General features: G+C 72.0%; 105 protein-coding genes (1 of these 105 cut by a window edge). 47 read left to right on the top strand and 58 right to left on the bottom strand.

Annotated features, from left to right (window positions below; genetic code table 11):
- Positions 1-527: the 5' portion of a hypothetical protein gene (locus tag ACIBK5_RS21030; RefSeq protein WP_399021396.1), read on the bottom strand. Its footprint begins 109 nt before the window's first position; 527 of the gene's 636 nt are visible here — the first part of the coding sequence; its start codon is at positions 525-527; its stop codon lies off the left edge, out of view.
- Positions 528-785: 258 nt separating this feature from the next.
- On the opposite strand from ACIBK5_RS21030, the gene ACIBK5_RS21025 reads away from it, so the two are divergent.
- The 6 genes from ACIBK5_RS21025 (at position 786) to ACIBK5_RS21000 (ending at position 7,656) form a co-directional block, all read left to right on the top strand.
- Positions 786-2,231 carry a serine/threonine-protein kinase gene (locus ACIBK5_RS21025; protein WP_399021395.1) on the top strand — a complete coding sequence of 482 codons (1,446 nt, stop codon included), beginning with the start codon at positions 786-788 and terminating at the stop codon, positions 2,229-2,231.
- A gap of 157 nt (positions 2,232-2,388) precedes the next feature.
- Entirely contained in the window at positions 2,389-3,867 is a 1,479-nt protein-coding gene (locus ACIBK5_RS21020) for a Y4yA family PLP-dependent enzyme (RefSeq protein ID WP_399021394.1), read from the top strand.
- Positions 3,864-5,183, top strand: a complete 1,320-nt coding sequence (locus ACIBK5_RS21015) for a pyridoxal-phosphate dependent enzyme (RefSeq protein ID WP_399021393.1) — start codon at positions 3,864-3,866, stop codon at positions 5,181-5,183. Before ACIBK5_RS21020 ends, ACIBK5_RS21015 begins: the two co-directional genes overlap by 4 nt.
- A gap of 5 nt (positions 5,184-5,188) precedes the next feature.
- Positions 5,189-6,385 carry an aminotransferase class V-fold PLP-dependent enzyme gene (locus ACIBK5_RS21010; protein ID WP_399021392.1) on the top strand — a complete coding sequence of 399 codons (1,197 nt, stop codon included), beginning with the start codon at positions 5,189-5,191 and terminating at the stop codon, positions 6,383-6,385.
- Between the two features lie 90 nt (positions 6,386-6,475).
- Positions 6,476-7,240, top strand: a complete 765-nt coding sequence (locus ACIBK5_RS21005; protein ID WP_399021391.1) for a class I SAM-dependent methyltransferase — start codon at positions 6,476-6,478, stop codon at positions 7,238-7,240.
- Positions 7,241-7,356: 116 nt separating this feature from the next.
- Complete coding sequence (locus ACIBK5_RS21000; protein WP_399021390.1) at positions 7,357-7,656, top strand: hypothetical protein; 300 nt, start codon at positions 7,357-7,359, stop codon at positions 7,654-7,656.
- A gap of 29 nt (positions 7,657-7,685) precedes the next feature.
- On the opposite strand, the gene ACIBK5_RS20995 is transcribed toward ACIBK5_RS21000, so the two are convergent.
- From ACIBK5_RS20995 to ACIBK5_RS20970, 6 genes are all read right to left on the bottom strand, one after another.
- Positions 7,686-8,339, bottom strand: a complete 654-nt coding sequence (locus tag ACIBK5_RS20995; protein ID WP_399021389.1) for an ABC transporter ATP-binding protein — start codon at positions 8,337-8,339, stop codon at positions 7,686-7,688.
- A complete protein-coding gene (locus ACIBK5_RS20990) occupies positions 8,332-9,258 on the bottom strand; it encodes an oligopeptide/dipeptide ABC transporter ATP-binding protein (RefSeq protein WP_399021730.1) in 927 nt (308 codons plus the stop codon). Before ACIBK5_RS20990 ends, ACIBK5_RS20995 begins: the two co-directional genes overlap by 8 nt.
- Positions 9,259-9,353: 95 nt before the next feature.
- Entirely contained in the window at positions 9,354-10,253 is a 900-nt protein-coding gene (locus ACIBK5_RS20985; RefSeq protein WP_399021388.1) for an ABC transporter permease, read from the bottom strand.
- On the bottom strand, positions 10,243-11,211 hold the full coding sequence (locus ACIBK5_RS20980) for an ABC transporter permease (RefSeq protein WP_399021387.1): 969 nt from the start codon (positions 11,209-11,211) through the stop codon (positions 10,243-10,245). The genes ACIBK5_RS20985 and ACIBK5_RS20980 overlap by 11 nt, the downstream gene beginning before the upstream one ends.
- 20 nt (positions 11,212-11,231) lie before the next feature.
- Positions 11,232-12,818, bottom strand: coding sequence for an ABC transporter substrate-binding protein (locus tag ACIBK5_RS20975; RefSeq protein WP_399021386.1), 1,587 nt, complete (start codon positions 12,816-12,818; stop codon positions 11,232-11,234).
- A gap of 129 nt (positions 12,819-12,947) precedes the next feature.
- Positions 12,948-13,412, bottom strand: a complete 465-nt coding sequence (locus ACIBK5_RS20970) for a DUF6299 family protein (RefSeq protein WP_399021385.1) — start codon at positions 13,410-13,412, stop codon at positions 12,948-12,950.
- 243 nt (positions 13,413-13,655) lie between these two features.
- On the opposite strand from ACIBK5_RS20970, the gene ACIBK5_RS20965 reads away from it, so the two are divergent.
- Positions 13,656-13,850, top strand: coding sequence for a DUF5999 family protein (locus tag ACIBK5_RS20965; protein WP_399021384.1), 195 nt, complete (start codon positions 13,656-13,658; stop codon positions 13,848-13,850).
- 8 nt (positions 13,851-13,858) lie between these two features.
- Here the strand turns inward: ACIBK5_RS20965 and ACIBK5_RS20960 are convergent, their stop codons facing one another.
- Both ACIBK5_RS20960 and ACIBK5_RS20955 read right to left on the bottom strand, forming a co-directional pair.
- Positions 13,859-14,257 carry a RidA family protein gene (locus ACIBK5_RS20960; RefSeq protein WP_399021383.1) on the bottom strand — a complete coding sequence of 133 codons (399 nt, stop codon included), beginning with the start codon at positions 14,255-14,257 and terminating at the stop codon, positions 13,859-13,861.
- Complete coding sequence (locus tag ACIBK5_RS20955; protein ID WP_399021382.1) at positions 14,254-15,405, bottom strand: acyl-CoA dehydrogenase family protein; 1,152 nt, start codon at positions 15,403-15,405, stop codon at positions 14,254-14,256. Before ACIBK5_RS20955 ends, ACIBK5_RS20960 begins: the two co-directional genes overlap by 4 nt.
- 127 nt (positions 15,406-15,532) lie before the next feature.
- On the opposite strand from ACIBK5_RS20955, the gene ACIBK5_RS20950 reads away from it, so the two are divergent.
- The 3 genes from ACIBK5_RS20950 (at position 15,533) to ACIBK5_RS20940 (ending at position 18,621) form a co-directional block, all read left to right on the top strand.
- Positions 15,533-17,155, top strand: coding sequence for an AMP-binding protein (locus ACIBK5_RS20950; RefSeq protein ID WP_399021381.1), 1,623 nt, complete (start codon positions 15,533-15,535; stop codon positions 17,153-17,155).
- A gap of 15 nt (positions 17,156-17,170) precedes the next feature.
- Positions 17,171-17,983 (top strand): PaaX family transcriptional regulator C-terminal domain-containing protein, encoded by an 813-nt coding sequence (locus ACIBK5_RS20945; RefSeq protein WP_399021380.1) that lies wholly within the window; start codon positions 17,171-17,173, stop codon positions 17,981-17,983.
- 80 nt (positions 17,984-18,063) lie between these two features.
- Positions 18,064-18,621, top strand: coding sequence for a cysteine hydrolase family protein (locus tag ACIBK5_RS20940; RefSeq protein ID WP_399021379.1), 558 nt, complete (start codon positions 18,064-18,066; stop codon positions 18,619-18,621).
- A 21-nt stretch (positions 18,622-18,642) separates the two neighbouring features.
- Here the strand turns inward: ACIBK5_RS20940 and ACIBK5_RS20935 are convergent, their stop codons facing one another.
- The gene (locus ACIBK5_RS20935; protein WP_399021378.1) at positions 18,643-21,072 is read right to left on the bottom strand and encodes a bifunctional salicylyl-CoA 5-hydroxylase/oxidoreductase; all 2,430 of its coding nucleotides are present in this window, start codon (positions 21,070-21,072) and stop codon (positions 18,643-18,645) included.
- On the bottom strand, positions 21,057-21,884 hold the full coding sequence (locus ACIBK5_RS20930; RefSeq protein ID WP_399021377.1) for an enoyl-CoA hydratase family protein: 828 nt from the start codon (positions 21,882-21,884) through the stop codon (positions 21,057-21,059). Before ACIBK5_RS20930 ends, ACIBK5_RS20935 begins: the two co-directional genes overlap by 16 nt.
- A 310-nt stretch (positions 21,885-22,194) precedes the next feature.
- On the opposite strand from ACIBK5_RS20930, the gene ACIBK5_RS20925 reads away from it, so the two are divergent.
- Positions 22,195-22,662: an ATP-binding protein gene (locus ACIBK5_RS20925; protein ID WP_399021376.1), complete on the top strand. Its 468-nt coding sequence runs from the start codon at positions 22,195-22,197 to the stop codon at positions 22,660-22,662.
- Positions 22,663-22,669: 7 nt separating this feature from the next.
- Here ACIBK5_RS20925 and argF read toward each other — a convergent pair whose 3' ends face one another.
- The 11 genes from argF to ACIBK5_RS20870 form a co-directional block, all read right to left on the bottom strand.
- Positions 22,670-23,677 (bottom strand): ornithine carbamoyltransferase, encoded by a 1,008-nt coding sequence (argF, locus tag ACIBK5_RS20920; RefSeq protein ID WP_399021375.1) that lies wholly within the window; start codon positions 23,675-23,677, stop codon positions 22,670-22,672.
- Positions 23,678-23,772: 95 nt separating this feature from the next.
- Positions 23,773-24,996 (bottom strand): arginine deiminase, encoded by a 1,224-nt coding sequence (locus ACIBK5_RS20915; protein WP_399021374.1) that lies wholly within the window; start codon positions 24,994-24,996, stop codon positions 23,773-23,775.
- Positions 24,997-25,089: 93 nt separating this feature from the next.
- Positions 25,090-26,796 (bottom strand): HEXXH motif domain-containing protein, encoded by a 1,707-nt coding sequence (locus ACIBK5_RS20910; RefSeq protein WP_399021373.1) that lies wholly within the window; start codon positions 26,794-26,796, stop codon positions 25,090-25,092.
- Positions 26,797-27,080: 284 nt separating this feature from the next.
- Positions 27,081-27,317 (bottom strand): hypothetical protein, encoded by a 237-nt coding sequence (locus tag ACIBK5_RS20905; protein ID WP_399021372.1) that lies wholly within the window; start codon positions 27,315-27,317, stop codon positions 27,081-27,083.
- A gap of 97 nt (positions 27,318-27,414) precedes the next feature.
- The gene (locus ACIBK5_RS20900; RefSeq protein WP_399021371.1) at positions 27,415-28,542 is read right to left on the bottom strand and encodes a caspase family protein; all 1,128 of its coding nucleotides are present in this window, start codon (positions 28,540-28,542) and stop codon (positions 27,415-27,417) included.
- Entirely contained in the window at positions 28,539-29,714 is a 1,176-nt protein-coding gene (locus tag ACIBK5_RS20895) for a hypothetical protein (protein ID WP_399021370.1), read from the bottom strand. The genes ACIBK5_RS20900 and ACIBK5_RS20895 overlap by 4 nt, the downstream gene beginning before the upstream one ends.
- Before the next feature lie 129 nt (positions 29,715-29,843).
- Positions 29,844-34,379: an FxSxx-COOH system tetratricopeptide repeat protein gene (gene fxsT / locus ACIBK5_RS20890; protein WP_399021369.1), complete on the bottom strand. Its 4,536-nt coding sequence runs from the start codon at positions 34,377-34,379 to the stop codon at positions 29,844-29,846.
- The gene (locus tag ACIBK5_RS20885; RefSeq protein WP_399021368.1) at positions 34,379-35,470 is read right to left on the bottom strand and encodes an AAA family ATPase; all 1,092 of its coding nucleotides are present in this window, start codon (positions 35,468-35,470) and stop codon (positions 34,379-34,381) included. The genes fxsT and ACIBK5_RS20885 overlap by 1 nt, the downstream gene beginning before the upstream one ends.
- Before the next feature lie 16 nt (positions 35,471-35,486).
- On the bottom strand, positions 35,487-37,004 hold the full coding sequence (locus ACIBK5_RS20880) for a hypothetical protein (RefSeq protein ID WP_399021367.1): 1,518 nt from the start codon (positions 37,002-37,004) through the stop codon (positions 35,487-35,489).
- Positions 37,005-37,099: 95 nt separating this feature from the next.
- Positions 37,100-39,676: a polynucleotide kinase-phosphatase gene (locus ACIBK5_RS20875; RefSeq protein WP_399021366.1), complete on the bottom strand. Its 2,577-nt coding sequence runs from the start codon at positions 39,674-39,676 to the stop codon at positions 37,100-37,102.
- The gene (locus ACIBK5_RS20870) at positions 39,673-41,136 is read right to left on the bottom strand and encodes a 3' terminal RNA ribose 2'-O-methyltransferase Hen1 (protein WP_399021365.1); all 1,464 of its coding nucleotides are present in this window, start codon (positions 41,134-41,136) and stop codon (positions 39,673-39,675) included. Before ACIBK5_RS20870 ends, ACIBK5_RS20875 begins: the two co-directional genes overlap by 4 nt.
- A 164-nt stretch (positions 41,137-41,300) precedes the next feature.
- Between ACIBK5_RS20870 and ACIBK5_RS20865 the strand changes: the two genes are divergently transcribed.
- Both ACIBK5_RS20865 and ACIBK5_RS20860 read left to right on the top strand, forming a co-directional pair.
- On the top strand, positions 41,301-42,050 hold the full coding sequence (locus ACIBK5_RS20865; RefSeq protein ID WP_399021728.1) for an SAM-dependent methyltransferase: 750 nt from the start codon (positions 41,301-41,303) through the stop codon (positions 42,048-42,050).
- 265 nt (positions 42,051-42,315) lie between these two features.
- A complete protein-coding gene (locus ACIBK5_RS20860; protein ID WP_399021364.1) occupies positions 42,316-43,230 on the top strand; it encodes a S41 family peptidase in 915 nt (304 codons plus the stop codon).
- 12 nt (positions 43,231-43,242) lie between these two features.
- Here ACIBK5_RS20860 and ACIBK5_RS20855 read toward each other — a convergent pair whose 3' ends face one another.
- Complete coding sequence (locus tag ACIBK5_RS20855) at positions 43,243-43,410, bottom strand: DUF6924 domain-containing protein (RefSeq protein ID WP_399021363.1); 168 nt, start codon at positions 43,408-43,410, stop codon at positions 43,243-43,245.
- A 334-nt stretch (positions 43,411-43,744) separates the two neighbouring features.
- Here ACIBK5_RS20855 and ACIBK5_RS20850 point away from each other — a divergent pair, with 334 nt between their 5' ends.
- The 3 genes from ACIBK5_RS20850 (at position 43,745) to ACIBK5_RS20840 (ending at position 45,287) form a co-directional block, all read left to right on the top strand.
- On the top strand, positions 43,745-43,996 hold the full coding sequence (locus tag ACIBK5_RS20850) for a hypothetical protein (protein WP_399021362.1): 252 nt from the start codon (positions 43,745-43,747) through the stop codon (positions 43,994-43,996).
- Positions 43,993-44,571, top strand: coding sequence for an RNA polymerase sigma factor (locus ACIBK5_RS20845; protein WP_399021361.1), 579 nt, complete (start codon positions 43,993-43,995; stop codon positions 44,569-44,571). The genes ACIBK5_RS20850 and ACIBK5_RS20845 overlap by 4 nt, the downstream gene beginning before the upstream one ends.
- Before the next feature lie 272 nt (positions 44,572-44,843).
- Positions 44,844-45,287 carry a PleD family two-component system response regulator gene (locus tag ACIBK5_RS20840; RefSeq protein WP_399021726.1) on the top strand — a complete coding sequence of 148 codons (444 nt, stop codon included), beginning with the start codon at positions 44,844-44,846 and terminating at the stop codon, positions 45,285-45,287.
- A gap of 243 nt (positions 45,288-45,530) precedes the next feature.
- On the opposite strand, the gene ACIBK5_RS20835 is transcribed toward ACIBK5_RS20840, so the two are convergent.
- Positions 45,531-46,454, bottom strand: a complete 924-nt coding sequence (locus tag ACIBK5_RS20835) for an LLM class F420-dependent oxidoreductase (protein ID WP_399021360.1) — start codon at positions 46,452-46,454, stop codon at positions 45,531-45,533.
- A gap of 238 nt (positions 46,455-46,692) precedes the next feature.
- On the opposite strand from ACIBK5_RS20835, the gene ACIBK5_RS20830 reads away from it, so the two are divergent.
- On the top strand, positions 46,693-46,866 hold the full coding sequence (locus tag ACIBK5_RS20830) for a hypothetical protein (protein WP_399021359.1): 174 nt from the start codon (positions 46,693-46,695) through the stop codon (positions 46,864-46,866).
- 170 nt (positions 46,867-47,036) lie between these two features.
- Here the strand turns inward: ACIBK5_RS20830 and ACIBK5_RS20825 are convergent, their stop codons facing one another.
- The 4 genes from ACIBK5_RS20825 to ACIBK5_RS20810 all read right to left on the bottom strand — a co-directional run bounded on the left by ACIBK5_RS20825 (position 47,037) and on the right by ACIBK5_RS20810 (position 49,689).
- Entirely contained in the window at positions 47,037-47,507 is a 471-nt protein-coding gene (locus ACIBK5_RS20825; protein ID WP_399021358.1) for a DUF6099 family protein, read from the bottom strand.
- A gap of 172 nt (positions 47,508-47,679) precedes the next feature.
- Complete coding sequence (locus ACIBK5_RS20820; protein WP_399021357.1) at positions 47,680-48,009, bottom strand: nucleotide pyrophosphohydrolase; 330 nt, start codon at positions 48,007-48,009, stop codon at positions 47,680-47,682.
- On the bottom strand, positions 48,002-49,201 hold the full coding sequence (locus tag ACIBK5_RS20815) for an ATP-binding protein (protein ID WP_399021356.1): 1,200 nt from the start codon (positions 49,199-49,201) through the stop codon (positions 48,002-48,004). Before ACIBK5_RS20815 ends, ACIBK5_RS20820 begins: the two co-directional genes overlap by 8 nt.
- Positions 49,202-49,293: 92 nt before the next feature.
- Complete coding sequence (locus ACIBK5_RS20810; protein WP_031134653.1) at positions 49,294-49,689, bottom strand: cell division protein SepF; 396 nt, start codon at positions 49,687-49,689, stop codon at positions 49,294-49,296.
- Between the two features lie 194 nt (positions 49,690-49,883).
- On the opposite strand from ACIBK5_RS20810, the gene ACIBK5_RS20805 reads away from it, so the two are divergent.
- Positions 49,884-53,993 carry a molybdopterin-dependent oxidoreductase gene (locus tag ACIBK5_RS20805; RefSeq protein WP_399021355.1) on the top strand — a complete coding sequence of 1,370 codons (4,110 nt, stop codon included), beginning with the start codon at positions 49,884-49,886 and terminating at the stop codon, positions 53,991-53,993.
- A gap of 102 nt (positions 53,994-54,095) precedes the next feature.
- Here the strand turns inward: ACIBK5_RS20805 and ACIBK5_RS20800 are convergent, their stop codons facing one another.
- Positions 54,096-54,611, bottom strand: coding sequence for a YceI family protein (locus tag ACIBK5_RS20800; protein WP_399021354.1), 516 nt, complete (start codon positions 54,609-54,611; stop codon positions 54,096-54,098).
- A gap of 119 nt (positions 54,612-54,730) precedes the next feature.
- Between ACIBK5_RS20800 and ACIBK5_RS20795 the strand changes: the two genes are divergently transcribed.
- The 4 genes from ACIBK5_RS20795 to ACIBK5_RS20780 all read left to right on the top strand — a co-directional run bounded on the left by ACIBK5_RS20795 (position 54,731) and on the right by ACIBK5_RS20780 (position 58,427).
- On the top strand, positions 54,731-55,234 hold the full coding sequence (locus tag ACIBK5_RS20795; protein WP_399021353.1) for a MarR family winged helix-turn-helix transcriptional regulator: 504 nt from the start codon (positions 54,731-54,733) through the stop codon (positions 55,232-55,234).
- A gap of 212 nt (positions 55,235-55,446) precedes the next feature.
- Positions 55,447-56,781 carry a hemolysin family protein gene (locus tag ACIBK5_RS20790; RefSeq protein ID WP_399021352.1) on the top strand — a complete coding sequence of 445 codons (1,335 nt, stop codon included), beginning with the start codon at positions 55,447-55,449 and terminating at the stop codon, positions 56,779-56,781.
- A complete protein-coding gene (locus ACIBK5_RS20785) occupies positions 56,778-57,800 on the top strand; it encodes a hemolysin family protein (protein ID WP_399021351.1) in 1,023 nt (340 codons plus the stop codon). Before ACIBK5_RS20790 ends, ACIBK5_RS20785 begins: the two co-directional genes overlap by 4 nt.
- A 399-nt stretch (positions 57,801-58,199) precedes the next feature.
- Positions 58,200-58,427 (top strand): hypothetical protein, encoded by a 228-nt coding sequence (locus ACIBK5_RS20780; protein ID WP_399021350.1) that lies wholly within the window; start codon positions 58,200-58,202, stop codon positions 58,425-58,427.
- Between the two features lie 392 nt (positions 58,428-58,819).
- On the opposite strand, the gene ACIBK5_RS20775 is transcribed toward ACIBK5_RS20780, so the two are convergent.
- The 11 genes from ACIBK5_RS20775 to ACIBK5_RS20725 all read right to left on the bottom strand — a co-directional run bounded on the left by ACIBK5_RS20775 (position 58,820) and on the right by ACIBK5_RS20725 (position 71,335).
- Positions 58,820-59,911: an acyltransferase family protein gene (locus ACIBK5_RS20775; protein ID WP_399021349.1), complete on the bottom strand. Its 1,092-nt coding sequence runs from the start codon at positions 59,909-59,911 to the stop codon at positions 58,820-58,822.
- Between the two features lie 141 nt (positions 59,912-60,052).
- The gene (locus tag ACIBK5_RS20770) at positions 60,053-61,711 is read right to left on the bottom strand and encodes an ABC transporter ATP-binding protein (RefSeq protein ID WP_399021348.1); all 1,659 of its coding nucleotides are present in this window, start codon (positions 61,709-61,711) and stop codon (positions 60,053-60,055) included.
- Positions 61,708-62,499: an ABC transporter permease subunit gene (locus tag ACIBK5_RS20765; protein ID WP_399021347.1), complete on the bottom strand. Its 792-nt coding sequence runs from the start codon at positions 62,497-62,499 to the stop codon at positions 61,708-61,710. Before ACIBK5_RS20765 ends, ACIBK5_RS20770 begins: the two co-directional genes overlap by 4 nt.
- A complete protein-coding gene (locus ACIBK5_RS20760) occupies positions 62,496-63,428 on the bottom strand; it encodes an ABC transporter permease (protein WP_399021724.1) in 933 nt (310 codons plus the stop codon). Before ACIBK5_RS20760 ends, ACIBK5_RS20765 begins: the two co-directional genes overlap by 4 nt.
- A gap of 98 nt (positions 63,429-63,526) precedes the next feature.
- A complete protein-coding gene (locus ACIBK5_RS20755; protein ID WP_399021346.1) occupies positions 63,527-65,095 on the bottom strand; it encodes an ABC transporter substrate-binding protein in 1,569 nt (522 codons plus the stop codon).
- Between the two features lie 15 nt (positions 65,096-65,110).
- Positions 65,111-65,896, bottom strand: coding sequence for a class I SAM-dependent DNA methyltransferase (locus ACIBK5_RS20750; RefSeq protein ID WP_399021345.1), 786 nt, complete (start codon positions 65,894-65,896; stop codon positions 65,111-65,113).
- Positions 65,893-67,128 (bottom strand): MFS transporter, encoded by a 1,236-nt coding sequence (locus ACIBK5_RS20745; protein ID WP_399021344.1) that lies wholly within the window; start codon positions 67,126-67,128, stop codon positions 65,893-65,895. Before ACIBK5_RS20745 ends, ACIBK5_RS20750 begins: the two co-directional genes overlap by 4 nt.
- Complete coding sequence (locus tag ACIBK5_RS20740; RefSeq protein ID WP_399021343.1) at positions 67,112-68,164, bottom strand: dipeptide epimerase; 1,053 nt, start codon at positions 68,162-68,164, stop codon at positions 67,112-67,114. Before ACIBK5_RS20740 ends, ACIBK5_RS20745 begins: the two co-directional genes overlap by 17 nt.
- A complete protein-coding gene (locus ACIBK5_RS20735) occupies positions 68,161-69,249 on the bottom strand; it encodes a PLP-dependent cysteine synthase family protein (protein ID WP_399021342.1) in 1,089 nt (362 codons plus the stop codon). The genes ACIBK5_RS20740 and ACIBK5_RS20735 overlap by 4 nt, the downstream gene beginning before the upstream one ends.
- A complete protein-coding gene (locus ACIBK5_RS20730; protein ID WP_399021341.1) occupies positions 69,246-70,082 on the bottom strand; it encodes a Rossmann-like domain-containing protein in 837 nt (278 codons plus the stop codon). Before ACIBK5_RS20730 ends, ACIBK5_RS20735 begins: the two co-directional genes overlap by 4 nt.
- Positions 70,079-71,335, bottom strand: a complete 1,257-nt coding sequence (locus ACIBK5_RS20725) for an ATP-grasp domain-containing protein (protein WP_399021340.1) — start codon at positions 71,333-71,335, stop codon at positions 70,079-70,081. Before ACIBK5_RS20725 ends, ACIBK5_RS20730 begins: the two co-directional genes overlap by 4 nt.
- A gap of 91 nt (positions 71,336-71,426) precedes the next feature.
- Here ACIBK5_RS20725 and ACIBK5_RS20720 point away from each other — a divergent pair, with 91 nt between their 5' ends.
- Entirely contained in the window at positions 71,427-72,908 is a 1,482-nt protein-coding gene (locus ACIBK5_RS20720) for an alpha/beta hydrolase (RefSeq protein ID WP_399021339.1), read from the top strand.
- A gap of 12 nt (positions 72,909-72,920) precedes the next feature.
- On the opposite strand, the gene ACIBK5_RS20715 is transcribed toward ACIBK5_RS20720, so the two are convergent.
- Positions 72,921-73,982, bottom strand: a complete 1,062-nt coding sequence (locus ACIBK5_RS20715; RefSeq protein WP_399021338.1) for an N-acetylmuramoyl-L-alanine amidase — start codon at positions 73,980-73,982, stop codon at positions 72,921-72,923.
- A 244-nt stretch (positions 73,983-74,226) separates the two neighbouring features.
- Here ACIBK5_RS20715 and ACIBK5_RS20710 point away from each other — a divergent pair, with 244 nt between their 5' ends.
- Positions 74,227-75,645: a hypothetical protein gene (locus ACIBK5_RS20710; protein ID WP_399021337.1), complete on the top strand. Its 1,419-nt coding sequence runs from the start codon at positions 74,227-74,229 to the stop codon at positions 75,643-75,645.
- Here ACIBK5_RS20710 and ACIBK5_RS20705 read toward each other — a convergent pair.
- Complete coding sequence (locus tag ACIBK5_RS20705) at positions 75,535-76,524, bottom strand: LysR family transcriptional regulator (RefSeq protein WP_399021336.1); 990 nt, start codon at positions 76,522-76,524, stop codon at positions 75,535-75,537. The two genes, ACIBK5_RS20710 and ACIBK5_RS20705, sit on opposite strands and share 111 nt — an antisense overlap.
- A 103-nt stretch (positions 76,525-76,627) precedes the next feature.
- Between ACIBK5_RS20705 and ACIBK5_RS20700 the strand changes: the two genes are divergently transcribed.
- Genes ACIBK5_RS20700 through ACIBK5_RS20690 form a run of 3 tightly spaced genes read left to right on the top strand, consistent with a single transcriptional unit; the run spans position 76,628 to position 78,625 of the window.
- Positions 76,628-77,323, top strand: a complete 696-nt coding sequence (locus ACIBK5_RS20700) for an RraA family protein (RefSeq protein WP_399021335.1) — start codon at positions 76,628-76,630, stop codon at positions 77,321-77,323.
- Between the two features lie 37 nt (positions 77,324-77,360).
- The gene (locus ACIBK5_RS20695) at positions 77,361-78,017 is read left to right on the top strand and encodes an RraA family protein (RefSeq protein ID WP_399021334.1); all 657 of its coding nucleotides are present in this window, start codon (positions 77,361-77,363) and stop codon (positions 78,015-78,017) included.
- Positions 78,014-78,625 carry an RraA family protein gene (locus tag ACIBK5_RS20690; RefSeq protein WP_399021333.1) on the top strand — a complete coding sequence of 204 codons (612 nt, stop codon included), beginning with the start codon at positions 78,014-78,016 and terminating at the stop codon, positions 78,623-78,625. Before ACIBK5_RS20695 ends, ACIBK5_RS20690 begins: the two co-directional genes overlap by 4 nt.
- Before the next feature lie 89 nt (positions 78,626-78,714).
- Here the strand turns inward: ACIBK5_RS20690 and ACIBK5_RS20685 are convergent, their stop codons facing one another.
- Together ACIBK5_RS20685 and ACIBK5_RS20680 are read right to left on the bottom strand one after the other, a co-directional pair.
- The gene (locus ACIBK5_RS20685) at positions 78,715-79,518 is read right to left on the bottom strand and encodes an alpha/beta fold hydrolase (protein WP_399021332.1); all 804 of its coding nucleotides are present in this window, start codon (positions 79,516-79,518) and stop codon (positions 78,715-78,717) included.
- 98 nt (positions 79,519-79,616) lie between these two features.
- Positions 79,617-80,972, bottom strand: coding sequence for a phosphatase PAP2 family protein (locus ACIBK5_RS20680; RefSeq protein ID WP_399021331.1), 1,356 nt, complete (start codon positions 80,970-80,972; stop codon positions 79,617-79,619).
- 191 nt (positions 80,973-81,163) lie between these two features.
- Here ACIBK5_RS20680 and ACIBK5_RS20675 point away from each other — a divergent pair, with 191 nt between their 5' ends.
- The 5 genes from ACIBK5_RS20675 (at position 81,164) to ACIBK5_RS20655 (ending at position 85,237) form a co-directional block, all read left to right on the top strand.
- The gene (locus tag ACIBK5_RS20675; RefSeq protein ID WP_399021330.1) at positions 81,164-81,889 is read left to right on the top strand and encodes a GntR family transcriptional regulator; all 726 of its coding nucleotides are present in this window, start codon (positions 81,164-81,166) and stop codon (positions 81,887-81,889) included.
- Between the two features lie 105 nt (positions 81,890-81,994).
- On the top strand, positions 81,995-83,080 hold the full coding sequence (locus tag ACIBK5_RS20670) for an Ldh family oxidoreductase (protein ID WP_399021329.1): 1,086 nt from the start codon (positions 81,995-81,997) through the stop codon (positions 83,078-83,080).
- Positions 83,077-83,379, top strand: coding sequence for a putative quinol monooxygenase (locus ACIBK5_RS20665; protein ID WP_399021328.1), 303 nt, complete (start codon positions 83,077-83,079; stop codon positions 83,377-83,379). Before ACIBK5_RS20670 ends, ACIBK5_RS20665 begins: the two co-directional genes overlap by 4 nt.
- Positions 83,380-83,393: 14 nt before the next feature.
- Positions 83,394-83,816 (top strand): cupin domain-containing protein, encoded by a 423-nt coding sequence (locus ACIBK5_RS20660; RefSeq protein WP_399021327.1) that lies wholly within the window; start codon positions 83,394-83,396, stop codon positions 83,814-83,816.
- Positions 83,813-85,237, top strand: coding sequence for an aldehyde dehydrogenase family protein (locus ACIBK5_RS20655; protein ID WP_399021326.1), 1,425 nt, complete (start codon positions 83,813-83,815; stop codon positions 85,235-85,237). The genes ACIBK5_RS20660 and ACIBK5_RS20655 overlap by 4 nt, the downstream gene beginning before the upstream one ends.
- On the opposite strand, the gene ACIBK5_RS20650 is transcribed toward ACIBK5_RS20655, so the two are convergent.
- From ACIBK5_RS20650 to ACIBK5_RS20620, 7 genes are all read right to left on the bottom strand, one after another.
- A complete protein-coding gene (locus tag ACIBK5_RS20650; RefSeq protein ID WP_399021325.1) occupies positions 85,180-85,833 on the bottom strand; it encodes a DUF3105 domain-containing protein in 654 nt (217 codons plus the stop codon). The two genes, ACIBK5_RS20655 and ACIBK5_RS20650, sit on opposite strands and share 58 nt — an antisense overlap.
- 108 nt (positions 85,834-85,941) lie before the next feature.
- Positions 85,942-86,331, bottom strand: coding sequence for a hypothetical protein (locus ACIBK5_RS20645; RefSeq protein ID WP_399021324.1), 390 nt, complete (start codon positions 86,329-86,331; stop codon positions 85,942-85,944).
- Between the two features lie 39 nt (positions 86,332-86,370).
- A complete protein-coding gene (locus tag ACIBK5_RS20640) occupies positions 86,371-87,039 on the bottom strand; it encodes a DsbA family protein (RefSeq protein WP_399021323.1) in 669 nt (222 codons plus the stop codon).
- Between the two features lie 60 nt (positions 87,040-87,099).
- Positions 87,100-87,774 carry a hypothetical protein gene (locus ACIBK5_RS20635; RefSeq protein ID WP_399021322.1) on the bottom strand — a complete coding sequence of 225 codons (675 nt, stop codon included), beginning with the start codon at positions 87,772-87,774 and terminating at the stop codon, positions 87,100-87,102.
- A gap of 127 nt (positions 87,775-87,901) precedes the next feature.
- Positions 87,902-88,504 (bottom strand): DNA-binding response regulator, encoded by a 603-nt coding sequence (locus ACIBK5_RS20630; protein ID WP_399021321.1) that lies wholly within the window; start codon positions 88,502-88,504, stop codon positions 87,902-87,904.
- Positions 88,501-89,616, bottom strand: a complete 1,116-nt coding sequence (locus ACIBK5_RS20625) for a sensor histidine kinase (RefSeq protein WP_399021320.1) — start codon at positions 89,614-89,616, stop codon at positions 88,501-88,503. The genes ACIBK5_RS20630 and ACIBK5_RS20625 overlap by 4 nt, the downstream gene beginning before the upstream one ends.
- A complete protein-coding gene (locus tag ACIBK5_RS20620) occupies positions 89,613-89,831 on the bottom strand; it encodes a hypothetical protein (RefSeq protein WP_399021319.1) in 219 nt (72 codons plus the stop codon). Before ACIBK5_RS20620 ends, ACIBK5_RS20625 begins: the two co-directional genes overlap by 4 nt.
- 165 nt (positions 89,832-89,996) lie before the next feature.
- On the opposite strand from ACIBK5_RS20620, the gene ACIBK5_RS20615 reads away from it, so the two are divergent.
- On the top strand, positions 89,997-90,881 hold the full coding sequence (locus tag ACIBK5_RS20615) for an ABC transporter ATP-binding protein (RefSeq protein ID WP_399021318.1): 885 nt from the start codon (positions 89,997-89,999) through the stop codon (positions 90,879-90,881).
- Positions 90,882-90,954: 73 nt separating this feature from the next.
- The gene (locus tag ACIBK5_RS20610) at positions 90,955-91,674 is read left to right on the top strand and encodes an ABC transporter permease (protein WP_399021317.1); all 720 of its coding nucleotides are present in this window, start codon (positions 90,955-90,957) and stop codon (positions 91,672-91,674) included.
- 51 nt (positions 91,675-91,725) lie between these two features.
- Here the strand turns inward: ACIBK5_RS20610 and ACIBK5_RS20605 are convergent, their stop codons facing one another.
- Entirely contained in the window at positions 91,726-92,544 is an 819-nt protein-coding gene (locus ACIBK5_RS20605) for a hypothetical protein (protein ID WP_399021316.1), read from the bottom strand.
- A gap of 300 nt (positions 92,545-92,844) precedes the next feature.
- Here ACIBK5_RS20605 and ACIBK5_RS20600 point away from each other — a divergent pair, with 300 nt between their 5' ends.
- From ACIBK5_RS20600 to ACIBK5_RS20570, 7 genes are all read left to right on the top strand, one after another.
- On the top strand, positions 92,845-93,366 hold the full coding sequence (locus ACIBK5_RS20600; RefSeq protein ID WP_399021315.1) for a DUF4232 domain-containing protein: 522 nt from the start codon (positions 92,845-92,847) through the stop codon (positions 93,364-93,366).
- Positions 93,367-93,540: 174 nt separating this feature from the next.
- A complete protein-coding gene (locus ACIBK5_RS20595; RefSeq protein ID WP_399021314.1) occupies positions 93,541-93,780 on the top strand; it encodes a hypothetical protein in 240 nt (79 codons plus the stop codon).
- A 192-nt stretch (positions 93,781-93,972) separates the two neighbouring features.
- Entirely contained in the window at positions 93,973-94,461 is a 489-nt protein-coding gene (locus ACIBK5_RS20590; protein ID WP_399021313.1) for a CinA family protein, read from the top strand.
- Between the two features lie 132 nt (positions 94,462-94,593).
- On the top strand, positions 94,594-94,950 hold the full coding sequence (locus ACIBK5_RS20585) for an ArsR/SmtB family transcription factor (protein WP_399021312.1): 357 nt from the start codon (positions 94,594-94,596) through the stop codon (positions 94,948-94,950).
- A complete protein-coding gene (locus ACIBK5_RS20580) occupies positions 94,947-95,261 on the top strand; it encodes a hypothetical protein (RefSeq protein WP_399021311.1) in 315 nt (104 codons plus the stop codon). The genes ACIBK5_RS20585 and ACIBK5_RS20580 overlap by 4 nt, the downstream gene beginning before the upstream one ends.
- 283 nt (positions 95,262-95,544) lie before the next feature.
- Complete coding sequence (locus tag ACIBK5_RS20575) at positions 95,545-97,587, top strand: MMPL family transporter (protein WP_399021310.1); 2,043 nt, start codon at positions 95,545-95,547, stop codon at positions 97,585-97,587.
- Between the two features lie 179 nt (positions 97,588-97,766).
- A complete protein-coding gene (locus tag ACIBK5_RS20570; RefSeq protein WP_399021758.1) occupies positions 97,767-97,952 on the top strand; it encodes a hypothetical protein in 186 nt (61 codons plus the stop codon).
- 252 nt (positions 97,953-98,204) lie between these two features.
- On the opposite strand, the gene ACIBK5_RS20565 is transcribed toward ACIBK5_RS20570, so the two are convergent.
- Genes ACIBK5_RS20565 through ACIBK5_RS20545 form a run of 5 tightly spaced genes read right to left on the bottom strand, consistent with a single transcriptional unit; the run spans position 98,205 to position 104,641 of the window.
- A complete protein-coding gene (locus ACIBK5_RS20565; RefSeq protein ID WP_399021309.1) occupies positions 98,205-99,986 on the bottom strand; it encodes an ABC transporter ATP-binding protein in 1,782 nt (593 codons plus the stop codon).
- Complete coding sequence (locus tag ACIBK5_RS20560) at positions 99,983-101,713, bottom strand: ABC transporter ATP-binding protein (RefSeq protein WP_399021308.1); 1,731 nt, start codon at positions 101,711-101,713, stop codon at positions 99,983-99,985. Before ACIBK5_RS20560 ends, ACIBK5_RS20565 begins: the two co-directional genes overlap by 4 nt.
- Entirely contained in the window at positions 101,707-102,531 is an 825-nt protein-coding gene (locus ACIBK5_RS20555; RefSeq protein ID WP_399021307.1) for an ABC transporter ATP-binding protein, read from the bottom strand. The genes ACIBK5_RS20560 and ACIBK5_RS20555 overlap by 7 nt, the downstream gene beginning before the upstream one ends.
- Positions 102,528-103,646 carry a FecCD family ABC transporter permease gene (locus ACIBK5_RS20550; RefSeq protein WP_399021306.1) on the bottom strand — a complete coding sequence of 373 codons (1,119 nt, stop codon included), beginning with the start codon at positions 103,644-103,646 and terminating at the stop codon, positions 102,528-102,530. Before ACIBK5_RS20550 ends, ACIBK5_RS20555 begins: the two co-directional genes overlap by 4 nt.
- A gap of 8 nt (positions 103,647-103,654) precedes the next feature.
- Positions 103,655-104,641 carry an ABC transporter substrate-binding protein gene (locus ACIBK5_RS20545; RefSeq protein WP_399021305.1) on the bottom strand — a complete coding sequence of 329 codons (987 nt, stop codon included), beginning with the start codon at positions 104,639-104,641 and terminating at the stop codon, positions 103,655-103,657.
- A 275-nt stretch (positions 104,642-104,916) separates the two neighbouring features.
- On the opposite strand from ACIBK5_RS20545, the gene ACIBK5_RS20540 reads away from it, so the two are divergent.
- From ACIBK5_RS20540 to ACIBK5_RS20520, 5 genes are read left to right on the top strand one after another with little or no spacing between them, the layout of a single operon-like run.
- Entirely contained in the window at positions 104,917-106,167 is a 1,251-nt protein-coding gene (locus ACIBK5_RS20540) for a YcaO-like family protein (RefSeq protein WP_399021304.1), read from the top strand.
- Entirely contained in the window at positions 106,164-107,456 is a 1,293-nt protein-coding gene (locus ACIBK5_RS20535; RefSeq protein ID WP_399021303.1) for a TfuA-like protein, read from the top strand. Before ACIBK5_RS20540 ends, ACIBK5_RS20535 begins: the two co-directional genes overlap by 4 nt.
- Positions 107,457-107,478: 22 nt before the next feature.
- Positions 107,479-108,423 carry a JmjC domain-containing protein gene (locus ACIBK5_RS20530; protein ID WP_399021302.1) on the top strand — a complete coding sequence of 315 codons (945 nt, stop codon included), beginning with the start codon at positions 107,479-107,481 and terminating at the stop codon, positions 108,421-108,423.
- Positions 108,420-109,673 carry an MFS transporter gene (locus ACIBK5_RS20525; protein ID WP_399021301.1) on the top strand — a complete coding sequence of 418 codons (1,254 nt, stop codon included), beginning with the start codon at positions 108,420-108,422 and terminating at the stop codon, positions 109,671-109,673. The genes ACIBK5_RS20530 and ACIBK5_RS20525 overlap by 4 nt, the downstream gene beginning before the upstream one ends.
- Entirely contained in the window at positions 109,670-110,527 is an 858-nt protein-coding gene (locus ACIBK5_RS20520) for a class I SAM-dependent methyltransferase (RefSeq protein WP_399021300.1), read from the top strand. Before ACIBK5_RS20525 ends, ACIBK5_RS20520 begins: the two co-directional genes overlap by 4 nt.
- Before the next feature lie 167 nt (positions 110,528-110,694).
- Here ACIBK5_RS20520 and ACIBK5_RS20515 read toward each other — a convergent pair whose 3' ends face one another.
- A complete protein-coding gene (locus tag ACIBK5_RS20515; protein ID WP_399021299.1) occupies positions 110,695-111,336 on the bottom strand; it encodes a superoxide dismutase in 642 nt (213 codons plus the stop codon).
- Between the two features lie 149 nt (positions 111,337-111,485).
- On the opposite strand from ACIBK5_RS20515, the gene ACIBK5_RS20510 reads away from it, so the two are divergent.
- Positions 111,486-111,902, top strand: coding sequence for a Fur family transcriptional regulator (locus tag ACIBK5_RS20510; RefSeq protein ID WP_399021298.1), 417 nt, complete (start codon positions 111,486-111,488; stop codon positions 111,900-111,902).
- The last annotated feature ends 170 nt before the right edge of the window (positions 111,903-112,072 follow it).

Raw genomic sequence — 112,072 nt, 5'->3', positions numbered from 1 at the left:
TCGCGGCCGACCGAGAAGAGGCCGATGTCGGAGGAGCCCCACGCCGAGGCGGTGTGGAGGCCGTAGACGTGGGCGCCCTCCTCGACGTTCAGCCGGCCGTAGGACTTCTGCGTCGCCGTCAGGTCGGGGTCCTGCTCCATCAGCTTCTTCGCGCAGCCGGTGATGTCCTTGCGCAGCAGTGCCGCGAAGTCCTTGGCGCGCTGTTCCGTGCGCTCCACGACCGTGATCTGCTGGGCGTTGGTGTCGAACTCGGTCCCGTAGGAGCGGTGGCTCGCGATGGACGGCAGCGCCTCGCCCACGCAGACCGGCAGCGGGTCCGGCTGACCGGCCGTGACGGGTCCGGCGTACCAGGGCGAGGTCGGGTGCGGCGGCAGTTCGGCCGGCTCCAGGAAGCTGGGCACAGCGGAGGCGGCCGGTGCGGTGGCGGCGGTGGCCGGTACGGCGACTGCGGCGACACCGGCCACGGCCGCCAGCGCGGCCACGGTGGTGCGGATGCCTCGGGCGCGGATCTGCACGGTCTTCCCCATGTTTCCCCCATGATTTTCTTGATTGTTTTCTTGTCGAATACGCGGGCTTCAGCCCTCGCACCCCCTACGACCCGTCACCGCCCGGATACGTTGCCCTGCCCGCCCGCTACGGATCCGTCCCGAATGTCACCGGCGCGCTACACACGAGAGTCTCCGTGATCCCTCTCACTCCCCACCCAGGTCGACCCAGGGTCGGCAGTTATGGTGACCAGGGCGCATCAAGGTGCCCAACACGGACAATGTGGCGGAGGGCACACGGTGTCGGACCAGGGGCGACTCGTCGCCGGGCGCTATCGGCTCGCCGAGCGGATCGGCCGGGGCGGTATGGGCACGGTGTGGCTGGCCGACGACGAGGTGCTGGGGCGCCGGGTCGCGCTGAAGCGGCTGCACGAGCAGCCGCACCTGTCGGCCGACGAGCTCGGCACGCGCGACGAGCGCATGCGCCGTGAGGCGCGCAGCGCCGCGCGTATCGTCCACCCCAACGTGATCGTCGTGCACGACGTCGTGGAGGACGAGGGCCGGCCCTGCGTCGTCATGGAGTACGTCCCCGGCCACACGCTCGCCGACCTCCTCCGGGACGGCCACACCCTCCCGCCCCACGAGGCGGCCCGGATCGGCCTGGCCATGGTGTCCGCCCTGCGAGCCGCACACGAGGCCGGAGTCCTGCACCGCGACGTCAAGCCCGGCAACGTGCTGCTGGGCGAGGGCGACCGGGTCGTGCTCACCGACTTCGGCATCGCCACCACGGCAGGCTCGCCCACCCTGACCAGGACTGGCGAGATGGTCGGATCCATCGACTACATGGCCCCGGAACGCGTCAGGGGCCTCACCCCCGGCCCGCCCTCGGACCTGTGGGCCCTGGGCGCGACGCTGTACCAGACGACGGAGGGCCGCACCCCGTTTCGCCGCGCGACGGCGATGGAGACGGCGTACTCGATCGCCACGGACCCTCTGACACCACCGGCCCAGGCCGGCCCTCTGGGCCCTCTCACAGAGTCCCTCCTGGCGAGGGATCCCGAGGCTCGCCCATCCGCGCAGGAGACAGAACACTCCCTACGGGCGGCGGTGGACGCCCTTCAGGGGCGCGGGGAACTGCGCGACCAGCCACACTCGGCCCGCACCCGCCGTCGCCGCCGCATCACCGCCACCGCCGCGATGCTGACCGCCACCCTCGCCGTGGGCGCCACCCTGTACGCCACAGCCCCGCCCCAATCCGACAAATCACGCAAAACCACCAGCCGACCCACCGCCACACCCAGCCCCGTCCCCCAGGGCTACCACCTCGTCCACGAGAAGAAGCTCGGCATCTCCTTCCCCATCCCGGACGACTGGACCGCCCGCACCCGCACCGCGGAACAGGTCACCTACGCCGACCCCACCGGCCTCGCCGGCATCACCATCGGCACGGTCACCCCGGCAGGACCGAACCCGGCCGACCACTTCGCCGACATCGAGGCGAACACCAAGGTCAACTACCCCACGTACCGCAGACTGCGCATGCAGCGGACGACCTTCCGCGAACAGCCCGCCGCGATCTGGGAGTTCACCTTCCAGGGCCGGGCCCGCCCGTTCCGCGCCATCGATCTCGGCTACGGCCGTGAGGGCGAACGCGAGTACGACATCTACCTCTCGGCGCCCGAGGCGGAGTGGGACACCCACCGCCCTGTCTTCGACCATGTCAGGGACGGCTTCCGGACAGACTGAAGCAGTCCGTGATCCGCTTCACACCGGCGACCGGACAGGACCGGGCCTTTCAGGGCGTAAAGCGACCGAAGAATGGATATGGGCTATACGGCGAAACGCGGGGAGTGTCCGACGTGCCCGGATGCCGGGCGCAGCGGCTTCAGGGGAGGGAGCGCGCATGGACGGACGGCCCTTGTTTCTCGAACCACGGCTGGAGCCACGGCTGAGGTCGCTCGTGGCGGCGACAGGGACGTTGCACTCGCTCACCGACGCGCTCGGCTCACCCCTGCACGTGGTGGTGCCGGACCAGATCGCCGAGAATCTGGAGCGCTTCCGGTCCGTGTACCGCGCGCATCACCTGTCGGGCCAGGTCTTCTACGCCCACAAGGCCAACCGGTCCAGCGCGCTGCTGCGCCGCCTCGCCGCCACGGACGCGGGCGTGGACGTCGCGTCGCTGGGCGAGTTGCAGCACGCGCTCGGTGCCGGTTTCACCGCCGACCGGATCACGGCCACCGGGCCGAAGAACCCCGAGTTCCTGTGGCTCGCGGCCCGTGCGGGGGTCACGGTCAGCGTCGACGGTGTCGCCGAACTGGACCAGCTGGGCGCGCTGGTGCGCAAGTACGCGCTCGCGCCGGTGCGGGTCCTGCTGCGGCTCTCGGGGTTCGAGACCTCGGGGGTGAGAGTGCTCAGCCGGCGCAGCCGGTTCGGCACGCCCGTACAGGAGTTGGAGCCGCTGCTGGAGGCGGTCGAGCGGCACAGTGACGCGGTGGAGCTCACGGGAGCCGCCTTCCATCTGGACACCACCAGCGTCGCGGAGAAGGCGACCGCCCTCGAAGGGTGTCTGGCCGCTCTGGAGGCCTGCCGGAGCCGGGGACTCAGGCCCCGGGCCGTGGACGTCGGCGGCGGGTTCGGGGTCGACTACCTCGCCGAGCGGGAGCAGTGGGAGGCGTACACGACCGCGCTCACCTCCGCCGTCCTGGGCCGCCGCCCGCCCCTGACGTGGGGCGGGCACGGCTACGGGCTGCGGAACGAGTCCGGCACCCTGCGCGGCACGCTCGGCCTGTACCCCGCCCACCGGCCCACCGCCGGAGCGGCCTACCTGGACGAGCTGCTGGCCCAGCCTGCCGCCTCCCTGGGCGGCCGTCCGCTGGCCGGACTGCTGCTTGAGCACCTGTACGACCTGCACACCGAGCCGGGCCGGGCGCTGCTGGACCAGTGCGGGCTGACGCTGGCGAAGGTGCTGGAGGTCCGCGAGCAGGAGAGCGACGGAGTGAACGGCGGGGAGCTGCTCGTGCGGCTGGCCGCGAAGGCGGACGACATCGCCCTGGAGGACCACGGAGTGCTGATGGACCCGGTCGTCGTCCCCCGAAGCTCGGCGGGGCCGGGCGAGGGGCCCGTCGCCGTCCACCTCTTCGGCAGCCTGTGCCTGGAGACCGACCTGATCACCCGGCGCTCGGTGTTCCTGCCCCGCCGTCCGGTCCCCGGCGACCTGCTGGCCTTCGCCAGCACCGCCGGGTACGCCATGGACTTCCACGCCACCCGCGCCCAGCACCAGCCCGCCGCCCGCAAGGTCGCCGCCTGGCAGGACGGCGACGGGTGGCGATGGTGTCTCGACGACCAGTTCTGGCCGATCACGCCCTCGGGGGGAGCCCAGTGAGGTACGACAGCATCACGGAGGCGATAGGCAACACCCCGCTGGTACGGCTGGACCCGGCCGTGCACGGACTGCGGAACATCGACCTGTTCGCCAAGCTGGAGATGCTCAACCCCTGGGGCTCGGTCAAGGACCGGGCGGCCTGGAGCATGGCCCGCCCACTGCTCCCCGAGGCCGTCGAACTCGGCAGCCAGATCGTGGAGTTGTCCAGCGGCAACACGGCGAAGGCGCTGGCGGTCGTGGCGGGCATGCACGGACTGGGCTTCAAGAGCGTCACCAACCGGATGCGGGTACCGGAGATCAAGGACCTCCTGCTGCTGCTCGGCGCGGAGATCGAGGAGCTGCCGGGGCAGAGCGAGTGTCTGGACCCGACCGCGACGGACGATCCGCTGACCCTCTTCCACCGGACGCTGTCCGCCTCCGGCAGCGCCTATCTGCACACCGACCAGTACTTCAACCCGCGCAACACCGAGGCCCATCTGACCGGGACCGGCCCGGAGATCGTCAAGGACCTGGACGGCCGGGTGCCGGACTGGTTCGTCGCCTGTGTGGGCACGGCCGGTTCCTCCACGGGCGTGGCCCGCGCGCTGCGGGAGGAGGACCCCTCGGTGCGGGTGGTCGGGCTGGTCGCGGCCAAGTCCGACTTCATCCCCGGCATCCGCACGATCGACGAGGTGCAGGAGGTCGGCCTGTTCGACCCGGAGACCTACGACACGATGGAGCCGGTGACCGCCGACGAGGCCATCGAGGGGATGCTGACCCTGAACCGCCGCTGCGGCATCCTGGGCGGTCCCACCGGAGGGGCCGCCTACTTCGGCGCGGTGCGCCATCTGCGTGCCCTCGACGAGGAGTCGGACGAGCGCCGGACCGCCGTGTTCATCGTCTGCGACCGGGTCGAGAGCTATCTGAGCTACGTCCGTCAGCGGCGGCCCGACCTGCTGGGCCGGCCGGCCCGGAGGAACTCCCCGGCCGACCTGACCGAGGCCGAGGTGCGCGAGGCGCCGTCGGTCACCGTGGCCGACGCCCGGCGCTGGATCGACACCGACCGGCCGCTCGTGGTCGACCTGCGCAGCCCCTTCGCGTACGCGGCGCTGCACATCGACGGGTCGGTGAACATCGTCGACGAGCTGTTCGCCGAACTCCTGCGGGGCGGCCTGCCGTTCAGCCGGAGCCGGCCGGTGCTGCTGGCGTGTCCGGTGGGCGAGCAGTCCGCGCGGTACGCGGCGCTGCTGACCCGGATGGGCCATGCCGACGTGCGCAGCCTGACCGGCGGCATCATCGCCTGGCGGGACGCGGGCGCGCCCCTGGTGCGGGACTGACGGCCATGACCGCACCGATCACCCGCGAGGACCTGGTCCCGTGGCAGCGGGCGCTGCGCGCCCAGTTCCCGATCGTCACCGGGCACCCGGAGCTGGCGTATCTGGACAGCGCGGCCACGGCACAGAAGCCGCAGGCCGTCCTGGACGCCGTGCAGACGTATCTCACCACCAGCAACGCCAACTCCGCGCGCGGCACCTACACCTGGGCCAACCGGACCACGGAGCTGGTGGAGCGGACCCGCGAGCGCGTCGCCCGGTTCCTCGGGGACAGCCGGCCGGAGCGGTCCGCCGTCCACTTCACCAGCGGCACGACCGAGGGGCTGCGGACGATCGCCCGCGACTGGCTGCCGGGCCTTCTGCGCGACGGCGACGAGATCGTGGTGCCCGACGCCGACCACCAGGCCAACATCGCGCCCTGGCTGGAGGCCCAGCGGCTGCTCGCCCGGGAGGGTGTGCGCGTCCGGGTGCTGCCGATGCCGTACCAGAGCGGTTCCGGGGACTACGACCACACGGCGCTGGCCGAACGGGCCGGGCCGCGCACCCGGTTCGTCGCCACGACCCATGTCCACCATGTGTACGGCGGCGACATGAACGTGCACCGGATCCGCGAGGCGGTCGGACCGGACGCGGTCATCTGTCTGGACGCAGCCCAGAGCGTCGGTCATCTGCCGGTTTCCGTGGGCGACTTGGACGTCGACTTCGTGGTCTTCTCCGGGCACAAGGCGCTGGCCCTGCCGGGGGCCGGGGCGGTGTGGGCCCGGCAGGCGCGCGGCCCGGCGTTCACGCCCGGCGGGTGGAGCGGCACGCCGAACACCGTGGGCATCGCCTCGCTGGAGGCGGCCCTGGACTGGCTGGACGCCGCCGGTGTGGAGCGCATCGAGCGGTGGACCGTCGCCCTGGCGGCCCGGCTCACCGACGGGCTGCGCCGGCTGGACGCCTACGAGATCCTCGGCTGCCCGCTCAGCCTGGCGGCGGACTCGACCGTGCAGCGGCGCCAGAGCATCGTGACCCTGCGGCATCGCGCCATCGACTCGGGCGACCTGGGCTTCATCCTCTTCAGCCACGGTTTCATGGTCCGCTCCGACCATCACTGCCAGGGCGACGCGGGCGAGAAGACCGGTTCGGTGCGGGTGAGTCTGCATGTGTACAACACGGTGGAGGAGATCGACCGGCTGCTGACCGTCCTTGCTTCACTCCAGTGACTCCGCCACCTATGCGTAATGGGAACCGTTTCCACCTGTAGGCTCGGGCCGGCAGGAGTCAGATGCGAGACGGCGAGGTGGCGCGACGGGATGGGGCTGAGTCTGGCGACGGCGGAGCGGTGGGTGGAGCGCTGGGAGCTCCAGCAGCAGCGGTACGCCGTCGACCGCGAGGAGCGCTTCACGGTGATCGCCGATGTCGTCCAGCACGTCACGGCGGGCCGCGAGGGCAGGCCGCTCGTCGTCGACCTGGGCTGCGGGCCCGGCTCCCTGGCGGCCCGGCTGGTCCGGCGGCTGCCGGACGCGGAGATCGTGGCCGTGGACCGGGACCCCGTCCTGCTGGAGCTGGGCCGGACCCACCATCCGGACGCGGCCCGCTATGTCGACGCGGAGATCGGCGCACCCGGCTGGACCGGGACGCTGGGCCTGGACCGGCCCCTGGACGCTGCCGTCTCCACCACGGCCCTGCACTACCTCGACCGCGACACCCTGCTGCGCGTCTACCGGCAGCTCGCCTCGCTACTGCGGCCCGGGGGCGTCCTCGTCAACGGTGACCATCTCCCCCAGGACGACGCAGGCCCGGCCGGGATCGCCGCCCATGTCGGGCGCTGCCGCGCCGACCGGCAGCGGGTGTTCGCCCATGAGGACTGGGGCTCCTGGTGGTCCGCCCTCTCCGACGACCCCGAGCTGACCGACCTCCTCGCGGAGCGCCGCCGCCGCGAGGAGCCTCTCGACAGCGGCGGCCCCGCGGAGCTGCCCCTCTCGGCCCATCTGGAGCTGCTGCGCCAGGCGGGGTTCGGCACGGCGGGGCCGGTCTGGCAGTACGGGGACAGTTGCGTGGTCGTCGCGGTGCGCTAGGGGCTCTCCTCCCTCTTCACGCTCCCTCGGATGGCCGATGGCGGCGAGTGCTCGGACAATACACTCAGAAATCGCCATATATTCCTGCCGCCGTCCCCTACCGAGGAGCCACCCCCATGACCACCGCCGAACACATCACGCACGACGACCACCCACACGCCCACGGCGACGACTGCGGGCACGTGGCCTTCACCCACGGCGACCACACCGACTACGCCCATGACGGCCACATCCACCGGATGCACGAGGGCCACGTCGACGAGTGCGCGAACGGCGGCCACACGGTGCACCACGACCACGACCACCAGCACGGCGACGACTGCGGCCATCTGGCCGTGCGGCACGGCGACCACACCGACTACGTGCACGACGGTCACCGCCACGCAGGCCACGAGGGGCACTGGGACGATCACTGAACCATGACCGACCCCCGGGGCAGCGCTTCTCAGGACAGGCTGTCCCAGTCGACCGTGCGGTCGCACCAGCGCCCGAGCAGCGTGCGGTCGTGGCCGACGGCCAGCAGCGCGGCGCCGGTCGCGGCCCGGTAGTCCTCCACGGCCGCGACCAGGGCGGCGGCGGTGGAGGCGTCGAGCATGGCGGTCATCTCGTCGCACACCAGCAGGCGCGGGCGCAGCACGAGGGCGCGGGCGAGGCAGGCGCGTTGCAGCTGGCCGTCGCTGACCTCGTGGGGCCGTCGGGTCAGCAGGTCCGGGGTGAGGCCGACGACGGGGGCCAACTCGGCCACGCGGTCGGGGATTTCCTTGCTCCGGCCGGTGGCGCGCAGGGGTTCGGCGATCAGGTCGGTGAGCGGCAGCCGGGGGTCGGCGGAGAGCCTGGCCTGCTGGAAGACGACCCCGAAGGCGGTGCGCAGGGCGCGCGGGGCGCGGTGGCGCCAGTGCCGTACCGGATCGCCGTCGAGGACGAGTGTTCCGGAGTCGGGCCGGTGCAGCAGGGCCGCGACCCGCGCCAGGGTGGACTTGCCGCAGCCGCTCGGGCCGAGCAGGCCGACGGACTCGCCCGGTCCCACGGTCAGGGAGACGTCCCGGACCACCGGCGCGTCCCTGGTGTACCCGGCGGTGATGGAGCGCAGTTCAAGCACGGACGTCCTCCGGCAGGTGCGGGTGGTGGCAGGCGACCGTGCCCGGGGGCGGCGGGGCGGTACAGGTGCCGGTGGCCCGGTCGCAGCGGGCGGCGAAGGCGCAGCCGTCGGGGAGGTCGCCGAGTTCGGGCGGCATGCCTGGGATGGCCGTGAAGGCGCGGTCAGGGAGGGCCTGGAGCAGTCCGCGGCTGTAGGGGTGCCGAGGCCCCGGTGAGCCGAAGAAGTCCTCGGCGGCGGCCAGTTCGACGATCCGGCCCGCGTACATCACGGCGACCCGGTCGGCGATCCGCTCGGCGGCGGCCAGGTCATGGGTGATCATCAGCAGGCCCCGTCCCCGGCCGCCCGTCTCCCCCGGCTCGTCGACGTGCCGCCGCAGTTCGTCGACCGTACGGTCCACCAGATCGCGGTCGAGCCCGGTGGTCGGTTCGTCGGCGAGCAGCAGGGGCGCGTCGCCGACGAGGGCGAGGGCGGTGGCGGCGCGCTGGGCCAGGCCTCCGGAGAGCTGGTGGGGGTGGCGGTCGAGGTGGTCCGCGGGGAACGCGGCCCGTGCGGCGGCGGCCTCGGCGGCGGCGCGCAGGGCGGCGCGTCCCCGGGTCGCGGTCAGCGCGGCGACCGTCTCCTCCAGTTGGGAGCGGACGGTGCGCACGGGGGTGAGGTGGGCGGCCGGGCTCTGCGGTACGAGGCCGATGAGCCGGCCCCTTACGGTACGGGCGAGGGTCCGCTCGTCGGCCGCGAGCAGGTCCAGATCGCCGAGGTGCGCCGCCCCGGCGGTCTGCGCGTTGCCGGGGAGCAGGCCGAGCAGCGCGGCGGCCAGCACGGACTTGCCGCAGCCGCTCTCCCCGATCAGGGCCAGGCACTCACCGGCCGCCACGTCGAACCGGGCGTCGGTGACGGCGGCGACCCGTCGCCCACCGGGCATGAGGAACCGCACGGAGAGGCCACGCACCGAGAGCACGGGCTCGTCCCCGGTCGGCACCGCGGCGATGTCGCCCGGCCCGGTCTCGACTCCGGTGCTCACAGCATCAGCTCCGATCGGTGGCGGGGATGGATCCGCTCCCGCCAGGCTCCGGCGAGACCGGCGATCGCGAGGGTGGGGATGATGAGGAACAGGCCCGGGAACAGGGTCGGCCACCACTGTCCGGCGAGCAGGGAGCCGCGGGCCGTCTGGATCAGGGTGCCGAGGCTCGCCGTGTGGGTGGGCAGCCCGAGTCCGAGGAAGGACAGCGCCGACTCGTGCCACATGGCGTGCGGCACCATCAGCACGGCGGCCAGGGCGGCTTGGGGAAGGACGGCGGGCAGCAGATGCCGTACCGTCACCCGCCACCGGGACGCCCCGCCGGAGACGGCGGCGTCGACGTACGGCCGGGACCGCAGGGACAGCACCTCGGCGCGGACGATCCGGGCCGTGGACAGCCAGTGGGTCAGCGCTACCGAGATCACCACCGGCCAGACACCGGGGCGGAACATCGCGACGATGAAGATGCCGAGCAGCAGATGCGGCACAGCCGAGAACGCGTCGACGACCCGCATCAGGGCGCGGTCGGCCCAGCCGCCGAGCGCACCGGCGGCCGCACCGACGGCCGTGCCGACCACCGTCGCCGTCAGCGCCGCCGCCACTCCGACGAGCAGCGAGACGCGCAGGCCGTAGACGCAGCGCAGCAGCAGGTCGCGGCCGACGTCGTCGGTGCCGAAGGGGTGGTCCCAGGAGGGCGGTCGGAGCTTGGCGGCCAGGTCGACGGCCTGCTGGTCGAGCTGGACCAACGGTGGTACGAGCAGCACGGCGAGGACGGTCGCGCCCACCAGTACGGCGGAGGTGCGCACGCGCAGGGCGCGGGTGGAGCGGCGTTTCGGGCCGTGCGAGCGCCACTCGGTCTCGGCCGGGGCGCCGACCGGCGCCGGTGCGTCACATGTCACTGAGCTTCACCCTCGGGTCGAACAGTCCGTAGAGCAGGTCGGCGAGCAGGTTCCCGGCGAGGACTGCGGCCGTGGCCAGGGTCGTCAGGGCGGCGAGCAGCGGGAAGTCGACGGCGGTGGCCGCCTCGACGGTGGCGGCGGCGATGCCCGGCCAGCTGAAGACGCTCTCCACCAGCAGGGCTCCGGTGATGAGTTCGGGCACGCGGGAGCCGATCAGGGTGAGCACCGGCAGCACCCCGGAGCGCAGGGCGTGGCCGAGCAGGACGGTGCGTTCGCTGAGGCCGCGTGCGCGGGCGCCGCGTACGGGGTCCTCCGCCAGGGCGTCGCCGACGCCCTGGCGGACGTAGAGCGTGAACCAGGGCAGTTGGGAGACCGCGAGGACTCCGGCCGGCAGGACGAGGTGGCTGGCGACCTGTCCCGCCGTGACCTGTTCGCTGGCCGTGTCCGTCAGGCCGCCGGCCGGGAGGACGTCCCACTGGAGGGCGAACAGCCAGACGGCGAGCAGGGCGATCCAGAAGACCGGGGCCGCCTCCAGCGTGTAGGCGAGGGAGGTGACGGTCCGGTCGAGGAGGGACCCGGGCCGGCGGGCGGCGAGCACGCCGAGGACCGTGCCCACCAGCACGGCGGCGGCGAAGGCGACCGCGCACAGCAGTGAGGACCACACGAGCCGTTCGCCGATCACCTGGGCGACCGGCTGCCGCAGCACGCTGGAGTGGCCGAGGTCGCCGGTGAGCGCCGAGGTCAGCCACTGCCACCAGCGGGCGGCGAAGGGCTGGTCCGCGCCGAGGTTCTCGCGCAGCCGGTCCAGGGTCTGCTGGTCGGCGCCGAGCGCGGCGGTGCCGGCGTACGCCTTGACGGGATCGAACGGGGAGGCGGCGGCGATCGCGAACACACCGAAGGTGACGACGAGCAGGACGGGGACGGCGAACAGCGCCCGCCGTCCCGCCAGCCGTGCCATCGCTCCCCAGGGGAGGCGGGTCACTTCTTCGGCTGCCAGTCCTCGATGTTCCACCAGGGGCCGCTGGCGAAGCCGTGCTCGTGCGGTTCGAGCTGGGTGCCCAGGCCGTCCCAGCGGTCGGCCAGGACGTAGAGGTGGTCGATGTGGGTGAGGAAGGTGTAGCCGGGGTCCTGGACCAGGGCGCGCTGGAGCTTGTCGTAGGCGGCCTCGCGCTCCGCCGGGTCCTGGCCGCGGCGGCCGTTGTCGAGGGCGCGGTCCACGGCCGGGTTGTCGTAGCGGGCCATGTTGTTGAAGCCGTCCCCGGCGAGGGAGGAGTGCAGCAGGGTGTACAGGCCGAAGTCGGGGTCACCAGTGGAGCCGAAGCCCGCGAGGACGGCGGTGTTCTTCATGCGCGGCTCGATGACCTCCCAGGTGGCGCTCTCCGCCTTCACCTCGATGCCGGCCTTCTTGGCGTCGGAGGCGTAGGCGAGGGCGTGGTCCTGGCGGACCTTGTCGCCGGAGGGGTAGAGCAGGGTGAAGGACGCCCGCTGTCCGCCCTTGGCGCGGATGCCGTCCCCGGCGGGCTTCCAGCCGGCCTCGTCCAGGATCTTCCTGGCCCTGCCGAGGTCCTGGTCGCGCTCGACGGCCTTGGTGAAGGCGGGGTCGTCGACGGGCAGCGGCCCGTAGGCCGGGCGGCCGGCGCCGTCGAGGATCTTGTCGACCATGGTCTCGCGGTCCACGGCGGCGTCGAGGGCCTGCCGGATCGCGCGGTCGCCGGTGACCTGGTTCGGGGTGGGGAGGGTGACGGCCCGGAAGTCGTAGGACCTGGCCTGGTAGGTGCGCCTGCCGTCGTCGTTCTTGAACGTGGCGGCGAGGTTGGGCGGGAGGACCGCGCCGTCGAGGTCGCCGGAGCGCAGCCGGGTGGCGCGTACGTCGTCGTCGGCGATGACCGCCATGGTGAAGGTCTTCACCTTCGGCTCGCCGCCCCAGTAGCGGGGGTTGGCCTTGAAGGTGAGCTTCTCGCCCTTGCTCCACTTGGAGAGGACGTACGGGCCGCTGCCGACCGGCTCGGTGTTGAAGGCGCCGGTGTTGGGGTCCTGCTCGCCGGCGACGTGCTCGGGGACGATGGGCAGCACGGTGCGGGCGGCGAAGGCGGCGTAGGGGTACTTGAGCGTGAAGACGACCTTGTCGTCGCCGCTGGCCTCGACCTTCCTGACGGCGTCCAGCTCGCTCTTGAAGGTGTTGTTGGTCTTGGCGTCGAGCGCGGTCCGGTACGTGTAGACGACGTCGGCGGCCGTCAGCGGCTCGCCGTCGCTGAACTCCACCCCGTCGCGCAGCGTGTAGGTGTACGTGCGGCCGCCGTCGGCGACCTCGGGGAGCGCCGCCGCGAGGGCGGGCTTCAGCTTCAGGTCGGCGTCGCGGGCGAGCAGCCCGTCGAAGATCTTGGAGTTGCCGTCCTTGCCGTAGCCGAGCAGCGGGCTGAGGGTGTCCGGCTCGGAAGCCACCCCGATGACCACGGATCCGGACTTGGCGTCGCTCTGACCGCCGCTGCTCGGGGCCGAGCAGGCGGTGACCGCCGCGGCCAGCGCCGCCGTGACGGCGGCTCCTCGTATCCGACGGGTCGACATATGACCTCACCCCGTTGTTGCTCTAGTCAAGTTCTTGCACAGGCCTCGCAATTAAACAGTCAAGGAGGGCCTCCGCGCACCACCGCGGTGCGGGAGGCCCAGGTCACCGGTCCGTTGACCGGCTCGTGTTCAGGGCCGGGTCAGGGTGATGTCCCGGCCGTGGACCGCGTGGAAGCTGGGCAGCGGCAGGCCGCTGAAGGTGCGCAGTTCCATCAGGGTGGCCTCGACGTGGGCCGCTCCGGGCGCGAGCGCGCCCGGCTTGGGCCGGCCCGTGTTCACCCAGCGGTGCTTCACGCCGTCGCACACCGCGCGGGTGCCGCCGATGCCGTAGCGGGTGGTGGAGACGCCCTGGCTCACGGAGGAGCTGACGAAGACCGGGCCGATGGCGCTCCGGCAGCGGTAGGTGCCGGAGAGGGTGACGGTGCCGTCGGCTGTGATCCGGCCCACCGAGTCGACCGTCACGGCCTCGTACGGGGCCGCGGCGGACGGGGCGGCGGGAACCGCGGCGGACGCGGTGACGGGGGCCGCGCCGGCGCCGGTGAGCAGGAGCAGCGCGGCACCGGCCGTCGCGCCGAGCAGGGGACGAACACGCATGGGGGGAACCTCCCGAAAGGAGTGGTTTTTTGTTCCACTCGTACCCGGCGCCCGGGGTGACGCCCGGGCCCCTCACTCCTTCGGTGGCGGGCCCGCACCGACCGTCGTGGAACGGTCCGGGGAATGTCCGGGGCGTGTCACGCTTCCTGACGAGCCGTTCCGATGAGTTCGAGTCAGGAGCATGGTCTGTACGTAAGAGTCATACGAATCCTCCGGATGGCCCTACCGACGTGGAGGTGCGCCATGTGTGCCCACCAGACCCAGTGCCCCGCGACCGACTCCGCCGCGGCGCATGTCGTCGCCGCCCACCCCGAGCAGGGCTGGAGCCTGCTGTGCGACGGGGCGATCGTCTTCGACGACACCGGTGAGCTGCTGCCCGACGGACGCGTGGTGGAGCCGCACCGGGTGACGGCGCAGCGGCTGGCCGTCGCGGCCTGAGAGCGGCCCTAGGGCAGCACCGCGAAGCCGTCGAGCTCGACCAGCGCCTCCTCGTCCCACAGCCGGACGACCTGGACGACCGCCATGGCGGGGTAGTCGCGCCCGGCCACCTCGTGCCACAGCCGGCCCAGTTCGGGTGCGTGGGCGCGGTACGCGGCGACGTCCGTGGCGTAGACGGTGACGCGGGCGAGGTCGGAGGGTGTGCCGCCGGCCGCCGTGAGAGCCGCCAGCAGATTCGCCAGCGCCCTTTCGAACTGTTCCGGCAGGGTCCGTCCCACCACCTTGCCGTCGGCGTCGAGGGCGGTCTGGCCCGCCAGGAACACGACCCTCGACCCGGAGGCCACGACGGCGTGGGAGAAGCCGGTGGGCGGTGACAGGTCGGGCGGGTTGACGCGCTCGGTGGTCACCGGGCCTCCTGGTGGGCGTGCGACTCGCTGTACGACGTGGCGTACAACTCCTTGGCGATGATGCCGCGTTGCACCTCGCTGGCCCCTTCGTAGACACGCGGGGCACGCACCTCGCGGTAGAGGTGTTCGAGCAGGTGCCCGCGTTGCAGCGCCCGGGCGCCGTGCAGCTGGACGGCCGTGTCGACGACGTACTGCGCGGTCTCGGTGGCGAGCAGTTTCGCCATGGCGGCGCGCTGGGGCACGTCCGGGGCGTCCTCGTCGTAGGCGGTCGCCGCCGCGTAGACCATCAGACGGGCCGCCTCCGTGCGCAGGGCCATCTCGGCGACCTGGTGGGAGACGGCCTGGAGGTCGCTCAGCTTGCCGCCGAAGGCGTCCCGCCCGGCGGTGTGGGCGAGGGTCGCGTCGAGGGCGGCCCGGGCCATGCCGACCGCGAAGGCACCGACGCTGGGGCGGAACAGATTGAGCGTGCCCATCGCGACCCGGAAGCCGCGGTCCACCTCTCCGAGCACGTCCTCGGCCGTCACCGGTACGGCGTCGAAGTCGAGCGCGCCGATGGGGTGCGGGGAGAGCATGTCGAGGCCCGTGCCGGTCAGACCCGGGCGGTCGGCGGGCACCAGGAAGGCCGTGACGCCCCGGGCCCCGGCATCGGGGACGGTCCGGGCGAAGACGGTGTAGAAGTCGGCCTCGGGGGCGTTGGAGATCCAGCACTTCTCGCCGGTGAGGCGCCACCGGGCGGGTCCGTCGGGCTCCGCCCGCAGGGCCAGCGCCGCCGCGTCCGACCCGGCGCCCGGCTCGCTCAGCGCGAACGCCGCGACCGCCGTGCCGTCGGCCACCCGGGGGAGCCAGCGGGCGCGCTGCGGCCCGGTGCCGTGGGCGTGGACGGGATGGGCGCCGAGGCCCTGGAGGGCGAGGGCCGTCTCGGCCTCCGTGCAGCCGTGGGCCAGGGACTCGCGCATCAGGCACAGGTCGAGCGCGCCGGACGTGAAGAGCCGTTCGAGCAGGCCCAGTCGGCCGAGTTCGGCGACCAGCGCGCGGTTCACATGCCCCGGTTCCCCCTTCTCGGCCAGCGGGCGGAGCCGCTCGGCGGCCAGGGTGCGCAGCTCGGCACACCAGGCGAGTTGTGCCGGTTCGAGCGAGAATGCGGTCATTGCCGGTCCCTTCTCCGCCACCCTGCATCCCGGCTGGGCCACTCCGAGGCTATCGCGGACCGTTGACTGTCGTCACCAACACGATACGCTCCAGGGGCGAGCCCACCACGCCAAGGGGGCGAACCGTATGAATCCACGGGACACGGCGCACGTCGACACCTTCGCCCGCGACCAGCTGCCACCCCCGGACCACTGGCCCGAGCTCCGTTTCGACCTGCCGGAGCTGCGCTACCCCGAACGGCTCAACTGCGCGGCCGAACTGCTCCACGGCCCTCCGGACGACCGGCCCGCGTTCCTCACCCCGACCGGCGAGCCATGGACGTACGGCGAGCTGCGCGCCCGGGTCGACCGCATCGCGCACCTGCTCACCGGTGACCTCGGCGTCGTCCCCGGCAACCGGGTGCTGCTGCGCGGCCCCACCACACCGTGGCTCGCCGCCTGCTGGCTGGCCGTGCTGAAGGCGGGGGCCGTGGCGGTCACGGTGCTCGCCCAGCAGCGCCCGCACGAGCTGAGCACGATGTGCGAGATCGCCCGGGTCCGGCACGCGCTGTGCGACATCCGGGCCGTCGACGACCTCGCCAAGGCCGAGATCCCGGATCTGCGGATCACGACGTACGGCGGTGACGCCCCGGACGACCTGCTCAACCGCCCGGCGCCCGGCACACCGTACGAGGCCGTCGGGACGGCGGCCGACGACGTGGCGCTGATCGCCTTCACCTCCGGCACCACCGGCCGCCCCAAGGGCTGTATGCACTTCCACCGGGACGTGCTGGCGATCGCCGACACCTTCTCCCGGCATGTCCTCAAGCCCCGCGCCGACGACGTCTTCACCGGCAGTCCGCCGCTGGGCTTCACCTTCGGGCTGGGCGGTCTCGTGGTCTTCCCGCTGCGGGCCGGGGCGAGCGCCCTGCTGCTGGAGCAGGCGGGCCCGAAGCAGCTGCTGCCCGCCATCGCCCGGCACCGGGTCTCCATCCTGTTCACGGCGCCGACGGCGTACCGCGCGATGCTCGACGCGCTCGACGGCCACGACGTCTCGTCCCTGCGCCGCTGCGTCTCCGCCGGCGAGAACCTGCCCGCGGCCACCTGGCAGGCCTGGCACGAACGGACCGGTGTGCGCGTCATCAACGGCATCGGCGCCACCGAACTGCTGCACATCTTCATCTCCGCGGCCGACGAACGGATCCGGCCCGGGGCGACGGGCGTTCCCGTACCGGGCTGGGAGGCGCGCGTGCAGGACGCGGACGGCCGGCCGGTGCCCGACGGGCAGCCGGGGCTGCTCGCCGTGCGCGGACCGGTCGGCTGCCGCTATCTCGCCGACCCACGGCAGCGCGAGTACGTACGCGGCGGCTGGAACATCACCGGCGACACCTACGTCCGCGAACCCGACGGCTACTTCCGGTACGTCGCCCGCGCCGACGACATGATCATCTCGGCCGGGTACAACATCGCCGGACCCGAGGTCGAGGACGCGCTGCTGCGCCACCCGGACGTGCTGGAGGCGGCGGTCGTGGGACGGCCCGACGAGGCGCGCGGACAGGTCGTGGTGGCCTACGCCGTCCTCAAGGAGGGCGCGGAACGGGACGCCGGGGCGCTGCGCGACTTCGTGAAGGGCGAGCTGGCGCCGTACAAGTGCCCGCGCGAGATCGTCTTCCCGGACTCGCTGCCGCGCACCGCCACCGGCAAGCTCCAGCGATTCCGGCTGCGCGCCGCGGGGGTCCCGGACGGAGGCACCGAAGGCGACCAGGACTGAGCCGTACGACCTAAGATGATCAACGTGTCCGACCAGCATGCACCACGGTCTCTCATCGTCACGCTCTACGGCGCGTACGGCCGCTTCGTACCGGGCCCCGTGCCGGTAGCCGAACTGATCCGGCTGCTGGCCGCGGTCGGTGTGGACGCCCCGTCCGTACGCTCCTCGGTGTCGCGGCTCAAGAGACGCGGACTGCTCGTGCCCGCCCGCGCCGCGAACGGTGCGGCCGGGTACGAACTGTCACCGGACGCGAAGCAGTTGCTCGACGACGGCGACCGGCGCATCTACGCCACGGCTCCGCCCGAGGACGCGGGCTGGGTGCTCGCGGTGTTCTCCGTGCCGGAGTCGGAGCGGCAGAAGCGGCATGTGCTGCGCTCCCGGCTGGCCGGCCTCGGTTTCGGCACGGCGGCTCCGGGCGTGTGGATCGCGCCCGCACGGCTGTACGAGGAGTCCCGGCACACCCTTGAGCGGCTGCGGCTCGACGCGTACGTCGACTTCTTCCGCGGCGGCCACCTCGGCTTCGCGCCGACCGCCGAGGCCGTCACCCGCTGGTGGGACCTGGCCGCCATCGCCAAGGAGCACGAGGCGTTCCTCGACCGCCACGCGCCCGTGCTGCACGGCTGGGAGAAGCGCGAGGACACCCCGCCCGAGGAGGCCTACCGCGACTATCTGCTCGCCCTGGACTCCTGGCGCCACCTCCCCTACACCGACCCCGGCCTGCCGTCCGCTCTGCTCCCCCGGGACTGGCCCGGGGAGCGCTCGTCGGCGGTGTTCCGGGGGCTGCACGAGCGGCTGCGGGACGCGGGGGCGGGGTTCGTGGGGCTGTAGATCGCGTCGCTTCGTTTGGGCCCACCGGGACGCCGGGTACTCGGCAGCGCGATGACAGCACCGGACGGACGGCGGAGGCGATGGAACGGCGGGCAGGTCCGACGCGGCCGGCTCTGATCGTGGTCGACATGATCAACACGTACGACCACGAGGACGCCGAGCTGCTCGTGCCGTCCGTCGAGCGGGTCGTGCCCGTCATCGCCGAGTTGATCGGCCGGGCCCGCGACGCGGACGTGCCGGTGATCTACGCGAACGACAACTTCGGACTGTGGCGATCGCACCACGGAGAGCTCGTGGAGAGCGCACTGGCCCGGCCGCACGCCGACCTGATCGAGCCGATCCGGCCGGACGACGAATCCCTCTTCGTGGTGAAGGCCCGCCATTCGGTCTTCTTCGAGACGCCCCTGTCCTACCTCCTGTGGAGCCTGGGCGTCGGACACGTCGTGCTGACCGGACAGGTCACCGAGCAGTGCGTCCTCTACTCCGCCCTCGACGCGCACATCCGCCACCTGGAGGTCACGGTGCCCAGGGACGCCGTCGCCTCCATCCACCCCCATCTGGCGTCCGCCGCCCTGGAGATGATGGAGCGCAACATGGGCGCCCGGATCAACGCGGCGAAGGAGACGGAGTTCACCTGAGCGGCCCCCCGTCGCCTCACCTCACAGGCTCAGCCGCGGCTTCGGCGCGTCCGTACGGCCCGTCTGGGGGCGGCGGCTGCCCGCGCGGTACGGGGCCGGCCAGGCGACGCCCGGGCCCGTGTAGCCCTGTTCGGCCGCCGCGTGCAGGGTCCAGTGCGGGTCGTAGAGGTGCGGGCGGGCCAGGGCGCACAGATCCGTGCGGCCCGCCAGGATCAGCGAGTTGACGTCGTCCCAGGAGGAGATCGCGCCGACGGCGATCACCGGGACGCCGGCCGCCCGGCGGATACGGTCCGCGAACGGCGTCTGGTACGACCGCCCGAACTCCGGCCGCTCGTCCGCCACGACCTGCCCCGTCGACACGTCGATGGCGTCCGCGCCGTGTGCGGCGAAGGCCCGGGCGATCTCGACGGCGTCCTCGCCCGTGGTCCCGCCCTCGGCCCAGTCGGTGGCGGAGATCCGCACGGTCAGGGGCCGCTCCCCCGGCCACACGTTCCGTACGGCGTCGAACACCTCCAGCGGGAAACGGAGCCGCTTCTCCAACGAGCCGCCGTAGGCGTCGGTACGCCGGTTGGTCAGCGGGGAGAGGAAGCCGGAGAGCAGGTAGCCGTGGGCGCAGTGCAGTTCGAGCAGGTCGAAGCCGGCCCGGGCGGCACGGCAGGCCGCTGCCGTGAACTGCTCACGGATGTCGGTGAGCTGGGCGCGGGACAGCGCGCGCGGGGTCTGCCCGTACGGCTTGTACGGCAGGGCGGAGGCGGCCACGAGGGGCCAGTTGCCCTCCTCGAGGGGCTCGTCCATGCCCTCCCACATCAGCTTCGTGGAGCCCTTGCGGCCACTGTGGCCGAGCTGCACGCCGATCGCGGTACCGGGCGCCTGGGCATGCACGAAGTCGGTGATACGCCGCCACGCCTCGGCCTGCCGGCCGGTGTAGAGGCCGGCGCAGCCGGGCGTGATCCGGCCCTCCTCGCTGACGCACACCATCTCGGTCATCACCAGCCCGGCCCCGCCCAGCGCCCGCGCGCCCAGATGGACCAGGTGGAAGTCGCCGGGGACGCCGTCGACCGCCGAGTACATGTCCATGGGCGAGACGACGACCCGGTTGCGCAGGGTCAGACCGCGCAGCCGGAACGGGGTGAACATCGGGGGCGTGCCGGGCGGGCAGCCGAACTCGCGCTCCACCGCCGCCGTGAAGTCCGGGTCGCGCAACCGCAGGTTGTCGTGGGTGACGCGGCGGCTGCGGGTGAGCAGGTTGAAGGCGAACTGGCGGGGCAGCTGGTCCAGGTACAGGCCGAGGTTCTCGAACCACTCCAGGCTGGCGCGGGCCGCGCGCTGCGTGGAGGCGACGACGGGCCGCCGCTCCGCCTCGTACGCGGCCAGGGCCTCCTCCAGTGAGTCCCGCTCCTCCAGGCAGGCGGCCAGGGCCAGGGCGTCCTCGACGGCGAGCTTGGTGCCGGAGCCGATGGAGAAGTGGGCGGTGTGGGCGGCGTCGCCGAGCAGGACGAGGTTGCCGTGCGACCAGCGGTCGTTGACGACCGTGCGGAAAGTCGTCCACGCCGAGTTGTTGGACCGCAGCGGGCGGCCCCGGAGTGCTTCCGCGAAGATCTTGCCGCAGCGTTCGATCGACTCGGTCTCGTCGAGCTCGTCGAAGCCGGCCCGCTGCCAGACCTCCTCGCGCATCTCGATGATCACGGTGGAGGAGCCGAGTTGATTCTGTGGCCCGGAGGGCCTCGTTGAGGGGTGGTGGTCGGGCGACGGGCGGGCGTAGGGGTAGCCGTGCAGCTGCATCACGCCGTGTTCGGTCTCGGCGATGTCGAAGCGGAAGGAGTCGAAGGGGAAGTCGGCGGCGAGCCAGATGTAGCGGCAGTGGTGTGTGGTGACCCGGGGGTGGAAGACGTCCGCGTAGGTCTCGCGGGTGGTGCTGTGGATGCCGTCCGCGGCGATGACCAGGTCATGGGTCCCCGGGAGGTCTTTCGGGGCCTCGGTGTGGAAGCGGAGGGCCACGCCGAGTTCGCGGCAGCGGGTGTGGAGGATTTCGAGGAGCCGTTTGCGGCCGAGGGCGGCGAAGCCGTGGCCTCCGGAGGTGTGGCGGGTGTTGCGGTAGGTGATGTCGATGTCGTCCCAGCGGATGAAGTCTCTCTGGAGGGCCTCATAGACCTGGGGGTCGGCGTGTTCTATGCCGCCGAGGGTCTCGTCGGAGAGGACGACTCCGAAGCCGAAGGTGTCGTCGGGGGCGTTGCGTTCCCAGACGGTGACTTCTCGGGTGGGGTCGAGGCGTTTGAGGAGGGCGGCGGCGTAGAGGCCGCCGGGGCCGCCGCCGATGACTGCCACGCGTAGGGGGTGGCCGGTGTCGTGGTGCGGGTGCAGGTTGTCCGTGGCTGGTCGCGCCCCGCGGCGGAGCCGCAAATTGACACCGCCCCGCGCCCCTGAGGGAGAGTCGCTCACCGTCCGCTCCATTTCGGGGGGCGCTTTTCCGTGAATGCCGCGTGGAACTCCGCGTAGTCCTCGCCGGTCATCAGGAGGGCCTGGGTCGAGGCGTCCAGTTCCACCGATGCCGCCAGGGGCATGTCCAGCTCGGCCGTGAGGAGGGCCTTGGTCTGGGCGAAGGCCAGGGCCGGGCCGTCCGCCAGGCGGTGGGCCAGTCGCTGGGCGGCCTCGTCGGCGGCGCCCTCCTCCGTCAGTTCGCTGATCAGGCCGATGCGCTCGGCCTCGATGGCCCGGACCGGGTCGCCCAGCATCAGGAGGCGGGTCGCGTGGCCCAGGCCCACGACCCTGGGCAGGAGGTAGGCCGCGCCCATGTCGCCGCCGGAGAGGCCGACCCGGGTGAAGAGGAAGGCGAACCGGGCCGTGGGGTCGGCGACGCGGAAGTCCGCTGCCAGGGCGAGCACCGCTCCGGCACCCGCCGCCACGCCGTGCACCGCCGCGATCACCGGGAAGGGGCACTCCCGGACGGCGCGCACCACCTGGCCGGTCATGCGGTTGAAGTCCAGGAGCAGGGCGGTGTCCATGCCGAGGGTGGCGCCGATGATCTCGTCGACGTCGCCGCCGGAGCAGAAGCCGCGTCCCTCGCCGGCCAGCACCAGGGCCCGTACGGACCGCTCCCGGGACAGCTCGGCGAGCAGGTCGCGCAGGTCGGCGTAGGCGCCGAAGGTGAGCGCGTTGAGCTTCTCGGGGCGGGCCAGGGTGACCGTGGCGACGCCGTCGGTGACATCGACGCGCAGATGCTCCCAGCGGGGGGTGCGGGCGGCGGAGCCGGTGAAGGGACTCATGACGTGCGGCCTCCTCGGGCGGGCACTGTCTCACTGAGCTCTACCCCACGAAGCTATCACTCATCCGTGACTGTCGTCATGAGTGCGCGATAGGCCGTCCGGGTAGGACTTCTGTGTGGATCCGGGGTGACCCGGCCCGGTCACATCCGTCACAGATCGTCCACACCGGCGTAACGGTGGGAGCAGCGGCGCGCAGCACCGCGTTCACCTGGGTAAGCCGTCCGGCAAGGGGGCGAAGGCGCCCCCCGACGACGGCCCCTCGGACGCCTCTGAAGAGCGGCGCCGTACCATTCATAAGGTTGAAAGCAGGATGTCCTGCTCCATGAACGGACCCGCCTTGTACGAACTCCCCTCAGCCCCCGCCTCCTGGCGCATCGCGCTGCCGCACACCGTCGCGGCGGTGCCCGTGGCCCGTGCCCTGGTCCGTACGGCGCTGGCCGAGCTGGAATGCGGGGCCGACTGCGACACGGCGGAGCTGCTCACGGCGGAGCTGGTGGCCAACGCGGTGGAGCACACCACCGGCGAGGCACCGATAGAGCTGGTGGTGGAGCTGATGCCGTCGGGATGTCAGGTCGAGGTGCACGACACCGACCCGGCACCGCCCGGCGACCTCACCCGCCCGTCCGGCGGACCGCCCGACCCCTGGCAGGAGCACGGGCGCGGGCTGCTGCTGATCCGCGCGCTGAGCTCGTCGTGCGGGCACCGGCCGACCGAGTCCGGCAAGGCGGTGTGGTTCAGGCTGCCCGCGGTACCGGCTCAGCGGCGCCCGTCGGCCTAGGACCTGTTCAGGCCAGGGTCGCCACCAGGACCGCCTTGATGGTGTGCATCCGGTTCTCCGCCTCGTCGAAGACCACCGAGTGGGCCGACTCGAAGACCTCGTCGGAGACCTCGAGGTGCGCCAGTCCGTGCGACGCGTGGATCTCGCGCCCGACCTTGGTGCCCAGGTCGTGGAAGGCGGGCAGGCAGTGCAGGAACTTCACGTCCGGGTTTCCGGTGGCCCGCAGGACGTCCATGGTCACGGCGTACGGGCCGAGAGCGGTGATGCGCTCGTCCCAGACCTCCTTCGGCTCCCCCATGGAGACCCAGACGTCCGTGGCGACGAAGTCGGTGCCACGGACGCCGTCGTCCAGGGTCTCGGTGAGCGTGATGCGGGCCCCGCTGCTCTCGGCGAGCGCGCGGGCCCGGTCGACGACCTCCTCGGCCGGCCAGTAGGCCTTCGGCGCGACCAGACGCACGTCCATGCCGAGCAGCGCGCCGGTGACCAGGTAGGAGTTGCCCATGTTGAAGCGGGCGTCGCCCAGGTAGGCGAAGGAGATCTCCCCGAGCGGCTTGGCGCAGTGCTCGGTCATGGTCAGCACGTCGGCCAGCATCTGGGTGGGGTGCCAGTCGTCGGTGAGCCCGTTGAAGACGGGCACACCGGCGTGCGCCGCCAGCTCCTCGACCTTCTGCTGGCTGTCGCCCCGGTACTCGATCCCGTCGTACATCCGGCCCAGCACCCGCGCGGTGTCCCTGACCGACTCCTTGTGGCCGATCTGCGAGCCGGACGGGTCGAGGTACGTGGTCGAGGCGCCCTGGTCGGCGGCCGCGACCTCGAACGCGCAGCGGGTGCGGGTGGAGGTCTTCTCGAAGATCAGCGCGATGTTCCGGCCCCGCAGGTACTGGGTCTCGGTCCCGGCCTTCTTGGCGGCCTTCAGCTCTGCGGCCAGCTCGACCAGACCGCGGAACTCCTCCTCGGTGAAGTCCAGCTCCTTGAGGAAGTGGCGGCCGGCGAGGGCACTCGGGGCTGTCGCCATGGGGGCGCTCCAGGGATACGGGGACACAGACTCCTGGAATACTATACGAAGCTCAGCATGTCTATACAGGCCGCATGCCTAAGGGGCCCGCATGCTCACACGGGCTCGCGTTCGACGGGGCAGCTCATACAGCGCGGCCCGCCTCTCCCCCGCCCCAACTCGCTGCCCGGGATCTCTATCACCTCGATGCCCTGCTTGCGCAGGTGGGTGTTGGTGGTGGCGTTCCGTTCGTAGGCGACCACGACGCCGGGTTCGACGGCCAGGACGTTGCAGCCGTCGTCCCACTGCTCGCGCTCGGCCGCGTGCACGTCCTGGGTGGCGGTCAGCACCCGGATCTCGTTCAGCCCCAGCGCGGCGGCGATCGCGCGGTGCATGTGCTCCGCCGGATGGTCGGTGACCTTCAGCTCCTTCTCGCCGACGCCCGGCTCGATGGTGTACGAGCGGAGCATGCCGAGACCCGCGTACTGGGTGAAGGTGTCGCCGTCGACCATCGTCATCACGGTGTCGAGGTGCATGAAGGCACGCCGCTTGGGCATGTCGAGCGCCACGATCGTCTCCGCGGAGCCGGCGGCGAACAGCTTGTGCGCGAGCATCTCGACGGCCTGCGGTGTGGTGCGCTCACTCATACCGATGAGGACGGCCCCGTTGCCGATGACCAGGACGTCCCCGCCCTCGATGGTCGACGGGTAGTCGGCCTGTCCCTCGGACCACACGTGGAAGGTCTCGTCCCGGAACAGCGGGTGATGCCGGTAGATCGCCTCGAAGTGCACGGTCTCGCGCTGCCTGGCGGGCCAGCGCATGGCGTTGATCGAGACGCCGTCGTAGATCCAGGCGGAGGTGTCGCGGGTGAAGAGGTGGTTGGGCAGGGGGTCCAGCAGGAAGTCGTCCAGGTCCATGACGTGGAAGCGCACCGAGGTCGGCTCCGGGTGCCCGTCCAGGAACTCGCGTTTCGTCATGCCGCCGACCAGGAGCTCGGCCAGTTCCCGTGCGGGCAGGTTCTCGAAAGCGGCTCTGAGATGGTCGGTGGCCAGGGGGCCGTACTCCTTCTCGTCGAAGACCCGGTCCAGGACGAGGGTTCTGGCCGCCGGGACCTGAAGCGTCTCGGCCAGGAGGTCACCGAAGAGGTGGACGGCGACGCCCCGGTCGCGCAGCACATCGGCGAATCCGTCGTGCTCGGCGCGGGCCCTGCGCACCCACAGCACGTCGTCGAAGAGCAGCGAGGTCTTGTTGCTGGGGGTGAGCCTTTTGAGCTCGAGATCGGGCCGGTGCAGGATGACGCGGCGCAGCCGCCCGGCCTCGGAGTGGACGTGGTATGCCATGCCTCCATCCTGACCACCGGGGCGCCCGTTGACGCGCTGCTCGCGCGTTTCCGCGAACTCTTGTTTGCGTCTGCGTGACGACAACCGGGGCGGTCACCCGCTGGGCAACGGCTGGAGCAGTTCCGGCCGGGCCAGCATGCGCCGGGTCGTACGGCCCGGGTCGAGCACGGCCCGGGCGACGATCCAGCCGGCCAGCGCGTGCGGCTCGGCGGGGTCGGCGGCCAGCTGGTCGGCGTACCGGGCGAGCGCGGCGGCGGCGTCACCGGCCGCGAGGTGCTCGTCGGCGGTGCGCGGTTCGGCGGGCCGGGTGGCGAAGGTGTGGGTGCGTACGTCGGGCCAGGGGGTGCGGTCGGGGCGGAAGCGCGGGTTTCCGGCTCCGGAGGAGGGCGGGGCTACGTTGCGCAGGCGCCACTCGGTGCGGTGCAGCACGGCGGCGGCGCGGGCTCGGCTCAGCGCCGCCGGCGGGACCGGCTCCCGCAGCCAGCCGTCGAGGGTGCGGGCGAGCCCGGACGCGAGGGCGCGGCCCTGCCGGGTCAGACGGCCGCTGGTCAGCAAGGTGCGCACGGCCAGGCGGCTCTGCAGGCGACGCAGGGCGAAGAAGTAGGCGGCCCGCTCGACCGCCTCGGCCCCTTCCGCACCCGCCAGCCGGTCCCGCCAGAACCCCGCGACCCCGGTGAAGGCGTACGCGCCGTGCAGCAGGCCGGTGAGGTGACGGGGGTCGGTGCGCCAGGGGGCGTAGTAGCGCTCGGCCCGGTCGTCGTCCAGCAGCGGGAACAGGTGGAGAAGGGCGGCCAGTTTGCTGTGCTGGAGCTCGTGCACCAGGGTCTCGGCGAGGGCGAGCGCGGAGGCCGGGCGGACGACGAGCATGCCGCCGAAGGAGTCGCCGCTGGAGGCCGACACCTGGACGAAGGGCGGCGGGGGCGGGCTGACGGCGGTGCGTCCGAAGGGCACGATCGCCCGGATCATGGCGAGGTCGACCCGCCCGGGGCCCGGCGCACCGGGGCGTGCGAGGATCCGCACGGCCTCGCCGAACAGCCGCTGCCACTCCCGTGCCTCGTCCTCGTCGAGTCGGTCGGGCGGCAGGTGGTCGTCGAGATCGCGGTAGGGGTCGAGGTCTTCGAGTACGACGGTGACCGGCGCCGCACCGTCGGGGCCGGTGTGGGTGAGGGCCCGCAGCGGAAGCCAGCGGCCTTCCTCTGCCCCTGCCCCGGCGGCGCCGGCGCGCTGCCGCAGCGGGCGACAGGCCACCCGCACCGTTCCGGCCGCGCTCCCCGGCCCCTCGACGGTCAGCTCTCCCCCGGCCGTCATGGCCCGGCCGACCGCCAGGCCCTCCTGCGCGTCGGGAAGTCGGACCATGCCGAGACCGGGCACGGGCAGCCGCCCGCTGGTGAGGGGGACGTCGAGGGCCGTCTCCGTGCCCGCGTGCAAGGAGGCCGCGATGGCCAGCGCACACAGGTGCCCCGCCTCCGCCCACAGCGGCGGCCCGGTGGCCGTGCCGTGCACCCGGCGCAGCATGTGGGAGATCCAGCCGCCGGTCGCCGGGGCCAGCAGCAGGCGTTCGACCGGCTCCGGCGACGCCTCGGCCGCCTCCTTGAGCACCCGCCAGGCCTCGGCGACCGGGGTGAGGGGCGTGGGCAGAGCGTCGAGGTGACCGAGGAGGGTGCGCAGGAGCAGCAACCGCCGTGCGCGTTCAGCTCGTTCGAGAAAGGCGACGGCCGTGGCGGAGCCACCTCCGGCGGCCAGCTCCGCGAAGAGGCGGTCCGGCATGCGGAAGGGAGCGAGGTGCTGCTCGCTGGTCATCGTCGCGGGCCTCCGGTCGGGTTGGCGGACATGCGGGGACCCCGGTGCGCGTGCGGGTGTCGCACCGGGGTGCTGCCGTCGGGACGCGGTCGGCGGCTAGTGCCGCGTCAGTCAAGGTTGCCCGTGAAGGAGCGGCGTCCGGTGGGCGCTCTGGGGGTCCCCCCGGCCGGAGGCTGGGGGGTGCCGGCCGGCAGTCCTCGTACTGGATGCACTTGGGCTTTCGGCCGGTGCGGCGAGAGGGCGTGCCGGGCGTCGCGGCGGGGCGAACCTTGGCTGACGCGGCACTAGTCGGCTCGGGCGCCCTGGCCTCCTCCTTCGCCGCTCCTCATGCTGCTGCGGGCGCGCAGGACTTCGGTCAGCAGGCGCGTAGTGGGGGGCAGGGTGGGGAGACCGTCCACGGCGCTCAAGGGCAGCGCCGCGAGGTCCGCCAGATCGGATTCCCACACATCGGTCCCCGCGGCGGCGACGACCGGTTCAAGTGCGGCGGCTCCGGCGTGGTGCGGAGCGGGCGGCTGGTCCAAGATGCTCCCCCTTCTCGCACGGTGGCACGCGATGCCCCGTGTCTTTCCATCATGACCAATACCCCCCGGGGCGAAAACCGTACGATCACGCCACTGATCACCGCCGGTCACGCCGACCCGGCGAAGTGGACGCCAACTCGCCGATGGCGACTTCCAGTTCGGCCCTCATCTTCGGATCGTCGTCGACGGACACCACGGCGTCGAACAGGTCCCACAGTGTCTCGGGGTTCCGCCGGGCGAGTCCGCCGAGGATGTTGACGACGTCGGTGCGTGCGCTGCTGTGGCGGCGGAGTACCGCTGTGACACGGGGGTTCAGCGCGGCGACGACCGTCTGCCGCTCGTCCGGGTCGTGCATCAGGGGGTAGGCGAGGAGGGCCTCCACCGCCCGCTGCAACGCGGCGAGGGGGCGCGGCGCGGCGGGCGGTCCGGCAGGGGGAAGAGTCTCGGTACGGTCGGGGCCCTGAAGCCGGATCTCGGGATGCTGAAGAGTACGGCCCTCTTCCCTGAGGGCCGCGATGCGCGCCCGAACGGCCGGAAACAGTTCCTCCGGATCGGGCGCCGCGGGCAGAACGGCCGCCCGGTCGGCCAGCAGACCGAGCAGGACGTCGGAGAACAGCCCGGTGGCACGGACCGGGTCGTTGGCCGCCGCCCTCCCCCGCCCGGCGGCGCGCAGCACGGTCTGCCGGTGCACGTGGTCGGGCCGGCCCACGGGCAGGGCGTCGGCGGGCAGTGCCTCCCGGAAGGCGAGGTCTTCCTCGAAGGTCTCGCAGGCGTCCACGATCCACATCTGCTCGCGCAGACCGGGCACGGCGTCGCCCGCGTACCGGGCGAGGGCGGAGTCCAGGTCGATGCCCACCTTGTCGTCGACGCCCGCGTCCGCGCAGAACAGCCGGAGCCGCCCGGCCCGGTCCAGCACACCGTGCCCACCCCACCACACCCACAGCAGGTCGCCCTGCGCCGGGGACAGTTCGCGGACGAGCACCCGGCGCAGCGTCGCCCGGTCCGCACCCCCGTACGGAACGTGTGGGTCGTACGACGGCAACGGGGCCAGGTGCAGGCGCAGTTGCCGCCCCGGCACCCCGGCGTCCCGCAGCAGCCGCCAGAACCGTACGGCGTCCCGGGCCGGCCCGGGCAGCCGCCAGGTGTCCCCGGCCTCGTACGCCTCGATCCCGACGACGAGGGCGTGCACCCGGGCCGGATCGACGGACGGCATCGGCCCGGTCACGGCAGCCGGTCCACGATATGGCGGTACACGGCGGGGTTCGTCCAGTAGGCGCTGTGCGCGGCGGGGAACGGCTGGCCGCTGTCGACGGCGACATCGGTGACGCGGCCCGGGAAGAGGGCCGCGCCGAGATAGCCGAGCAGATCGCGCGGGTCGTACAGGTTCAGCCAGGCGGGGACGTGCGACGGCAGGGGCGCGGGGTGTTCGAGGGAGGGCAGGGAGCCCGACTCGTAGAGGAAGGGCCCCTGGGAGCCGGCCGTCACCAGGAGCCCGACCTGCGGCAGTGGCGCGGAGATCAGCGTGTCGAGGGCGATGATGCCGCCGAGGCTGTGGCCGACCACGGCGACGGGCGGCTCCAGGCCGGCGACGAGGGTGCGCAGACCGTCCCGGAAGGCGGCACCCCGGCTCAGGTAGCGCAGGATGTCGCCGGCGGTGGGGTGGGCGGCCTCGGTGAGGGCACGCCGACGACGCTCGACGGCGCGCGCGGCGACTGCTCCCGCCGTCCGCAGCAGGGCGGAGCGCAGCCCTCGCTCCGTGCCCCCGGGCGGTGCGCCGAGGGCCTCGGCGATCCGGTCGGTGGCGGCGTCACGGGTCTCGCCGACCGGCACGAGCGGGGAGTCGGCGTCGAGGGCGTCGGCGATGAGGCGGGCGGTCAGGGAGCGGGCGGCGAGACGGGCGAGGTCCGCCGGGTCGAGGGCGTCGGCGGCGGGGCCGAGCAGGGGGTGGGCGGCCAGGCCGGTGGCGGCGCGGGCCAGTCCGGGGCCCAACTCGGGGAGGGACGCGCCCCCTTGGGCGGCGAGTGCGGCAAGCAGCGCCCGTATGTGCTGGTGCGGCGGTACGGAGCCGGGCGGGCGTTCGACGGCCGGGCCGGACCCGGCAGCGGCCAGGGCCAGTTCGGCGTACGGGTCGGCGTAGAGGGCGGCCCATGCCGCGGTCGCCTCGTCGGTCGGGGCCGGCCCCGCCGGGCCTTCGCCGAGACCGCGCGTGGTGCCGGACAGGGGCGGCAGGCATGCCCCGTCGGCCGCGAGCGTGGCACCGTGTGCCGCTCCCCAGGAGTAGGGCACGACGCGAAGCCCGTCGCGCCGTGCGGCCAGTCCGGCCGTCACACGTCCCACCAGCGCCGAGTGGGCGGGCTCGCGAACCCCGGTCCCATGGACGAAGACGACCGCGGTCATGCGCCCCCCGTGACACGACTGTCCTTGTGAAGTCAACTTACCAGCATCACACGGAAGTTGAAGCCGGGCAAACGGACGAGGCCCGCCGCCCGGGAGCGTTCCCGGGCGGCGGGCCTTCGGCTGCCGGCGTCACATGGGCATGGGAGCGATGTCGCACTCGATGCGGCGACGCTGGCGGGCGGCCTGAAGCCAGGGGTGGTCGGTGCGCAGCACCGCGGCGAAGCCGTCCACCGCCTTGCGCTGGAGGATGTCCGCCTCGTCACCGCGCCCGAGGCCCCGCAGATCCAGGGCGAGGTTGGAGGTGCAGGACAGGGTGAGCGGGTGGTCGTCGCCCGCCACCTCGGTCAGCAACGGCAGGTTGGCGGAGTCGATCGCGCGCGCCCGCTCGAAGTCGAGCCGCGCGTACGCGGTGTTGGCCTGGCCGATGCCGACGGTGAGGGTGATGATGTGGTGCGCTCCGACGGTGTCGCTGAGCCGGCGCGCCACGTCGTCCTCCAGCTCCTGCGCGGTGTCCAGGGAACCCAGGGCCCGCTCGGTGGCGGCCAGGTTCGCCCTGGTCACCAGAGTGTGCGCATGGTCCCCGCCGAGACGCCGCACCAGCCTGCTCACGGTGGACTCGGCGAGTCGGAGGGAGCCTTCCAGGTCCCCGGCCAGACGCCGGTCGACGCAGACGTTGGTCGCCGTGGTCAGCGAGTCCATGTGCTCGTCGCCGTAGCGGGACTTGAAGTTGCGCAGGGTCTCCTCGGCGAGCTTGGCGCCCTCGGCGAGGTCTCCGTCGCGGCGGCGGCAGACTCCGAGGTCACGGGCGATGCGCAGAGTCAGGGGGTGCTTGTCACCGAGCGCGGTGAGCGCCCGGCGGTAGACGTCCTCCTGCCATTCGCGCGCCTTGGGGTACCAGCCGGCCTCACGCGTGTCGATGCCGACGCAGTGCAGGGTGTTGAGAGTGAAGAAGCTGGCGTCGCCGAGCAGCATGTCTCGCTGGCGGGCTGTCTCCTGGTCCAGCGGCAGCGCTTCCCTGAACTCCCCGCACAGTCTCAGGTCGACACCCCAGCTGTGGCTGCTGCGCAGGGTGGCGGGATCATCGGGGCCGAACAGCGAACGGGCCAGTTCGGTGGCCTCCTTGCCCAGGTCCCGCGCCTCCTTGAACCGACCCTGGTACCGGCGGGCGTCGGACATCTCGCACAGGGAGTCGATGAGCTCCTCGGGCTCGACCTGCACCCGGCGGGAGACCTCCAGCGCCTTCTCGGTGAGCGGGATCGACTCGGCGATCTGGCCGACCTGGCGCAGCAGGAACGCGAACCCCTTGGTCATCCGGATGACATAGACGTCCTCCTCGCCCGATGCGGCGAGCCAGGCGCTCCATGCCTGCCGGCCGAAGGCCGCGGCGTTCTCGTGGTCGCCCCAGTAGTAGAGGAACCACATGGTGTCGTAGACCAGGTCGCGGACATAGGGGTCGGTGCTGGTCACCGCCTGGGAGGCGAGGACGTGCGGGAGCAGCGCCTGATAGTCGCGCCACCCCTGGGAGGCTCCGTAGGAGCCCCGGTTGGCGGCGGACAGCAGCTGGTGGGCGGCGTCCCGCATCCGCTCGCGTTCCTCCTCGCTCAGCTTGGCGAGAAGCACGGTCTGGAGCAGGCGGTGCATCTGCAGGGTGCCCGCGCGCGGGTCGACCTTGATCAGTGAGAACTGGCTGAGGTCGCGGATGGCCCGGTTCAGTTTGATCGGCTCGCGCAGCATCGGATCGATCTGCGGCGTGATGTTGAGGCCTCGGCTGCTGCGCAGAATCGACCGCGGGATCGGTTCGGGGGCCATGCTGGCGCAGATGTCGAGAAGCTGACGGGCGCCCGGGTTGTTCTCCCTGATCCGTTCCAGGGAGATGTCCCAGGCGGCGGCGACGGAGACCGGATAGTCGGGACTCCGCTCGATCTCGAGGATCTCCGGGCTGCGCTGGGCGAGCAGTCCGAGGTACTCGTCGACCTCCATCCCGGTGACGCCGAGCCAGGCGCCCGCCTGTTCCACGGCGAGCGGCAGGTCGCCGAGTGCTTCGGCCAGCCGGTCGGCGTCCTCCCGGGGCAGGTCCTGGGCACGCTTCTGGAGCAGCTCGATGGACTCGTCGCGCTCGAAGACGTTCACCGGCAGCGAGGTGGCCACCCGTTCCCAGCCCCGGTTCCGGGAGGTGACGATGACCTTGCCCGGCCCGTTGTGCGGGAAGTAGCCCCGCACCGCCTCGATGTCCTCGGCGTTGTCGAAGACCAGCAGCCAGTTGTCGTACGGCGTCCCCGTGCGCAGCGCCTCCAGTACGGCGGGCACGGCGGTGTTGGCCGCCGCGGCGCCCATGCTGTCCTGACCGGACGGGGCGACGCCCAGCTGGGAGGCGAGGGAGGAGAGCGCGGCCAGGATGAGACTCTCGCGTTCGGCGGGGATCCAGCAGATGATCCGGTAGTCGCGCTGGTGGGAGTAGATGTACTCCAGGGCCAGCTGGGACTTGCCGACGCCGCCGAGGCCGTGCAGGGCGTTGGGCAGCACGGCGGCGGTGTCCTGGGCGGCGAGCTGCTCCTCCACGGCCCTCAGCAGCGCCTGGCGGCCGACGAACGAGGTGTTACGCATGGGGACGTTCACCAGTAGGGCCGGCGTTGCGGTCGTGGTGCTCTGCATGAGCGGCTCTGCCTCCGGGGTCTCTTGTCGGTGCGCGCCGGCCGTCGGAGACGACACGGACTCTCCAGTCAGATCGGAAATTTCCGAATCGGGGTCACTGCCCGCTGGGCTGGATGGAGTCGTTTCGCCCGGGTTATTCACCTCTGGGGGTGGCTGGGCGGGCGTACTGTTCTCCACCGGTACGGCTGCAGCGGGCGCGTTCCTGGTCAGATTCGGTTCGATGCGCCTGGCCCGCTCGGAGTAGGGCCCCGAAAGGGCTCGCATCACCGCCAGTTCGCTGCGGACCCAGCCCCCTTCGGAGGGGTCGGGCAGCCTGGTCCGCAGCGGGTCGTGCAGGGCGGCACGGAGCGCGACGCCGCGCTCCCCGGCAGCGGGCAGCTCGCCCACCACGCTGACGGTGCGGGCGAGCTGGCTGCGCGTGGTGGTCGCGAGCAGCGCCTCTCGGACGCCATCGGCGAACTCGGGGCGCCCCTGACCCGCGCCCTCCCAGTCGATCAGACCGCCCATGAGGATTTCGGCGAGGTGATCGGGACCGGTCTCCGGCATGACGCGTCGCCGCAGCTGCTCGACGAGGTCGAAGTCGAAGGGGATGGCGGCCAGTTCGGTGGCGAGCCGGCGGGCGGAGGGGGTGGCGAGGCTGAAGAAGCGTCGTACGGCGGTGGTGGCGGCGCGCGGGAGGCGCGGGGCACGCAGACCGGGAGCGGGCGCGCCCTTGCTCAGGGCTCCTGCCAGCACCACGGGCAGCGAACGCCGCACGCCGCGCCCGCCGGTGACCAGATCGGACCAGGCCGCGAGGGAGGCGGGTTTCAGAGAGAGCACCGGGACGGCGACGGAGCCGTCGCCCGCGTCGGGCAGGGGCCGCATCGGGTCGGGGCCGCCCGGCGGCGCCCAGTGTCCGAGGCTGTCGTTGGGGGCGCCGAAACCTCCGGCCTCCAGGACGACCGGGTACGGGTAGAGCGAGCTCCGGTGGCGCAGATGCGGCGGCAGCAGATGGACGAGGGCGGTGGGGCCGGCGTGGGCGAGGCGGCCGAGGAGTTCGTCGGCGGCGGTGGCGGCCCAGCCGTGGGCGAGTCCGTCGGTGACGACGAGGAAGATCCGGGTGCCCCGGCCGTCGAGCAGTTCGGCGGGGTCGATGACGGCCCGTCCGGTGGGCCAGCGCAGGGTGGCGGTGCCGGTGCGGGGGACGGTGGCCCGCAGCGTGCGCACGCTGCGGAAGGCCCCGCTGTGCTCGGCGGCCCGGGCCAGGCGTGCGGCGCTCTCCTCCCAGATCCGCATCGTGGGCGCGTCGTCGAGCAGCAGCACCAGATCGAAGGCGGAGACCCGGGCGGGCCGCAGGAACGGCATCCACAGTCCGTCGACGAGGCCCTGTTCGGCGGTGGTCTCCTCGTCCAGCTCCAGGCTGTCGCGGGACGGGATGCGGCGGGCCAGGTGGTGCAGGGCGCGGGCGAGCAGGGCCGTGACGCGGCCGGGGCCGGACGGATCGGGTTCGGCCCGGGGCAGCAGCGGTGGCCCGAGGTGCAGGGTGGAGCGGCCTGCGGGGTGGGGTAAGAAACGGCCTGCGGCCTGGGTACCGGTTGGGTCGCCGGTGCGGGTCGGCGCGGCGGCGGCGCGGCTCGCCGGTGACGGCTCGAGGGGAGCGTCCTCGTCGTCGGCCGCAGGCGGATCCTGGGGTGCGTCGTCGGCCGCCGGCGGATCCTGGGGCGCGTCGTCGGCCGCCGGCGGCGGGGGCCGCAGTTCAGCGTCGGCGTCCTGCGGGCCCGCGGCCTCCACGGCCGCGGAGGGCGGCGCCTCCTGGGCCGCGTCGCCTGGACCGCCGTACCGGCTCCGGTGGGCGGCGAGCCACACCGCGTCGGCGAACTCCTGCCAGCGCGGTACGAAGTGATCGGGAGCGGCCGGGAGCCGGTCTCCGTGCTCGCTCGCCAGCACGGAGGGCTCGGGGTACACCGAAGGAGGCGACGACGATCCCGATGCGGGATCCCCGTCGCCCGGTCCGGATGCGCGCTCCCGGGTCATCAGCGGCCCTTCGCGAGGTCGCGGAGCAGCAGTTCGACGAGCTTACGCCCGTCACCGTCAGCCTGAAAACCACCCGCAGTAGTCATCTGGACAGCGTTCAGCAACTGGTCGAGGGAGTGCACGCCACCCGCCTGGACCCGCTGAACGAACAGGTCGACGAGGTCTTCGGTGCCGCGCGGCCTGAGCCCCAAGTGCCCTTCCACCATGGCCAGTAGTTGCTCCCGGGTGGGGGTGTGCATCTCCATCGGCAGGCAGCGGCGCCGGAAGGCGGCGGGGAATTCCCGCTCCCCGTTGCTGGTGATCACCACGACCGGGAACTCCCGGCACTCGACCCGCCCGTTCCGCACCGCGGCCCGGCCTCCCGGGTCGCTGGTGTGCACGCTCGCCGCGTCGGCGGCGTCACGTACCAGCTCCGGAACCTCATAGCTTCCATTCTCAAGAACGTGCAGCAGGTCGTTCGGCAGGTCGATGTCGCTTTTGTCGAGCTCGTCGACGAGCAGCACCCGGGGCCGTTCATAGGGCAGCAGGGCAGTGCCCAGCGGTCCCAGTGTAATGAACTCCCCGATTACCGGCGCAAGTTGACGATCCCTTGACAGAGGCGCCGGGTTGACGGTCTGTTCGCCGTCTTCGTACACCTGCTCCACCTGTGCCGCCTCGCGCAGTCCCGCCTGCCAGGCGGCGATGGCCTGGGCACGGCCCATGGCGTCATGGACGTACAGGCCGTCGCGCAGGCTGGTACGGCTCACGATGTTCCATTCGAGCACCCGGCCGAGCCCCATCTCACGCGAGATCAGATAGGCGAGCGTCGACTTGCCGACGCCAGGAGGGCCGGTGATCAGCAGCGGGCGGCGCAACAGCAGGGCGGCGTTGACCGTCTCGATCTGCTCCTCGTCGAGCTGGGGTGTGAGGCCGCCGGGCCCCAGGCGGCGCATCGCGGCCTCGGCGTCGTCCGCGGGTGAGGCCTCGGCCGGGCCGCCCCGGAACCTCCGCCAGGGCGGCGGGTCCGGCAGCACGGGCGGGGCGTCCTGCGGGCGTCCGGTGGCTCGGAAGACCCGCCAGTCGTCCTCGGTCGTCCGTTCCTGTGCGCTCATGCCGAAGCCTCCTAGCTCAGCTGGCGAGATCGCCGGGGTCGGTGGTCTGGAAGTCGACGACTCGCGTGGGGTCGTCCCACAGGAATCCGACGTTCCGGGCCAGGTACTGGACCGCGTCCTCCGCGCCGCTCTCGGCGTTCAGACGCATGCGGTGAATGACGGAAGGAAGCTGCATGGGCATCGCGACGGCCGCGAAGACCGCGGTCACCACTTCGCGCCTCTCCTCTGTGAACACACCTCTGCGGTCCCAGACGGCCAGCCCGATCCCCTCCGCTATCGCCGCTTTGAGCGCCGCCAGGGCCGGCCCTCCGGTCGGCGCGTCCAACAGCACTGCCGTACTTCTTGATTCCCCGGCGAGCGCGATCTGCCACGCGCGCGGCCGCCGGGCGTCCGCCTCTCTCCAGGCATGCACCGTGACCCCATGCTGCTTCAGAGCGGCCCAGCGCCGCTGCCACTGCTGCCGGACCACGGCGTTGTCCGTACGCATGCGTTCAAGGCTGCGTAGATGAACCCCGTACCTCAGGCCGAGCGGGGTGGGCTCACCGTCGCCGATGGCGAACGTCAATCCCGCCACATCGTGGTTCATCAGATCGTACGGAAGGAGGAACTCTATGTACGCAGGCGGCTCCCGGAGCCCGCTCGGGTCCGGCTCGCGCGGCGCCAGCCAGAGTCGGGTGCCGTGCCGGAGGGCCTCGTCCACCGCTCGGCCGAGTTCGGGCAGGGGGATCGTGCGGGGCTCGCCGGGGCGGGGGTCCCAGCGGCCGGGGGTCGCGTTCGTCCAGGTCCGCACGACCACGTCCGTGCTGCCGTCCTGGGCAGGTTCGACGGCGACGACAAGGGTGCGGGGCGTGTCGGGTGACCACACCACCGCGGCGCGTCTGTCCCGGCGCTTCGCCAGCTCCGCCGTGAGGCCGGCGCGTCCGGCCCAGTCGTCGGCCCACGCGGTCAGCGCGAGACGGTGATCGACGGTCCGGGCCAGACCGGCCGCGTGGTCGAGGAGGAGGACGGCCGGCGGCAGGCCGTCCTCCTGCACGTTCCATTCGAGCAGGTGCGCGAAGAGTTGCTCGGGGGTGAGTCCGTCGGGCAGGTCGAGGCCCACGAGTTCCTCGGCCAGCCCATCCCGTAAGCGTGCGGCGGGCAGGTCACCGCGGGAGAGCGCGACGCGGGCGCTCTTCTCCTCCTCCTTGGACAGCGGTCCGGCCAGGACCGGGGCCGGAGCGATCAGCCGGTCGACTTCGTCTCCGGCCGGGGCGCCTTCCAGGATGCGGACCACCCCGACAAGTACGTGTTCTCCGCCCGCCACGCTCAACGCGGCGGTCACCAGACTCACCACATCCTCACGGAGCCTGACACCGCGTATGTCCACCTGCCGGTGGAGCTGGCCTCCCAGCAGACCGGCGAACTGCACCCGGCTCGGCGCGTCCTCCACGCAGCTCAGCTCGCAGAGGACCTCGGTGAGCTGTAACAGCAGCTCGAATTCCGCTCGATGTGTGGACTCGCCGCCGGACCCGCCGGGCGCCGCACCTGTCTGCACCGACTTTCCCCCTGAGTCGGTTCACCTGCATAGACCGACCAGCGAAGTTAGCACGGCAACCAACGGTTCACCAGGGACTGTTGGGAAGCCACGGCTCACAACCGCGGGTCCACCGGCTCCGACTCCAGGGCCAGTACACCGAACACCGCCTCGTGCACCCGCCACAGCGGTTCGCCGTCGGCCAGCCGGTCCAGGGCCTCCAGGCCCAGGGCGTACTCGCGGATCGCCAGGGACCGCTTGTGGTTGAGGAACCGCGAGCGCAGGCGGGCCAGGTTCTCCGGGCGGGTGTACTCGGGGCCGTAGATGATCCGCAGGTACTCGCGGCCGCGGCACTTGATGCCGGGCTGGACGAGACGGCCCTGGGGGTCGCGGACGAGTGCGCCGATGGGCTTGACGACCATGCCCTCGCCGCCGCGGCCGGTCATCTCCAGCCACCAGTCGACGCCGGCCCGGACGGATTCCGGGTCGGCGGTGTCGACGTACAGCCGCCGGGTGGTCCGGAGCAGGCCGCTGCCGTCGTGCTCGACGAGCCGGTCGAGCAGGGCGAGCTGCTCGTCGTGGGGCAGGGCCGTGAGGCTGCGGCCCTGGACGGCGAGGATCTGGAACGGCGCCAGGTGCACGCCGTCCAGGCCGTCCGTGGTCCAGCAGTAGCGGCGGTACGCCTCGGTGAACGCGGCGGCGTCGGCGGACCGTTCGCGGGTGCGGGCCAGCAGGCCGGTCACGTCCACGCCCCGCGCGGCGGCGCCCTCCAGCGCGGCCCGTGCTCCCGGGAGCACCGCGCCGGAGGCGGCACCCACGGCGGCGTACTGCGACCGCAGCAGCCCGGACGCCTTCAGCGACCAGGGCATCAGTTCGGCGTCCAGCAGCAGCCAGTCGGTGGCCAGTTCGTCCCAGAGGCCGGCCTCGCCGATCGCGGTGCGCAGCCGGTCGAGGATCTCCGAGGTGAGGGCGTCGTCGTCGAGGAACGGGCGGCCGGTGCGGGTGTAGAGGGACCCGGTGGGGCCTCCCCCACTCTCGGCTGCGCTCGAGCGGGAGGTACCCCCACCGCCGAAGCGCCTGCGGGCCGTCTCCGCGTCACGGCACACCAGGGCCACCGCCCGCGATCCCATGTGCTTCTCCTCGCACACGACCCGCTCGACACCGTCCGCCGCGTACTGCGCGAAGGCCTCCACCGGGTGCTCCAGGTAGCCGTCGACCTTGCTGGTCGCCGTCGGGGCCATGGTGGGCGGGAGGTACGGCAGCAGGCGCGGGTCCACCGCGAAGCGGCTCATGACCTCGAGGGCCGCCGCCGCGTTCTCCTCGCGGATCGAGATCCGGCCCTGGTGCCGGGTCTCCACGACCCGGCGGCCGTGCACGTCCGCCAGGTCCAGCGGACGGCCGTCGTGCCCGCCGGGGGCCTCGCTGCGCAGCGGCTTCACCGGCTCGTACCAGACGCGCTCCGCCGCTACGTCGACCAGCTCGCGCTCCGGCCAGCGCAGCGCGGTGAGCTTGCCGCCGAAGACGGCGCCGGTGTCCAGGCAGATGGTGTTGTTGAGCCAGGTGGCCTCCGGGACGGGGGTGTGGCCGTAGACGACGGCGGCCCGGCCCCGGTAGTCCTCCGCCCACGGGTAGCGCACCGGCAGCCCGAACTCGTCGGTCTCCCCGGTGGTGTCGCCGTACAGGGCGTGGCTGCGGACCCGGCCGGAGGTGCGGCCGTGGTACTTCTCGGGCAGCCCGGCGTGGCAGACGACCAGCCGGCCGCCGTCGAGGACGTAGTGGCTGACGAGGCCGTCGAGGAACTCCCGTACCTCGGCGACGAACTCCTCGCTCTCGCCCGCCATCTGCTCGATGGTCTCGGCGAGGCCGTGGGTGTGCTGGACCTTGCGGCCGCGCAGGTGACGGCCGTACTTGTTCTCGTGGTTGCCGGGCACGCACAGGGCGTTGCCGGACTTCACCATCGCCATGACGCGGCGCAGCACGCCCGGGCTGTCGGGGCCGCGGTCGACCAGGTCGCCGACGAAGACCGCGGTACGGCCCTCGGGGTGGACCCCGTCGGTGTAGCCCAGCTTGCCGAGCAGCGACTCCAGTTCGGCGGCGCAGCCGTGGATGTCGCCGACGATGTCGAAGGGGCCGGTGAGGTGGGTCAGGTCGTTGAAGCGCCTCTCGGTGACGATCGTGGCGTGCTCGACCTCGTCGACGCCCCGCAGGACGTGCACCTTGCGGAAACCCTCGCGCTCCAGGTGCCTGAGGGATCGGCGCAGTTCCCGGGTGTGGCGCTGGATGACGCGGCGGGGCATGTCGGCGCGGTCGGTGCGGCCCGCGTTGCGCTCGGCGCACACCTCCTCGGGCACGTCGAGCACGATGGCTATCGGCAGGACGGCGTACTGCCTGGCCAGGTCGATCAGCTGGCGGCGGGCGTCGGGCTGCACGCTGGTCGCGTCCACGACCGTGCGGCGTCCGGCGGCGAGGCGCTTGCCCGCGATGTAGTGCAGGACGTCGAAGGCGTCCTTGGTGGCGCCCTGGTCGTTCTCGTCGTCCGAGACGAGGCCGCGGCAGAAGTCGGACGAGATGATCTCCGTGGGCTTGAAGTGCCTGCGGGCGAAGGTGGACTTGCCGGAGCCGGAGGCGCCGACGAGCACCACCAGGGAGAGGTCGGTGACGGGCAGGACCCGTCCCTCGCGTACGTCGGTCATGCCGCCTTCGCCTCCTTCGGGGTGGTCAGGGTGAACACGGCCATCTGGGTGGGCGGCCCCACCTCGGGGTCGTCGGGGCCGACGGGCAGGAACGCTGCCGTGTATCCATGGCGTTCGGCCACCGAATCCGCCCAGGACCGGAACTCCGCCCGGGTCCACTCGAAGCGGTGGTCGCCGTGCCGGGCGTGGCCGGCCGGGAGGCTCTCCCAGCGCACGTTGTACTCGACGTTCGGGGTCGTCACGAGGACCGTGCGCGGGCGGGCCGAGCCGAACACGGCGTACTCCAGGGCCGGCAGCCGGGGCAGGTCGAGGTGCTCGATGACCTCGCTGAGCACGGCGGCGTCGTAGCCCTTGATCCGGCGGTCGGTGTAGGCGAGCGAGCCCTGGAAGAGCTTGACGCGCGCGGCCTGCCGCTCCCCCATGCGGTCCAGCTTGAGCCGCCGGGAGGCGATGGTGAGCGCCCGCATCGAGACGTCCACGCCCACGATCTCGGTGAACGCCGGGTCCTTGAGCAGGCTCTGCACCAGCTGGCCCTGGCCGCAGCCAAGATCCAGGACCCGGGCGGCCCCGGACGCCTTGAGCGCGGCGGTGACGGCCTCCCGGCGCTGTACGGCCAGCGGGGTCGGCCGTTCCTCGGTCTCGGTCTCCGCCTCGACCGCGTTGTCGATCTCCTCGACCTCGCTGTCGTCCGTCTCGGCCAGGCGCACCAGTTCCAGGCGCTCCGTCGCGGCACGGGTCAGCGACCAGCGGCGTGCCAGGTAGCGGCTGGTGATCAGTTTCTGCTCCGGGTGGCCGGGCAGCCAGCCCTCACCGGCGCGCAGCAGCTTGTCGACCTCGTCGGGGGCGACCCAGTAGTGCTTGGCGTCGTCCAGGACCGGGAGCAGGACGTAGAGGTGGCGCAGGGCCTCGGCGAGGGTACGGTCCGTGGACTCCAGTTCGAGTCGGACGTAGCGGGAGTCGCCCCACTGCGGGAACTCGGTGTCCAGCGGCACGGGTTCGGCGGTGACGGTCCAGCCGAGCGGCTCGAACAGGCCGCGTACGAGGTCGGGGCCACCGCGGGCGGGCAGTGCCGGCACCTCGATACGCAACGGCCGGGGTGCGGCGGGCAGTTCGGGCCGGGCGTTGCAGACGCCCTTCATCGCGCTGGAGAAGACGCTGCTCAGCGCCACGGCGAGGAGGGAGGAGGCGGCGTACGGGCGGTCGTTGACGTACTGCGCGAGTGCCGCGTCCGGGGCGCCGCCCCGGCCCTTGCCCTTGCCGCGCCTGACCAGCGCCACGGCGTCCACCTCCAGCAGCAGCGCCGCCGTGCAGCGCTCGGCGTCCGCCTCGGGGTAGAGGACGTGGGCCGTGCCGTAGGAGGTGGAGAACACCTGCGCCTTCTCGGGATGCTTGTGCAGCAGGTAGCCGAGATCGGTGGCGGGGCGTTCCGGAGTGCCGGTCGTGGTGATGGTCAGAAACACGATGGTGAGCCTCGAAGTAGGGGCTGAACTGCGGATCCACTCACCGTACAGAGGGAACATCGGCAGCATCCGGGAATTTTCGCTAGCCTCCGGTCGACCGGGCGTTCGAGGGAGGATGTGCGACTGTGGGCACCATCGACACCAGCAAGCCCCATTCGGCGCGGATGTACGACTACTTTCTCGGTGGGAAGGACAACTATCCGGTCGACGTGGCGGCGGCCGAGCAGGTGACCTCGCACTTCCCGGCCGTGAGCGCGATGGCGCGGACCAATCGCGCCTTCATGCACCGCGCCTCCCGGTTACTGGCCGAGCGGGGCATCCGCCAGTTCCTCGACATCGGGACCGGCATCCCGACCGAGCCGAACCTGCACCAGATCGTCCAGGGGATCGCCCCCGACGCCCGGGTGGTCTACGCGGACAACGACCCGATCGTTCTCCGCCACGCCGAGGCTCTGCTGCACAGCGCGCCGGAGGGAAGGACCGCCTATGTCCAGGCCGATGTGCGGGACCCCGGAAAGATCATCGCGACGGCCCGGGAGACCCTCGACTTCAGCCGGCCGGTCGCACTGTCCCTCGTGGCCCTGCTGCACCTGGTCGCGGACGAGGACGAGCCCCGCCGGATCGTGCGCGAGCTGCTCGAACCCCTGGTTTCCGGAAGCCACTTGACGCTGTCCCACGCGACAGGGGACTTCGACCCGGAGACCTGGGAGCGGGTCGTCGAGGTGTACCGCAAGGGCGGCACGGCGGCACAGGTGCGCGGCCTCGGAGAGTTCTCGGAGTTCTTCACCGGCCTGGAGCTGGTGGACCCCGGTGTGGTCCTGGCCGCACGGTGGCACCCCGAGCTCGGCGAATCGCCGGGAGGGGACGGAGGCGAGGAGATCCCCCTCTACGTGGCGGTCGCCCGCAAGCCCTGACCGGGGCCCGGCGGATCGCGCTCCACGGCCCGATCCGCCGGACGGCCGAGGTGCCGTGCCGGCCTTGGAGCCTGTTGCCGGACCAGGGTCGGCCGCGCACTGACCATCAGGAGTTGGGGTCACCAATGGGTCGACCGGTTTGGCTGACTGGGGAGGGCGCATGGTTCGGGGCCGTTTGCTGCGTTTGAGGGTTGCCGGGTTGGTGTGTGTTCTCGCTGCTGGGGCCGGGTGCTCGGGAGAGGAAGCGTCGACTCCGGGGGCGGCAATGTCTGACGAGGCTCGGTCCTACCTGTCCACCGCGTTGACCGTCATGGAGGACAACGCACTCCGCCGCGATGATGTCGACTGGGCTGAGGTACGGCGAAGAGCGATCAACGAAGCGGGCAGCGCGCAGCGTCCTGGCGATACCTATCGGGCCATTGAGGCGGCCCTGGGCAGATTGGGAGACGGGCACAGCGGCTTCTACGACCCGAAGAGGGCGAAAGAGCTGCACGGGGACGAGCAGATCCGCAACCCTGTGGAAGGGCGGGCGTTGGCCGGCCGGATGGGGTATCTGTCGCTCCCCGGCGTCCAGGGATCTGAGACGGTCATCCAGCAGTACGTGCGGGAGGGGCGAGATGCCGTGGCAAAGGCCAGTCGTCCGAACACCTGCGGCTGGGTGATCGACCTGCGCCGCAACCGCGGTGGCAACATGTGGCCGATGCTTGCCGTCGTGGGACCGATCCTCGGTGACGGCGACGTCGGGTCGTTCGTCGATGCGGACGGCAAAAGGACGGTGTGGTCCATCGAGCAAGGCAGCCCTCGTCTGGACGGGGAATCCACCGGCTGGGGAACGAGTCCTCCCGTTGGCGGCGGATCCGCCCCTGTCGCGGTGCTCACCAGCCGTTCCACTGCAAGTTCCGGGGAGGCGGTGACTGTGGCGTTCCGCGGGCGCCCTGATACGCGCTCCTTCGGCGAGGACACCACAGGCGTCCCCACCGGCAACGCTCAGCATCGACTGTCCGACGGGGCGATCCTCAACCTGACGGAGGTGATGGATGCCGACCGCACGGGGCGTGCCTACGACAGCCCCATTCCGCCTGACCAGCCAGTCGTCGCCAACCTCGGGCGCGGGGGAAGCAAGGATCACGTCTTGGAAGCGGCAACGCAATGGTTGTCCGAGCAGCCCGGCTGCGCGTAGGCGAGAGCCTGGTCAAGCGACAGTCCCCTCGTACTGCCGGTCATCGACGAGGGCGACGTTGGCCAAGAAGCCGTCCTCGCTGGGCGAGAACAGCGCCGCCCGCAGAGCCTCCCAAGCACCGTCTGCCGAGAAGTCGGTACGCACGACGAGGGCTTCCAACGTGCAGGGGAACTGGCTCATTACGTGGACAGTACCGCTGACCCGGCGAATCAACCCGGTAGCAGCAGATATTGACGGCTAGGCCTCACGGCTGTTCTTCAGCTGAACCGGAATAGAGGGTGCCTCATGAGGTGGGGCGGACGAGTCGTTCGCGGGACAGCAGCCGTCCCTACCGCGGCGCGGTTCGTGCTGTTCCGGACAAGGGGTCCCACATGACCACGCGGCTTCCTCGCTGCCTCCGCGGCGAGTGCAGGTGGGCTGACGAGCGAGGCACGGAGAAGAATCTTGGGTTGGAGGGCAGCACTTTGGCTGTCTCGCTCGATCTGGTGATGTGAAAGTCGCTTGGGGAAGTTGGATGGGATGGCTCGGCTGGCTGTGGCCGCTGGCAGTGGAGCCCGGCACCTGGGTCGTGCTGTGTCTGATCGCCGCTGTGGCGGCCGTCGAATCAGCCTTGGCTGAACGGCAGCGCAGGACCACGCTGCTGGCGCTCGTGCGTCATGCGCCCTCAGGCACGGTGGTCGTACAGGAGGAGGGCAGGGGCGGACCGGGAATGAGAGTCCAGATCGGCAACCCGTCACAGGTGGAGCGGAACGAGGAAAGCGGGTGACCCAGTCGAGCATCACGAAGGACACCGCAGACCAAGTCGCGGCCCTATGGGACCGGGAGGCCGAGGGACTTGTCCGATACACCACTGTGATCACCAACAACACCGCAGAAGCGGGTGACCTGGTCAGCCGAGCCTTCGAGGCGGCCGCACTGGCCTGGTCCACGGTCGGACCGCGCGAACCGGAGGCGCAGCGAGCATGGTTACGCCGGACAAGCAAGAACATGTGGATCGACGGCATCCGGCGCTCCGAGAATCTCAGCAGGCTTCAGCCCGCACTAGCCGCGCGCTACCACCGTGCTGCGCTTGACCCGGCAGATCTGGCTCTGTTGCGGCTGGCGGCGGATCACTGCCTACGCGTGATCAACGGACTACCGACAGCACGCAGGCGCATCGCCGTGCTGTACTTCTTGGAGGAGCACACTCAGTCGGCAATCGCCGAACTCCTTGAGATAGCGCCGTCCGGCGTCCGTAAGCACGTGTCCGAGGCCCGCCGAAGACTCCGAGAAGAGCTCGGGCCCTTCGTGGATGACCGGCACAAGGCGCCCACTGGACTGCGAAAGGAGGCGCGCGCATGAGCAACCAGTCCCAGCACGGCCGCTCCAACGAGCTGGACGCGGGTATCGGCCACGCCCTGCAGCAAGCCGAGTCCGCCGTCAGGGTGGATACAGCCGACCTCGACAGTCGGCGTGAGGCGTTGCTCGACTGGATGACACAGCGTGTGGAGAGGGATCCCGAGTCGCCTCCCGACGGAGCGCAGTCAGGGTCAGCCCAGAAACCGGGCGAGGAGTTGGCAGTTTCCGAAGGCATCCGGACACGCTCTCCCCTTCGGCCAGGCGCGTCAGGTCGGGTGCTTGTCGTGGACGACAACAGAGTCATCCGGCAGCTGATCAGGGTCAATCTCGAGCTGGAGGGGTTCGAGGTCGAATCTGCCGCGGATGGTGCGGAGTGCCTGGAGGTCGTCCATCACGTAAGGCCCGACCTCGTGCTCCTCGACGTCGTGATGCCCCGGCTGGACGGGCTACGCACTGCTGCCCTGCTGCGGGCCGATCCCCGTACCCGTGATCTTCCCATCGCCATCGTCAGCGCCTGTACGCAGCACGAGGTCGAGGCCGGTCTCAAGGTCGGTGTCGACGCGTTCCTGGGCAAACCCTTCGACCCCCGCGAACTCGTCACCCTGGTACGACGATTCACCAGGCCGCAGGGGGATCGCGCCGGGAACCCCGAGCACTCAGAAGCCCAACACGCTCAGCACTCAGAGAGGGCCGCGGTTTCTCACGGCCGAAGCCGGTGAGGCCCATCGGGCCGCGCCCACGCCGTGGACACGTCAACGTTCAGAACAGCGTCACGGTGACGCTGTTCTGAACGCTCACTGTCGCTGCCGCCAGGCCCACGTCCGGCACTTCGGCGAGCAGTGGACAGCCCTCGCCGGATGCTCCACTCCCGGCGTCTACCGCGCCCCGCACGACAGACACTCCGCCGTATCCAGGCTCTTCCGCAGGGCCGTCACTCTCGCCCGGCCCCGGCGGGCCTGACGCTACGACAGCTGCGACTGCACCTGCGAGGAGATCAGCTCCAGGTGGTCGAGGTCGTCCAGGTCGAGGATCTGGAGGTAGATCCGCTGGGCGCCGATCTCGGCGTAGCGGCCGATCTTGTCGACGACCTCGGACGGGGAGCCGGCCAGCCCGTTGAGCTTCAGCTCGTCGGCCTCGCGGCCGATCGCGGCGGCCCGGCGGGCGACCTCCGCCTCGTCCCGGCCGACGCAGACGACGAGGGCGTTGGAGTAGGTCAGGTCGTCGCCGTCGCGGCCGGCCTCCTCGGCGGCGGCGCGTACCCGGCCGAACTGGCGCTCGCTGTCCTCGACGGAGGCGAAGGGCATGTTGAACTCGTCGGCGTACCGCGCGGCCAGCCGCGGGGTGCGGGTGGCGCCGTGACCGCCGACGAGCACGGGAATCTTCTGCTGCGCGGGCTTGGGCAGCGCGGGAGAGTCCGTGAGGTCGTAGTGGGTGCCGTGGAAGTCGAAGGTCTTGCCGACTTCCGTCGACCAGAGGCCGGTGACGATCTCCAGCTGTTCCTCGAGGCGGGCGAACTTCTCCTTGGGGAACGGGATGCCGTAGGCCTTGTGCTCCTCCTCGAACCAGCCGGCGCCGAGGCCGAGTTCGACGCGGCCGCCGGACATCTGGTCGACCTGGGCGACCTGGATGGCGAGCACGCCGGGCAGCCGGAAGGTGCCGGCGGTCATCAGGGTGCCGAGCCGGATCCGCTTGGTCTCACGGGCGAGTCCGGCCAGGGTGAGCCAGGCGTCGGTGGGGCCGGGGAGGCCGTCGCCGCCGCCCATACGGAGGTAGTGGTCCGACCGGAAAAAGGCGTCGAAGCCGAGGTCCTCGGTGGCCTTGGCGACGGCGAGCAGCGTGTCATAGGTGGCCCCCTGCTGGGGCTCGGTGAAGATGCGGAGATCCATGCTTCCATCCTGCACGCCGCGGTGCGGGGCGACGAGGTCGGTCCCCTGTCCCCCGCGCGCCCCGGTCGGGTGAAATTACGTCCATACCGCTGCTCCCGCCTGACCGGGCCAGTGACCGGCCCCGGTGGTGATCGTTGGCTCGGGCGGAGCCGGAGCCCCCGGCTTCCGCACCGGCCGCCGACCGCCGGGGCGTCACCCGCGTCGGCCTCTCCGGGGGCCATGGGCCGAGGAGGCCGTCATGTCCGAAGAGACCGTGCCGCAGCAGGGCGGTACCGGGCAGCCGAAAGGGCTGTTGCAGCAGATGGAGGAGCTGATGGCGGCGTTGAACGCGGATCTGTCGGCGTTGGACGCGGATCTTCAGGCAGCGGGGGATGGCGGCCGGGGGGCCGACGAAGAGGGTTCAGCGGGCTGAGGGCTGGAGGGGGCTGGGGGCTGGGGGCTGGGGGCTGGGGGCTGGGGGCTGGGGGCTGGGGGCTGGGGGCTGGGGGCTGGGGGCTGGGGGCTGGGGCAACGCCCTCAAGGGGCGCGGGGAACTGCGCGAAGAACCCCCACCGGCCCGCACCCGGACGACAACCGCCTGGCCTAGCCCGCCTCCCGCTCCGGTACCACCTGTTCGCGGTCCGCGAGCCTGCGGAGCATTTCGAGGACGCGGTCGCGGGACTCGTCCGCCGCGTCGATGGCCTCCATGCACTGCCAGTACGTGCCCTCGTCGTCCGCGGCGCAGGCGAGGCCGACGAGGGCGATGCCGACCTCGCCGAGGAGGCCGCCGAGGAACATCAGGGTGTGGCGGGCGTCGCCCAACTCGGTGAGCTGGCCCGCCCGCAGCTCACCGGGGGCCAGTTCGGGCGGGTCGAGGACGCCGCAGCCCCGGCCCGCCAACTCCGTCAATCCCAGTGCCTCGCCGCGCAGTTCGGGCGGTCCGGCGACCGCGAGGCGGCTGCCTATCGCCTGCGCGAGGGCCTGTGCCTGCCACACCTCGGCCAGGATCTCCCGCTGGTCGCCGCCCGCGGCCAGGGACCGCCTGCTCGTCACGATGAGCCGCACCGCGTCCATGCGCTGCCCCCGTCTTGTCCGACGCGCTTCGCGCGTCCGCCTGCCCGAACTCACTGATTCACTACCCAGAGTGAAGTGGCCTGAGACGAAAAGCCAGAGGAAGACGGAAATTAGCGGACAACAATTCGGATTCGGGCCGCATTTTGGTTACGTAGCGTACAAGCGGACTTTGCTACTCCTGGGCCGGGAACCTCCCCTCGTTCCGGTCGATCTTCGCGTTCAGCGCGGCCAGCGGGTCGATGCCGAGCACCTCGCAGAGCTGGAGCAGATACGCGAGCACGTCGGCGACCTCGTCGGTGACGCGGTGCGCGGTGTCGGGGTCGGTCATGACGCGGGCCGACTCATCTGGGGTCAACCACTGGAAGATCTCGACCAGTTCGGAGGCCTCCACGCTGAGCGCGGCGACCAGGTTCTTGGGGGTGTGGTACTGCTGCCAGTTCCGCGCGGCCGCGAAATCGGCCAGGCGGCGTTGCAGTCCGGCCACGTCCAGGGGATCAGTCACGGTCCAGGTGTACCACCGTGACCCCCTCCGTCCCGGCGGCCCACGAGGCGTCGCTGACCGCGCCGACGAGCCGGATGTGCCCCCGCTCGCACATCCGGGCCGCCAGCCGCAGCAGTTCCAGCCGCTGCCGTCCGTCCAGGCCCCGGTCGAAGCCGTCGGCGAGGACGGTGAGCGTCTGGAGTGCGGCGGGCACCTCGCCCGCCGGGTCGACCTCCAGCACGCCCGGTCCGGTGAGCAGGACCAACGCGAGGGCGACGTACCGCAGTTCGCCGTCCCCGAGGCGTCGCAGGTCCGTACGGAAGCCGTCGCCCCGGTCGAGCGTCGCCCGGACCGCCCCTGTCGCCGTCTCCGCCCGGGCGAGCACGTCCGCGACCGGCCCGGCGCAGCCGGCGCGTACCGCCGCGACGAACAGCGCGTGCCGTCGTCCGCACTCGCTGCGGGTGCGCCCGAGCACCTCGGCGAGATTCCCGCAGCCACCGAGCAGCCGGCCCGAGCCGGACGGTACGGGTCCGCGCATCCGGTCGGGCCGGGGGTCGCAGGCGAAGACGGAGCGCAGGGCGACGACCATCTGCTCGGCCGCGGCCAGCACCCTGCGCTGGCCGGGTGTCTTGCCTGCCACACGCAGCGGCAGCAGGGCGGTGCCTAGCCGGTCGTCCGGCAGCGGGCCGCGGGTCATCGGCGTGGGCCCGGCCGTGTGCCAGGCGGCCTGCACGGCGCGCTTCCCGGGGTCGCGCAGGGCGGTCTCCAGGAGGACGAGGCCGTCGGCCGTCAACCGCTCGCCCACGACCCGCAGTTCGGGCTCGGCCTGCACGGCCACGTCGAGCCGGACCGGGCCCGCGGGGCCGTCGGCCGTGCAGCCGATGCGAAAGCCCCGGCGGCGCTGCGCGTCGGGCCGGGCCCGCTCCGGCACACAGGCGACGGGGTCCGGGAACGCCTCGCCGAGCCCGGCACCGCCGCCGAGCCGGGCCAGGGCCTCGTACGCCCGCAGGGCGCTGGTCTTGCCGCAGCCGCTGGGGCCGGTGAGCAGGGTCAGCGGCCCGAGCGGGAACGCGGCGCGGCGGTGGGTGGTGAAGGCGGCCAGGCGCAGTTCGGTGAGGCGGGGGCGGTCGGGATGCGCAAGGGCACCGGGAGGTGCGGGCGGTACGGGCGGTGCGGGGGAAGTGGGGGGTGTGGGCGCGGGGGGCTGGGTCATATCCGGACGGTAGGGCTCCGGCGACAGGACGAACCGTTCCGTCTCCGGGGCGTTCCTACGATCGAGCTACCGTCACACCGGTCGAGCAGGCGTCACACCCCGGGAAGCCCGGCCCCCTCCATCAGCCCCGTCACCTCGGTGCCGGCCGGCGTCAGCAGGAACACGTTGCGGTCCACGCGGTGCATCCCGCTCGCCAGGCCGAAGACGACGCCCGTGCTGAAGTCGAGGACACGTTTGGCGACCTCCGTCTCCGCGCCGGTCAGGTCGAGCAGCACGGGGACACCCGCCATCAGCCGCTCGGCGACGTCCCGGGCGTCGGCGAAGACGTTCACCCGCAGGACGACGAAGCGGCGGCGCGTCTCCGTCTCGGCCTCGGGTATGGACCGGTGGCCGACGGAGGACGGCCAGGCGTCCCGGCCCCGCAGCGGCACGACCTGGGCGAGCCCCTCCCACTGTTCGTCGGTGACATCGTGGCTGTTCACCGGCATGCTCCGTCCTGGCTCGCACTGACTGTCTGCATCGGGCAATTCTTGCGCAGAGTCACCCGTTCGGCCCAACAGCGACACGCTCCGCGACCTCAATGCAGCTCACAACGGCCGGAAGGCGGCTGTGTGACGGGCGTAACTCCTCGTGATCAAGCAATGTCACACCTGCGTAACGGGGTGTTCGTACCGTCGACGGCATGACCACGACTCCCCGGCCGCAGCAGGAGACGAAGCAGGTGCGCACCGTCTGCTCGTACTGCGGTGTGGGCTGCGGCCTCGTCCTCGATGTCGGGGCGGGGCCGGACGGCCGGCGCAAGATCTTGAAGGCGTCCGGCGACAAGGCGCATCCGGCGAACGCGGGGCGCCTGTGCACCAAGGGCGCGACCACGGCCGACATGCTCGCCGCGCCCGGGCGGCTGACCGGCGCGCTGGTGCGGCACGACCGGGGCGAGGAGCCGGTCCCGGCGCCGGTGGCCGACGCGATCACCGAGACCGCGGCGCGGCTGCGGGCGATCGTCGACGAGCACGGGCCGGACGCGGTCGCCTTCTATGTCTCGGGGCAGCTGAGCCTCGAGGCGCAGTATCTGGCGAACAAGCTGGCCAAGGGGTTCGTGCGGACGAACCTGATCGAGTCGAACTCGCGGTTGTGCATGGCGAGCGCGGGCACCGGCTACAAGCTGTCGCTGGGTGCGGACGGGCCGCCCGGGTCGTACGAGGACTTCGATCAGGCGGATTGCTTTCTCGTCATCGGTTCGAACATGGCCGACTGCCATCCGATCCTCTTCCTGCGGATGATGGAGCGGGTCAAGGCGGGCGCCAAGCTGATCGTCGTCGATCCACGGCACACCGCGACCGCCGCGAAGGCCGATCTGTTCCTCCAGGTCAGGCCGGGGACCGACCTGGCGCTGCTGAACGGTCTGCTGCACCTGCTGCACGAGGGCGGGCACACCGACCCGGAGTTCATGGCCGCGCACACCGAGGGCTGGGAGGCCCTGCCCGGGTTCCTCGCCGACTACGCCCCGGCCGCGGTCGCGGAGACCACCGGGATCGCGGAGGACGATCTGCGGACGGCCGCCCGGTTGATCGGCGAGGCGGGCAAGCGGTGGATGAGCTGCTGGACCATGGGGCTCAACCAGTCCACGCACGGCACCTGGAACACCAACGCCCTGGTCAATCTGCATCTGGCGACGGGGGCGATCTGCCGCCCGGGCGCCGGGCCGTTCTCCCTCACCGGTCAGCCCAACGCCATGGGCGGGCGCGAGATGGGTTACATGGGCCCGGGGCTGCCGGGGCAGCGGTCGGTGCTCGTGGACGAGGAGCGGGCGTTCACCGAGGACGTGTGGGAGCTGCCGCCGGGGACCCTGCGGAAGGACGGTGTCGGGAAGGGCACCGTCGAGATGTTCCAGAAGATGGCCGACGGGGAGATCAGGGCCTGCTGGATCATCTGCACCAACCCCGTGGCCTCGGTCGCCAACCGCCGTACGGTCATCGAGGGTCTGGAGGCCGCCGAGTTCGTCGTCACGCAGGACGTGTTCACCGACACCGAGACGAACGCGTACGCCGACGTCGTCCTGCCGGGCGCGATGTGGACCGAGGCGGAAGGCGTCTTCGTCAACAGCGAGCGCAACCTCACGCTGACCCGGCCGGCCGCGGACCCGCCCGGGGAGGCGATGGCCGACTGGCGGATCATCGCGGAGGTGGCGTGCGCGATGGGGTACGAGAAGGGGTTCTCGTACGACAGCGCCGAGCAGGTCTTCGAGGAGATCCGGCGGTTCTGGAACCCGAAGACCGGGTGGGACCTGCGCGGGGTGTCCTACGAGCGGCTGCGCGAGACGCCCGTGCAGTGGCCGGCCGCGCGCGAGGACGGGCCGGAGCGCAATCCCGTCCGGTACGTCGGTGACGAGGGTCTGCGTTTTCCGACGGCCTCCGGCCGGGGCGTGTTCTTCGCGCGGCCGCAGCTGCCCGCCGCCGAGATGCCGGACGACGACTATCCGTTCGTGCTCAACACCGGGCGGGTGCAGCACCAGTGGCACACGCTCACCAAGACCGGGAAGGTCGCGAAGCTCAACAAGCTGAACTCCGGGCCCTTCGTGGAGCTCCACCCGCTGGACGCGGCCGCGCTCGGTGTCGTGGAGGGCGATCCGGTCGAGGTCGCCTCGCGGCGCGGGCGGGCGGTGCTGCCCGCGGTGGTGACGGACCGGGTGCGGCCGGGGTGCTGCTTCGCGCCGTTCCACTGGAACGACCTGTTCGGCGAGTATCTGAGCATCAACGCGGTGACGAGCGACGCGGTGGATCCGCTGTCGTTCCAGCCGGAGTTCAAGGTCTGCGCCGTGTCGCTGGCGAAGACGGCGCAGCTGGCGACGCCCGTACCGGAGGCGGCCACACCCGTGCGCGCGGAGCCCTCCGCGGCCCTGACGCCCACGGCCGTCACTCCGGGCGCCGGCGATCCCTTCGGCCTGGAGCCCTCCCCTCCGCCGGTCCTCTCCGCCCAGGAACGGCGGTACCTCACCGGTTTCCTCGCCGGGCTCGGCTCGGGCGCCCTCGAAGGTGTCCCGGTGCTGCCGCTCGACGCGCCCTTCTCCCCCGAGCACGCCCTGTGGGTCAACGGGGTCCTCGCCGGCATGTACTCCCGGACCTCCCCGGCCGCGACCGCCGCGCCGCGGGAACCCGCAGGCCGCGAGATCGTCGTGCTGTGGGCCTCGCAGACCGGGAACGCCGAGGAGTTCGCCTCCGCCACCGCCGAGCGCCTGACCGCGACCGGGCACCGCGTGCGTCTCGTCGGCATGGACGAGGCCGACGTGGGGACGCTCGCCCGCACGGCCGACCTGCTCTTCATCACCAGCACCTTCGGGGACGGCGACGCCCCCGACAACGGCAGCGGCCTCTGGGACGCCCTCTCCGGCGAGCCGGCCCCGCGGCTGGACGGGGTGCGGTACGCCGTGCTCGCCTTCGGGGACTCCTCGTACGACGACTTCTGCGGGCACGGGCGGCGGCTCGACGCGCGGCTCGACGAGCTGGGCGGGGTGCGGCTGGCCCCGCGTACGGACTGCGAGCCGGACTACGAGCCCTCCGCCGGGGAGTGGCTCGACCAGGTGCTCTCGGCGCTGGGCGGCACGAGCACGGCCCCGGCCCAGGCCCCGACGTCGGCTCCGGCTCCGGCTCCGGCTCCGGCCGGGAAGCCGAGGAGCGGCTCCAAGCCCGCCGCCACCGCACGGCTCGTCGGCAATCAGCTGCTCAGCCGGCCCGGCGCGGGCAAGGAGGTCCGCCGGTTCACCTTCGACACGAGCGGGACGGACCTGGCGTACGAGGCCGGTGACGCGCTCGGCGTGCGGCCGGTCAACGCGCCCGCCCTCGTGGACGAGTGGCTGGCGGTGACCGGTCTGGACGCGACAACGACCGTGCGGGTCAAGGGCGTTGGCGAGGTGCCGTTCGCCGAGGCCCTGCACCGGCACTTCGACATCACGAGGATCACGCCCGACCTGCTGCGCTTCGTCGCCGAACGCGCCCGGGACAAGCACGAGTTGCGCAGGCTGCTGCGGCCTGACAACAAGGACGGTCTCGCGCAGTGGAGCTGGGGCCGGCAGGCCGTGGACGTGGCCGCCGAGTACGCGGTGCGGGCGAGTGCCGAGGAGTGGGCCGGGGTGCTGCGGGGGCTCCAGCCACGGCTGTACTCCATATCGTCCAGCCCGCTGGTCGACGCCCGGCGGGTGTCGCTGACGGTGTCCGTGGTGCGGTACGAGAACCTGCACGGCCGGGCGCGGGGCGGGGTCTGCTCGCCCTTCCTCGCGGATGCCGGGGCGGACACGAAGGTGCCCGTGTTCGTGCAGCGCTCCCCGCACTTCCGGCCCCCGGGCGACGCCTCGACGCCGATGGTCATGGTCGGCCCGGGCACCGGCGTCGCGCCCTTCGTCGGCTTCCTCCAGGAGCGGCGGGCGCTCGGCCACCGGGCTCCCAACTGGCTGTTCTTCGGCGAGCAGCACCGCGCGACCGACTTCTACTACGAGGACGAGCTGACCGAGCTGCTCGACGAGGGCACCCTCACCCGCCTGGACACCGCCTTCTCCCGCGACCAGCGCAACAAGGTGTATGTGCAGGACCGGATGCGCGAGCACGGGCCCGAGCTGTGGCACTGGCTGTGCGAGGGTGCCCGCTTCTACGTGTGCGGCGACGCCTCCCGTATGGCCAAGGACGTGGACCGGGCGCTCAGGGACATCGCGGTGACGCACGGCGGGCTGAGCGAGCCGGAGGCCGCCGCGTACGTGAAGCAGCTCGCGGCGGACAAGCGGTACGTACGGGACGTGTACTGACCCCGCCCGGACCACCGGGCCCTTCTACGCCTGCCGCACATCCGGACCTGACAGCGTCTGCGGCGACGCCGTGAACGCGCTCGACGTCGCGGACTGAGGCCGTCAGCCCGTGGCGCGGACGAATCGGAGGGCGGCGGTGACCGTGGTCAGGCCGCGGATCATGCCCAGCTGGTTCCAGCCCATGCCGAACTGGTCCCGGTCCACGCTGAACTCGGTGTTCAGGGTGAGCCCGCCGGCGTCCCCGTCCGTCAGGCGTGCCACGAGGGACAGCGGCCTGCTGATGCCGCGCACGGTCAACTGGCCGTCGACGTGCACCTGGTCGCCGTCGCGGAGTTCGGCGCCGCGGGCCGCGAAGGTGATCTCGGGGTGGTGGTCCGTGTCGAAGAAGTCGGCGCCCTTGAGATGGGTGTCGCGCTTGGCGTTCCCGGTGTCGAGGGAGGCGACGTCGAAGGTCAGGGTGCCGACGGCGGACCCGTCGGGCCGGACCTCGCCCGTGCCGGTCAGCGCGCCGAACCCGCCCTTCACGGTGACCAGGCCCCACATGGTCCTGTGCCGGATTCCGACGGTCGAGGCGGTCGCGTCGAGCTGCCACAGTCCGGTTTCCACGGCGATGGTCATGATCCTTCTCCCACTCGTATCGTCCAAATTTGGATGACTGCAATGAGTGCACGCTAGCCGCTGGTCCAAATTTGAACAACCCCCTGCTCCAAATTTGGACGACACGTAGACTGGACGGCATGGCCGACCCCGAGGAGCACCCCGCCGACCTGCCCGGATGTCCCTCCGCCGAGGGCAACGGGCTGCTGCCCCCCGAGCTGCGCGCCTGGATGCTGCTGCTCGCCGCGACGGGAGCGGTGGAGCAGCGGCTGCGGGCAGCCGTGAAGGAGAGGCTGGACATCTCGCACGACGAGTTCCTGATCCTGTGCCTGCTCGCAGAGCAGCCCGAGGGCGGCCTGCGCATGACGCGCGTCGCGGAACTCCTGGGCCGCCCCAAGACCCGCCTCACCTACCAGATCGCCTGCCTCCAGCACGCCGGCCTCGTCACCCGCAGGTCGGTGTGCGGGGACAAGCGCGGTATCGAGGTCGCCCTCACGGACAAGGCCCGGGGTCTTCTGGCCGAGGCCTCCGGCCCGCTCGCCGAGACGGTCACGCGATCGCTCGCCCGGTTCATGGGCCCGGACCAGCGCGCGGCGCTGTGCGGGCTGGTGCCGGACCTCACCGAGGAGTCCCGCCCGGAGTGAGGGGCACCCCTTGCCGACCCGGATCGGGGCACTGTTCTCTACAGCGTCGTAGAATCCGGGAACACGGGCGCGGCGACGGTCGTTGACCCGAGTACACACCACACATGAGGAGCGAGTTCCTTGTCCGCCAGACCGACGGACCCCCCGGGGCACAGTCCCCGACCATCCCGCCACGGCACCAGTGATCGCGGCACACGGCGGGGTGGTGTTGCATGAGTGCCGCTGAGGCCCTGCTGGGCCTGCTCGCCGTGTTCGTGCTGACCGCCGGCACCGGCTACTTCGTGGCCCAGGAGTTCGCCTACGTCTCCGCCGACCGGCTCGCGCTCGCGCGGGCGGCCGAGGCCGGGGACCGCAAGGCCGCCCGGGCCCTGAAGGTGCTGGAGCGGCTGTCGTTCATGCTGTCGGGCGCACAGCTCGGCATCACCGTCACCGGTCTGGTGGTCGGCTTCATCGCCGAGCCGTCGGTGTCCGCGCTGCTGCGGCCCGCCCTGTCCGGGCTCGGCCTGCCCGACGCGGCCGTGAGCGGTGTCGCCGTCGTCCTCGCCTTCGTGCTGGCCACGGTCGTGCAGATGGTGCTGGGCGAGCTGGCCCCGAAGAACCTCGCGATCGCGGTTCCCGAGCGGCTGGCGAAGGCGCTGGCCCCGTCCACGCTGGCGTATCTGAAGGTCGTCGGCCCGGTCGTCCGCGTCTTCGACAACGCGGCGAACAAGCTGCTGCGCAAGGTGGGTATCGAGCCGGTCGAGGAACTGCACCACGGCGCCACGCTGGAGGAGCTGGGTCATCTGATCGGCGAGTCCCACGAGCGGGGCGCGCTGCCGAAGGACACCGCCGCGCTGCTGGATCACGCGCTGGAGTTCTCCGAGCGCTCCCTCGACGAGGTGATGGTGCCGCGCGCCGACGCGGTCTTCGTCCGCAAGGACGCCGGTGCCGACGAGGCGATCGGCCTGATCGCCCAGCACGGCCACTCCAACTACCCCGTCCTCGGCGACCACCCGGACGACATCGCGGGTGTGCTGGGCGTGCGCGAGCTGATGGCGCTGTCCGCCGCCCGCATCGCCGGCGCGACCGCCGGTGAGGCGGCCCGGCGGCCCCTGCTGCTGCCGGACACACTCGCGCTGCCCGACGCGGTGACGCGGATGCGGGAGCAGGACGACGAGTTCGCGGTCGTCCTCGACGAGCACGGCGGCGTGGCGGGCATCGTCACCTACGAGGACATCGCCGAGGAACTGGTCGGCGACATCGCGGACGAGTCCGACACCGTCACCGTGCTCGCCGTAGCGGACGGCGACGGCTGGCTGGTGGACGCCGGCCGCCGGCTGGACGAGGTGGCCGAGGCCACCGGCGTCCGGCTGCCGGAGGACGACGACTACGACACCGTGGCCGGACTGGTCGTCGACCGGCTCGGCCGCTTCCCGACGGTCGGCGACAGCGTCACGGTCGAGCTGCCCGAGGGCGGCCGGGCCGTGATCGACGTCCGCACACTGGACCGGCACGTGGCCGACCGGGTGCGGATCAGCCCGCTCGTGGAAGCCGAGGAGATGGCGTGAGTTTCCCCATGGCGGTCTTCGTGACCGTGCTGCTGCTGATCGGCAGCGGCTTCTTCGTGGCGGCCGAGTTCGCGCTGGTCGCCGCCAAACGCCACCGCATGGAGAAGGCGGCGGCCGAGGGGCGGCGCGGTGCCGGGGCGGCACTGGCCGGTATCCGCGAGCTGTCGCTGATGCTGGCCGGCGCGCAGCTGGGCATCACCGTGTGCACGCTGGGGCTGGGCTCGGTGTCGAAGCCGGCGATCTCGCACGAACTCGACCCGCTGCTGCACAAGCTGGGCCTGCCCAGTGCCGTGAGCTACGGCGTGGCCTTCGCCGTGGCGATGGTCGTGGTGGTGTTCCTGCACATGGTGGTCGGCGAGATGGCGCCCAAGTCCTGGGCGATCGCCCACCCCGAGCGTTCGGCGATGCTGCTCTCCCCGCCCTTCCGGGCCGTGGTGCGGGCCGTGCGCCCGTTGATCCGGCTGCTCAACGCGGTGAGCAACGCGCTGGTACGGCTGTGCCGGGTGGCCCCGCGCGACGAGCTGGCCTCGGTGCACGACCGGGAGCAGCTGACGCGTCTGGTGGAGGAGTCCGAGCGCCTCGGCCTGATCAGCGCGACCGACTCGGAGCTGCTGACCCGCTCACTGACCGAGCCGGAGACGCCCGTCGCGGCGTTGCGGATCCCGGCCGCCGAGATCACCTGGGTCGAGGGCGGCGCGGACGTCGACGCGCTGCTGCGTTTCGCCGCCGAGCACGACCGCACCCGGCTGCTCGTCCGGGAGAACGGCGTCGTCCTCGGCTCGGTCCATGCCCGTGACGCCCTGGTCGCCCGGGCCCGGGGGCGTGCCACGACCGCGCGCGAGCTGGCCCGGCCGGTGCCCGAGCTGGCGGAGGAGGCCACGGTCGCGGACGCGATCGAGGTGCTGCGCCGCCGCCGGGCGTCCCTGGCCGTCGTCCGCGACCCCGCCGGCGGGCTCACCGGCCTGGTCACCCTGGACGACCTGCTGGCCCGTCTGATGCAGCCGGCCGCGGCGGCCTGACGGGGCGGCCTGACGGGGCGGGACCGAACATCCAGCACATCTGCACACCGCCCGCCAGGACACCGTAGGCCGGTGCACCCGGCGCCAAGTCCGTCCGGGGGCATGGGAATTTGGCGCCGAAGTGCCCGCTTCGGAATTCGGGGCGCAATACACCGGTGTGCCGCCGGGCGACGGGGTGTGTGAAGGAAGGTGCGCAATTCGGTGGCCCCGTGGTCATGGCGGTGAAGGCGGTCACCGAAATGCCGGGCGCTGCGACGGCATGCGGCTGGCCCTCCGCTCAGGGGAATGCTTTGATCCTGCGCACGGCGGCACCGCGGACGCTGAATCCCGGTCCCGGAATCCCGCGATCACCCGCGCCGCTCCGCCATTGCGCACATTCACGCGAAGGGAAACACCCCCATGAACCTCACCCCCCGGGTCGACATCGCCGAGCTCTCCGACGCGGACCTGGAGCAGGTCTCCGGCGGCAACGCGGGCGGCGCCGCCTCCGTGGGCCTGGCGGGCGGCCTCTCCGCCGGCCTGGTCGGGCCGCTGACCGCCGAGGTCTGCGGGAACCTGCAGGCTGCGCTGTCGACGGAGGGCGCCGCTGCCGGCGCCAACGCGGGCGTTCACACGACCTCGCTCTGACGAACCCCCCGCGAAGGGCCCCGGGAACGATTCCCGGGGCCCTTCGCGCTGTCCACGGTCGCAATGTTGGGGAATTCGCGAAGCACGTGACGGAAATATGAACACGACGGGGGTGGGTAACACCGCGGAGGGTCATGACGCAGACTTACACGGGCCCCTCAGACCCGGCTGTAAAGCGATAGGACCAACCCTGTGAAACCCGACTCGATCCGGACCGATGAACTTCCGATCTACGAGAGCCTCATCCGCGAACGCGGTGACGTCGTAGAGGAGGCCCGCGTGGTGGCCGAAGAGACGCAGCACCAGATGACGGAGGCGCTGAACGGTGTCACGCGAGCGAGTCATCACCCCAGTTCATGAGTGAGTGACGCTCCAGCGTGCGGGCTCGGCGCTCACCCCGCCGCCCGGCGGAAGGCCCACCGCATCCCGGGCTCCGTCACGCAGCGGAACAGCCGCCGTACCGACGGCGTGCACAGCGCGGTCATGACCGCCGCTGCCACCAGGGTGGCCGTGAGCGCGCCGACGGGCCCCTGGACCCAGGCCGGTTCGTACCAGCCCCAGTACTTGGCGGCCTGCGCGACGAAGCCGTGCAGCAGATAGCCGCACAGCGTGCCCGCGCCCAGCGCGGTGCACCACAACCGGCGCCCCGGTACCCAGGCGAGGAAGCAGGCGACCAGGACGACCGAGCAGCCGAAGGCGGCCAGGGTCATCAGGGGCCCGTACCAGAAGGGCGCGGCCAGGGCCCGGGCGCTGTCGGCGTGGAAGAACCAGGCGTAGTTCATCCGCGGCACCGCCCAGTACGCCACGGCGAGGGCGCAGCAGGCGACCGGCACGGCGAGGATGCGCACCTTGCGCCGGCGCACCAGCCGGAAGTGCTCCGGCCGCAGCAGCAGTCCGAAGACGAAGTACGGCAGGAACTGCAGGGTGCGTTGCAGGTCGAGGTCGTTGCCGACAGATGGCGAGAGCGTCGCCAGCATCGCGATGACGAAGGCCAGCGGCAGGGGCCACCGCACATGACGCCAGAACGGTGTGGTCAGCCGCCAGATGAACAGCGCGGCGAGGAACCAGGTCAGATACAGGGGATCCAGCAAACTGACCGGCCGGTCGGGGTCCTGGCTGGTCCAGCGGGTGAACAGGGTGTACGCCGTCTCGAACACGACGTACGGGACGACGACGCCGGTGACCAGGCGCTTCAGTTTCGCCGGGCTTCCGTCGAAGGTGCGCGAGAAGTAGCCGGAGATGATGATGAACGCCGGCATGTGGAAGGCGTAGACGAGCATGTAGAGGGCGGTGACCGCCCTGCTGCCGGGCCGCAACGGCTCCCACGCGTGCCCCACGGCCACCAGCACGATCGCCAGGTACTTGGCGTTGTCGAAGAACGCGTCCCGCTGCCGGACCGGCCGGGCCGGGGTGTCCCGCTCTTTCGTCCGTGTGGCCCGGGCTTCTTCGGCCGCCGGGCGGGCCGTTGTCACCGTGTCACTCACGGGCCCTCCCCCAGCGACTCGAAGCGGCCGTGCCTCGTCTTGCCCGGAGTAAGGGTGAGGGGTCTGCGCAGAACATCGCCCGCACCCTAATCACAGGGCCGTGCCCTCGTTCAACTCGTAACGGGTGTGACTCGCTTCGGCTCATGCCCGGGTATACGTATCGAGACGGGCGATCGTCTCCGCGAGGGCGGCGGTGAAAGGATGCCGCGGCTCGGTCAGGATCTCTCGTGCCGGGCCCTGTTCGACGATTTCGCCCCCGTCCAGTACGGCGATGCGGTGGGCGAGTGCCGCCGTGTCCAGGTCATGGGTGATGAGTACGAGGGCGAGGTCGTCGCGGTCGCGTACGAGTGCGGTGAGCAGGTCGAGGATGCCGCGGCGGGTGACGGTGTCGAGGCCGGAGGTGATCTCGTCGCAGACCAGGACGCGGGGGCGGGCGAGGAGGGCGCGGGCGAGGGCGGCGCGCTGGAGTTCACCGCCGGAGAGCTCCCCGGGGCGGCGGCGGACGAGACCGTCCGGGAGCCCGAGGCTCGCGAGCGTGGCCGTCGCCTCGTCCAGGGACGCCCTCTCGTCGGTGCCGCGCAGCCGGACGGCGGTGCGGGCGACCTGGGCGAGGACGGGCCGGTGCTCGTCGAAGGCGGCCAGAGCGTCCTGGAAGACGTACTGCACGGCTGCCAGTTGGGCCCGGCCGCGCTGCCGCAGGCTGCGCGGCAGCGCGGTCCCGTCGAGCAGGATCTCGCCGTCGTGGTCTTGGTGGAGCCCGGCCAGACAGCGGGCGAGAGTGGTCTTGCCACTGCCCGAGCGGCCGACGACGGCCAGGCATTCGCCGGAGTGCAGGACCAGGTGCGGGGCGCGCAGGACGGTGGTGCCTCGGCGGGCGCCGTCGTGGTGCCGGGCGGTGAGGTGACTGACGCGGAGGACGGGGAGAGGGGCCAGGTCGGGGGTGTCCTCGGCCTGGGCCCGGACTGGGCGGTCGGGTTCAAGTGGGGCGAGGTGACGGGCGACGCCGCGGCTGTCGTCGTCCTGCGCCGCGTCGTTGCCGGTCTCGTCGGCGAGAGCCCTGCCGTGTTCGGCGAGCAGGCGGCGGGTCCATTCGTGGCGGGGTGTGTGCCACAGGCGTCGGGTGGGGCCCGACTCGACGACACGGCCCGCCCGCAGGACGAGGACCTCGTCGGCGAGGGCGCGGACCACGTCCAGGTCGTGGCTGAGCAGGACGACCGCGATGCCGCGGGCCGCGACCGCCGCCAGCTGGTCGACGATGCCTCGCTTGGTGAGCGCGTCCTGGCCGGTGGTGGGTTCGTCGGCGACGATGACGCGGGCGCCGAGGAGGAGGGCCTGGGCGAGGACGACGCGTTGCTGCTGGCCCCCGGAGAGCTGGTGAGGGTAGCGACGCAACAGCACTTCGGGGGCGGGGAGCTGGGCTCCGGCCAGCGCTTCGCGTACCCGTTCCCGGGCCGCCGTGCGGCGCTGTGCGCGGGGCAGGTGGCGTACCTGGGAGCGGGCGATGTCGTCGAGCAGGGCGCTGACGCGGCGGGCCGGGTTGAGGACCGCCGCGGGGTGCTGGGGCACGTACCCGACCGGGCCGTCTCCGGGCCGGCGCACCTCCCCGGTGACCCGGGCGCCGGCCGGATACTCCCCCAGCAGCGCGAGGCCGGTGGTGGTCTTGCCGCTCCCGGAGGCACCGACCAGGGCGGTCACCCGGCCGGGGAGCACCCGCAGGTCCACCCCGTCGACGATGGCCCGGCCGGCGATCTCCACGCGCAGGTCACGGATCTCGGCGACCGGATCGGTGTCTTGGCTCACGGGCGTCGCCCTTTCTTGTCCAGTGCGGCGTCGAAGAGCAGGTTGGTGCCCGTCGTCAGGGCGACGATCAGCAGGGCGGGCACGACCACGGCCCAGGGCTGGATGAACAGGCCCGTGCGGTTGCGGTCGACCATGACCGCCCAGTCGGCGGCGTCCGGGGCGACGCCCACGCCGAGGAACGCGGCCGTGGACACCAGATACAGCACGCCGGTCAGCCGGACACCGGCGTCGGCGGCCAGGGTGCGCAGCGCGGAGCGGCCGACGTAGCCGACGGCGACGCGCCACCACGACTCGCCCTGCATGCGCAGCGCCTCCACGGCGGGCCGGGCCGCCGCCTCGGCCGCCGCGGCCCGTACGATCCGGGCGGCGTCGGGCACGTTCACCAGCGCGACGAGCAGCGCGAGGCCGGCCGCGCCCGGCGAGAACACGGACGCCACCAGCAGGATCAGCAGCAGCGACGGAACGGCGAGCAGCACGTCCAGCGGCCGCATCAGCAGTTCCTCGAGCCACCGTGCGCGGGTGACCGCGGCGGCGAGTCCGACCGGCAGGGCGACGAGGTAGGCGAGGGCCGTCGCGGCGAGCGCGGTCAGCACGACCGTACGGCCGCCGTGCAGCACCTGCTGCCAGACGTCCCGGCCGACGAAGTCCGTGCCGAGCCAGTGGCCGCCGCCGAGGGTGAAGGAGACGGCGCGGGGGCCGGGGTCACCGGCGAACACGGGCCCCAGGAGGGCGAGGAGCAGGGGCACCGCGACGACGGCGAGGCCGGGCAGCAGTCGGTGCGCCCTCACGCCACCACCCCCGCCCGCGGCGTCAGCCGGTACGCCACCACGTCCGCGCCCAGGTTCAGTACGACGGTCAGCACGCCGAATACCACCGCCAGCCCCTGCACCACCGGCACGTCCCGCTCGGCGACCGCGTTGAGCAGGACCGTGCCCAGGCCGGGGATCACGAAGAGCGCCTCCACGACGATGACCCCGCACAGCAGCCAGTCGACGGTGCGGGCGAGTTGCTGAGCCGCCGGGGCGAGCGCGTTGGGCAGGGCGTGGGCGTAGCGGACACGGGCGCCGGGGACGCCGTAGCGGTGGGCATGGGCGGCGTAGGGCGAGGCGAGGGCGTCGACCATACCGGCCCGGACCAGGCGGGACAGGGAGCAGACCGGCCGGGACAGCAGGACCAGCACCGGCAGGACGAGTACGGCCGGGTGGCCGAGCAGGTCCGTGCCGTAGCCCACCGCCGTCGGCGGCAGCCAGGCCAGTTTCAGCGCGACGACCGTCACCAGCAGCACCCCGAGGGCGAATTCGGGCACCGCGTACACGGCGAGCGTCACGGAGCTGACCAGCCGGTCGATCAGCCGCCCCTCGTGCCGGGCGGCCAGCACGCCGAGCCCGAAGCCGAGCGGGACGAGCAGGGCGAGGGTGAGCGCGGCCAGCAGCAGGCTCGGGCCGAAGCCGTCGGCGATGTAGTGCGCCACGGGGCGGCCTGAGGTCAGGGAGGTGCCGAAGTCGCCGTGCGGCAGGCCTGCGGCCCAGCTCAGCAGCCGTTCGTGGGCGGGCCGGTCGAGGTCCATGGCCTCGCGGATCGCGGCGATGCGGGCGGGGTCGGGCTGGTCGCCGGCTAGGGCGACGGCGGCGTCGCCCGGGAGGGCCTCGGTGAGGGTGAAGACCAGGAGGACGACGGCGGCGGTCTGCGCGGCCCCGAGTATCAGCCTTCTGGTGATGAAGGAGCGGAGGTCGGTGGGCGTTCCGCTGGTCCGGCGTCCGCGGCGCCGTTGTGGCTTGTCGCGCAGTTCCCCGCGCCCCTTCAGGACGTCTGTGCTCATGCCAGCCATACGTTGTCGAAGCGGGCCCAGTCGAGGGTGTTGGCCGGGGCCTTGGTCTCCACGCCCCTGACGCCGCGGGCCGTTCCGAGGATCCAGTCGGCGAAGCCCCAGATCAGGAAGCCGCCCTCGGCATACAGGCGGCGCTGCATCCGCTCGTAGACGGCGGCCCGCTCGGTCTTGTCGCGGGTGGACTGCGCCTGCTGGTAGAGGGCGTCGAAGTCCTTGTGCCGCCAGTGGGTGGCGTTGGTCGTGGAGTCGGTGAGCAGCCGCTGGGAGAGGTGGGCCTCGATGGGCATGGCGCCGGAGCGGTAGCAGCACAGGGTGCCGCCGTCCAGGATGTCGCTCCAGTAGGAGTCCTTGCTGCCCATCTTGACGTCGATCGTGACGCCGGCCTTGGCGGCCTGGTCGCGGAAGATGCCGGCCGCCTCGGTGAAGCCGGCGGCGACGGCGGAGGTGTCCAGGGTGACCTTGAGCTTCTCGGCTCCGGCCTTCTTCAGCAGGGCGCGGGCTCGGTCGAGGTCCTGCTCGCGCTGGGGCAGGCCGTCGGCGTAGTACTCGTAGCCCTTGCCGAACAGGTCGTTGCCTGCCTCGCCCGCGCCGGCCAGGGCACCGTCGACGAGTTCCTTCCGGTCGGCGATGAGGAAGAACGCCTCGCGCACCCGGCGGTCGTCGAAGGGCGGCCGGTCGGTCTTCATGCAGAACGCCTGCATGGCGCTGTTGCGCAGCCGGACGATCTCGATCTGTCCCCGGCCCTCGTGGGCGCGGGCGGTGGTGGGGTTGAGTTCGTGGGCGTACTCGACCTGACCCGCGAGAAGGGCGTTGACGCGCGCGGACTCCTCGTTGGCGACCACGAATTCGAGTTCGTCGAGGTAGGGGGCGCCGTCCCAGTAGTTCTCGTGGCGGCGGAAGACGGCGGAGCGGCCGGGTGCGAAGGAGACGAAGCGGAAGGGGCCGGAGCCGATCGGCTTCTTGTCGAAGTCGCTCGCGTGCTCGGGGACGATGTACGCGCCGAACGCGGCCAGGACGTTGGGGAATTCGGCCGTGGGACGCTTGAGGACGAACTCGACGGTCCGCTCGCCGGTGGCACGGCTGGCGTCGAGGTCGATGGGTTCCAGGGACGCCTTGGCGCGGAACGCCTGCTTCGGGTCGGCGATCCGGCGGTAGCTGTGCAGGACGTCCTTGGCGGTGACCGGCCTTCCGTCGTGGAAGGCGGCCTCGCGCAGGGTGACCTGCCAGCGGTCGAGGGTCTTGTTCGGCTCCCACGCGGCGGCGAGGCGGGGGCTGGCGGAGAGGTCGGCGTCGTAGTCGGCGAGCTTGTCGTAGAGGGCCTTGGCTCGGGCGACGTCGGCGAACAGGCTGGCCAGGTGCGGGTCGAGGGTCTCGCTCGCGCCGCCGCCGGCGAAGGCGGCGCGCAGCCGTCCGCCGCGCTTCGGCTTGTCCCCGCTGCCGCTGTCCGCCTTGTCGTCCGTGCCTCCGCCGCAGCCGGTGAGGGCGAGGGCGGCGGCGCCGGTGGTGGCGGCGAGGAAGCCGCGCCGGCGCAGGCCGGGGAAGTGTGCGTCGTGCATGACTGGTCCTTCGGGTCAGTGGGTGTGCGGGCGGCGGGCGACGAGGTGGAGCCGGTCCGCGTCGGTCGTCCGGCCGGGCGACTCGCCCGCCCGCCAGGGAGGTTCGGTGCGCGGTCCGGGTCCGTCGTGGAGTTCGAGCACGTCGAATCCGTGCGCCGTGAGGAAGTGCCGCAGTTCGTGCGGGAAGAGCAGCCGCCAGGCGGAGTGCTGGGTGACGGGCTCGGATCCGTCGTCGGTGGTCCAGACGCGGGTGCGGCGCAGGAGTTGGGCCGTGCGGTCCACCGTCAGCGTGGTGGTGGAGCGGTACGACGTGCCCTGCCAGGCGAAGGCGTTGGCGGTGGGCCGGTCGAGCAGGTCGGTGCGGCCGAGGAAGTACGCGCCGTTGCGCATCTCCGCGACGAGCAGGCCGCCCGGGCTGAGGGCCCTGTGGCAGGAGGCGAGGAAGCCGTCGAGCTGGTCGTTGGTGTGGCAGTACAGGAGGGAGCTGTCCAGGCACACGACGGCGTCGAAGGGGCCGAGGTCGAAGCCGTGCAGGTCGGCGCGGACGTACTGCGGGCCGGGGTGGTGCGCGCGGGCGTGGGTGAGCATCGCCTCGGACAGGTCGGCGCCGGTGACCGTGCGGCCTGCCGCGTGCAGTCCGGCCGCGTCCCGGCCGGTGCCGCAGCCCATGTCCAGCACGCGCGGCCCGGCACCGTGGCGGCGCAGGCAGTCCTCGGCCCACCGGGCGGCCAGCCGCTCGGCGTCGGGGAAGCGGGCCTCGTACAGCGCCGGATGGTCGGTGAGGAGGTTACCGCTCGTCACACCTTGCTCCTCTCCCCCGCCGGCGCGGGCACCTCCGGACTCGGGCTCGCGGGCAGGGCACCGAGCCGGCGCAGCCAGGCCACGCCGAGCGCGGAGACGAGGCCGAAGCAGGCGCAGCACACCCACGGCAGCCACCCGGCGCCGTGTTCACCGCGGTCCATGGCCCAGCCGACGGCGGTGTTGCCGAGGGCCGCGGCGACGCCGGAGACGACGTAGAAGATGCCGAAGTAGGTGCCGGTCAGTTCGGGGCGGCCGAAGCCGGGGACCAGCTCCATGACGAACGGCTGGGCGATCATGACGCCGAGGTAGAGCAGCAGGGCTCCGGCGAGCACCGGTACGACGCCCGCGAGGAAGGCCGGAAGCAGGAAGGCCAGCGCCATCACCGCGAGTCCGACGGCGATCCAGCGCCCTCGGTCGCCCCGGGCCTTGAGGGACCGTGTGATCCTCAGCTGGAGGGCCAGGTTGGCCACCGTTCCGACGAGGAAGACGATCCCGGCCGCCCCGTCCCAGCCGGTGGCGTCCCGCGCCCCCGCCGGCAGCAGCAGATACAGCTGGTTCTCCAGGGTGAACATGCCGACCATGGCGAGCGCGAAGGCCACGAAGGGCCGGTTGCCGAGCACTTCGCGCCAGTCCCCGAGGACGCCGCCGCCACTCGGCTCCGCCTTCCGCGCGGGCAGGACGAGCGCCTGCGCCACGGTGAGGACGGCGAAGATCCCGGCCGCGGTGAGCGCGGACGTGCGGAAGTCGACGAGGAGCAGGGCGCTGCCCAGCAGCGGGCCGATGAGTGCTCCGGTCGTGGCGAACACGTTGAACAGCGCGAACGCCTCCGCCTTGCGCTCCCCTGCCTCCTGCGCGAGATACGCCCGCACGGCCGGGTTGAACAGCGCCCCCGCGAGCCCGCTCAGCACGGAGGCGGCGAGCAGCACCGCCAGCCCGTCGCCGAGCGCGAACAGCGCGAACCCGAGGGTGCGCAGGGCGCAGCCCGCGATGATGACGCCGCGTGCGCCGAGCCGGTCGGAGGCGGAGCCGCCGATGATGAACAGGCCCTGCTGGCTGAGGTTGCGGACCCCGAGGACGATGCCGACGACCGCCGCCGACAGGCCGAGGTTCTCGGTGAGGTGGGTGGCGAGGTAGGGGATGAGCAGGTAGAAGCCGGTGTTGACGCCGAGCTGGTTGACCAGCAGGAGCCGTACGGCGAGCGGGAAGCGTCGTATCTCATGCCACGTGCGCACGGGCCGCCACCTCCTCGACGCCCAGGCCGGGGAGGCCACTGGTGCGGACGACGCCGTCGGCGCCGCCGATGCCGGTCCACGGGTCGTGGGCGAGCAGCAGATGCCCGTCGAGGTCGGCCCAGCGGGCCCGGTCGGCCAGGTGGACGGCGGGGGCGAGTCCGAGGGTGCTGGCGGTCAGGCAGCCGAGCATCAGATCGGTGCCGCTGCCCTCGATCAGCTCGGCGACGCGCAGGGCCGCGTGGACGCCGCCGCACTTGGCGAGCTTGACGTTGACGCCCTGGACGCGTCCGGCGAGGCGGCGGACGTCCTCCAGGGTCACGGCGTCCTCGTCGGCGATGACGGGCAGCGGTGCGCGCTCCGCGAGGGCGCCCAGGGCGTCCGGGTCGCCGGGCGGGACGGGCTGCTCGACGGCTGCCACGCCGAGATCGGCGAAGCGCGGCAGCAGGGCGTCCGCCCGCGCGACGGACCAGGCGCCGTTGGGGTCGAGGAGCAGCCGGGCGCGGGGAGCGGCGTCGCGGATGACACGCACGCGCTCGATGTCGTCCTCGGGGTCGGGGGCGCCCGCCTTGACCTTGATGATCTCGAAGCCGCTCGCGGCGAGGCGCCGGGCCTCGGCCGCCGCACGGGCCAGGGCGGTGATGCCGATGGTGCGGGCGGTCGCGGCGACGGGCGGGGCGGTGGTCCCGAGGAGACGGTGCACGGGGGCGCCCGCACGCTTGCCGGCCAGGTCGAGCAGCGCCGACTCGACGGCGGCGGTGACCGCGGGCGGCACGTCACTCGCGAACGACTCCCCCGCCCGCAGGGCCTCCAGAGCGCTCTCCGGATCGGCGAAACGGCTCAGGTCCACGGCGGAGAGGAGCCGTACGAGCGTCTCGGTGCCGAGTCCGTAGTAGACGCTGGTGACGGCCTCGCCGTGGCCGCGCAGTCCGTCGTGCTCGACGGTGAGCCAGACGGCGTCGCGTGCGGTCATGGTGGAACGGGAGATGCGCAGCGGCTCGGCGAGTTCGAGGCGTACGGTGCGCAGGCTGGACTTCACAAGTTCTCTTTCTTCAGAGCGGGGGCGGCGAGCGGGTCGCTGACGCGGGTGCAGCGGACCCAGCCGGCGGCCTCCGCCGCGTGCGGGTGCGGTATCTCGACGGGCCGGGTGGCCGCGGCATCAGGGTCGAGACCGTGGGCGGCGGTGAAGTCGTCGTCGTAGACCGTGCCGAGGTAGCGGTGCGGGCCGTCGGGGAAGACGGTGGCGACGACCGCACCGGGGTGGACGCGGGCGGCCCAGGCGGCGACCCGGGCGGCGGCGCCGGTGGACCAGCCGCCGCTGACGAAGGCGCCCCGCGCCAGCCGGCGGCAGCTGTCGACGGCCTCGGCCGGGCCGACCCAGTGGACCTCGTCGAAGGCGTCGTAGGCGACGTTGCGCGGGTGGATGCTGCTGCCCAGGCCGCGCATCAGCCGGGGCCGGGCGGGCTGGCCGAAGATGGTGGAGCCGGTCGCGTCGACGCCGATGAGCCGCAGGGCGGGCCAGTGGCGGCGCAGCGGGCCGATGATGCCGGCGCTGTGGCCGCCGGTGCCGACGCTGCACACCAGGACGTCCAGATGGTCGAGTTCGACGGCGATCTCGGCCGCGAGGGAGGCGTAACCGGCGGTGTTGTCGGGGTTGTTGTACTGGTCGGGCCAGTAGGCGCCGGGCAGTTCCGCCAGCAGTTCCCGCAGCCGGGCCAGGCGCGCGGCCTGCCAGCCGCCCCGTTCCAGCGGACGGTCGGCGATCTCCAGCCGTACCCCGTGGGAGCGCAGCAACTGGCGCATGGACGGCTCCAGTTCGCGGTCGCCGACGAGCACGACGGGATGGCCGAGGGCCTGTCCGGCGAAGGCGAGCCCGATGCCGAGGGTGCCGGAGGTGGACTCCACCACCGGGGCACCGGGCAGCAGTTCGCCGCGCTCACGGGCGCCCAGCAGCATCGACACGGCGGCCCGTGCCTTCATCCCGCCCGCGGCGAGCCCTTCGAGCTTGGCCCAGAAGCCGGGGTGCGGGCCGGGCAGGTCGGCGGTGATGCGGGCCAGCGGGGTACGGCCGACCAGGGAGAGCAGTTCCCGTCGCGCGGCCGGTCGCAGCGCGGTCGCCGTCATCGCCCGCCTCCCGGACAGGAGCCGTCGTAGCGGTGCAGGACACCGGGGCCGCCGTCGAGCCAGAAGAACGGGTACGGCTCCGCGCACACCGCGCTGACGCCCTGCCCCAGGAAGCGGGGCAGCACGGCGCTCCCGGTCTGGGCGAACATCACCAGCTGCTTGCCGTGTGCCAGGGCGTGCCGCCGCAGCGGTTCGAAGGTGCCGTTGCCCAGGGTCATGCCGGAGACGAGCAGCGCGTCACACCGGCCCGCCGCGGCGAGCGCGTCGGCGACGACCGGCTCGTCCCACTCGGTCGCGCCGCCCTTGAGGTCACACGGGATGTAGCGCAGCTCGCGCGAACGCAGCGCCTCCAGAAGGGAGTTGACGACGCCCACGACGAGCACGGTGGCTCCGGGCGGGAGGTCGAGCAGGCCGACGACGGCCTGAGCCCGGGCCCGGGACTTCTCCAGCGACGACCCGGCGGGCAGCGGGACGGGGCGGGCCCCGTTGGCCGGGGTGTGCGGCAGGACGTGCAGCAGATAGGCGTCGAGGGCCGCGACCCGTACCGCGGGCAGCGGATGCTCCAGCAGCCGGGCCACGTCCGCGCCCACACACTCCTCGACCGCGCTGTCGGGCAGCGCGCCGGGCTCGACCGCGCAGGAGCCGACGGCCTCGGCGAGGCGCAGGCTGAGCACCTCGTTGCGGTAGCCGGTGCCCCGTCCGGCGTGCCGGACGGCCTGCCGGGTGGTGAAGGCGACGGCGACGCGCAGCGTGCCGGGGTCGGGCCCGAGGGCTCCTGCGCGTACGAGCGTCACCAGGTGGTCGTACGACAGTCCGGTGAGGGCGGTGGTCATCGGATCACCAGTCCCGCCCGCAGCCCGTCCAGCACGCTTTCGACGCGTGCGCGGGCGCCGAGTCCGTCGGCGTCGCCGGCCATGACGTGCCCCAGGTACTCGTTGTTGCTGCCCGCCGCCTTCACCGCCTTGCCGGGTTCGGCGAGTTGCACCTCCAGCACACCGGGCAGGTCGCACACGTTCATGCCGTCCAGCGCTTCGAGGGTGCCCGAGGAGCCCGGCACCAGGAAGCCGACGGCCGCGCTGTCCAGCCCGGTGTCCGTGTGCCGCAGATCGGGTGCGCGGCCCAGGGCGACGTCCACGAAGGCGGCGGCCAGGTCGATCCCGGTGACGTGCCGTACGAGCTCGGTGATGCGGTTCCCGGCGGGCCGGGGGTTGACCTCGACCACGCGCGGCCCGGCGGAGGTCAGCTTGATCTCCGTGTGCGCCACGACCCCGTCGGTCAGCCCGAGGGCCTTGAGGGCGGCCAGCGCGGTCTGTTCGGCCGCCTCGGCGTCGGCCGTCGTCAGGTCGGCGGGGAACATGTGCCCGGTCTCGACGAAGGCGGGCGCCCCGCCGACGCTCTTGTCGGTCACGCCCACCACATGGACCGCACCCCCGTAGGACACGGTCTCGACGCTCACCTCGGGGCCGTCCAGCAGCTCTTCGAGCAGCACCACGGGCGTCCGCCGCTGTCCGCGGGCGTTGACCGGGAAGCCGGCCAGGGCCCGGCAGGCGGCGGCGAGTTGGGTCTCGTCGTCCACGCGGCGCACGTACATGCCCGCGCACAGGTCGACGGGCTTGACGACCAGCGGATAGCCGATGTCCCGCGCGGCCCGGGCGATGTCGGCCCACTCCTCTCGGACGGCGAAGCGCGGGCCCGGCACCCCCGCGTCGGCGAGGACGCGGCGCGTGGCGTCCTTCCGGCAGGCGTTCCCGACCGCCTCGGGCCCGGGGCCGGGCAGACCGAGGCGCTCGGCGATCCGCGCCACGGCCGGCAGGTAGTAGTCGCAGGACGTGACGACCCCGTCGAAGCCGAGCACCCCGTGCAGCCGCTCGACCTCGGGCAGCAGCGCCTCGACGTCGTTGGTGTCGGCGGTGATGACGTTGCGGGCGCCGAGCAGCGGATGGGCCGTTCCCTCCGGGGCCGAGCGCAGATAGTGGTGCAGGTCACGGGTGAGGAACGTGAACACGTGCCCGTTCTCCCGGATCGCCCGCGGCAGCAGTCGGCTCATGGACCCGACCCAGCTCTCGACCACCAACAGATGAGACACAACTCCCCCTTTCAAAAGGTTGCCACCCGCAGACGCTATCGATAATCATTTTCATTGTCATCTTCTTGAGTGAAGTTTTCCGGAGACCCTGTTGACTCGTTCACTGCGCCGCACCGCACTCCTGTGCGCTCTCACGGCCGCCACAGCCCTGCTCCCCGCGGGCCCGGTCCGGGCGGCCGAGCCGCCCACGCGCCTCCGCTTCTCCGCCTGCCCGGACTCCGTCCCCCGCCCCGCGGCACCGGACCGTGTCGAGTGCGGACGGCTCGCGGTGCCGCTGGACCGGCACCATCCCTCCGGGCCCCGCATCGAGGTGGCGGTCTCACGGGTCCGCGCCTCGGGCACCCCCGCCGAACGGCGCGGCATCCTGCTGGTCAATCCGGGCGGCCCCGGCGGCTCCGGGCTCCCCTACGCGGTGACGAAGCGGGCCAAGCTCCCCGAGAGCGTGCGGCGGGCGTACGACGTGGTCGGCTTCGACCCGCGCGGCGTCGGACGGAGCACCCCGGTCTCCTGCGGCCCGATGGGCGGCCTCTTCGACAGCCCCGGCAGCGACCCGGTCCCGGCCGGGCCCCGCGCAGAGCGGGCGTACCTGGCATCCCTGCACGCCATGGCCGACGACTGCGCGAAGCACGCGGGCCGCCTGCTGCCCCATCTGTCCACCGAGCAGACGGCGTACGACATGGACGCGATACGCGGGGCGCTCGGCGAACCACGGACGAGCTTCCTCGGCGTCTCCTACGGCAGTTGGCTCGGCGCCGCCTACACCGCCCGCTTCCCGCACCGCGTCGGCCGGATGGTGCTGGACAGCGTGGTCGGGCCGTGGGACTGGTACGACTTCGACGTGATCCAGAGCCGGGCCCTGCTGCGGCAGCGCGACACGTTCTTCGCCTGGGCCGCCGGGCATTTCGGCCTGGGAGAGACTCCTGCCGAGGTGCGTGCGTCGTATCTGCGGGTGCGCCGGGGGCTGGCCGCGCGGCCCGTCGCGGGGTTCGGCCCTGCGGAGTTCGACCGCGCGGTGTACCGCGCGCTGGGCCGCACCGAACGCTGGAAGGGCCTCGCCGACGGCCTGCGCGGCTACCTGGCCGACGGCGACCCGGACGGGCTGCGCCCCGCCACCGCCTTCGACAGCCCGGACTCACAGAACTACGAATCGGCCAACCGCGTCGTCAAGTGCGCCGACGGGCCGGGCCCCGGCCCCCGCGACATCGTCACGGACATCCGCCGCACCCGCCGGCTCGACCCGCAGCCGGTCCTGACGGGCATGGAGGCGAGCGCCTGCGCCTACTGGCACCACCGGCCCGCCCACCGCACCCCGCTGGGCAGTCCGGACGCGCCGCCGGTCCTCCTCGTCGCCTCCGCGCACGACCCCGTCACGCCCGTCGAGGGGGCCCGCGAGCTGCGGCGCCTGCTGCCCGGCGCACGCCTGGTCACCCTCGACAACGACTACTCCCACGGCGTGTTCGCGAGCCGTGGCGACGCGTGCGTGGACGACACCGTGGCGGCCTATCTGGTGCGCGGAACCGTGCCGTCGGCGGACGTGCGCTGCACGGGCCCGGGCCTGCCGGCGGTCCGGTAGCGGACGCCGGCCTCAGGCCTCCTTCCACACCAGCACGGTCAGCACCGCGTTCGCGACGGTGACCGGCGCGGCGGCCTGGCTCAGCAGGCGCACCCGCATACTGCGCCCCGAGGCGAGCCGCTTCGTCAGGGGCACGACCACGAAGCTGCCGCCGCCGGTCCCGGCGATCTCGTGGATCGGGTGGTCCGCCCGGTGCTCGTCGCCCTCGTACTCCGACATGCGCGCCTGCACGACCGCACCCGCCGGCAGACCGTCGATCTGGAGGCTGAGGGTCCCGCTGAAGCGGGCCGGGCCACGGGCGAACACGCTCCCGCCGGTGGCGTGGTGGCCGGTCTCGTCGGTCCACTCCGTGGTGAACTCGACCGAGTCCCAGGCGCCGGGAGCGAGCTCGTACTCCCCGACGACACCTAAGTTGACGTACTGGGGCATGGGGTCCTCTCCTTCCCACCGGCCCGCCGGGAGGGCCAGGGCGTCGGCGACATCACGGCGGAAGTCGGCCATGTCGAATCCGCGCGGGTCGACCTTCCAGTCGCTCCATTCCAGGTGGCCGATCGCGCTCTTGTGGCCCCAGCCGTGTGCGCGGCAGACCGCGGCGGTGGCCTTCACGATGGCGAGGTACTGCTCACGCGGCCACGGGTCCTTGCCGTCGCCCTTGTTCTCGCACTCCCAGCCGTAGAACCGGGCGTTGCCGTCGACGGCTCCGGCCGAGCCGTCGTGCTCGTGCGTGGCCGGCGGGTACGTGCCGTACGACTCGCCTATGACGGCGTTCAGCACGTCACCGTCACCGCCGCCGGCGTGGTTGGCCCGGCCGTTGCCGGTCAGGTGGACGACGCCGTCCTTGGTGATGCACCCGGTGGCGAGCGGGCCGGGCAGGGCGCTGTGACCGTGGTAGATCAACTCGACGACGTCCGTGCCGGGCCCGGTGACGGTGTGGTGGATCATCACGCCGTGCACGGGGCCCCAGGGGCCCTTGTGGTTACGGTTGTTGGTGCGCCAGCCGCCGACCTCGTGGACGGCGCAGCCCTCGGCCTTCAGAGCGGCGACGAGCCGGGTGGCGGTGAGTGGTGTGGCCATGCTCGGTCCTCCGTTTCGGCGCGCTCACGCCGGTCCGAAGACTGCGGGCCCGGCGACGGAGCGTGCCTGCGGAACGCTTCGCCCGAACCTGCCCTGGAAACTCGCCAGGCCCTCACTCACCATTGTTCCGCCGCTTGCCTCCCCGCTCACCTCACCGTGCCCCCGCACACAAATTCGGCGGGATTACGCCCCTGCCGCGGCAGGCCGGGGGCCCTGTCGGTGGCCCGGCGTAGGGTCCGCTGCCATGAGCATCTCCACCGTCGAGGAGTCCTGGGCCCGCATCGACGCCTGGCTGACCCGGCACGCCCCCCTCACCGACCGTGAGGACGGGCTGCCCATCATCCCGGGCATCGACGGGAGTTCCTCGCCGCGTCGTGTTCTGGCCGACTTGGCGGACGCGCTGGAGGGCGGCCTCCCGTTCCTGGGCCGGATCCCGCTCGCCGTGGCCGGAAAGCTGCTGTGGGAGGAGGAGAGGACCGTGTCCGCCGACCCGGTCTCCGCGCTGAGCCACGCCGACCGGCTCGCCGAGCCGGAGTCGGACCCGCCCTTCCCCCGCAGGCCGGTCTTACCGCAGCACGCCGAAAGCGCCGCGCCGGCACCCACGCACGGCGACGCTGGGAGTGGGACGCAGAGACTCCTCTTCGTCCGCACCGGCCGACGGAGTCCCGAACCGCTCCCGGACCAGCCGGACGTGGCGTTCGCCGCAGGGCTGACGCCGGGCGACATGCTGCGCCGGCTCGGCGCTGTGCCCGCCACCGTCCGGCCGCGCGACCGCCGGCAGGCCCGGCGGGCGGTGGAGTCGGCCTGGGCAGCGCACCGGCCCCTGGTCCGTGCGGGTGCCGTCGGCGGATGGGCGTACGCCACGATCGAGGGCGGCGCCGCGCAGTTCGCCCGGCCCGAGGTGCTGCGCGCCCTGTCGGCCGGCACGCGGGTGGTGGTCCTGACCAGGCGGGGCCCCGAGGTCGCTCTCACCTTCGCGGAGGACGGCGTGCCGGGCCCGGAGGAGGACGCCCGGCGCGTCATGTCACCACGGGAGGGCAACCACGCCGGCGGACCGTGGGCGCGGCGCCTCGGTGTGGACCTCTGGCCCGGGTCCACCGCCGCCTACACCCGCTTCCTGGCCGTCCTGGAAGGGGAGTTCGGGATCGTCTACGACCCGGAGGGGCGGGAGGAGCTGACCAGCGCTCTGGTGCTGCCCCTCCTGGACGACCTGCCCGAGCGTGAACCCGAGGCCTGCGTACGGGACTTCGACCTGGCCGGGCTCGTGGAGCGGACTCCACCCCGGCGGCTGCGCACCGCCGTCGCGGCCCAGCTGGCCCGGCTGGCGGCCGAGACGCACCTCGACACCCACCCGGAGGTGACGGAGGCCCTCGACCGGATCCAGCGCGGTCTGCCGGTCGACTGCGACCAGGACGATCCCCTGGCCCTGCGGATACGGGCCCTGGCCGCGGAGGTGCACGCGACCAGGACGACGCTGTCCGGCGGCGACGGCGGGCCCGTGTCCGAGGACGACCTCACCGCTTGGGTCGCGCGCAGCGACGCGGCCGACGCGCTACGGGCCTTCCTCCGGCTCCCGTTGCCCGTCGCGGCCGAGGCGGTCCTCCAGCGGCGGATCTCCGTCCACTGGCGGGACGAACTCGCCGCCGACCTGCGCGGCACGTGAGCCGGCGGCGTGCCGCAGGAACTCCTCCACCAGCGGCTCGTGCCCGCCGTCCCGTGAGACCAGGGAGAGTTCGACGATGTCGGCGGTGTCGCTGAGCGGCCGGTAGGCGATCGGGCCCTGGATCGAGCGGACCGCCACGTTCGGTACGAGGGTGACGCCGAGGCCGCAGGCCACCATCGCCAGCTGGGTCAGGATGGAGTTGGCCACATGCCGTGCCTCCGGGGTGAAGCCCGCTCTGCGGCAGGTCGCCATGAGCTGGTCGTGGTAGTCGGGGGACGCCTCGCGGCGCAGCCACACCCAGGGCTCGTCCGCGAAGCCGGAGAGGTCGACCGGGTCCGTGGTGTCCCCGGTCAGCGGATGCCCGTCCGGCAGCGCGATCACGAACTGGTCGTGCCGCCAGGGCCGTACGCGCAGGCCGCGCACCGGTGCGCTCGGCCGGATGACTGCCAGGTCGATCTCGTGCCGGGCGACGGCCTCCTGCCCCTCCCCCGTGTCGACCTCCGTGAGGTGCAGGTCGACCCGGGGCCGGGCGTCCCGGAAGGCCGCCAGGGTGCCCAGCAGCGGCTCGCTCAGCGCCGAGGTCACCACGCCGATCCGCAGCGTGCCCACCAGACCGGCCTCGGCCTGGGTCGCCACCTCGTGGGCGTGCCGGGCGGCCGCGACGAGCCCGCGGCACTCCTCGGCGAACGCGCGGCCGGTCTCGGTCAGCCGTACCCTGCGTTCACTCCGGTCGAACAGCCGCACTCCCAGCTGCCGTTCGAGCTGGAGGATCGCCTGGCTGAGGGGCGGCTGGGACATCCGCAGCCGCTCGGCCGCGCGGCCGAAGTGAAGCGTCTCCGCGACGGCGAGGAAGTAGCGGGCCTGACGGACCTCGATCATGAGTCGCTCCTCATGGAGTCGCCCCCCTGTGAGTCGCTCCAAATATCGATGGCAGAGGAAATCAGACCTTCAGTATATGGAGCCGCGTTGTTTGACTGGCGCCATGACTGCTGGACATTCCCTGCTGGACCGGTTCGCGGAGCTGGACAGCGCCACCGTGTCCGATGCCCTCGACGCCTGCGGGCTGCCTCCCGGACAGGGCGGGCTGCGCCCGATGTGGGGCACGCCCAAGGTGGCCGGATTCGCGCGGACCATCGCACTCGAACCCCTGACCGGGGAGCACGGCGGCTCCCACATCCTCACGGACGCGATCGCCGAGGCCGGCCCCGAGGACCTCGTCGTGGTCGCGAACGGCGGCCGGACGGACGTGTCCTCCTGGGGCGGCATCGTCAGCGTCGGCGCCTCGGTGCGCGGCGTCCGCGGCGTGGTCACGGACGGTGCCTGCCGGGACGTGCGGCAGGCTCGTGAACTGGGCTTCCCCGTGTTCGCGCGCGCCCTGGTGCCGGTGACCGCGCGCGGCCGGCTGCGGCAGAGGTCGACGGGCGAGCCCGTCTCGCTGGGCGGGGTGACCGTCGCCCCCGGTGACGTGGTGCTGGCGGACGAGGGCGGCGTCGTGGTCGTCCCGCGCGAGCGTGCCGCCGAGGTGCTGGAGGCGGCGCGCCGGCTCGCGGACCGCGAGGCGGCCATCGAGGCCGAGGTACGGGCCGGTGTCCCGCTGCCGGACGCGATGCGGGACGCTCGCCTGGCCGGAACGGAAGGGCGGAACGCTCGCCTGGCCGGAACGGAGGCGACGCGATGAGCGGCGTCCTCACGCGTGCCGGAACGGAGGCGACGCGATGAGCGGCGTCCTCACGCGGCTGCGCGCGCTGCCCACCGCCGCGCTCTCCGACGCCCTCGACCGGATCGGCGTCGAGGGCGCCCTGCACGGCCTGTCCCCTCTCTCCGACGGCTTCCGGGCGGCCGGCCCGGCCTTCACCGTCCGCTACGCGCCGGTCGACGAGTCCGGCACCGGCACGGTCGGCGACTTCCTCGACGACGTCCCGCCCGGGTCGGTCGTCGTCATCGGCAACGACGGCCGCACCGACGTCACCGTCTGGGGCGGCATCATGACCGGACTCGCCGCCCACCGGGGCATCGCCGGCACGGTGATCGACGGGGTGTGCCGGGACGTGTCGGCGTCCCTCGCGCAGGGCTACCCGCTCTTCAGCCGGGGCCGGTTCATGCGCACCGGCAAGGACCGGGTGCGCCTGGTGTCGGCCGGCGAGCCGGTGACCGTGAGCGGCGTCGAGGTCCTCCCCGGTGCGCTGGTGTGCGCCGACGCCGACGGCGTGGTCGTCGTCCCGGCCGCCGAGGCCGAGCGCGTCGCCGGGATCGCCGAGCGCATCGAGCACGCCGAGGCCGGGATCGTGGAGGCCGCGCGCCGGGGCGGCACCCTGCGCGAGGCCCGAGAACGGTTCGGCTACCACACACTCCAGACGAGGAGCCGGTCATGACGGACGCGGCGCGCGGTCACGGCACCGCCACCCTCTACGAGGCATCCTCCGGGGCCGCCCGTGCCTGCGATCCCGCCCTGCGCGCCGCCTGGCCGGGAGCCAGGGCGGCCGGGCCGGCGTTCACCGTGCAGGGTGTGGGCGGCGACAACCTGGCCCTGCACCGGGCGGTGGCCGAGGCCCCGCCGGGCAGCGTCCTCGTCGCCGACCTGCAGGGCGCCCGGCACGGCCACTGGGGCGAGATCCTCGCGGTCGCGGCGCAGCGGCGCGGCATCCGCGGTCTGGTCGTCGAGGGCGGGGTACGGGACACGGCCGAACAGGCGGAGCTGGACTTCCCGGTCTTCGCCCGGCACATCACCGTCGTCGGCACGGGCAAGGACCACCCCGGCCGGTTCGGCGTCCCCGTCCGCGTGGGGAACGTCGTCGTACGGCCCGGCGACCTCGTCGTCGGCGACGCGGACGGCGTGGTGGCCGTACCGGCACAGGCCGTGCCCGGGACGCTCGACCGGGCCGATGCCCGGGTGCTGGCCGAGCGGCGGGCTCTCACGGCCATCCGCTCGGGCATGACGACCCTGGAGTTCTACGGCCTGCCCACCGGGCCCGGCGCCTGACGGCACAGCGATCTGGGCCCGGCGCCTGACGGTACGGCGATCCGGGCCCGGCGCCTGACGGTACGGCGATCCGGGCCCGGCGCCGTGCGTCACCGTCGGGCGCGGTCCTGGAAGCCGGCGATGCGTTCCCACATGGCCACGGGGTTGGAGTACATCGGCCAGTGGCCGCTGTACGGGATCTCGGCCAGTTCGACACCGTGCGCGGCGAGTTCCTTCAGGTACGACAGGGAGGAGTTCTGCTCGCCGTACAGGAACATGCGGGGGAAGGGCAGTGCGAGGAAGGTGGCCATCAGGTCGCCGTGGTCGGACAGGTCGACCATCGACTCGAAGATGCCGCGGACCGCGCCGGGCCGGACCTTGTGGGGCACACTCGCCGCGTACAGGGCGGCGGCGAACTGCGGTGAGCTGCGCACTCGTTCGGTGAAGTCGGCGAGGAAGCGCTCCGGGCCGTCCGAGGGGTGCGTGATGATCTGTCGGCTCAGGAAGCAGTCCTCGGGGGCCACGTTGCCCTCGATGTCGACGAAGCTCAGCACCCGATCGGGCTCCTGGTCGGCGAGCAGCAGGGCGGTCAGGCCGCCCATGGAGTGCCCGACCAGGTGGAACCGTCCGATCTCCTGCCGTGCCAGGACCGCCCGGGCGGTCCTCACGAGGAACGGGACCGAGATCCCCGGCAGATCCGCGCACCCGCTCTCGCCACAGCCGGGCGCGTCGTAGGCGAGGAAGGGCCGTCCGGCGAAGGCGGGGTGGGCGGCGAGGTCGGCGTAGTCCTCCTTGGTGGAGCCGAAGCCGTGCAGGAGGACGACGGGGTCGCCGTCCCCGGGGCGGCGGAGGGCGGCGACACTCAGATCCACGCCGTCCACCCGCAGGTCGAGGCGTTCGTTCAGCACTGCCATGCCGTCGAGTCCACCAGACGCCGTCGAGAGACTCAAAGTCTGACTTCGACTGCCGGCGATAGGCGGCGCGTCTCGGCCCTCGCGCCGTACCGACGCGGTCAGACCATCTCGGGCTGGGGTTCCGGCTTCGGCACCGGTGCGGCCTCGGGCTCCCACACCCGCGTCGTCCGTATGTAGCCGTAGATCACGGAGCCCATCGCCGCTATGAGGAGGGACCCGGCCACCTGCGGGTGCGCGGCCATCTCCACCGGCGCCCAGCGGTAGGACACCAGAAGCGCGGCGAACACCGTCGTGCCGTAGGTGACCAGCTGGATTCCGGACCGGTCCCAGCCGCGTGCCTGTGCGCGCAGAGCCGCCTCGATGGTGAGCGTGAACACCACACCGGCGACGAGGTCCACGCCGTAGTGGTAGCCGAAGCCCAGCGTCGCGGTGAGCGTGGCGATCAGCCAGAACGTGCCCCCGTAGCGCAGCAGGCGCGGGCCCCGGCGGGAATGGAGGTAGATCGCGACGGCCCACGCCGTGTGCAGGCTGGGCATGCAGTTGCGCGGGGTGATCCCGTCGAACGGCATCGCCTGCGGGGCGCCGACCGGCGGCGGCAGGTCGGGCCACAGGTTGGCCAGCGCCCAGTGCCCGCCGTCGGCACCGTAGGCGAAGACCGGCCCGACCACCGGGAAGATCATGTAGATGCCCGGCCCGAGGAGGCCGATCACCAGGAACGTGCGCACCAGGTGATGCTTCGGGAAGCGGCGCTCGGCCGCCACGTTGCGCAGCTGGTACAGCGCGACGACGACCGCGCCCACCGCGAGCTGTGCGTAGACGACGTCGAGCAGAAGGGTGCCGACCGGGTCGGTCGCCATGACGATACGGCCCACCAGCCACGACGGGTTGCCGAGCGCGTGGTCGGCGGACGCCAGGTACTGGTCGAGAACCGTCGGCTGGGTTTTCGACGTGATGAGCAGCCAGGTGTCTCCGGTCTTACGGCCGGCCACCAGCAGCAGTCCGAGCCCGACGCCCTTCAGCAGCAGCACGCGTTCCGTGCCGGTGCGGCGTGTGACGGCCATGACCGCGATGCCCAGAATCACCCACAACGCACCGTTGCCGAACGGGTGTCCGTCGGCCAGGAAGGGCGCGCCGACGGCCCACCGCACCAGCTGGAAGACGGCGTCGATGCCGACCGCGATGCCGACCGCGATGAACCGTTGCCGCCGGGTGAGCACCACCAGCGCCATGGCCAGGCAGGCATACAGCAACCAGCCCGATTTGGGAGGGAGTATCACCTCTTGCACCTGGCAGGTGATCGGCCCCGGCACGCCGTAGTGACGCGCGGCGATCTCCAGCACGATGAGGAATCCGAGGGTGATCACCCCCGCCACGGCCCATAGCAGCACACGCGGTTGACGCCATGCGGCGAACGTCGTTCTGCTGCCTATTCGCGCAAACAAACGCGATGCCATGGATATCAATTTTTTAGTCAGTTTTCCGGTGAAGAAGGGCGATGGGTGCTCATCACAAGCTCGAACATGCTAGCGGAGCGATGCGGATGAGTCTCGCGATTACGGGTGATTCGAGCCGACTCAGATGGTCAGGCCCTCGCCGCTATAGGCTGTATACAGCACGATGTGCGGTCTGGCGACGAGGGAGTGTCATGGTCCGGGCGACCGGCAAGAGCGAAGCGGTGTACGAGCAACTGAAGGGCGACATCGAGTCGCTGCGCCTGCGCCCCGGCGCGAAGCTGAGCGAGATCCAGCTCGGGGAGGAGCTGGGGGCCTCCCGTACCCCGGTGCGCGAGGCGATCCGGCGGCTGGCCCGTGAGGGGCTCGTCGACTTCGTGCCGGGCGAGGTGGCCCGCGTGGCGGGGATCTCACTGGGCGGGGTGCGTGCCCTGTTCGACTTCCGGATGCTGCTGGAGCCGGAGGCGGCCGCTTCGGTAGCGACGGCGGGCACGGCCCGCGAGCAGACCCTCGTGCCGTTCCGGGAACTCCTGGAGCGGCTGGACGAGTTCGACGCGGCCTTCCGGGTGCTGAGCGCGGCCGAGCAGGAGCGGGCCTACCAGGGCTTCTACGAGCTGGCCGAGCGGTTCGACCAGGCGGTCGTCGCGGCGTGCCGCAACCCCTACCTCGCCCGCACGATCGGCGACCTGCGCAGCCAGACCGCGCGGCTGCGGCATCTGTCGCACAGCGGACCCCGGCGCATGCTGACGTCGCTGGAGGAGCACCGCGCCATGCTCAGGGCGATCACCCGGGGCGACGCACAGGCCGCGTCGGCGGCCTGCCGTCACCATCTGGCGCAGACGCTGCAGGCCCTCATCGAGGGCCTGACCGCACAGGACTTCGCCCTCGGCGGCGAGGTGCAGCTCGGCGTCGTCGGCTGACTCCCTCGCTCCGGCACAGGAGCGGGGACATGCGCGTTCTCGGACTCCGGGTTCCTCACGCGCGCCGCTTGCTGTATACAGGAGTGGATACAAGACCGTTCGCAGGTGAGAGGCCCTCTGATGCCGTACACCGTCGCGGCGGCGGATCTGCTGGGATTCGCCGCCGCCACCACAGAAGCCCACGGCGTTCCGCGCGACGACGCCCGTCTGCTCGCGGACACCCTGGTGACCGCGGAACTGTGGGGGCATCCGTCGCACGGGATGCTGCGTCTGCCGTGGTACCTCGCCCGTGTCGCGAGCGGGGCGACCGCCGCGATCGCGTCCCCGGAAGTCGTCAGCGACAACGGCGCGGTCCTCGTACTGGACGGCCGCGACGGTCTGGGCCAGGTGCTCACCGACCGCGCGACGCGTCTGGGGGTGGAGCGGGCCCGGGAGCACGGCATCAGCGCGATCGCGGTCCGCGGCTCCGGGCACTTCGGGACCGCGGCCTACTTCACCCGCAAGGCCGCCGAGGAGGGCTGTGTGGCGCTGCTGGCCACCAATGCCAGCCCGGCGATGGCGCCTTGGGGCGGAAGGGAGAAGCGTCTGGGCACCAACCCCTGGTCGATCGCCGCGCCCGGCGGCCGCTACGGCACGGTCGTGATGGACATCGCCAACACCGCCGTCGCGCGCGGCAAGATCTACCACGCCGAGGAGCGCGGCGAACCGATCCCCGAGGGCTGGGCGGCCGACGCGGACGGTGTGCCGACCACCGATCCGCGCCGCGCCGTCGAGGGCCTGATCCTGCCGATGGCCGGCCACAAGGGCTACGCCATCTCCTTCATGTTCGACGTGCTGGCCGGTGTGCTCACCGGCAGCGCGTTCGGAACCGGCGTCGTGGGCCCCTACCGGCCGACCGGCCGCAGTGGCGTGGGCCATCTGCTGATCTGCGTCGACATCCGCTCCATGGCCGACCCGGCCGAGTTCGAGCGGCGGATGGAGGCCCTGATCGAGGAGACCAAGTCCGCCCCGACCGCCCCGGGCACGGCCGAGGTCTTCGTCCCCGGCGAGCCGGAGGTGCGCACCGCCGAGCGGCTGCGGACCGAGGGCATCACCCTCGTCGACGACACCTGGACCTCCCTCGGCCGCGTCGCCGACACCACCGCCGTTCCCCTGCCCGCCCCGACCGTCCCCCAGGAGCCGCCCGCATGATCGCGCTGACCGTGTCCCTCCGGGTTGTCCCCGGCTGCCGCGACGCGTTCCTGGCCGCCATCGAGGAGAACGCCGAGCGGTCGTTCTCCGACGAGCCCGGCTGCCGCTACTTCGACGTCGTGTGCGACCTGGACGACGACCACCACTTCGTCTTCCACGAGCTCTACGTCGACGAGGCGGCCGTCGAGGCCCACCGCGCCGCACCCCACTTCCAGGTCTGGCGCGAGGCGGCGGCCCGGTACGTCGTCCCCGGCAGCCAGGTCAACACCCTCTCCCGCCGCCTGTTCCACCACTCCTGAACGGAGCCGTCCTGATGTGCGCTCACCACCTGATCGTCCACCCCGACGAGGTCGATCGCTTCGACCGCGGCGGCGGTGTCGCCACCATCCCCTATGTCGGCAAGTGGAACTCCGCGAGGGCGGTCATCACCACCGGGCAGACCGTCTTCCAGCCGGGCACCGGTCTGCCCCTGCACAGCCACAACGTCGAGGAGTCGGTGCTGGTCCTCGAAGGCGAGGCGACCGCCGAGATCGACGGCGAGTTCTTCGACCTGGAGGCCGGGCAGGCGACCTGGGTCCCGGCCGGGACCCCGCACCGCTTCCTCAACCGGGGCGAGGGCGTCATGCGGATCTACTGGGTCTACGGCGGCCGGGACGTCACCCGCACCATCACCGCGACCGGCGAGACCTTCGAGCATCTCTCGGAGCACGACAAGGGAGGGGCGCCCACCGCATGAGCGGCGTCATCACCACCGTCGACCCGGCCACCGGGCAGCCGTTGGCCACCTACGCGGCGTGGGACGGCCCCCGGATCGAGGCCGCCGTGGAGCGGGCGCACACCGCGTCCCGGGCCTGGGCGCTGGTCCCGGTCGCCGAACGGGCCGCCCGTGCCGCCCGCCTGGCCCGCACCCTGCGCGAGCACGCCGGCCGGCTCGCCGAGCTGGCCGTGGCCGAGATGGGCAAGCCCGTCACCGAGGCCGCCGGCGAGGTGGAGAAGTCCGCGCTGACCGCCGACCACTACGCCCGTGAGGGCCCGGACATCCTCGCCGACCAGCCGGTGACCGTCGAGGGCGCGCAGGCCTGGGTGGCCTACGAACCGGCCGGCCTGGTGCTGGCCGTGATGCCGTGGAACTTCCCCGTCTGGCAGGTCATGCGCTGTGCCGTTCCCTCGCTGGTGGCGGGCAACGGCGTTCTCCTCAAGCACGCCTCCAACGTCACCGGCAGCGCCCTGGCGTTGCAGGACCTCTTCGTGGAGGCCGGCTTCCCCGAGCACCTGGTGACCGCGCTGCTGATCGCGGACGCGGAGGTGCCGCGGACCACCGCCCGGCTCATCGAGGACGACCGGATCGCCGCGGTCACCCTCACCGGCAGCAACCGGGCCGGTGCGGCGGTCGGGGCGGCGGCCGGGCGCGCGGCGAAGAAGTCCGTGCTGGAACTGGGCGGTTCGGACGCCTTCGTGGTGCTCGCCGACGCCGATGTCGAACAGGCCGCGGCGGCCGCGGTCAGGGCCCGTTTCACCAACTCCGGCCAGAGCTGCGTGTGCGCCAAGCGGTTCATCGTCCACACGGCCGTCGCGGACGCCTTCACCACCGCCTTCGTCAGCGCCGTGGAGGGCCTGCGCCTCGGTGACCCGCGCGAACGGGACACGCAGGTCGGCCCGCTGGCACGGGACGACCTGCGCGCGGCGGTCCAGCGGCAGGTCGAGGAGTCGGTGGCGGCCGGAGCCCGCCTGCTGACCGGGGGCGAGCCGGTGCCGGGCGAGGGCTGGTTCTACCGGCCGACCGTGCTGGCGGACACCGGACCGGGCATGGCCGCCTTCGACGAGGAGACCTTCGGGCCCCTGGCCGCCCTGGCCGTCGCCCGCGACGACGCGGACGCCGTCCGGCTGGCGAACGCCACGGACTACGGGCTCGGCCTGAGCGTGTGGACCGCCGACACGGCCCACGGCGTCGGCATCGCCCGCCGCGTCACCAGCGGCGCGGCGTTCGTCAACGCCGTCGTCGCCTCCGATCCCCGTCTGCCGTTCGGCGGCACCAAACGCAGCGGCTACGGCCGGGAGCTGGCCGCCGCCGGCATCCGTGAGTTCACCAACACGCGTACCTACTGGGTCAGTCCGTTCGTGCAGGCGGCGCCCGGCTCGGGGGTCTGCGCGCCCTGAACGTACTTGGTCAGGAACTGCTCGACCCGCGGGTCCGACGCCTTGTCCACGGTGAGCTGGTAGCCCCAGGCCGAGAGCGTGATCGTCCCGGACTGGTCGTCGACCGGACTCATCAGTGTGTAGGGGGTCCTGGAGACCTTGTCACCGAGCGCCTTGATGTCGGCGTCGGCGGCCTTGTCGTTGTACGTCACCCAGACCGCCCCGTGTTCGAGGGAGTGGACGGCGTTCTCCTTGCCTATGGCCTTGGTGTAGACGGTGCCGTCGCAGGTCATCCAGGCCTGGTTGTGGTCGCCGCCGACGGGCGGGTTCATCGGGTAGTCGACGGCGGCCTGGACGTGATTACGGCCCAGCTTCTTCGCGTCCCACGTCTTCTCTCCGCGTACGGGCTTCTTCGCGGCGGCGGCCTGCTGCTCGTCCTTCTCCTCGGCCTTGTTCAGGGCGTAGGCGCCGAAGCCGGCCAGTCCGGCGACGATGACCGTGCTGAGCGTGATGGTGATGACGCGGTTGCGGCGCTCGCGGGCTCTTTCGGCGCGGCGCATCTCCTCGATGCGGGCCTTGCGGGAAACGGCGGCGGCCTTCTTGCCGGTCTTGCTCATGGCTGGGTGTCCTTCTTCCTTCGCGCCGTACGGCGGTGGGTGCGGGGATGGCATGGATGTCCGGGTCGCCGTGTGCCTGCGTGGGCGCACGGCGTCATGGCATCCGGCTCAGGTCCGCAGCACCTGAAGGACGTGCAGGTCGGGAGTGCCGCTCGCGGGTGGGGGCTGGGCGAGGAGCGCGGGGCCGCCCTGCCGCCTGGGGAGATCCGGCATGCGGGGCAGAAGCGCCGGGATCGTCTGTACGGGGGCCGCGAGCACCCCCGCCGCCGGGTGTACGGCCCGGGCACAGCACGTGTCGCCGGTGGGGCAGTCGTCCAGATGCACCGCCGTCACGGCGTGGTGCCCGGCCCGGTCGTCACCGGCGCCGTGTTCCGCGTACCCGAGGCACATCACCACCGCCGCGAGCAGGACGGCGAGAGCAGGACAGAGGACCCGGGCCCACGTGGTCCACCACGCTCCGCGGGATCTGCGCTGTGTCAGCGGCGTCCTGCTCGTCATCACGGTGATGTTAAGCGGTTTCTGGGGGCGCCGGGGCGGTCAGTCGCCGAGCCTGTCCTCGATGAGCGTCCTGAACTCCTCGTAGGAGGCGGGAGGTTGGACCTTGGTCCCGTCGACGAGGAAGGTCGGGGTGCCCTGGACGCCCAGGCCGAGGCCGTCGCGCTGGTCGGCCTGAACGCGTCCGGCCGTCTCCGGATCGGCAAAGTCGGCGTCGAACCTCTCCATGTTCAGGCCGAGTTCCTTCGCGTAGCCGCGGAAGACGGGCTCCTTCCACTCCTGCGACTCGCCCCACTCCTTCTGCGTGGTGAAGAGCTTGGTGTACATCGCCTCGAACCTGCCCTGGCGGGCGGCGGCCTCGGCGGCGCGTGCGGCCGGCTCGGCGTTGCGGTGTCCCGGCATGGGGAAGTAGCGGGCGACGAAGGTGACCCGGTCGCCGTACTCCTCACGCAGCCGCTCCACGACCGGGTAGTACGCCCCGCACGCCTCGCACTCGAAGTCGAGGAACTCGACGATCGTGAGCTCGCTCCGCTCCGGCTCGGTCAGCCGGTGGCTGGAGCCCCGGACGGGCAGCGCCTCGGCGGCGGGCCGCACATCCGCCCCGGCGCTGCCGCGGTCGTCGGGCCGCAGCAGCAGGTAGGAGCCGAGAGCCAGGGCAAAGCCGGCCACGAGGACAGCGGCGACGATCAGGTGCTTGTACTGCTTCTTCATGATTCCTCGGTGGGAGTGACGGCCCCGGCCCACCGGGCGGCGATGCCCGCCGCGTGCCCGTCAGGGCAGGCGGGGACCACCGGTCGGCGTCGGCCGGAGAAGGGGCGGGACGAACGGACCGCGCCCGTGACGCGGGGGCGCCCTGCCCTCGTTCAGCCGCACCAGCAGCGCCGACACCGGCGGAGCGGCGCTCTCGCGCACCGGGACCTGGGGGCCGTTGCCGTGGCGGCCGCCGAGCAGCGGCCACAGGAACAGCAGCAGACGTCGTACGACCGCGCAGAGCGTCCCGCTCTGCCACAGCAGCCGCTCGGTGAGGCCCAGCAGACGGGCGGCGAGCAGCAGCGTGACCGCGTGACCGGCCAGGGCCACTCCGTGCGAAGGCCCGGCGACCGCATCGTGCTCGACCAGCCGGGACAAGCCGGCGGAGCCGCCCTGATCCGCCACGGCCAGGCACGCGCCGGGCAGGGAGTACGCGGCGTGAAAGGCCAGTTGTGCGGCGGCGAGCACCGCGAGCGCCTGGGCGTCCGTCAGCCTCCGCCGCGTCAGCACCGCCGCGCCCGGCACCGCCACCGCGACCGTCCCGGCCACGATGATCCACCGAGGGGCGTGGCACTGCGCCAGCACGTGCCCCGCCAGCGGCAGCAGCACACACAGCACGGCGAGCACACCCGCCCTGAGACCGCGCAGCACACCGGACGCCGGGGAGGCGGGTCCTCGCGGGCGGTGCGGTCGCATCAGGTTCGGCCTTCGGGAGCCGTCCGCAACCGGACGGACGGGGGGCTTCAGGCTGCGAGGGCTCGGTACCCCGCACGTGCCCCGGCAGCGTACCGGGCGGCGGCTGACGCTCCCGCGGTGCCCGCCCCTACAGCCAGTCGTGCTCCCACGCGTAGCGCGCCGCCTCGTGCCGGGTCCGGGTCTGGGTCTTCTGCATGGCGTTCGAGAGGTAGTTACGTACGGTGCCTTCCGCCAGGTGGAGGCGGGCGGCGATGTCGGCGACGGAATAGCCGTCGCGGGTGACGCGCAGGACGTCGATCTCCCGGTCGGTGAGGGGGCAGTCGTCGACGACGGCGAGCGCGGAGACGTCCGGGTCGATCCAGCGCTTGCCCGCGTGCAGCGTGCTGATGACGGCCGTGATGTGCGCGGGTTCCGCCGACTTGCTGACAAAGCCCTGGACGCCCAGTTTCAGGGCCCTGCGGAGCACTCCCGGCCTGGCGTGCCGGGTCAGCATGAGGATCACCTGCTCCGGCCGGGCGCGGCGGATCTCCGCGACGGCGCCCAGTCCGTCCACACCGGGCATCTCGAGATCGATGACGAGCACGTCGGGCCGGTGCTCGAGCGTGGCCCGCACCGCCGATGCGCCGTCCTGTGCCTCGGCGAGCACGGTGATCTCGTCTTCGAGGCCCAGCAGCGCCGCCAGCGCCTTGCGGAGCAGAGCCTCGTCGTCGGCGAGCACCACGGTAGTCATCGGCCGGTCCTCCCGTACGAGAAGGCCGCGGCCGTGAGGAAGCGCCCGTCCGTCTGCTCCACCGTCAGCTCACCTCCGTTGTCGCCCACACGCTCCCTGAGTGCGGACAGTCCGCTGAGCCCGGAGAGGGGAGCCGTCCCCGCGCCGTCGTTGACGATGGTGATGCCCGACTCCGCGAGGGTGATCCGCACCTGGGTGGCTTGCGCGTGGCGCAGGATGTTGGTCGTCGTCTCCCGCAGGACCTGCCCGAGCAGCTCGTTGACCCGCTCGTCGACGTCGGCCTCGCGGTCGACCCGCACGCGGATGCCCGCGGCTTCGAAGAGGTTCTTCGCGTTCTCCAGCTCCACGGACAGATTGAGCCGCCGCTGTGCGTACGCCAGCTCCTTGGTCTGGGTGAGGGTGTCGCCGACCAGGGCGCGCACCTCCCGCAGTTCCTCCTCCACCCGCCCGATGTCACTGTGCACCAGCTTCTCGGCCAGCGCGATCTTCAGCTTCACCACATGCAGTGTGTGGCCCTGGATGTCGTGCAGATCACTGGCGAAACGCACGCGTTCCCGGACGACGGCCAGTTCCGCTTCGCGTTCCCGTGACTGCTCCAGTTCCTCGACGAGGTCGTAGAAGACCTGCCCGGCGAACATGCTGCCGGTCACCACGACCGTGACGCCCACCGGGATGAGGACGTAGAGGATCAGGACCTCGAGCACCTCCGCCGGGGCGACCAGCAGCCGGGCCGCGCCCACGGCGGCGACGAAGACGATCAGCCCGACGGCGGCCAGGATGCGGTGGCGTGGCAGCTTGGGCGCGTACAGGGGGCCCAGGACGGATATGCCGTAGAACGCCGTATGGCCACCCACCACCAGCACCCCGGCGATCCACACCAGCGCGGTGACGATCAGGCACGGCAGGACGACTCGGGGAATGCCGCTCGCCGTCCACCGCGCGGAGGCGACCAGCGCCGCGGCCACACCCAGGCTCAGGATGACGGCGTCCCACCACGTCCGGGCATCGACGGCCACCAGCAGTGCCCCCGAGGAGACGGTCACCGTGACCATCGTCCTGACGTTCAGCCGGCGCAGCCGTTCCCGTGTTCCCTCACGGTCCGGTGGCCTCACCGTCGAGTCCGCACGCTGAGGACCGGGATCGCCGAGGCGCTCGCCACGGTGAGGGCCGCGGCCGCCCACATCAGCCACTGGTTGTTCTCGAGCCAGGACTCCATGTCGTCAGGGTAGAGACCGAGGCCGAGGTGCTGGACGAAGAAGACCGCGCAGACCAGGAGGAAGACGGCCGTGTTGGCCGTCAGCAGTATGCGCAGGGGTCTGGTGTCCATGTACGGCGCTCCGGAGGTCGAACAGCAGAGTCTCCCCGTAGTGTTCTGCCTGGTCACGGGCGGCACCAGTGACACCGTGTCATGGGTTCACCCCCCGGTATGTCACACCGCGACGATGACGCCACGGCACTGCCGGACGAGCGTGACGACGGCTGAGATCGACGCATGACCTCGACACCAGTCATCGACGTTGACCGCCTCAACCTCAGCTACGGCGACTTCCACGCCGTGAAGGACCTGTCGTTCCAGGTGCGGAAGGGGGAGCTCTACGCGCTGCTCGGCACGAACGGGGCCGGCAAGACCTCGACCCTGGAGACGGTCGAAGGCCACCGTGCGGCCACCTCGGGCACCGTGCGGGTCTTCGGGCAGAGCCCCCGCGACCGGCGGTCCGTGCGGCCCAGGATGGGCATCATGCTCCAGGAGAGCGGGTTCTCTCCTGACCTGACGGTGAAGGAATCCGTCCGGATGATCGGAACGCTCTCGCGGCGCAAGGACAGGGTCGAACGCGTCCTGGGCATCGTCGGCCTCACGCACAAGGCCGGCACCAAGGTGTCCCAGCTCTCCGGCGGTGAGAAGCGGCGTCTGGACTTCGCCACGGCCGTGTACGGGAAGCCTGAGCTGATCTTCCTCGACGAGCCCACCACCGGCTTGGACATCCAGTCCCGGGACGCCCTGTGGGACGCCGTGGACAAGCTGCGCGAGGACGGATCCACCGTCGTGCTCACCACGCACTACCTGGAAGAGGCCCAGGCACGCGCCGATCGCATCGGGCTCATGCACAAGGGCGCCTTCCACCGGGAGGGGACCGTCGCCGAGCTGACGCGGACCCTGCCGGCCGTCGTCCGCTTCTCCCTCCCGGCCACCGCACCGGCCCTGCCGCTGCGGGCCACGCGCGAGAGTGACGGACGGTTCCTCGTCGAGACGTTCGGCCTCCAGGAGACCCTCTACGCCCTGCTCGACTGGGCGCACGCCAACGGGCTGGAGCTCGGGGAGCTCGAAGCCGGGCCGACCCGGCTCGACGACGTCTTCCGCGCCATCGGCAACGACTAGCCGCTCACCCGACGATCAGCACCTCCCCCGGAACCTCCCAGGAACCGGAACCTCCCAGGAAAAGGCCTTCACCATGCTCTCAATCGCTCTCGGCGAGCTGATCCAGATCTTCCGGAACCGGCTGGTTCTGGTCTCCAGCTTCATCATGCCCACGGCGGTCAGCGCGTACTTCATCCGCCAGCACGAGGTCTTCGCGGAACTGGGCAGCCTCGGATACATCGCGGCGGTGGTGGTGTTCACCGTGGGGGCGTTCGGGCTCTACACGACCACGGTGACGACACTGGCCTCGCGCCGTCAGAACCTCTTCCTCAAGCGGCTGCGCTCCACCCCGGCGGGCGACGCCGGCATCCTCTCCGGCCTGATGCTCCCGGTCACCGTCCTGGCGCTGGTCCAGGTGGTCGCGATCCTCGTCGTGCTGGCCTCGGTCGCCGGCGGACCGGCAAACGTTCCCCTCCTGGCGGCCGCGGTCCTCTCCACGGTCGTCATGATGCTCGGCCTGGGACTGGCCACCGCCGGACTGACGAACTCCCCCGAACACGCCCAGGTGACCACCCTGCCGGTCAGTCTCGGCACCATCGCCGTCGCCAGCTGGGTGGGGATCAGCGGTACTGGGGAACTCACCCTGCTCAAGCGGCTGCTCCCCGGTGGCTCGGCCACGGAGCTGGTCCTCAACGCCTGGAACGGCGGCGTCCCCGTAACGGACTCCCTGCCCCTACTGGCCCCCACACTGGCCTGGGTCGTCGTCGCCATCGCCCTGGCCTCCCGCATGTTCCGCTGGGAGCCGCGCCGGTGAGCGGGAACGAGGGCAGGGTTCGGACGGGGGAAGTAGAACGACCTTGCTGGCTCAGGGTGTTGGTGTGGGCCAGGGGAAGCGGTCCAGCAGGCGCCGTAGATGCTTCTTGCGGTTTCCCTCCGGCAACTCCCCGAAGTACGTGCGGAGCCGGTGGACCACTCCGATGCCGACCTGCTCCGCACCGACGACGTCGGTGATGTTCTCCAGTGCGCGGATTCCCCGGCTGACGTTGAAGGCGAAGTCGTCCTTCAGGACGGCGTCAAGCAGTGCGTCCAGACAGCGGGGATCCGGATCGAGGAAGAGGCGGGTGTAGGCGGCGAGCCGCAGTCCGCCGTTCTCCGACTCCAGCCAGGAATCGAGCGGCGGGTCGGTGAGACGCCCGGTCTCACGGACCAGTTCTCCGAACACCTGCTGCATCAGGCGGGTGCGCTCCTGACCGGCGGGCAGGTTCCGGCGCAGGGCCAGGTAGTCGGCGGCCAGGCCGTTGACCATCTCCACCGGATCGGTGTTCTGCTCGCCCGAGGCGCGGTCCTGTGCGGCGGTCAGGGCGACCTGGGAGGTGTCGGCAGCTCCTTCAACCGCCCGTTCCAGGCGGGCCGTGACCGCCTCGGTCTCCTCCATCCGCGCGGTCAGCTGCCGGAACTGCACGCCCGCGCCGCCGGGAAGGGTGATGCTGTCGAAGACCCCGCCCAGCCAGGGGACCACGGCGATCACCAGCAACGTCACCGTCACCGCGTCCAACTCGATGTGCGGCCACACCAGATGGACGACCGCGGCCACGACCGCGATCGCCGTGACCGCCGCGGCCGTGTACCTGCGTCGGCGAGCCTCGCTCCGCGCACCGGCTGCCCCGGGATCCCCCTCCGCCATGGGCCCAGCCTTCCAGAGTCGCGAAGCCGTCCACCGCCCGATACCCGGAACGATGCACTGTCGCAGGGCGGCATCGGCGCGCGAACACGACCGCAGGGTTACGGCTGTGCCGGCCGGCGGGGTCTCCCCGTCCCAGCACCCCGTTCCAGGCCACCGGCATCTGCGCTGGTCAGCCCCTGTTCCAGCGTTCCGGCGTCCCACAATCACCGCACCTTGTGGCGGGCGGGACGGATCGCGGAACAAGCTGCGGTCGTCCCAGCAGCCCGCTGGACGACCCACCTCTGCACGATGGAGATCTCGATGCGTTCGCGCTTTGCCGCCCGCCCCGCCCGCCTCGCCCTGGCCGCCGTCGCCGCGGTGGCCCTCACCGCCACCGCGACGGCGACCGCCACCGCCGACAGCCGAGGCAGCACCGCGCGGGCCTGCGTCACCAAGGACCTGACCTTCAAGATCACCACGGAGACGCAGGCGGGTGGCTACTACCTCCTCACCGCCAAGGCCAAGTCGGGCGTCACCTGCTACCTGAAGGGGGTCTTCCCCTCCGCGTCCTTCGGCTCGGCCGCCGACACCGAGGTGGCACCGGCCGAGCACGCCGTCAGCGAGGACGTCGTCCTCTCCGGCTCCACCCGGGCCTACGCCGGCATCAACCCCAAGACCACCAACAACGACTTCGGCAAGGAGTTCGAGCGGATCCACCTGTCCGTCGCGGGCGACGAGGCCAACTCCATCAGCCTCGACCTCCCCGACACCGCCCTGGTCGACAGGCCCGTCGCCACCAACTGGCACGCCGACCCGGCCGACGCCGTCCCGTTCTCCGGCTGACACGCACGCCGGGCGCCTCCGCCGCGCCCTCGTGACAAGACCGCACCCCCGGCCGGCGTACGCACCGTCGGCCGGGGGTGTCCACGTGCAACTGGCGCAACGCCCGGAAGAAGGCAGCGGAGCAGCGTCGTTTTGGGCGAGTTACGTATTCAGTCCTGGTTCGTTCAGCAGTGCATGACCAACACGCGACGCACGCTCGCCGCCCTGGCACTCGCAGGAGCCGCCCTGACCACCACCGGCACAGCCCACGCCGCCGACCCCGGCGACAAGGGCGAGCAGACCAAGGGCCACTCCAGCAGCACTGCCGTGAGCACGAGCGAGGACAACCTCCTCAGCAGGTCCACCAAGGCACTCAACGCGATCAACCCACTCACCAGAATCCTCCCGGTGAACATCAACGACCTTGGCCACTAGACATGTGTCTTCGCCGTAAGGCGTGACACGACTCCGGGCCCCGGGGATCTCAAGAGACTCCCGGGGCCGACCCATGGGGTGTCCGGCAACGGGCAGGGGGAAGTCGCCGCCCGGACCATGCGCGTCTCGGCTGATTCAATGAGCACGCGCGGCGACGGGCACCCCGGCGCGGCCCGCAAGGGAGGAGTCTTCGTGACACTGCAGGACATCGCGGCACGGCTCGGTTCGCTGCTCCGCGCCGGCGGACTGTCCGTCAGCACGGCGGAGTCCCTCACCGGCGGCATGCTCGGCGCGACGATCACCGGCACCCCCGGCGCGTCGGACTACTACCGCGGGGGCGCGATCACGTACGCGACGGACTCCAAGGCGACGGTCCTCTCCGTCGCCGAGACGACCCTCGCCTCCGACGGCCCCGTGAGCCCCGCGACGGCCGAGCAGATGGCGCGCGGTGTACGGGAGTTGTTCGGCAGTTCCCTCGGTGTCTCGACCACCGGCGTCGCCGGCCCCACCGGCCAGGACGGCAAGCCCGTGGGACTCGTCTACATCGGCGTCTCCGACCGGGAACGCACGGTCAGCCACGAGTTCACCAGCACCGGCTCGACGCGCGAGGAAGTGCGCCGCCAGGCCGTGGAGCGGGCGCTGAGCCTGCTGGTCGAGCATCTGGACCGGCGTCACCCCTGACGCAACCCTGAGACACCCCCCAGACCTCCCCCAGCTGTCCCCCATCCGCCCCCGATATGTGTCAGAAATCTTTGACAGGTACCGGAGGGCGCTGTCAGCCTTTTCTGACAGGTACCACGGAAAGGGGCCGCGATGCCCGAGGTCCCGACTCCGGCACCGACGGGCGACGAGTTGCTGAAGGTGCTCTCCGCCCTGGCCAACCCGCACCGCCTGCGGATCGTCGCGGCGCTGCTGGAGAGCCGGAACTACGTCAGCGCGCTGGCGCGCGAGATCGGGATGAGCCGTCCGCTGCTGCACATGCACCTCCAGCGGCTGGAGGCGGCCGGCCTGGTCGTCGGCACGCTCGAACTCGCGGAGGACGGCAAGGCGATGAAGTACTTCGATGTCACGCCGTTCTTCTACGAGTTGACCCCCGGCGTCATCGCCCGGGCGGCCGCGACGCTCAGCGAGTCCGAGAAGACCGAGGCCGAGAAAGAGGAAGCGAAGTGAATGGGGAACAGGTGACGCTCGCCGACAGCGCCGACACCGTGAGCGCGCTGGTCGGAGCCGTGGGCGCCGGTGGGCTCTTCACTCTGCTCATCGTGATCGTCTGGCAGACCGCCGCCACCTGGCGGGCCCGGATGCTGGCCGCGCGCGAGCAGCAGTACAAGGACCTCGCGGCCAAGTACGCCGAGCTCCTCGAGGACACCGTGGAACTACAGCGCCGCACGGTCGAGGGACAGCGGCAGACCCTCGACGAGCTGACGCAGACCCGGCTGTCGGTGTCCTCGATGGAGAAGATGATGCGCGAGATCGAATAGCGCCCGCAGGCGCACCGAGAGAGACGTACGGCCGGGAGCTGCAACTCCCGGCCGTACAGCGGAAGAACACACCCTTCGGACACACCACCCGTACGCCACGGCAGGTCGTCACACCCACAAGCGCCGTGGTGCGGGTCCCAGCGGAAGAACACACCCTTCGGACACACCACCCGTACGCCACGGCAGGTCGTCACACCCACAAGCGCCGTGGTGCGGGTCCCATGCGCCCTGATGCCGGTCGTCGAACGACCGGCGGCGCGCTCCCTACGTAAGGAGACTACTCATGCGTGCGCTGCTCCAGCACGTCGCCCGCGCACCCGCCGGGCGCCGCGGCAAGTGGCTGGTCCTGGCGGCCTGGCTGATCCTGGCCGTCGCCCTCGGCCCGCTGGCCGGCAAGCTCGGCGACGTCGAGGAATCCGGGCCCAACGCCTTTCTGCCGCGCGGCGCGGAGTCCGCGCTGGTCAACACGGAGCTGGAGAGGTTCCGTACGGACACGGTGGTGCCGGCCGTCGTCGTGTACACCGGCGACGGGGCCGAAGCCGCGGCGACGACCGACCGCGACGGCTTCGCGCGGTACGTCCCCGCCGGTCAGGAGGTCTCGCGGCCGATCCCGTCCGAGGACGGCAAGGCCCTGATGACGATCGTCCCGCTGGACGGCGAGGACGGCATCACCGACAAGGTCGACGAGCTGCGGGCGGTGGCCGGCGCCAACGCCCCGCCCGGCGTGGACGTCGAGGTCGGCGGCCCGGCCGGCTCCCTCGCCGACTCAGTAGCGGTCTTCGACGGTCTCGACACGACTCTGCTGCTGGCCACCGGCCTGGTGGTGGCCGTCCTCCTGCTGCTGACCTACCGCAGCCCGGTCCTGTGGCTGCTGCCCCTGGTGTCGGTGGGCTTCGCGGCGGTCCTCACCCAGGTGGTCACGTACCTGCTGGCGAAGCACGCCGGGCTTCCGGTCGATCCGCAGAGCGCGGGCGTGCTCATGGTCCTCGTCTTCGGCGTCGGCACGGACTACGCCCTGCTCCTCATCGCCCGCTACCGCGAGGAACTGCACCGCCACGAGGACCGTCACGAGGCCATGGGAATCGCGCTGCGCCGCTCCGGCCCGGCGATCCTGGCCTCCGCCGCCACCATCGCCGTCGGCCTGTCCTGTCTGGCGTTCGCCGACATCAACTCCTCCCGCTCACTGGGGCTGGTGGGCGCAGTGGGCGTCGTCTGCGGCTTCCTCGCCATGGTCACCGTGCTTCCGGCGCTGCTCGTCATCACGGGCCGCTGGGTGTTCTGGCCCTTCGTCCCGCACCACGGCACGCCCGGCCGTAAGCCGCGCACCACCTGGTCCCGGGTCGGGGCGGCGGTCGCCCTGCGCCCCCGCTGGTCGTGGCTGGCGTCGGTCGGGGTCACCGGCGTGCTCGCGCTGAGCGCGGCGGGCGTCACCATGGGCCTGACACAGGCGGAGATGTTCCAGGACAAGCCCGAGTCGGTCGTGGCCCAGGAGAGGATCTCGGCGCACTACCCGTCGGGGGCATCCGACCCGGCGGACATCGTCACGCGCACCGACCGCACCGCCGAGGTCAGGGCGGCAGCGTCGTCGGTGTCCGGAGTGGCCCGAGTCGAGAACGACACCGCCCGCACGCCGGACGGCGAACTCACCACGCTCTCGGTGGTCTTGGAGAACGCCCCGGACAGCCAGGCCGCAAAGGACACGATCGACGCCCTGCGCGACGCCGTGCACCCGATGGACGCTCTGGTCGGTGGTACGACCGCGGAGGCCCTCGACACCCAGCGGGCCGCCGACCGCGACCTGACGACGGTCGTTCCGATCGTGCTCCTCGTCGTCCTGGGCGTCCTGATCCTCCTGCTGCGGGCCCTGATCGCCCCGCTCCTGCTCCTGGCCACGGTCGTGCTGTCGTACGTAGCCGCCCTGGGCGCCTCGAATCTCCTCTTCGAACACGTCCTGGACTTCGCGGGCGTCGACTGGTCGATCCCGCTGATGGGCTTCGTGTTCCTGGTGGCCCTCGGCATCGACTACAACATCTTCCTCATGCACCGGGTGAAGGAGGAGACCGGGAAGCTGGGCCATCACCACGGCGTCCTGGAGGGCCTGACCAGCACCGGAGGCGTCATCACCTCGGCGGGCATCGTCCTGGCCGCGACCTTCGCCGTCTTCGCCGGCCTGCCCCTGGTGACCATGGCCCAGATGGGCGTCCTGGTCGGTATCGGCGTCCTCCTGGACACCTTCCTCGTCCGTACGATCCTGGTCCCCGCCCTCGCCCTCGACCTGGGCCGCTGGTTCTGGTGGCCGGGCAGGCTCTTCCACAAGGCGGCGTGATCCCCCCGGCCCGGCCGTAGCTATGCGAGCGTCGGGCTTCCGTATTAGGACTGGTCGATCGACGGCTCGCTGCCGGCCCCTGAGACGGCACTGATCTGGAAACCGGATTTCATGGGCCCTTCGACAACCCGAAAGGGGATTGCGCCGCAAATTCGGGAGCGGTTCTCCGACTCTCCCGAATGCCCTGGACGTGGGGGCCGCCTTCAATACGCAGTCGGCACCGGCCGGGGACCCGGACCTCGCCACGTCACCGGCATTTCGAGGACCCCAAGCCCGGCTACGTCGCCGACTGGCCCGACCTGCCCGACTGGCAAAAGGAGACCGACGCCGACATCTTCGAGGCCATCGAGGACACCTCGAAGTAGCCGGGTATCCGCAGGAGGCCCGGCTTCGTGATGGGCGTCGCCGTCTCAGCAGCCCCCTGAACTCCGCCCCGGACGAAACCGGGGGCCGAACGAGGCTAGCCCGCGCAGAGCGTGAACCGGATAGCAGCAGGGCGGCGCCGTCGACGAGCTCGGGGTGGTCTGGCCGCCCGGGTAGCGGTCGAGGGAGCTTCATGTGCAGGAGCCGGGCACACGGCCTTGCGCGGACACTCTTGGGGCGGCGCCACATCCACGTCAGTCGCGCGTTACCTGATTGAGCAGAGCGCCATAGGCCGGACAGCGAGCGAGCAGGTCCTGGTGGTGTCCCACGTCAAGGATTCGGCCTGCCTCGAGGAGTACGACGGTGTCCGCACCGGCGAGGGTGGAGGGGCGGTGGGCGACGACGAGGGTGGTACGGCCGGTGCGGGCCGCGCGAAGGGCGCGGTCGACCTCGGCCTCGCTTTCCGCGTCCAGGTTGGACACCGCCTCGTCGAGCACGAGGACGGGCGTGTCGGCGAGCAGGGCGCGGGCGATGGCGATGCGCTGGCGCTGCCCGCCGGAGAGTTGGGCGCCGCGTTCTCCGGCCGGGGTGTCGTAGCCATGAGGGAGGTCGTGGGTGATGAAGTCGTGGGCATGGGCTGCCCGTGCGGCGGCTTCCACCTCGGCGTCGCCGGCGTCCGGCCGGGCGAAGCGGATGTTGTCGCGGATCGTCAGGTTGAACAGGTACGTATCCTGGGGGACGGCGGCGATGAGGCGCTGGAGCTGGGCCAGGGGCAGGTCGCGCAGGTCGTGGCCGCCGATGGTGATCGCGCCGTCGGCCGGGTCCCAGTGGCGTTGGAGGAGTGAGGCGCAGGTGCTCTTGCCCGCGCCGGAGTGTCCTGCGATGGCCACCGTGGCGCCGGCGGGGATCGTGAAGGTGATGTCGCTGATCGCGTCGGGCAGTTCTGGGCGGTAGCGGAAGCGGACGTCGTGGAAGGTGACGGTGGGATCGATGGTCGCCGTGGGGACGGGTTCCGCGGTGGCCCGGTCGGTGACGTCCGGCTGGGCGGTGACGATGTCGGTGAGGCGGACGGCTGCGGCGCGGACGGAGGCGAGTTCGCGCCAGGTGTCGACGAGGGTGAGCAGCGGGAGGAAGGCGAAGGCTCCGAGGACCGCCGCGAGCGGTACCTGATCGGCCTGCAGCGTTCCGGTGTCCACGAGAGTCAGTGCGGTGAGCAGGACGGCGATGAGGCCCGCGGCGGCGATGGTGTCCCCGGCGGCCTTCTCCACGCCGCCGCGTGAACGGTGGGCGCGGGTGGCCTGGCCGAGTCGTTCGGTGGCCGTGCGCAGGCGCTCTGCCTGGTGCTGCTCGCGGGAGAAGACAAGTGTTTCGGCCAGGCCCTGGACGGCGTCGACCGTTTCGGCGGCGGCTTCACCGGTGGCTTCGCGCATGCGGCGGGCCTGGTCCGCGGAGCGGCGGCGCAGCCAGAAGGGGACGGTGGCCATCAGGACGACGGCGGGGAGCAGGGCGACGCCGAGCAGCGGGTCCAGGGCGAAGGCGGCGATCAGGCAGGCAGGTGGGACGGAGGCGGCGACGATGAGCGGGCTGAGGCTGTGCGCGAAGAACAGCTCCAGCAGCTCGATGTCGGCCATGGCGGTGGCGCCGATGTCGCCGGAGCGGCGGCGCAGCAGGTAGCCGGGGGTGAGGGCGGTCAGGGCTCGGTAGCACCGGTCGCGGAGTTCGGCCAGGACACGGAAGGCGAGGTCGTGGGCAAGGTAGGACTCGGCCCACGCGGCAAGGACCTTCGGAGTCACGAGCACGGCCAGGAGGACGAGTTCGGCGGTCAGTTCGCCGGGTGCGGTGCCGGAGAGGGCCTGACCGATCACATGTGCGCCGAGGAGGGCGGCGGCCAGGGCGAGTGCCTGGTCGAGCAGTCCGCAGGCGATGGCCCCGGCGAGACGTGCCTTGTGCGGGCGCAGCAGGGGCCGCAGGGGCGAGCCGTGGCCAGGAGCTGGTGGGGTGGCCGGCGTGGCAGGAGCGTGGTCGGTGAGGGTCATGGGGCGGCTCCCTCCCGCTGGCGGGCGACGAGGCGGGCGTAGGCGCCGCCTTCGGCGAGGAGTCGGTGGGGCGCTCCGGCCTCGGCCACGCGTCCGTCGATGAGGACGACGAGGTGGTCGGCGTCGGCGACGGTGGACAGACGGTGGGCGATCACCAGGACGGTGCGGCCCTCGCGCAGTTGGTCCAGGGCGTCCACGACGGCGCGTTCGGCGGCGATGTCCACGCTGGAGGTGGCCTCGTCGAGGATGAGCAGGGGTGTGTCGGCGAGCAGGGCGCGGGCGATGGCGAGGCGTTGGCGCTGGCCGCCGGACAGGCGCAGGCCGCGTTCGCCGATGACTGTGTCGTAGCCGTCGGGCAGGGCGGTGATGAAGTCGTGGGCGTGCGCGGCGCGGGCGGCCTTCTCGATGTCGGTGGCGTGTGCGTCGGCGCGGCCGAAGGCGATGTTGTCGCGGACGGTGCCGTGGAAGAGGAACACCTCCTGGGAGACGACAGCGATCCGTGCGTGCCAGTCGGTCAGCGGCATGTCGCGCAGGTCCACGCCGTCGGCGGTGATCCGGCCGCCCGCGCCCGGGTCGGCGAACCGCAGGAGCAGGCGGGCCAGTGTGGACTTGCCGGCGCCGGAGGGGCCGACCACGGCGGTGGTGGTGCCGGCTTCGAGGGTGAGGCTGATGTCGTCGACGGCGGGGTGTTCCTGGCCGGGGTAGGTGTAGCCGACGTGGTCGAAGACCACCTGGGGCGGGGCGCCCGAGTCTGTCGGACGGGCCGTGCCGGTGTCGGGGACGGTTGGTTTCTCGGCGAGCAGTTCACGGATGGCCTCGTGGGCGGGCAGCGCCGCCTGGCCCGCGTGGAAGGCGGCCATCAGCTCGGTGACCGGGCGGAATGCTTCGCGGGAGAGCAGGAGTACGGCGAAGACAGCGCTGAGGGACAGATCGCCGGCGGCGTACTCCCAGGCGGCCATGCCGACCGCGGCGGAGGTGCCGAGGGCGGCGAAGAAGCCGACGAAGCCCGCTGAGATCGTGGCGATCTGGGTGAATCGGAGCGAGGAGCGGTAGAAGTCCCAGGCGGTGCGGGACAGTCGGGTGCCGAAGTGGTCGTGGGCGGCGACGGCCTTGAGGGCGGGCAGGCCCTGGACGGCGTCGAGGTAGTCGGCGCTCAGGCCGCGCCAGCCCCGCATGTAGTCGGTGAGCATCCGCCGCATGCGGTGACGCAGCAGCCGGGGGACCACTGCGGCGAAGATGGCGGTGGCGGCGACGAGCGCTGCCACCGGCGGGTCGATCACCGCGAGGACGGCGACGATCCCGAGTCCGCCGATGACCGAGACGAGGACCTGTGGCAGAAAGATACTGACGAACCGGTCGAGGGCCTCGACGCTGTCCTGGAGCGTGGTCAGGAGCGCGCCGGTGCGCTGCCGGGTCACGTGGCCGGGTCCCAGGGTGAGCAAGTGACGGTACAGGCGCAGCCGCAGGTGGGTCTTGACCTGTTCGGCGGCACGGGCGGCGGCGACCTCGCGGGCCCAGATGAGGACGGCGCGTACGGCGACGAGGGCGAGCGCGCCGCAGCATGCCCAGACGGCCCCGTTCAGGTCGTGGCGCAGTCCTCGGGCCACGGCCAGGGTGAGCAGCAGGCTCTGGCCCACATAGCACCCGGACACTCCGACACCGGCGGCCACACTCGCCAGAAGCGGGCGGCGTCCGGGCCGCGCGTACGGGAGCAGTGAGGTCAGCACGCGGGCTCCTCCTGGGCGGTGGTCGGCGACCCGACGGCATCCAGGGGCTCGCACCACAGGGCGGACTCCCCCGGCGATATCTCCACCTGTCGTGCCTTCACACCGAACACCTCGGCCATCAGCGGCGGTTGGAGCACCTCACGCGGCGGCCCCGCGGCCACGACCGTCCCGGCGGCCAGCACACAGAGCCGGTCGCAGTAGCGCAGTGCCAGGTCGAGATCGTGCACGGCGAGGACCGTGGTGACGCCCAAGCCGCGGATCATGCGCAGGCACTCCAACTGGTGCCGTATGTCCAGGTGGTTGAGGGGTTCGTCGAGGACGAGGACACGGGGCTGCTGGGCCAGGGCGCGGGCCAGCAGGACGCGCTGGCGTTCGCCGCCGGACAGAGTGGCGATGTCCCGGTCCGCCAGAGCCGACGCACCGACCCTGGCCAGTGCCTCCTCGGCGATCCAGTGGTCGTGTGCGCCCGGGTTCTGCCAGGCGGTGAGGTGGGCGGTGCGGCCCAGGAGAACCACGCGGCGCACGCGCAGCCCGCTGACCGGTTCGGACTCCTGCGGCAGGGCGGCGGTGTGCCGGGCGGAGGTGGCGGGGTCCATGGCCAGCAGGTCCGCGCCGTCGACCCTGAGGGTTCCGGTGTCGGGCACCAGGGCCCGGTACAGGCAGCGCAGCAGGGTGCTCTTGCCCGCGCCGTTGGGACCGACGACGCCGAGCACCTCGCCGGGCTCCACATGGAGGTCGACGCCGTGCAGGACGGGGATGCCGGACAGGCGTGCGCCGAGTCCGCCGATCGTCACCTCGGCCGCTTCGGACGTGGTCACAGGGCACCACCCCCGCCGGGCCCGGCCAGTGCCCCGCCACGGCGGATCAGCAGCCACAGGAAGACCGGTCCGCCGCACAGCGCCGTCACCACGCCGACGGGCAGTTCGGCCGGCGCGAGGACGAGGCGGGCGACGAGATCGGCCCAGACCAGGAACACCGCGCCGGAGAGCGCCGCGACGGGCAGAACCCGGGCGCTCTCGGCGGAGCGCAGCAGCAGACGGGTGAACAGCGGCATCATCAGGCCGACGAAGCCGATCGCCCCGCTCACGGCCACCATGGCCCCGGTCAGCAGCGAAGTGATCACGAACAGTTCGGTACGGAGCCGGGAGGGGCGCAGTCCCAGGCTCGCGGCGGTCTGCTCGCCGAGCATGAGCGCGTCCAGCATGCGGGCGCGCAGCAGCAGCCAGGGCAGTGCGAGCGCCGTCAGGGCGGCGATCAGGGTCAGCGAGGTCCAGCGGGCTCCGCCGAGCCCGCCCAGCAGCCAGAACAGCACGGACCTGGCAGCCTGGCCTCCGCTGTCGTCACCGACCATCACCAGGACGTTGGTGACGGCCTGCCCGACGAAGGACACCGCGACGCCGGCCAGCAGCAGCCGGGCCGCTCCGGCCCCACGGTGCGCCTGCGCGACGGCGAAGACCACGACGGCGGCGGCCATCGCACCCGCGAAGGCCCCGGCGGACAGGGTGTAGACCCCCGCCAGACCGGCCCCGGCCAGCGTGACGGTCACCGCGCCCACCCCGGCGCCATAGCTGGTGCCCAGCACGAACGGGTCGGCGAGCGGATTGCGCAGCAGCGCCTGCAACACCGTGCCGACCATCGCCAGGCCCGCGCCGACAAGCGCTCCGAGCAGCACACGGGGCAGCCTGATCTGCCACACGATCGTGTCGTAGCGGATGTCCGCGCCGGTCACCTCGTCGCCGCCCAGGTGCGCGGCGACCACCCGGACCAGGGAGCCGACCGGGACCTGAAAGGGGCCGAGGGCGATCCCGGCCACGACCCCGCCGGCCAGCAGGACGATCAGGGCCGGCAGGAACCATCGGGTCGCAGCCCGGCGGACGGTGGGCGGGGGCGTCCGTTCCGCGGTCCCGGCACCGGCCGGGGCCGTGGCGGCCATCGCGCTCCTCACCCCTGTGGGTGAAGCTCGTCGGCGATGTCTGCGGCGACCTCGGGGTTGCGCGGGCTGAGTGCGCCGAGCCCCGTCAGTCCCACGACGAGAAAGCGGTTCTCCTTCACGGCGGTCACATCCCTCAGCACGGGGTCGGACCGCAGCTGCTTGATCTTGTCGCGTGCGGTGTTCCCGGCCGTGAAGTAGTCGACGACGAGGATCACGTCAGGATCGCGGCGTACGACCTCGTCCCAACTGCCCTCACCCCAATCGGACTTCAGGTCGGAGAAGACATTGCGCCCGCCGGCCGTGGTGACCAGCGTGTTGGCCAGGCCCTGCCCGCCTGCCACGGTGGGCGCGGTCTGCCCGGAGTCGAAGACGAGCACGTCGACCGGGTCGGCTCCCTTGACCTGCGCCTTCACTTCCTCCCACTGCTCGGTGAGCCGGGCGTTGAGTTTCCGGGCGGCGTCCGGCTCGCCGAAGAGGGTGCCGAGCGCGGTGACGGTCTCGATGAGGGAGGTGAAGGTGAGCTTCTGCCCCTTGCACTGGATGGTGAACAGGCCGATCCCGGCGGAGCGGAACTGGTCCGGCGGCAGCCCGTTGGCCTCGCTGAACGTCGGCCCGAAACCACCGATGAGCACGTCAGGACCCAGGCCGATCAACGTCTCCTTCGACGGATACGCCTTCTGAGACAGCACGGGCACCTTGCCGTAGGCGGACTTCAGATCGGCCCGTACCGGATTGTCCAGCAGCGAGCTGCCGATCAGCCGGTCGCCCAGCCCCATGGCCAGCACCAGTTCGGTGGCGTGCTGGTTGAGTGTCACGGCGCGCGAGGCGGGCCGCTCCAGCCGTATGTTCTCCCCGCAGCGCTCGATACGGACGTCGGACCCCGACGCCTCGGCCTGCTTCCCGCTTTCACTCGTGCCGGACTCCGCCCCACAGGCCGCGAGCACACCGGCCGTCACCAGGACGGCCGCCAGTCGCCGGACCGTAACTCCTGTCACTCAAGTCCCCCTTATTGCACGGTACTTGCAACAACGAAATCCTTGCAGAAATGTGAAGGGTCAGCCAGAGTGACGGTCGAGGGTCCCCTGTACGGGGGGCCTCCGACCGGGGAAGGAGGGGCAGCATGCAGTACTCCAACGAGGAACTGGCTGAGGTCTTCGAGGTCGAGGAGACCGAAGAGGAGACCGTGGTGAGCGTGGCGCACCACACCTGATCGGCCCAGCCGGCATGAGCCGGGTGCGGGAGCGGCGCCACGCCTGACAGCGTCCGTTCCATGGGCGTCGCCCCGCACCCACCCACAGCACCCGCCTCCGTGCGGGCCATCCGGACCGACGGGGGGAGCGGAACGGTGCTGGTAACCGGCGCCCGAACAGCGGCCAAGGGATACCACCGGGGCACGCACCGGGCGGTGGCACCCGAGGAGACCTGGCAGCGCATCCGGCCCCAGCTCCCGCGGTACGGGGTGACTCGCGTGGCAGACGTGACCGGCCTCGACGACATCGGCATCCCGGTCTTCCAGGCCGTACGACCCGCCTCGCGGACCGTCTCCGTGTCTCAGGGCAAGGGACTCACACCTCATGCGGCGCGTGTGTCGGCCGCGATGGAGGCGATCGAGCTCTGGCACGCCGAGAATCCACCCTCCCCGTCAACACCCCGCGCCGCCGGCTCACTTGACCTGCCCTATCGCCTGGCACAGCTCGATCTCGCCGAGGGATCGCTGCTGCACGAAGGGCTACCGCTGCCCTGGCTGGAAGGCGAGGGCCTGCTGAGCGGTGCGTCGATTCCGGTACCGGAACCGGCCGTCCGCCTCGACCACACCTACCGCGCCGAGTGGACGCCCCCGCTGTTCCGCACCACCAGCAACGGCCTGGCCTCCGGAAACACCCTCGCCGAGGCGACCGCGCACGCCCTTGCGGAACTGTGCGAACGAGACTCCCTGGCCCGGCTGCGTCTCCGGCCGCGCCCCGACTGGTCTCGTCTCGACCTCGGCTCCATAGAGGACCCTGACTGCCGAAGTCTCCTCGAGCTCTATGCCGTAGCCCACGTGTCCGTAGAGGTCGTGGTCGCCGAGCGGCATCCGGCCTGCTTCGAGGCACGCATCCGCTCCGAGGCCCATCCCGTCACCTACACCGGCGCCGGCTGCCACCTCGACCCATCCATCGCCCTGAGCCGCGCGTTGACCGAGGCCGCGCAGAGCCGGCTGACCGCCATCACCGGCGCCCGAGACGACCTCCCACCGCTGCTCTACCAACCCGTGGACGGCCGAAGTCGGGCCTCCGAGGACCTCGGCACACACACGACGACCTGGTGGACGGCCCCGACCTCGGGCGACTTCGACACCGACGTACGCACCCTCGCCACGCTGATCGCCGACCGCACCGGCACCGAGCCCATCCGTGTGACACTGCCCAGCCCAACCGCGATCCCCGTCGTCAAGGTGATCGCCCCCGGCCTGGCCTTCGACGACCGGACCGATGTCAGCGCGAGCACCGGCCGGCCCCGCACGGGCGGCGATACGGCATGAGCGTCACCCACGTCTACGCCGGGCCGTCCCTGGACGCGGCCGCCGTACGGGCCCTGCTGCCGGATGCCGAAGTCCACCCGCCCGTACGGCACGGTGACCTGATGGCGTCTGCGGCCGGACCTGGAGACCGGGTGATCGTCCTGGACGGGCAGTTCTTCCAGTCGGCGTCCGTCCGGCACAAGGAGATCTGCGAGGTCATCGGGCGCGGGGCGGCCGTGTACGGGGCTGCCAGCATGGGCGCGCTGCGGGCGGCGGAACTCGGCCCGTACGGCATGACGGGCAGCGGCGTCGTGCATCGCCTGTACGCCACCGGGCTGATCGAACGCGACGACGAAGTCGCCCTCGTGCACACCGAGCCGGACGCGGGATCCCGTGCGCTGACCGTCGCCCTCGTCTCGGTCCGTGTGGCACTGCGCCGCCAGGTACGGCGCCGGGCCATCACCTCTCACGACGAGCTGTCTCTGCTGGCCGCCGCCGAGCAGTTGCCCTTCACCTCCCGTACCTGGCGGGGCATCTTCCAGCAGGCCGAGACCGTGTCCAGGGAAACGACCGAGACGGTACGCGCGGCCGTGGCCGGTCCCGCGGAGACCTGGGACGTCAAGGCCCAGGACGCCCGTGCCCTGCTCACACGCCTGGCCCGCGATCCGGCGCTGACCGTTCCGCAGCCCGTGCCCGTGCCGACGACCGTCCACATGGAGAACTGGCGGCGCACCGCCGACGCCGACGCCCTCACCCTTCTGACAGCCGCGCAGATCTACGCCGACGACTATCCCGCCCTGCATCAACGGACCGTGCTGCGCCTCCTCACCGGGGCCCAGGAGGAGGACTTCCGGGTGCTGGAGAGTCGCGCGGTCGAGTCCGCGAGGCACCGGGGACTTCTGGCCGCCGACCACGGGCTGTGGCTGGGTGACGAGGAGGCGAAGGCTTCGGACGACGCAGTCCTCGCCCGGGTGTTGGTGCGCTCGTACCGCTGGTCCTGCGGCCTGACACCGATGCCCGTCCTTGCGGAGGCCGTCCGCGCAACCCCTGGCCTGGCCCGCCTGAGAGAGCTGATAGCCGACGCCGAAGTGCTCAACGCACAGCTGACACAGCGCGGTTATCCCCTCCGCAAGGTCTCCCCCACGGCCCTGCACCGGCACTGTCTGCGCCGCTGGAACACCGCCGCGCTCATCCCCGCCCTCTACGACCGTGGATTCACCGGCGTCGACGACCTCACCACCCGGGCCGCGCGCTTCGCCCCGCACCTGGGCCTGACCGATCCGCCTCGTCTGCGGCTGCTGGCCGACTGAACCATGAACAGGAGTGAGCGCCATGGTGCTGCACCGCCTCGTCACCGACACCGACGCCCTGCGGCAAGCCTGGGAGACGAGCCCGCTGCACTCCCGCGACCTGGGCGGCTTCGACGACGTCTTCGGGCTGGAGCCGGCCGAGGACCTCATCGTGAACCGGGGCCTGCGCATCCCCTACATCCGGCTGATGAACAACGGCGGCTACATACCCACGTCCCGCTTCACCCACCGCACCGGCACCGGCGCGGGCCAGGCCAACGGCGTCGCCGACCCGCACGCCGTACTGCGGGAGGTGGAGCGCGGCGCGACCGTGGTCCTGCGCGGCCTGGTGCGCTACAGCCCCGAAGTCGCCGACTTCTGCACGCAGTTGTCGAAGGAGCTGGGCTTCTTCACCTCGGCGGGGGCTTACCTCACTCCCGCGAACTCGCGCGGCGCGGGCCCCCACTACGACCCGATGTCCGTCCTGGTCCGCCAGGTACACGGCGTGAAGCACTGGCGCCTCCAGGCACCGCCCGTGCGATGGCCGCGCACCCTGCCCGCGCCCCGCGAGCAGTACGACACCCCTGTGATCGCCGAACTCGACCTTCACCCCGGCGAATCCCTCTACATTCCGCGCGGCGTCGTCCACGACGCCTGGACCACCGACAGCGAGTCCGTCCACATCACCTTCAGCGGTGACACCCCGCCCATGTGGGCCGATGTCCTGCACGACCTCGTCGACCAGGCCGCGGCAGCGGAGCCCGCCCTGCGCGAGACCTTCCCCTGGCGCTTCGCGGATGCCCCGGACGCCGTCGCCGGGCAGGCCAAGGAACGCCTGGCCCTGCTGCGCGCCTTCCTCGACACCGTCGACACCGACCAGCTGGCCGCCGACATCGTCGACCGCCACGCGACCCTGCCCGACCCCGCACCCCGAGGCCGCCTCACCGCCGCACTGGCCCACACCCACCGCCCGGAGCCGCAGCGGTGACGTCCGCCGACACCCGCTTCAACCGTGTCCTGGCCGCCGCCGCCCTGTCCAACGTCGGCGACGGCATCCGGATGGTGGCCCTGCCACTGCTGGCCGCGGCCACCACCCGGGACGCGTTCGCGGTCAGTGCCCTGACCGCGGTGGCCTTCCTGCCCTGGTTCCTGTTCGGCCTGCCCATCGGCGCCCTCGTCGATCGCAGCCGGCCGGAGCGGTTCATGGTCTGGGCGAACACCGCCCGCACTCTGGTCCTCGCGGCCCTGACCGTAGCGCTCCTGGCCGACCTGCGCTCCATGGCCCTGCTCTACGTGCTGGCCTTCCTGCTCGGCATCGGCGAGGCCGCCTACGACAACGCCGCCCAGTCCCTGGTACCCCGCGTCGTCCCGGACGAGAAGCTGGAGAAGGCCAACAGCGCGCTGATCACGGCCGAGCGCGTGGGCCAGGACTTGGCCGGGCCGGCCCTGGGCGGTGTGCTGTTCGCCCTCTCCCCCGCCCTGCCCTTCGGCTTGAACGCCGTCGCGATGGCCCTCGGCCTGCTGCTGCTCGCCCGCCTGCGCTCCACCCCTCCCGCCCCGGTCGCCGCCGCGTCCGAGGGCAACGTCGTACGCACGGTCGTCACCGACGCCGTGGCCGGCATGCGCTGGCTCTGGCAGGCCAGCTACGTCCGCACGATCGTCCTCGCCGGCACGGCGCTCACCTTCTTCACCATGGCCTGGGAAGCCACTTTGGTCCTGCTGGCCCGCGGCCCGATGGGCGTGTCGGAGACCGGCTACGGCGTGATGCTCGCCGTCGGCGCGATCGGCGGTGTCGCCGGCGCCCTGGTCACGCCCGCACTCGTCCGCCGCTTCGACCGCCGCACCCTCCAGATCGCGGCGATCGGCGTGACCGCCGCCCTCGACCTCGCTCTGGCCGCGTTCCCCACCCCGGCCCTGGCCGCCCTCGCCTGGGGCGGCACGGGCGCCGCCTTCGCAGTATGGAACGTCCTCTCGGTCAGCCTGCGCCAGCGCCTCGTCCCCGCCGGACTGCTCGGCCGCGTCAACAGCGCCAACCGCACCTTCTCGATGGCCGCCGTGCCTCTCGGCGCAGTCACCGGAGGGGCTGTTGCCGACGCCTTCGGGCTGCGCGCGCCGTTGTGGCTGGCCGCCGGCGCCCTGACCGTCCTCACCGTGGCCTACGCCGTACTCACGAGGACCGGCCCCGCCCAGGACCCTTCCCCCGACTCCGAACCCGACAAGGTGGCAGACCGGCAGTGACCACGGCCCACGACGACATCCGGCAGATCTGTCTGCCCCCGTTCCGGCAATTCCTCGACCGTCTGCCCGCCCTGCACGTCACCGGCTTCTACGACGACCCGTTCGAGCCCTACCTGCACCAGCAGAACGCAAGCAAGAGCTGGGACACCGACCACCTCACGGCGATCGCCGGACGGCGAGGGGGTCGCGTGCTCGACATCGGGTGCGGCCGTGGCCGCGTGGCGCTCGCCATGGCCGCGTCGGGGCTGTCCGTCACAGCGGTCGACAGCTCACGCGCGGCGACCACACGACTGGCCGCCCATCTGGTGGCGCACCCCGAACTCGCCGCCCGGACACACGTCGTGCACCAGGACTTCTTCGACGCCGACGGAGATCTGGGCGAGGGGTACGCGACGGCGGTGCTGGGCGACACCTCGGTGAACATGTTCGCCGAAGCCGATTCGCTGGCTGGTCTCCTGCACCGGGTCCGGTCCTTGCTCGCACCGGACGGAGTCTTCTGCTTCTCCGTCCTCACGGAGGCCGCGCTGACGACCTATGCCGGCCGCAACGGTGTCGTGGCCACCGACTTCACCGACGACGAGGGCAGACGCCACTTGCTGTTCGCCGCCCTGCGCCACGACCCGGCCGGCCCGTACTTCTCCCGCACCCTCTTCTTGCCCGACGGGGCCCGTGACGACGGCGAACCCGTCGCGCACCTCGCCGCCGTCCGCGAGCGCCTGTGGACCCGCCGGACGCTTGAACCGCACGCCCACGCAGCGGGATTCGAGGTCGTCGACAGCGTCCCGGCCGTCGCCCGCGACGACAGGACGGGCCGGGTCGACACCCAGGTTCTGGTGCTCACGGCCCGCAGCTGAACAACCCTGGCAACCGAAAGGCTCCCGCGAGTCACGTCCTCGCAGGAGCCTCTCGTTGTGCCGCCTGCAAGTGAAGGTTGAGAAGACGATCACGAGCAGGACGTCTGTGCGAGCGCGGCTACGCCGTCACGGTCACGGCGCCACAGCGCTCACGGCACTCACGGCACTCACGGCGCGAGCAGCAGGCTGTCGCCACGCTCCTTGGCGGCGGCGTAGCGCTTGGCCACGTCCTGCCAGTTGACGACCTTCCACATGGCCTCGATGAAGTCGACCTTCTGGTTCTTGTACTGCAGGTAGAAGGCGTGCTCCCAGGCGTCGAAGACCAGGATCGGGGTGGAGCCCTGGCCGACGTTGCCTTGGTGGTCGTAGATCTGCTCGACGATCAGCCGGCCGCTCAGCGGCTCGTACGCGAGGACGCCCCAACCGGAGCCCTGCGTGGTGGCCGACGCCTTGGTCAGCTGCGCCTTGAAGCCCGCGAAGGAGCCGAAGGACTCGGCGATGGCGTCCGCGAGTTCGCCCACGCCGTCCTTCTCCAGCGGCTCACCGCCGCCGTCGCCGGTCATGTTGTGCCAGTAGATCGAGTGCAGGATGTGCCCGGAGAGGTGGAACGCCAGGTTCTTCTCCAGGCCGTTGATGGAGCCCCAGGTCTCCTTGTCCCGCGCCTCGGCGAGCTGCTCCAGCGTGTCGTTCGCACCCTTCACGTACGCCGCGTGGTGCTTGTCGTGGTGGAGCTCGATGATCTCGGGGCTGATCACCGGAGCGAGCGACGAGTAGTCGTACGGGAGCTCCGGAAGCGAGTAAACCGCCATGTCCAACATCCTCCGCCATAATTGCCACTCATGTGCAACTGCACGCTAACAGCAGGAGAGGCGCGCTGCCGATCAGGCATTGGTCCTAGGTCCGTGGGTCGTGCCGTGGGGAGAGGGCCGGCTCCGGCCGTCGCCAGGAGGGAAGGGCGGTGAACGAGGCCGGGCACCGCGGAGTGCTGCGAGGACAGGGGCTGCGTTGTACGCCCGCCCGGCTACGGGTACTGGCTCTGCTGTCCGCTTCGGCGCGGCACCTTTCCGTCGGGGAAGCCTGCTCGCGCCTGGGGCAAGCCGGAAAGAGCCTCCACACCACGACCGTCTACCGGACTCTGGAGACGCTCACGGCCGCCGGCCTGACCCACGCCGTACCGGGCCCGGGGCCCATCCGCTACGGCATCACCGGAGAGCCGCACCACCACACCGTCTGTCAGCGCTGCGGGTATGTCGCAGCTCTGGCGACCGAGCATCTGTCGGAAGCGGTGGACCGTATCCAGGAACTGACCGGGCTGCGGCCGGACGCCCGGGGGGCACTACTGCTCTACGGCAGGTGCACCGACTGCAGCGTCTGAGGGTGCGGGACGCTCCCCGCTCGGGTACCCATCTCCCGGTTCTTATTGCACACTACTTGCAATAACGTATGTAGTGCAGGAGAGGTGGGCGATGGGTTCTCCGGTCGTGCTCGGCATCGAGTCGTCCTGCGACGAGACGGGTGCGGGCCTGGTCCGAGACGGGCGGCTGC

The organism is Streptomyces sp. NPDC050546 (assembly GCF_044457425.1).
Taxonomy (GTDB): Bacteria; Actinomycetota; Actinomycetes; order Streptomycetales; family Streptomycetaceae; genus Streptomyces.
The sequence above is the reverse complement of the archived record's forward strand: the minus strand, read 5'-3'. Positions and strand labels throughout refer to the sequence as shown.

Excerpts from the sequence above, each read along its gene's own strand:
- ACIBK5_RS21020 (WP_399021394.1), top strand. The coding sequence starts at position 2,389 with ATGGACGGACGGCCCTTGTTTCTCGAACCACGGCTGGAGCCACGGCTG.
- ACIBK5_RS21010 (WP_399021392.1), top strand. The coding sequence starts at position 5,189 with ATGACCGCACCGATCACCCGCGAGGACCTGGTCCCGTGGCAGCGGGCG.
- ACIBK5_RS21005 (WP_399021391.1), top strand. The coding sequence starts at position 6,476 with ATGGGGCTGAGTCTGGCGACGGCGGAGCGGTGGGTGGAGCGCTGGGAG.
- ACIBK5_RS21000 (WP_399021390.1), top strand. The coding sequence starts at position 7,357 with ATGACCACCGCCGAACACATCACGCACGACGACCACCCACACGCCCAC.
- ACIBK5_RS20990 (WP_399021730.1), bottom strand. The coding sequence starts at position 9,258 with ATGCCCGGTGGGCGACGGGTCGCCGCCGTCACCGACGCCCGGTTCGAC.
- ACIBK5_RS20980 (WP_399021387.1), bottom strand. The coding sequence starts at position 11,211 with ATGGCACGGCTGGCGGGACGGCGGGCGCTGTTCGCCGTCCCCGTCCTG.
- ACIBK5_RS20975 (WP_399021386.1), bottom strand. The coding sequence starts at position 12,818 with ATGTCGACCCGTCGGATACGAGGAGCCGCCGTCACGGCGGCGCTGGCC.
- ACIBK5_RS20970 (WP_399021385.1), bottom strand. The coding sequence starts at position 13,412 with ATGCGTGTTCGTCCCCTGCTCGGCGCGACGGCCGGTGCCGCGCTGCTC.
- ACIBK5_RS20965 (WP_399021384.1), top strand. The coding sequence starts at position 13,656 with ATGTGTGCCCACCAGACCCAGTGCCCCGCGACCGACTCCGCCGCGGCG.
- ACIBK5_RS20955 (WP_399021382.1), bottom strand. The coding sequence starts at position 15,405 with ATGACCGCATTCTCGCTCGAACCGGCACAACTCGCCTGGTGTGCCGAG.
- ACIBK5_RS20950 (WP_399021381.1), top strand. The coding sequence starts at position 15,533 with ATGAATCCACGGGACACGGCGCACGTCGACACCTTCGCCCGCGACCAG.
- ACIBK5_RS20945 (WP_399021380.1), top strand. The coding sequence starts at position 17,171 with ATGATCAACGTGTCCGACCAGCATGCACCACGGTCTCTCATCGTCACG.
- ACIBK5_RS20940 (WP_399021379.1), top strand. The coding sequence starts at position 18,064 with ATGGAACGGCGGGCAGGTCCGACGCGGCCGGCTCTGATCGTGGTCGAC.
- ACIBK5_RS20935 (WP_399021378.1), bottom strand. The coding sequence starts at position 21,072 with ATGGAGCGGACGGTGAGCGACTCTCCCTCAGGGGCGCGGGGCGGTGTC.
- ACIBK5_RS20930 (WP_399021377.1), bottom strand. The coding sequence starts at position 21,884 with ATGAGTCCCTTCACCGGCTCCGCCGCCCGCACCCCCCGCTGGGAGCAT.
- ACIBK5_RS20925 (WP_399021376.1), top strand. The coding sequence starts at position 22,195 with ATGTCCTGCTCCATGAACGGACCCGCCTTGTACGAACTCCCCTCAGCC.
- argF (WP_399021375.1), bottom strand. The coding sequence starts at position 23,677 with ATGGCGACAGCCCCGAGTGCCCTCGCCGGCCGCCACTTCCTCAAGGAG.
- ACIBK5_RS20915 (WP_399021374.1), bottom strand. The coding sequence starts at position 24,996 with ATGGCATACCACGTCCACTCCGAGGCCGGGCGGCTGCGCCGCGTCATC.
- ACIBK5_RS20910 (WP_399021373.1), bottom strand. The coding sequence starts at position 26,796 with ATGACCAGCGAGCAGCACCTCGCTCCCTTCCGCATGCCGGACCGCCTC.
- ACIBK5_RS20895 (WP_399021370.1), bottom strand. The coding sequence starts at position 29,714 with ATGACCGCGGTCGTCTTCGTCCATGGGACCGGGGTTCGCGAGCCCGCC.
- fxsT (WP_399021369.1), bottom strand. The coding sequence starts at position 34,379 with ATGACCCGGGAGCGCGCATCCGGACCGGGCGACGGGGATCCCGCATCG.
- ACIBK5_RS20885 (WP_399021368.1), bottom strand. The coding sequence starts at position 35,470 with ATGAGCGCACAGGAACGGACGACCGAGGACGACTGGCGGGTCTTCCGA.
- ACIBK5_RS20875 (WP_399021366.1), bottom strand. The coding sequence starts at position 39,676 with ATGACCGACGTACGCGAGGGACGGGTCCTGCCCGTCACCGACCTCTCC.
- ACIBK5_RS20865 (WP_399021728.1), top strand. The coding sequence starts at position 41,301 with ATGTACGACTACTTTCTCGGTGGGAAGGACAACTATCCGGTCGACGTG.
- ACIBK5_RS20860 (WP_399021364.1), top strand. The coding sequence starts at position 42,316 with ATGTCTGACGAGGCTCGGTCCTACCTGTCCACCGCGTTGACCGTCATG.
- ACIBK5_RS20855 (WP_399021363.1), bottom strand. The coding sequence starts at position 43,410 with ATGAGCCAGTTCCCCTGCACGTTGGAAGCCCTCGTCGTGCGTACCGAC.
- ACIBK5_RS20850 (WP_399021362.1), top strand. The coding sequence starts at position 43,745 with ATGGGATGGCTCGGCTGGCTGTGGCCGCTGGCAGTGGAGCCCGGCACC.
- ACIBK5_RS20835 (WP_399021360.1), bottom strand. The coding sequence starts at position 46,454 with ATGGATCTCCGCATCTTCACCGAGCCCCAGCAGGGGGCCACCTATGAC.
- ACIBK5_RS20830 (WP_399021359.1), top strand. The coding sequence starts at position 46,693 with ATGTCCGAAGAGACCGTGCCGCAGCAGGGCGGTACCGGGCAGCCGAAA.
- ACIBK5_RS20825 (WP_399021358.1), bottom strand. The coding sequence starts at position 47,507 with ATGGACGCGGTGCGGCTCATCGTGACGAGCAGGCGGTCCCTGGCCGCG.
- ACIBK5_RS20815 (WP_399021356.1), bottom strand. The coding sequence starts at position 49,201 with ATGACCCAGCCCCCCGCGCCCACACCCCCCACTTCCCCCGCACCGCCC.
- ACIBK5_RS20810 (WP_031134653.1), bottom strand. The coding sequence starts at position 49,689 with ATGCCGGTGAACAGCCACGATGTCACCGACGAACAGTGGGAGGGGCTC.
- ACIBK5_RS20805 (WP_399021355.1), top strand. The coding sequence starts at position 49,884 with ATGACCACGACTCCCCGGCCGCAGCAGGAGACGAAGCAGGTGCGCACC.
- ACIBK5_RS20800 (WP_399021354.1), bottom strand. The coding sequence starts at position 54,611 with ATGACCATCGCCGTGGAAACCGGACTGTGGCAGCTCGACGCGACCGCC.
- ACIBK5_RS20795 (WP_399021353.1), top strand. The coding sequence starts at position 54,731 with ATGGCCGACCCCGAGGAGCACCCCGCCGACCTGCCCGGATGTCCCTCC.
- ACIBK5_RS20790 (WP_399021352.1), top strand. The coding sequence starts at position 55,447 with ATGAGTGCCGCTGAGGCCCTGCTGGGCCTGCTCGCCGTGTTCGTGCTG.
- ACIBK5_RS20780 (WP_399021350.1), top strand. The coding sequence starts at position 58,200 with ATGAACCTCACCCCCCGGGTCGACATCGCCGAGCTCTCCGACGCGGAC.
- ACIBK5_RS20755 (WP_399021346.1), bottom strand. The coding sequence starts at position 65,095 with ATGCACGACGCACACTTCCCCGGCCTGCGCCGGCGCGGCTTCCTCGCC.
- ACIBK5_RS20735 (WP_399021342.1), bottom strand. The coding sequence starts at position 69,249 with ATGACGGCGACCGCGCTGCGACCGGCCGCGCGACGGGAACTGCTCTCC.
- ACIBK5_RS20730 (WP_399021341.1), bottom strand. The coding sequence starts at position 70,082 with ATGACCACCGCCCTCACCGGACTGTCGTACGACCACCTGGTGACGCTC.
- ACIBK5_RS20715 (WP_399021338.1), bottom strand. The coding sequence starts at position 73,982 with ATGGCCACACCACTCACCGCCACCCGGCTCGTCGCCGCTCTGAAGGCC.
- ACIBK5_RS20710 (WP_399021337.1), top strand. The coding sequence starts at position 74,227 with ATGAGCATCTCCACCGTCGAGGAGTCCTGGGCCCGCATCGACGCCTGG.
- ACIBK5_RS20705 (WP_399021336.1), bottom strand. The coding sequence starts at position 76,524 with ATGATCGAGGTCCGTCAGGCCCGCTACTTCCTCGCCGTCGCGGAGACG.
- ACIBK5_RS20700 (WP_399021335.1), top strand. The coding sequence starts at position 76,628 with ATGACTGCTGGACATTCCCTGCTGGACCGGTTCGCGGAGCTGGACAGC.
- ACIBK5_RS20695 (WP_399021334.1), top strand. The coding sequence starts at position 77,361 with ATGAGCGGCGTCCTCACGCGGCTGCGCGCGCTGCCCACCGCCGCGCTC.
- ACIBK5_RS20690 (WP_399021333.1), top strand. The coding sequence starts at position 78,014 with ATGACGGACGCGGCGCGCGGTCACGGCACCGCCACCCTCTACGAGGCA.
- ACIBK5_RS20685 (WP_399021332.1), bottom strand. The coding sequence starts at position 79,518 with ATGGCAGTGCTGAACGAACGCCTCGACCTGCGGGTGGACGGCGTGGAT.
- ACIBK5_RS20680 (WP_399021331.1), bottom strand. The coding sequence starts at position 80,972 with ATGGCATCGCGTTTGTTTGCGCGAATAGGCAGCAGAACGACGTTCGCC.
- ACIBK5_RS20675 (WP_399021330.1), top strand. The coding sequence starts at position 81,164 with ATGGTCCGGGCGACCGGCAAGAGCGAAGCGGTGTACGAGCAACTGAAG.
- ACIBK5_RS20665 (WP_399021328.1), top strand. The coding sequence starts at position 83,077 with ATGATCGCGCTGACCGTGTCCCTCCGGGTTGTCCCCGGCTGCCGCGAC.
- ACIBK5_RS20660 (WP_399021327.1), top strand. The coding sequence starts at position 83,394 with ATGTGCGCTCACCACCTGATCGTCCACCCCGACGAGGTCGATCGCTTC.
- ACIBK5_RS20655 (WP_399021326.1), top strand. The coding sequence starts at position 83,813 with ATGAGCGGCGTCATCACCACCGTCGACCCGGCCACCGGGCAGCCGTTG.
- ACIBK5_RS20650 (WP_399021325.1), bottom strand. The coding sequence starts at position 85,833 with ATGAGCAAGACCGGCAAGAAGGCCGCCGCCGTTTCCCGCAAGGCCCGC.
- ACIBK5_RS20645 (WP_399021324.1), bottom strand. The coding sequence starts at position 86,331 with ATGACGAGCAGGACGCCGCTGACACAGCGCAGATCCCGCGGAGCGTGG.
- ACIBK5_RS20640 (WP_399021323.1), bottom strand. The coding sequence starts at position 87,039 with ATGAAGAAGCAGTACAAGCACCTGATCGTCGCCGCTGTCCTCGTGGCC.
- ACIBK5_RS20635 (WP_399021322.1), bottom strand. The coding sequence starts at position 87,774 with ATGCGACCGCACCGCCCGCGAGGACCCGCCTCCCCGGCGTCCGGTGTG.
- ACIBK5_RS20630 (WP_399021321.1), bottom strand. The coding sequence starts at position 88,504 with ATGACTACCGTGGTGCTCGCCGACGACGAGGCTCTGCTCCGCAAGGCG.
- ACIBK5_RS20620 (WP_399021319.1), bottom strand. The coding sequence starts at position 89,831 with ATGGACACCAGACCCCTGCGCATACTGCTGACGGCCAACACGGCCGTC.
- ACIBK5_RS20615 (WP_399021318.1), top strand. The coding sequence starts at position 89,997 with ATGACCTCGACACCAGTCATCGACGTTGACCGCCTCAACCTCAGCTAC.
- ACIBK5_RS20610 (WP_399021317.1), top strand. The coding sequence starts at position 90,955 with ATGCTCTCAATCGCTCTCGGCGAGCTGATCCAGATCTTCCGGAACCGG.
- ACIBK5_RS20605 (WP_399021316.1), bottom strand. The coding sequence starts at position 92,544 with ATGGCGGAGGGGGATCCCGGGGCAGCCGGTGCGCGGAGCGAGGCTCGC.
- ACIBK5_RS20600 (WP_399021315.1), top strand. The coding sequence starts at position 92,845 with ATGCGTTCGCGCTTTGCCGCCCGCCCCGCCCGCCTCGCCCTGGCCGCC.
- ACIBK5_RS20595 (WP_399021314.1), top strand. The coding sequence starts at position 93,541 with ATGACCAACACGCGACGCACGCTCGCCGCCCTGGCACTCGCAGGAGCC.
- ACIBK5_RS20585 (WP_399021312.1), top strand. The coding sequence starts at position 94,594 with ATGCCCGAGGTCCCGACTCCGGCACCGACGGGCGACGAGTTGCTGAAG.
- ACIBK5_RS20575 (WP_399021310.1), top strand. The coding sequence starts at position 95,545 with ATGCGTGCGCTGCTCCAGCACGTCGCCCGCGCACCCGCCGGGCGCCGC.
- ACIBK5_RS20570 (WP_399021758.1), top strand. The coding sequence starts at position 97,767 with ATGCCCTGGACGTGGGGGCCGCCTTCAATACGCAGTCGGCACCGGCCG.
- ACIBK5_RS20565 (WP_399021309.1), bottom strand. The coding sequence starts at position 99,986 with ATGACCCTCACCGACCACGCTCCTGCCACGCCGGCCACCCCACCAGCT.
- ACIBK5_RS20550 (WP_399021306.1), bottom strand. The coding sequence starts at position 103,646 with ATGGCCGCCACGGCCCCGGCCGGTGCCGGGACCGCGGAACGGACGCCC.
- ACIBK5_RS20540 (WP_399021304.1), top strand. The coding sequence starts at position 104,917 with ATGGGCGTCGCCCCGCACCCACCCACAGCACCCGCCTCCGTGCGGGCC.
- ACIBK5_RS20535 (WP_399021303.1), top strand. The coding sequence starts at position 106,164 with ATGAGCGTCACCCACGTCTACGCCGGGCCGTCCCTGGACGCGGCCGCC.
- ACIBK5_RS20530 (WP_399021302.1), top strand. The coding sequence starts at position 107,479 with ATGGTGCTGCACCGCCTCGTCACCGACACCGACGCCCTGCGGCAAGCC.
- ACIBK5_RS20515 (WP_399021299.1), bottom strand. The coding sequence starts at position 111,336 with ATGGCGGTTTACTCGCTTCCGGAGCTCCCGTACGACTACTCGTCGCTC.